This is a genomic window from Phytomonospora endophytica, from assembly GCF_014202425.1.
Taxonomy (GTDB): Bacteria; Actinomycetota; Actinomycetes; order Mycobacteriales; family Micromonosporaceae; genus Phytomonospora; species Phytomonospora endophytica.
On record NZ_JACHGT010000014.1, the window covers coordinates 115,344 to 229,102 of the forward strand.

At 71.1% G+C, this 113,759-nt stretch carries 105 protein-coding genes (2 of these 105 cut by a window edge); 52 read left to right on the forward strand and 53 right to left on the reverse strand.

The window, feature by feature from the left end:
- Positions 1-903: the 3' portion of an NAD(P)/FAD-dependent oxidoreductase gene (locus HNR73_RS28445; RefSeq protein WP_184790735.1), read on the forward strand. It extends 162 nt beyond the left edge of the window; only the last 903 of its 1,065 coding nucleotides appear in the window; its start codon lies beyond the left edge, outside the window; it ends in the stop codon at positions 901-903.
- Between the two features lie 73 nt (positions 904-976).
- Here HNR73_RS28445 and HNR73_RS28450 read toward each other — a convergent pair whose 3' ends face one another.
- Complete coding sequence (locus HNR73_RS28450) at positions 977-1,519, reverse strand: TetR/AcrR family transcriptional regulator (RefSeq protein WP_203686619.1); 543 nt, start codon at positions 1,517-1,519, stop codon at positions 977-979.
- 131 nt (positions 1,520-1,650) lie between these two features.
- Between HNR73_RS28450 and HNR73_RS28455 the strand changes: the two genes are divergently transcribed.
- Both HNR73_RS28455 and HNR73_RS28460 read left to right on the forward strand, forming a co-directional pair.
- Positions 1,651-2,316, forward strand: coding sequence for a CatB-related O-acetyltransferase (locus HNR73_RS28455; RefSeq protein WP_184790737.1), 666 nt, complete (start codon positions 1,651-1,653; stop codon positions 2,314-2,316).
- Positions 2,317-2,328: 12 nt separating this feature from the next.
- A complete protein-coding gene (locus HNR73_RS28460) occupies positions 2,329-3,588 on the forward strand; it encodes an erythromycin esterase family protein (protein ID WP_184790738.1) in 1,260 nt (419 codons plus the stop codon).
- 4 nt (positions 3,589-3,592) lie between these two features.
- Here HNR73_RS28460 and HNR73_RS28465 read toward each other — a convergent pair whose 3' ends face one another.
- Entirely contained in the window at positions 3,593-4,789 is a 1,197-nt protein-coding gene (locus HNR73_RS28465; RefSeq protein WP_184790739.1) for a DUF418 domain-containing protein, read from the reverse strand.
- Between the two features lie 190 nt (positions 4,790-4,979).
- Here HNR73_RS28465 and HNR73_RS40955 point away from each other — a divergent pair, with 190 nt between their 5' ends.
- The gene (locus tag HNR73_RS40955) at positions 4,980-6,650 is read left to right on the forward strand and encodes a glycosyltransferase family 4 protein (RefSeq protein WP_275414578.1); all 1,671 of its coding nucleotides are present in this window, start codon (positions 4,980-4,982) and stop codon (positions 6,648-6,650) included.
- Here the strand turns inward: HNR73_RS40955 and HNR73_RS28475 are convergent.
- Positions 6,647-9,313 (reverse strand): ATP-binding protein, encoded by a 2,667-nt coding sequence (locus HNR73_RS28475; RefSeq protein WP_184790740.1) that lies wholly within the window; start codon positions 9,311-9,313, stop codon positions 6,647-6,649. The two genes, HNR73_RS40955 and HNR73_RS28475, sit on opposite strands and share 4 nt — an antisense overlap.
- Positions 9,314-9,422: 109 nt before the next feature.
- On the opposite strand from HNR73_RS28475, the gene HNR73_RS28480 reads away from it, so the two are divergent.
- The 4 genes from HNR73_RS28480 to HNR73_RS28495 all read left to right on the forward strand — a co-directional run bounded on the left by HNR73_RS28480 (position 9,423) and on the right by HNR73_RS28495 (position 12,192).
- Positions 9,423-10,184, forward strand: a complete 762-nt coding sequence (locus HNR73_RS28480) for an SDR family NAD(P)-dependent oxidoreductase (RefSeq protein WP_184790741.1) — start codon at positions 9,423-9,425, stop codon at positions 10,182-10,184.
- A gap of 29 nt (positions 10,185-10,213) precedes the next feature.
- Positions 10,214-10,390 carry a hypothetical protein gene (locus HNR73_RS28485; RefSeq protein ID WP_184790742.1) on the forward strand — a complete coding sequence of 59 codons (177 nt, stop codon included), beginning with the start codon at positions 10,214-10,216 and terminating at the stop codon, positions 10,388-10,390.
- Between the two features lie 86 nt (positions 10,391-10,476).
- Positions 10,477-11,715, forward strand: a complete 1,239-nt coding sequence (locus tag HNR73_RS28490) for a serine hydrolase domain-containing protein (protein WP_184790743.1) — start codon at positions 10,477-10,479, stop codon at positions 11,713-11,715.
- A gap of 72 nt (positions 11,716-11,787) precedes the next feature.
- On the forward strand, positions 11,788-12,192 hold the full coding sequence (locus tag HNR73_RS28495) for a hypothetical protein (protein WP_184790744.1): 405 nt from the start codon (positions 11,788-11,790) through the stop codon (positions 12,190-12,192).
- Positions 12,193-12,331: 139 nt separating this feature from the next.
- Here the strand turns inward: HNR73_RS28495 and HNR73_RS28500 are convergent, their stop codons facing one another.
- Both HNR73_RS28500 and HNR73_RS28505 read right to left on the reverse strand, forming a co-directional pair.
- A complete protein-coding gene (locus HNR73_RS28500) occupies positions 12,332-12,805 on the reverse strand; it encodes an SRPBCC family protein (RefSeq protein ID WP_184790745.1) in 474 nt (157 codons plus the stop codon).
- 83 nt (positions 12,806-12,888) lie between these two features.
- On the reverse strand, positions 12,889-13,800 hold the full coding sequence (locus HNR73_RS28505) for an oxidoreductase (RefSeq protein ID WP_184790746.1): 912 nt from the start codon (positions 13,798-13,800) through the stop codon (positions 12,889-12,891).
- 84 nt (positions 13,801-13,884) lie between these two features.
- On the opposite strand from HNR73_RS28505, the gene HNR73_RS28510 reads away from it, so the two are divergent.
- Positions 13,885-14,469 carry a TetR/AcrR family transcriptional regulator gene (locus HNR73_RS28510; RefSeq protein WP_184790747.1) on the forward strand — a complete coding sequence of 195 codons (585 nt, stop codon included), beginning with the start codon at positions 13,885-13,887 and terminating at the stop codon, positions 14,467-14,469.
- Between the two features lie 55 nt (positions 14,470-14,524).
- Here the strand turns inward: HNR73_RS28510 and HNR73_RS28515 are convergent, their stop codons facing one another.
- Together HNR73_RS28515 and HNR73_RS28520 are read right to left on the reverse strand one after the other, a co-directional pair.
- A complete protein-coding gene (locus HNR73_RS28515; protein WP_184790748.1) occupies positions 14,525-16,462 on the reverse strand; it encodes a M14 family zinc carboxypeptidase in 1,938 nt (645 codons plus the stop codon).
- Positions 16,463-16,646: 184 nt separating this feature from the next.
- A complete protein-coding gene (locus HNR73_RS28520; RefSeq protein ID WP_184790749.1) occupies positions 16,647-17,228 on the reverse strand; it encodes an XRE family transcriptional regulator in 582 nt (193 codons plus the stop codon).
- 67 nt (positions 17,229-17,295) lie between these two features.
- Here HNR73_RS28520 and HNR73_RS28525 point away from each other — a divergent pair, with 67 nt between their 5' ends.
- Both HNR73_RS28525 and HNR73_RS28530 read left to right on the forward strand, forming a co-directional pair.
- Complete coding sequence (locus HNR73_RS28525; RefSeq protein WP_184790750.1) at positions 17,296-17,781, forward strand: DinB family protein; 486 nt, start codon at positions 17,296-17,298, stop codon at positions 17,779-17,781.
- 92 nt (positions 17,782-17,873) lie between these two features.
- Positions 17,874-18,446: a dihydrofolate reductase family protein gene (locus HNR73_RS28530; RefSeq protein ID WP_184790751.1), complete on the forward strand. Its 573-nt coding sequence runs from the start codon at positions 17,874-17,876 to the stop codon at positions 18,444-18,446.
- Here HNR73_RS28530 and HNR73_RS28535 read toward each other — a convergent pair.
- The gene (locus tag HNR73_RS28535) at positions 18,428-19,132 is read right to left on the reverse strand and encodes a helix-turn-helix domain-containing protein (RefSeq protein ID WP_184790752.1); all 705 of its coding nucleotides are present in this window, start codon (positions 19,130-19,132) and stop codon (positions 18,428-18,430) included. The two genes, HNR73_RS28530 and HNR73_RS28535, sit on opposite strands and share 19 nt — an antisense overlap.
- Before the next feature lie 345 nt (positions 19,133-19,477).
- Here HNR73_RS28535 and HNR73_RS28540 point away from each other — a divergent pair, with 345 nt between their 5' ends.
- From HNR73_RS28540 to HNR73_RS28580, 9 genes are all read left to right on the forward strand, one after another.
- A complete protein-coding gene (locus HNR73_RS28540; protein ID WP_184790753.1) occupies positions 19,478-20,494 on the forward strand; it encodes a LacI family DNA-binding transcriptional regulator in 1,017 nt (338 codons plus the stop codon).
- Positions 20,495-20,617: 123 nt separating this feature from the next.
- Complete coding sequence (locus HNR73_RS28545; RefSeq protein ID WP_184790754.1) at positions 20,618-21,499, forward strand: ROK family protein; 882 nt, start codon at positions 20,618-20,620, stop codon at positions 21,497-21,499.
- Positions 21,500-21,510: 11 nt separating this feature from the next.
- Entirely contained in the window at positions 21,511-23,340 is a 1,830-nt protein-coding gene (locus HNR73_RS28550; protein WP_184790755.1) for a class I mannose-6-phosphate isomerase, read from the forward strand.
- A 64-nt stretch (positions 23,341-23,404) separates the two neighbouring features.
- The gene (locus HNR73_RS28555; RefSeq protein WP_184790756.1) at positions 23,405-24,670 is read left to right on the forward strand and encodes an ABC transporter substrate-binding protein; all 1,266 of its coding nucleotides are present in this window, start codon (positions 23,405-23,407) and stop codon (positions 24,668-24,670) included.
- Positions 24,671-24,676: 6 nt separating this feature from the next.
- Entirely contained in the window at positions 24,677-25,573 is an 897-nt protein-coding gene (locus tag HNR73_RS28560; protein WP_184790757.1) for a carbohydrate ABC transporter permease, read from the forward strand.
- 3 nt (positions 25,574-25,576) lie between these two features.
- The gene (locus HNR73_RS28565) at positions 25,577-26,386 is read left to right on the forward strand and encodes a carbohydrate ABC transporter permease (RefSeq protein WP_184790758.1); all 810 of its coding nucleotides are present in this window, start codon (positions 25,577-25,579) and stop codon (positions 26,384-26,386) included.
- Between the two features lie 13 nt (positions 26,387-26,399).
- The gene (locus HNR73_RS28570) at positions 26,400-28,535 is read left to right on the forward strand and encodes a glucosidase family protein (RefSeq protein WP_184790759.1); all 2,136 of its coding nucleotides are present in this window, start codon (positions 26,400-26,402) and stop codon (positions 28,533-28,535) included.
- Positions 28,532-29,704: a GDSL-type esterase/lipase family protein gene (locus tag HNR73_RS28575; protein ID WP_184790760.1), complete on the forward strand. Its 1,173-nt coding sequence runs from the start codon at positions 28,532-28,534 to the stop codon at positions 29,702-29,704. The genes HNR73_RS28570 and HNR73_RS28575 overlap by 4 nt, the downstream gene beginning before the upstream one ends.
- Positions 29,701-30,801, forward strand: coding sequence for a DUF5005 domain-containing protein (locus HNR73_RS28580; protein WP_184790761.1), 1,101 nt, complete (start codon positions 29,701-29,703; stop codon positions 30,799-30,801). The genes HNR73_RS28575 and HNR73_RS28580 overlap by 4 nt, the downstream gene beginning before the upstream one ends.
- Before the next feature lie 69 nt (positions 30,802-30,870).
- Here HNR73_RS28580 and HNR73_RS28585 read toward each other — a convergent pair whose 3' ends face one another.
- Positions 30,871-31,470, reverse strand: coding sequence for a hypothetical protein (locus tag HNR73_RS28585; protein WP_184790762.1), 600 nt, complete (start codon positions 31,468-31,470; stop codon positions 30,871-30,873).
- Positions 31,471-31,684: 214 nt separating this feature from the next.
- Between HNR73_RS28585 and HNR73_RS28590 the strand changes: the two genes are divergently transcribed.
- Positions 31,685-32,665: an aldo/keto reductase gene (locus HNR73_RS28590; protein ID WP_184790763.1), complete on the forward strand. Its 981-nt coding sequence runs from the start codon at positions 31,685-31,687 to the stop codon at positions 32,663-32,665.
- 12 nt (positions 32,666-32,677) lie between these two features.
- Here the strand turns inward: HNR73_RS28590 and HNR73_RS28595 are convergent, their stop codons facing one another.
- Positions 32,678-33,184 carry an Lrp/AsnC family transcriptional regulator gene (locus HNR73_RS28595; protein ID WP_184790764.1) on the reverse strand — a complete coding sequence of 169 codons (507 nt, stop codon included), beginning with the start codon at positions 33,182-33,184 and terminating at the stop codon, positions 32,678-32,680.
- Positions 33,185-33,247: 63 nt separating this feature from the next.
- Between HNR73_RS28595 and HNR73_RS28600 the strand changes: the two genes are divergently transcribed.
- Positions 33,248-34,147: an EamA family transporter gene (locus HNR73_RS28600; RefSeq protein ID WP_184790765.1), complete on the forward strand. Its 900-nt coding sequence runs from the start codon at positions 33,248-33,250 to the stop codon at positions 34,145-34,147.
- Here HNR73_RS28600 and HNR73_RS28605 read toward each other — a convergent pair.
- From HNR73_RS28605 to HNR73_RS28615, 3 genes are read right to left on the reverse strand one after another with little or no spacing between them, the layout of a single operon-like run.
- On the reverse strand, positions 34,107-34,883 hold the full coding sequence (locus HNR73_RS28605) for an ABC transporter permease (protein WP_184790766.1): 777 nt from the start codon (positions 34,881-34,883) through the stop codon (positions 34,107-34,109). The two genes, HNR73_RS28600 and HNR73_RS28605, sit on opposite strands and share 41 nt — an antisense overlap.
- Complete coding sequence (locus tag HNR73_RS28610; protein WP_239122249.1) at positions 34,880-36,379, reverse strand: DUF1349 domain-containing protein; 1,500 nt, start codon at positions 36,377-36,379, stop codon at positions 34,880-34,882. The genes HNR73_RS28605 and HNR73_RS28610 overlap by 4 nt, the downstream gene beginning before the upstream one ends.
- A complete protein-coding gene (locus tag HNR73_RS28615) occupies positions 36,376-37,329 on the reverse strand; it encodes an ABC transporter ATP-binding protein (RefSeq protein ID WP_203686606.1) in 954 nt (317 codons plus the stop codon). The genes HNR73_RS28610 and HNR73_RS28615 overlap by 4 nt, the downstream gene beginning before the upstream one ends.
- Before the next feature lie 146 nt (positions 37,330-37,475).
- On the opposite strand from HNR73_RS28615, the gene HNR73_RS28620 reads away from it, so the two are divergent.
- A complete protein-coding gene (locus HNR73_RS28620) occupies positions 37,476-38,138 on the forward strand; it encodes a response regulator transcription factor (RefSeq protein WP_184790841.1) in 663 nt (220 codons plus the stop codon).
- Entirely contained in the window at positions 38,135-39,217 is a 1,083-nt protein-coding gene (locus HNR73_RS28625; RefSeq protein ID WP_184790767.1) for a sensor histidine kinase, read from the forward strand. Before HNR73_RS28620 ends, HNR73_RS28625 begins: the two co-directional genes overlap by 4 nt.
- Here HNR73_RS28625 and HNR73_RS28630 read toward each other — a convergent pair.
- The 5 genes from HNR73_RS28630 to HNR73_RS28650 form a co-directional block, all read right to left on the reverse strand.
- Positions 39,214-40,761, reverse strand: a complete 1,548-nt coding sequence (locus HNR73_RS28630; protein ID WP_184790768.1) for an ABC transporter substrate-binding protein — start codon at positions 40,759-40,761, stop codon at positions 39,214-39,216. The genes HNR73_RS28625 and HNR73_RS28630 overlap by 4 nt on opposite strands.
- On the reverse strand, positions 40,758-41,969 hold the full coding sequence (locus HNR73_RS28635) for a hypothetical protein (RefSeq protein ID WP_184790769.1): 1,212 nt from the start codon (positions 41,967-41,969) through the stop codon (positions 40,758-40,760). Before HNR73_RS28635 ends, HNR73_RS28630 begins: the two co-directional genes overlap by 4 nt.
- A gap of 80 nt (positions 41,970-42,049) precedes the next feature.
- Positions 42,050-42,259 (reverse strand): hypothetical protein, encoded by a 210-nt coding sequence (locus HNR73_RS28640; RefSeq protein ID WP_184790770.1) that lies wholly within the window; start codon positions 42,257-42,259, stop codon positions 42,050-42,052.
- Between the two features lie 96 nt (positions 42,260-42,355).
- A complete protein-coding gene (locus tag HNR73_RS28645; RefSeq protein ID WP_239122250.1) occupies positions 42,356-44,137 on the reverse strand; it encodes a S8 family serine peptidase in 1,782 nt (593 codons plus the stop codon).
- Positions 44,138-44,232: 95 nt separating this feature from the next.
- Positions 44,233-46,818: a LuxR family transcriptional regulator gene (locus tag HNR73_RS28650; RefSeq protein ID WP_184790771.1), complete on the reverse strand. Its 2,586-nt coding sequence runs from the start codon at positions 46,816-46,818 to the stop codon at positions 44,233-44,235.
- A gap of 62 nt (positions 46,819-46,880) precedes the next feature.
- Between HNR73_RS28650 and HNR73_RS28655 the strand changes: the two genes are divergently transcribed.
- Complete coding sequence (locus HNR73_RS28655) at positions 46,881-47,615, forward strand: Type 1 glutamine amidotransferase-like domain-containing protein (RefSeq protein ID WP_184790772.1); 735 nt, start codon at positions 46,881-46,883, stop codon at positions 47,613-47,615.
- 7 nt (positions 47,616-47,622) lie between these two features.
- Here the strand turns inward: HNR73_RS28655 and HNR73_RS28660 are convergent, their stop codons facing one another.
- Complete coding sequence (locus HNR73_RS28660) at positions 47,623-48,006, reverse strand: VOC family protein (protein ID WP_184790773.1); 384 nt, start codon at positions 48,004-48,006, stop codon at positions 47,623-47,625.
- A complete protein-coding gene (locus HNR73_RS28665) occupies positions 48,003-48,461 on the reverse strand; it encodes a hypothetical protein (protein ID WP_184790774.1) in 459 nt (152 codons plus the stop codon). The genes HNR73_RS28660 and HNR73_RS28665 overlap by 4 nt, the downstream gene beginning before the upstream one ends.
- Before the next feature lie 257 nt (positions 48,462-48,718).
- Between HNR73_RS28665 and HNR73_RS28670 the strand changes: the two genes are divergently transcribed.
- The 6 genes from HNR73_RS28670 (at position 48,719) to HNR73_RS28695 (ending at position 58,370) form a co-directional block, all read left to right on the forward strand.
- Positions 48,719-50,716, forward strand: a complete 1,998-nt coding sequence (locus HNR73_RS28670) for a family 10 glycosylhydrolase (protein WP_184790775.1) — start codon at positions 48,719-48,721, stop codon at positions 50,714-50,716.
- A 38-nt stretch (positions 50,717-50,754) separates the two neighbouring features.
- Positions 50,755-51,822 (forward strand): N-acetylmuramoyl-L-alanine amidase, encoded by a 1,068-nt coding sequence (locus tag HNR73_RS40225; RefSeq protein WP_239122251.1) that lies wholly within the window; start codon positions 50,755-50,757, stop codon positions 51,820-51,822.
- 274 nt (positions 51,823-52,096) lie between these two features.
- On the forward strand, positions 52,097-54,346 hold the full coding sequence (locus HNR73_RS28680) for a Fic family protein (protein WP_184790776.1): 2,250 nt from the start codon (positions 52,097-52,099) through the stop codon (positions 54,344-54,346).
- Between the two features lie 85 nt (positions 54,347-54,431).
- On the forward strand, positions 54,432-55,814 hold the full coding sequence (locus HNR73_RS28685) for a hypothetical protein (RefSeq protein ID WP_184790777.1): 1,383 nt from the start codon (positions 54,432-54,434) through the stop codon (positions 55,812-55,814).
- Positions 55,815-55,896: 82 nt separating this feature from the next.
- Positions 55,897-57,096: an AAA family ATPase gene (locus HNR73_RS28690; RefSeq protein WP_184790778.1), complete on the forward strand. Its 1,200-nt coding sequence runs from the start codon at positions 55,897-55,899 to the stop codon at positions 57,094-57,096.
- 68 nt (positions 57,097-57,164) lie between these two features.
- The gene (locus HNR73_RS28695; protein WP_184790844.1) at positions 57,165-58,370 is read left to right on the forward strand and encodes a vWA domain-containing protein; all 1,206 of its coding nucleotides are present in this window, start codon (positions 57,165-57,167) and stop codon (positions 58,368-58,370) included.
- On the opposite strand, the gene HNR73_RS28700 is transcribed toward HNR73_RS28695, so the two are convergent.
- Positions 58,357-59,133 (reverse strand): alpha/beta fold hydrolase, encoded by a 777-nt coding sequence (locus HNR73_RS28700; protein ID WP_184790779.1) that lies wholly within the window; start codon positions 59,131-59,133, stop codon positions 58,357-58,359. The two genes, HNR73_RS28695 and HNR73_RS28700, sit on opposite strands and share 14 nt — an antisense overlap.
- 49 nt (positions 59,134-59,182) lie before the next feature.
- Between HNR73_RS28700 and HNR73_RS28705 the strand changes: the two genes are divergently transcribed.
- The gene (locus HNR73_RS28705) at positions 59,183-59,653 is read left to right on the forward strand and encodes a MarR family winged helix-turn-helix transcriptional regulator (RefSeq protein WP_184790780.1); all 471 of its coding nucleotides are present in this window, start codon (positions 59,183-59,185) and stop codon (positions 59,651-59,653) included.
- A 25-nt stretch (positions 59,654-59,678) separates the two neighbouring features.
- Here HNR73_RS28705 and HNR73_RS28710 read toward each other — a convergent pair whose 3' ends face one another.
- Positions 59,679-60,995, reverse strand: a complete 1,317-nt coding sequence (locus HNR73_RS28710; RefSeq protein WP_184790781.1) for an alpha/beta fold hydrolase — start codon at positions 60,993-60,995, stop codon at positions 59,679-59,681.
- Positions 60,996-61,171: 176 nt separating this feature from the next.
- Here HNR73_RS28710 and HNR73_RS28715 point away from each other — a divergent pair, with 176 nt between their 5' ends.
- Positions 61,172-61,354, forward strand: a complete 183-nt coding sequence (locus HNR73_RS28715; RefSeq protein ID WP_184790782.1) for a hypothetical protein — start codon at positions 61,172-61,174, stop codon at positions 61,352-61,354.
- Positions 61,354-62,304, forward strand: a complete 951-nt coding sequence (locus HNR73_RS40230; RefSeq protein ID WP_184790783.1) for a peptidoglycan recognition protein family protein — start codon at positions 61,354-61,356, stop codon at positions 62,302-62,304. Before HNR73_RS28715 ends, HNR73_RS40230 begins: the two co-directional genes overlap by 1 nt.
- Before the next feature lie 49 nt (positions 62,305-62,353).
- Here the strand turns inward: HNR73_RS40230 and HNR73_RS28725 are convergent, their stop codons facing one another.
- Positions 62,354-63,184 carry an SDR family NAD(P)-dependent oxidoreductase gene (locus HNR73_RS28725; RefSeq protein ID WP_184790784.1) on the reverse strand — a complete coding sequence of 277 codons (831 nt, stop codon included), beginning with the start codon at positions 63,182-63,184 and terminating at the stop codon, positions 62,354-62,356.
- A 162-nt stretch (positions 63,185-63,346) separates the two neighbouring features.
- Here HNR73_RS28725 and HNR73_RS28730 point away from each other — a divergent pair, with 162 nt between their 5' ends.
- The 3 genes from HNR73_RS28730 (at position 63,347) to HNR73_RS28740 (ending at position 66,211) form a co-directional block, all read left to right on the forward strand.
- Entirely contained in the window at positions 63,347-64,261 is a 915-nt protein-coding gene (locus tag HNR73_RS28730) for an RNA polymerase sigma-70 factor (RefSeq protein ID WP_184790785.1), read from the forward strand.
- A 108-nt stretch (positions 64,262-64,369) separates the two neighbouring features.
- Entirely contained in the window at positions 64,370-65,176 is an 807-nt protein-coding gene (locus HNR73_RS28735; protein WP_239122252.1) for an oxidoreductase, read from the forward strand.
- Positions 65,177-65,221: 45 nt separating this feature from the next.
- The gene (locus HNR73_RS28740; RefSeq protein ID WP_184790787.1) at positions 65,222-66,211 is read left to right on the forward strand and encodes an aldo/keto reductase; all 990 of its coding nucleotides are present in this window, start codon (positions 65,222-65,224) and stop codon (positions 66,209-66,211) included.
- 7 nt (positions 66,212-66,218) lie between these two features.
- Here the strand turns inward: HNR73_RS28740 and HNR73_RS28745 are convergent, their stop codons facing one another.
- Together HNR73_RS28745 and HNR73_RS28750 are read right to left on the reverse strand one after the other, a co-directional pair.
- Positions 66,219-67,148: a DMT family transporter gene (locus HNR73_RS28745; RefSeq protein ID WP_203686611.1), complete on the reverse strand. Its 930-nt coding sequence runs from the start codon at positions 67,146-67,148 to the stop codon at positions 66,219-66,221.
- A gap of 84 nt (positions 67,149-67,232) precedes the next feature.
- Positions 67,233-68,060 (reverse strand): helix-turn-helix domain-containing protein, encoded by an 828-nt coding sequence (locus HNR73_RS28750; protein WP_184790788.1) that lies wholly within the window; start codon positions 68,058-68,060, stop codon positions 67,233-67,235.
- 137 nt (positions 68,061-68,197) lie between these two features.
- On the opposite strand from HNR73_RS28750, the gene HNR73_RS28755 reads away from it, so the two are divergent.
- Positions 68,198-68,947 carry an NADPH-dependent F420 reductase gene (locus tag HNR73_RS28755; RefSeq protein ID WP_184790789.1) on the forward strand — a complete coding sequence of 250 codons (750 nt, stop codon included), beginning with the start codon at positions 68,198-68,200 and terminating at the stop codon, positions 68,945-68,947.
- A gap of 13 nt (positions 68,948-68,960) precedes the next feature.
- Here the strand turns inward: HNR73_RS28755 and HNR73_RS28760 are convergent, their stop codons facing one another.
- From HNR73_RS28760 to HNR73_RS28780, 5 genes are all read right to left on the reverse strand, one after another.
- Positions 68,961-70,949, reverse strand: coding sequence for an MFS transporter (locus tag HNR73_RS28760; protein ID WP_184790790.1), 1,989 nt, complete (start codon positions 70,947-70,949; stop codon positions 68,961-68,963).
- Positions 70,946-71,380, reverse strand: coding sequence for a MarR family winged helix-turn-helix transcriptional regulator (locus HNR73_RS28765; RefSeq protein ID WP_184790791.1), 435 nt, complete (start codon positions 71,378-71,380; stop codon positions 70,946-70,948). Before HNR73_RS28765 ends, HNR73_RS28760 begins: the two co-directional genes overlap by 4 nt.
- Before the next feature lie 72 nt (positions 71,381-71,452).
- Positions 71,453-72,100 carry a GOLPH3/VPS74 family protein gene (locus tag HNR73_RS28770; RefSeq protein WP_184790792.1) on the reverse strand — a complete coding sequence of 216 codons (648 nt, stop codon included), beginning with the start codon at positions 72,098-72,100 and terminating at the stop codon, positions 71,453-71,455.
- A 32-nt stretch (positions 72,101-72,132) separates the two neighbouring features.
- The gene (locus tag HNR73_RS28775) at positions 72,133-73,056 is read right to left on the reverse strand and encodes a pseudouridine-5'-phosphate glycosidase (protein ID WP_275414579.1); all 924 of its coding nucleotides are present in this window, start codon (positions 73,054-73,056) and stop codon (positions 72,133-72,135) included.
- Positions 73,053-74,147 (reverse strand): carbohydrate kinase, encoded by a 1,095-nt coding sequence (locus tag HNR73_RS28780; protein WP_184790793.1) that lies wholly within the window; start codon positions 74,145-74,147, stop codon positions 73,053-73,055. The genes HNR73_RS28775 and HNR73_RS28780 overlap by 4 nt, the downstream gene beginning before the upstream one ends.
- Positions 74,148-74,297: 150 nt before the next feature.
- Between HNR73_RS28780 and HNR73_RS28785 the strand changes: the two genes are divergently transcribed.
- The 4 genes from HNR73_RS28785 to HNR73_RS28800 all read left to right on the forward strand — a co-directional run bounded on the left by HNR73_RS28785 (position 74,298) and on the right by HNR73_RS28800 (position 76,758).
- Positions 74,298-74,852: a hypothetical protein gene (locus tag HNR73_RS28785; RefSeq protein ID WP_184790794.1), complete on the forward strand. Its 555-nt coding sequence runs from the start codon at positions 74,298-74,300 to the stop codon at positions 74,850-74,852.
- Complete coding sequence (locus HNR73_RS28790) at positions 74,833-75,135, forward strand: hypothetical protein (protein ID WP_184790795.1); 303 nt, start codon at positions 74,833-74,835, stop codon at positions 75,133-75,135. The genes HNR73_RS28785 and HNR73_RS28790 overlap by 20 nt, the downstream gene beginning before the upstream one ends.
- Positions 75,136-75,146: 11 nt before the next feature.
- Positions 75,147-76,034 carry a hypothetical protein gene (locus HNR73_RS28795; RefSeq protein WP_184790796.1) on the forward strand — a complete coding sequence of 296 codons (888 nt, stop codon included), beginning with the start codon at positions 75,147-75,149 and terminating at the stop codon, positions 76,032-76,034.
- Between the two features lie 88 nt (positions 76,035-76,122).
- Positions 76,123-76,758: a DUF1345 domain-containing protein gene (locus tag HNR73_RS28800; RefSeq protein WP_184790797.1), complete on the forward strand. Its 636-nt coding sequence runs from the start codon at positions 76,123-76,125 to the stop codon at positions 76,756-76,758.
- On the opposite strand, the gene HNR73_RS28805 is transcribed toward HNR73_RS28800, so the two are convergent.
- The gene (locus HNR73_RS28805) at positions 76,748-77,617 is read right to left on the reverse strand and encodes an alpha/beta hydrolase (RefSeq protein WP_184790798.1); all 870 of its coding nucleotides are present in this window, start codon (positions 77,615-77,617) and stop codon (positions 76,748-76,750) included. The genes HNR73_RS28800 and HNR73_RS28805 overlap by 11 nt on opposite strands.
- 70 nt (positions 77,618-77,687) lie before the next feature.
- On the opposite strand from HNR73_RS28805, the gene HNR73_RS28810 reads away from it, so the two are divergent.
- Together HNR73_RS28810 and HNR73_RS28815 are read left to right on the forward strand one after the other, a co-directional pair.
- Positions 77,688-78,449: a TetR/AcrR family transcriptional regulator C-terminal domain-containing protein gene (locus tag HNR73_RS28810; protein WP_184790799.1), complete on the forward strand. Its 762-nt coding sequence runs from the start codon at positions 77,688-77,690 to the stop codon at positions 78,447-78,449.
- Positions 78,450-78,516: 67 nt separating this feature from the next.
- Entirely contained in the window at positions 78,517-79,716 is a 1,200-nt protein-coding gene (locus HNR73_RS28815; protein WP_184790800.1) for an MFS transporter, read from the forward strand.
- A gap of 4 nt (positions 79,717-79,720) precedes the next feature.
- Here the strand turns inward: HNR73_RS28815 and HNR73_RS28820 are convergent, their stop codons facing one another.
- Positions 79,721-81,490, reverse strand: coding sequence for a DUF2207 domain-containing protein (locus HNR73_RS28820; protein WP_184790801.1), 1,770 nt, complete (start codon positions 81,488-81,490; stop codon positions 79,721-79,723).
- 68 nt (positions 81,491-81,558) lie between these two features.
- The gene (locus HNR73_RS28825; RefSeq protein ID WP_184790802.1) at positions 81,559-82,152 is read right to left on the reverse strand and encodes a TetR/AcrR family transcriptional regulator; all 594 of its coding nucleotides are present in this window, start codon (positions 82,150-82,152) and stop codon (positions 81,559-81,561) included.
- A gap of 90 nt (positions 82,153-82,242) precedes the next feature.
- On the opposite strand from HNR73_RS28825, the gene HNR73_RS28830 reads away from it, so the two are divergent.
- A complete protein-coding gene (locus HNR73_RS28830; protein WP_184790803.1) occupies positions 82,243-82,719 on the forward strand; it encodes a hypothetical protein in 477 nt (158 codons plus the stop codon).
- Between the two features lie 44 nt (positions 82,720-82,763).
- On the opposite strand, the gene HNR73_RS28835 is transcribed toward HNR73_RS28830, so the two are convergent.
- From HNR73_RS28835 to HNR73_RS28885, 11 genes are all read right to left on the reverse strand, one after another.
- Complete coding sequence (locus tag HNR73_RS28835; protein ID WP_184790804.1) at positions 82,764-84,845, reverse strand: golvesin C-terminal-like domain-containing protein; 2,082 nt, start codon at positions 84,843-84,845, stop codon at positions 82,764-82,766.
- Positions 84,820-85,749 carry a dihydrodipicolinate synthase family protein gene (locus tag HNR73_RS28840; RefSeq protein ID WP_184790805.1) on the reverse strand — a complete coding sequence of 310 codons (930 nt, stop codon included), beginning with the start codon at positions 85,747-85,749 and terminating at the stop codon, positions 84,820-84,822. The genes HNR73_RS28835 and HNR73_RS28840 overlap by 26 nt, the downstream gene beginning before the upstream one ends.
- Positions 85,749-87,353 carry an FAD-dependent oxidoreductase gene (locus HNR73_RS28845; RefSeq protein WP_184790806.1) on the reverse strand — a complete coding sequence of 535 codons (1,605 nt, stop codon included), beginning with the start codon at positions 87,351-87,353 and terminating at the stop codon, positions 85,749-85,751. Before HNR73_RS28845 ends, HNR73_RS28840 begins: the two co-directional genes overlap by 1 nt.
- Entirely contained in the window at positions 87,350-89,512 is a 2,163-nt protein-coding gene (locus tag HNR73_RS28850; protein ID WP_184790807.1) for an MGH1-like glycoside hydrolase domain-containing protein, read from the reverse strand. The genes HNR73_RS28845 and HNR73_RS28850 overlap by 4 nt, the downstream gene beginning before the upstream one ends.
- Complete coding sequence (locus tag HNR73_RS28855) at positions 89,512-90,318, reverse strand: ATP-binding cassette domain-containing protein (RefSeq protein WP_184790808.1); 807 nt, start codon at positions 90,316-90,318, stop codon at positions 89,512-89,514. The genes HNR73_RS28850 and HNR73_RS28855 overlap by 1 nt, the downstream gene beginning before the upstream one ends.
- The gene (locus HNR73_RS28860; RefSeq protein WP_184790809.1) at positions 90,315-91,292 is read right to left on the reverse strand and encodes an ABC transporter ATP-binding protein; all 978 of its coding nucleotides are present in this window, start codon (positions 91,290-91,292) and stop codon (positions 90,315-90,317) included. The genes HNR73_RS28855 and HNR73_RS28860 overlap by 4 nt, the downstream gene beginning before the upstream one ends.
- Positions 91,289-92,791 (reverse strand): ABC transporter substrate-binding protein, encoded by a 1,503-nt coding sequence (locus tag HNR73_RS28865; RefSeq protein WP_184790810.1) that lies wholly within the window; start codon positions 92,789-92,791, stop codon positions 91,289-91,291. The genes HNR73_RS28860 and HNR73_RS28865 overlap by 4 nt, the downstream gene beginning before the upstream one ends.
- A 13-nt stretch (positions 92,792-92,804) precedes the next feature.
- Positions 92,805-93,701: an ABC transporter permease gene (locus tag HNR73_RS28870; protein ID WP_184790811.1), complete on the reverse strand. Its 897-nt coding sequence runs from the start codon at positions 93,699-93,701 to the stop codon at positions 92,805-92,807.
- Positions 93,698-94,627: an ABC transporter permease gene (locus HNR73_RS28875; protein ID WP_184790812.1), complete on the reverse strand. Its 930-nt coding sequence runs from the start codon at positions 94,625-94,627 to the stop codon at positions 93,698-93,700. Before HNR73_RS28875 ends, HNR73_RS28870 begins: the two co-directional genes overlap by 4 nt.
- Positions 94,624-95,787 carry a LacI family DNA-binding transcriptional regulator gene (locus tag HNR73_RS28880; protein ID WP_184790813.1) on the reverse strand — a complete coding sequence of 388 codons (1,164 nt, stop codon included), beginning with the start codon at positions 95,785-95,787 and terminating at the stop codon, positions 94,624-94,626. Before HNR73_RS28880 ends, HNR73_RS28875 begins: the two co-directional genes overlap by 4 nt.
- 182 nt (positions 95,788-95,969) lie before the next feature.
- A complete protein-coding gene (locus HNR73_RS28885; protein WP_184790814.1) occupies positions 95,970-97,043 on the reverse strand; it encodes an LLM class flavin-dependent oxidoreductase in 1,074 nt (357 codons plus the stop codon).
- 94 nt (positions 97,044-97,137) lie between these two features.
- On the opposite strand from HNR73_RS28885, the gene HNR73_RS28890 reads away from it, so the two are divergent.
- Positions 97,138-97,683 (forward strand): DUF1697 domain-containing protein, encoded by a 546-nt coding sequence (locus tag HNR73_RS28890; RefSeq protein ID WP_184790815.1) that lies wholly within the window; start codon positions 97,138-97,140, stop codon positions 97,681-97,683.
- Here HNR73_RS28890 and HNR73_RS28895 read toward each other — a convergent pair.
- Positions 97,680-98,918: a hypothetical protein gene (locus HNR73_RS28895; protein ID WP_184790816.1), complete on the reverse strand. Its 1,239-nt coding sequence runs from the start codon at positions 98,916-98,918 to the stop codon at positions 97,680-97,682. The two genes, HNR73_RS28890 and HNR73_RS28895, sit on opposite strands and share 4 nt — an antisense overlap.
- Positions 98,919-98,994: 76 nt before the next feature.
- Here HNR73_RS28895 and HNR73_RS28900 point away from each other — a divergent pair, with 76 nt between their 5' ends.
- Entirely contained in the window at positions 98,995-99,948 is a 954-nt protein-coding gene (locus tag HNR73_RS28900) for a CbrC family protein (RefSeq protein ID WP_203686613.1), read from the forward strand.
- 147 nt (positions 99,949-100,095) lie between these two features.
- On the opposite strand, the gene HNR73_RS40235 is transcribed toward HNR73_RS28900, so the two are convergent.
- Positions 100,096-100,218, reverse strand: coding sequence for a hypothetical protein (locus HNR73_RS40235; protein WP_260337477.1), 123 nt, complete (start codon positions 100,216-100,218; stop codon positions 100,096-100,098).
- 131 nt (positions 100,219-100,349) lie between these two features.
- On the reverse strand, positions 100,350-102,962 hold the full coding sequence (locus tag HNR73_RS28905; protein ID WP_260337496.1) for a tetratricopeptide repeat protein: 2,613 nt from the start codon (positions 102,960-102,962) through the stop codon (positions 100,350-100,352).
- Positions 102,963-103,898: 936 nt separating this feature from the next.
- On the opposite strand from HNR73_RS28905, the gene HNR73_RS28910 reads away from it, so the two are divergent.
- The 3 genes from HNR73_RS28910 (at position 103,899) to HNR73_RS28920 (ending at position 106,994) form a co-directional block, all read left to right on the forward strand.
- Complete coding sequence (locus HNR73_RS28910; RefSeq protein ID WP_184790818.1) at positions 103,899-104,171, forward strand: hypothetical protein; 273 nt, start codon at positions 103,899-103,901, stop codon at positions 104,169-104,171.
- Positions 104,172-104,187: 16 nt separating this feature from the next.
- Complete coding sequence (locus HNR73_RS28915) at positions 104,188-105,600, forward strand: hypothetical protein (protein WP_184790819.1); 1,413 nt, start codon at positions 104,188-104,190, stop codon at positions 105,598-105,600.
- A 125-nt stretch (positions 105,601-105,725) separates the two neighbouring features.
- Complete coding sequence (locus HNR73_RS28920; RefSeq protein WP_184790820.1) at positions 105,726-106,994, forward strand: prenyltransferase/squalene oxidase repeat-containing protein; 1,269 nt, start codon at positions 105,726-105,728, stop codon at positions 106,992-106,994.
- Positions 106,995-108,088: 1,094 nt separating this feature from the next.
- Here HNR73_RS28920 and HNR73_RS28925 read toward each other — a convergent pair.
- Both HNR73_RS28925 and HNR73_RS28930 read right to left on the reverse strand, forming a co-directional pair.
- On the reverse strand, positions 108,089-108,310 hold the full coding sequence (locus HNR73_RS28925; RefSeq protein ID WP_184790821.1) for a hypothetical protein: 222 nt from the start codon (positions 108,308-108,310) through the stop codon (positions 108,089-108,091).
- 10 nt (positions 108,311-108,320) lie between these two features.
- On the reverse strand, positions 108,321-108,482 hold the full coding sequence (locus HNR73_RS28930; RefSeq protein ID WP_184790822.1) for a hypothetical protein: 162 nt from the start codon (positions 108,480-108,482) through the stop codon (positions 108,321-108,323).
- Between the two features lie 340 nt (positions 108,483-108,822).
- On the opposite strand from HNR73_RS28930, the gene HNR73_RS28935 reads away from it, so the two are divergent.
- Positions 108,823-109,266, forward strand: coding sequence for a hypothetical protein (locus HNR73_RS28935; RefSeq protein ID WP_184790823.1), 444 nt, complete (start codon positions 108,823-108,825; stop codon positions 109,264-109,266).
- A gap of 161 nt (positions 109,267-109,427) precedes the next feature.
- On the opposite strand, the gene HNR73_RS41245 is transcribed toward HNR73_RS28935, so the two are convergent.
- The gene (locus HNR73_RS41245; protein WP_184790824.1) at positions 109,428-109,949 is read right to left on the reverse strand and encodes a pentapeptide repeat-containing protein; all 522 of its coding nucleotides are present in this window, start codon (positions 109,947-109,949) and stop codon (positions 109,428-109,430) included.
- A gap of 274 nt (positions 109,950-110,223) precedes the next feature.
- Between HNR73_RS41245 and HNR73_RS28945 the strand changes: the two genes are divergently transcribed.
- Positions 110,224-110,463, forward strand: a complete 240-nt coding sequence (locus HNR73_RS28945; RefSeq protein ID WP_184790825.1) for a hypothetical protein — start codon at positions 110,224-110,226, stop codon at positions 110,461-110,463.
- A 312-nt stretch (positions 110,464-110,775) separates the two neighbouring features.
- On the opposite strand, the gene HNR73_RS28950 is transcribed toward HNR73_RS28945, so the two are convergent.
- From HNR73_RS28950 to HNR73_RS28960, 3 genes are all read right to left on the reverse strand, one after another.
- Positions 110,776-111,357, reverse strand: a complete 582-nt coding sequence (locus tag HNR73_RS28950; protein ID WP_184790826.1) for a hypothetical protein — start codon at positions 111,355-111,357, stop codon at positions 110,776-110,778.
- Between the two features lie 153 nt (positions 111,358-111,510).
- Complete coding sequence (locus HNR73_RS39215; RefSeq protein ID WP_203686615.1) at positions 111,511-112,056, reverse strand: peptidoglycan-binding domain-containing protein; 546 nt, start codon at positions 112,054-112,056, stop codon at positions 111,511-111,513.
- Between the two features lie 683 nt (positions 112,057-112,739).
- Positions 112,740-113,759: the final stretch of a tetratricopeptide repeat protein gene (locus tag HNR73_RS28960; RefSeq protein ID WP_184790827.1), read on the reverse strand. It continues 1,128 nt past the right edge of the window; the window shows 1,020 of its 2,148 coding nt (coding positions 1,129-2,148); its start codon lies off the right edge, out of view; the stop codon is at positions 112,740-112,742.

The window sequence follows — 113,759 nt, forward strand, 5'->3', positions numbered from 1 at the left end:
ACGCCCTTGCGTGAGATCCTGCCCGGTCGCGTGCGCACGCTGGTGACCACGGTGGACACGATCGGCGACGGGGTCGTGCGGCTGGCCGGTGGGGAGTCGGCCGGCTTCGACTTCGCCTTCCTCGCCGTCGGGAGCACGGTTCGGCCGCTGCCGGGCACGCTCGCGGTGGGGGAGTGGGAGAGCGCCGAGCGGGCCCGGACGGTTCTGGCGGCGATGCCCGCCGATGGCGTCGTCACGGTGATCGGCGGCGGCCCGACCGGGATCGAGACGGCCTCCGAGATCGCCGCGGCCCGCCCCGACCTGGATGTCCGGCTCGTCGGAACCGCCGTCGCCGAGACCTTCACGGGACGCGCGCGGCAGCGGATCCTCGACGGACTGGAGCGCCTCGGCGTCGCGATCGTCAACGACGGCGTCGCCGCCGCCGAACCCGGGTCCGTGCGGTTGCGGTCGGGACAGGAGGAGCGATCCGACCTGACGCTGTGGGCGATCGTGAGCGGTGTGCCCGACCTCGCCGCACGCAGCGGCCTCGCCGTCGATGACAGTGGGCGCGTCATCGTCGACGACTTCCTGCGCAGCGTCACCGACCCGCGGATCTTCGCCGTCGGCGACTGCGCCGCCGTGCCGGGCTCCCGCTTCGCCTGCCAGTGCTCGGTCCCGCAGGGCGGTCACGCCGCCGACAACCTCGCCCGGATCGTCGCGGGCAAGTCGCCGGCACGGTTCTCCATGCGCTTCGTCGGCCGGGGCGTGAGCCTCGGCCGCAAGGACGCCGTCGTGCAGCTGACCCGCCGCGACGACACCCTCCGCGACGGATATCTCGCCGCCAAGGTCGCGGTCGCGGCCAAGGAGGCGGCGACGCGCGGCGCGAGCTTCGGGGCGCGAACGGGCTTCGGCGGGAGCTGGTGAGAAAGGGGAGCCCATCGCCCGGCCTCCCACGGGGGACTGGTCCTTTGTGGACTGGTCCCCGCCGTCACGCGCGTCAGGAGCCCTCGGTAAAGGCCCCCGCGACCGCGGCGAGCACCGCCGTCCTGGCCGCGTCGGCGGGCAGCGCGGGATCGAGCGGGGCCCGCAGCAGCACCAGATGGTGGTAGACCGGCGCGGTGGCCGTGACCAGGAGGCGGCGGGCACCGGTGCCCGGGGGGATCTCGGCGCGCCCGATCGCGCGCTCGACGATGACCTCACAGCGGACGTAGCGGTCCTCCCACAGGCGCCGCTGGGCGTCGGCGGCCGCCTCGGAGCGAAACGAGGCGGCGATGAGCGCCTCCATGATCGGCGGCCGCATGACCATGGCTGCCTGTATCTCCTCGTTGAGCGCCGCCAGGTCGCCGTGGAGGGATCCGGTGTCCGGCGGCTCCCAGTCGTCGTCTCCGGCGGCGTCGTAGACGTCGGCGAGCAGTCCGCCGACGTCGCCCCAGCGCCGGTAGACGGTGGTGCGGTGGACGCCGGCGCGCGCCGCCACCGTGTCGACGGTGAGGGAGTCGTAGCCGTGTTCGGCCAGCTCGGCACGCACGGCGTCGAGCACCTGGGCACGAATCCGTGCGGTGCGTCCACCCGGGCGTGCTGTGGGGTTCGTCATCGGCCATTCCGGTTGTTCGGCTGGTAGGGGCGTGGCACCATGCTAGTGCAACATCCGTCGCATTAATAGGAGTTCTGATGCCCGATCAGTCCCCTGCGGACCAGATCCCCGCGGATCCGACCGTGCTGCACCCGATGCCCGGGCAGCCGCGAGTGGTACTGCTCAAACCGCTGGTGACGTCGCCGCTGATCGAGGTCGGCGAGTACTCCTACTACGACGATCCCGACGACGCGACCGCGTTCGAGACCCGCAACGTCCTCTACCACTACGGCCCGGAGAAGCTGGTCATCGGCAAGTTCTGCGCCCTGGGCACCGGCGTGCGGTTCATCATGAACGGCGCCAACCATCGCATGGACGGCCCGTCGACCTTCCCCTTCCCGACGATGGGCGGCTCCTGGGCGGAGCACTTCGACCTGCTCACCGGCCTGCCGGGGCGCGGCGACACCGTCGTCGGCAACGACGTCTGGCTCGGCAACGGGGCCACGATCCTCGCGGGCGTGCGGATCGGCAACGGCGCGATCATCGGCACCGGCGCCGTGGTCACCAAGGACGTGCCCGACTACGGCATCGTCGCGGGAAACCCCGCCCGCCTGATCCGCACCCGCTACGACGCCGAGGACATCGCGCGGCTCCTGGCGGTCGCCTGGTGGGACTGGCCGGCCGAACACATCACCGCACACGTCCGCACGATCATGTCCGGCGGCGTCGCCGACCTCGAAGCCGCCGCACCCGGCCGGAACTGAGAAGGGAACCACGTGACCGAGTCCTTCACCGACTGGCTGCGCGCCAACGCCGTGGCGCTGACGCACCTCGACGTCGACGCACCACTGGACGACCTGGAGCCGCTCCGCGAGATCATCGGCGACGCGCGGGTCGTCGCCCTCGGCGAGAACTCACACTTCATCGACGAGTTCGCCGCCATGCGCGAACGCGTCCTGCGGTTCCTCGCCGAACGCTGCGGCTTCACCGTCCTGGCCTTCGAGTACGGCTTCAGCGAAGGTTTCCCGCTCGACGCGTGGGCGCGGGGCGAGGGCACCGACGACGGCCTGGCCGACCACGTCGGCGACGCGATCCCGATCGGACTCGACGGGCCCCTGCACTGGATCCGGCGCCACAACAGGACCGCCGCCCGCCCGGTGCGCTTCGCCGGCATCGACATCCCCGCGGCGGGCGGGTCACTGCTCCCGGCCCTGACACCGGTCGCCGGCTACCTGCGCGAGGTCGACCCCGCGGCCCTGCCGATGGCCGAGTCGGCGATCGCGATCGCCGCGACCTTCGCGGGCGGCTCGGGAGCCGTGGCGGCACCCGCCTGGGAGCGGCTGCCCGCCGCCGAACAGGACGCACTCAGCGCGAACCTGATGCGGCTGCTCGTGCGCTTCGGCGCCGTCGAAGCGCTCTACGTCGAGCGCAGCGACCAGCGCACCTACGACATCGCGCGGCGCCGCGTCGAGGCCGCCTGCGCCGCCGACTACACCTTCCGCGCGATGGCCGGGCTCTTCGCCGGCAAGGGCCTGACCGCCGACACCTCCGCGCGCGACGTGTACATGGCCGAGTCGGTGCTGTGGCACCTGGAGCGCTCCGAGCCGGGCACCCGCGTCGTGCTGCCCGCCCACAACGCCCACATCCAGACCGAGCCGATCTCCTTCGGCGGCGTGCTCACCGGTTTCCCGATGGGACAGCACCTGCGCCGCATCCTCGGCGAGGACTACTTCGCCCTCGGCCTGACCAGTACCGGCGGGAGCACCGGCGAGATGCGTCTCGACGCGAACGCGCGCTTCGGGTTCGTCGTCGAGGACACACCGCTGGCCCCACCGGAGCCGGGCAGCATCGAGGCCGCGTGGGGCGAGCCCGGGTTCGCCGTCGCCGACCTCCGCCGCGCCAGGCGAGAAACCTCCGCAGGGCACCCTGATCGTCTCCGGATGCACAGCGGATACCTGGAGACACCGGTGCTCACGTCCTTCGACGGCATGCTCAACACCGGAACGTCGACGGTCGCCGAGGGCGCCAACGGCTGAGCTGTCACGTTCGGTTCCGGCGGGGGGTGAGGATGCGGTGCTGGAGGGCCTCCAGCGGGCCCTGGGCGAAGCGCCGGAGCCAGAGGTTCGCGCCGACGATCAGGACGGCGGACACGACGGCCCACAGGCCCATCGTCCACCAGGGTTGCCAGCCGTCGAGACGTGCGGCGAGACCGAGGCCGATGCCGTAGCAGGCCAGCACGCACAGCAGGTTCTGCAGGACGTAACCGGACAGTGCCATGCGGCCGAGGGCGGCGAGGGGTCTCAGGTGGCGGCCGCGGCGGGCGAACCGCTCGACCGCCAGGCCGATGAGGGCGAGGTACCCCAGAGCCACGAAAGGTGCGGCGACGTAGCGGCCGAGGAGGAAGTAGTCGGGGCCGGCGAGGGTCGCCGCGACGGTGAGCGGCACGCCGACGCCCAGACCCCAGGCGAGGAGCCGCAGACGGATGCGGCGGCCGGTGTCGTCGAGGACGAAGGCGCCGGCGCGGAAGAGGCGCGTCCCGAGGAAGAACAGGAACAGCAGCAGGAAGAACGTGAACACCGGCTCCATGCGCAACACCAGGGCGTTGTTCAGACGGAAGGCGACCTGCTCCAGGTATCCGCCGTTCGCGTACAGCTCGATCGCCTCGGGCGACACCGCCCGGGAGGCGTTCCCGCCGAGGACGAGCGCGGCGGTCAGCAGGACCATCAGCGACACGTGGATCCCGCCCGCCCAGGCCATGATCCGGCGCTGGGCCCGGCCGGTGCGGGTGAGGAGTCTGGCGACCACGAGGGCGGTGACGGCATAGCCCATCAAGACGTCCCAGGCGAAGACCAGTACGAAGTGGACGGTGCCTTCGGCGAAGAGGAACAGCGCCCGCCGGGGGTAGCGGCCGGGCCACGGCAGGCCGCGCCGTTCGGCGGAGGCGTACTGGATGGCCAGGCCCGCGCCGAACAGGACGGTGAGCAGCGAGAGGAACTTGCCGTCGGCGAGGACCCGGAAGACCGTCTCGGCGACATGCGCGAGGGAGCCCGAGGACGTCGCGTCGGGCAGGCCCGCCTCGAAGACGCCCCACTCCGCACCCGGCCCGGTGAAGATCCAGACGTTGGTCATGAGCGTGCCGAGGATGGCGACGCCACGCAGCACGTCCAGCAGAGGCAGGCGACGGCGTACCTCGGCCGCGTGGGGAGACGTGCCGGTGGCGTGCTGAGCGGCGGTCATGACTCCATCGTCATGGCCGAAACGGACGCGGGCTTCATCGGCGGGGATGAACGAGGGCTACACACAAAGATGTAGGGATGTCCGCTTTGGAGCGGGGTTCATGGTGGCGAAGGCGGTCCCCGCGTCGCTTGTGGAGTGTCGGCGGGCCCGGTGCGCCCCCTGCACCAAAATGACCGTTATTGTCTCGTTCGTGACACTCAAGGCGCGTGATGAGGCACCGGCCGTCGTCTCCCCTTCAGGCAACGGGCGTCTGGTGATGCTCGTCGACAACGCCGTCACCGGCGACTCCAGAGTCCAGAAGGAGGCGCGTTCGGCGGCCGAGGCGGGCTGGGACGTCGTCCTTCTCGGCATCGCGCGAGGTAGCGAGGAGTCGCACTGGAGTCTCGGCGACGTCGACGTCCGCCTGCTGTGCCTGGGCACCGACCTGCGCCTGCGCCCCCGCGAATTCCAGCCGCCACGGCGCCACCGGCTCCTGGCCTACCGGCCCGGCCGCCTGGTCCGCTTCCGCACCCGCCAGCTCACCGCCTGGGAAGCCGACCTGGCCGCCCGCCGATCGGGCCGCACGGGCGCCGCACTGATCACGTTGTGGCCGCTGCGTCTCCGCCTCGCCTTCGCCGGTGCCTGGATCCGCGCCAGACTCGCCTGCACCCGGCGCCTGACGCCCGCCGCGTCGTCCACGACCGCTCGCACGAACGCGGCACCGGACTGGGCGCGCCGGGCCGTTCGGCGCTGGCCGTGGCTGCGCCACGGCAAGTGGCTCGCGGCCCCGCTCTACTGGCGGCGTTCACCCGCGGCGGCCATGGCACGCAGGCGCACCGGGAACACCTGGACCGACCGGCTCCGCGTGCGACTGTGGACCTCGCTGTTCCCCCGCCGCGGCTGGCGATGGCTCCACCCGCACCTGTGGTCCTACGAGCTGGCCATGGGCCCGGTCATCGACGAGCTGGCCCCCGACCTTATCCACGCCAACGACTTCAGGATGATCGGCGTCGGCGCCCGCGCGAAACTGCGGGCCGCGACAGCCGGCCGCGATGTCCGCCTGGTGTGGGACGCCCACGAATACATCCCCGGCACCAAGCCTCCCGCCGACCGCCGGTGGCTGCCCGCCGTCTGCGCCCACGAAGCCGAGTACGCCCGCCACGCCGACGCCGTCCTCACCGTCTCCGACGAGCTCGCCCGCCTGCTCCAGGCCCGGCACCGGCTGCCGCGCCGCCCGGCGGTGGTCCTCAACGCCCCCGACATCACCGGCCGCGAACCCGTCGTCGCCACCGACATCAGGGCGGCCTGCGGGCTGCGGGACGACGATCCGCTCCTGGTCTACAGCGGCGCCGCGGCCGAACAGCGCGGACTGCGCATCATGGTGCAGACACTGCCGCGGTTGCCCGGCGTGCACGTCGCCTTCGTCGTTCCACGCCCCGGGGACGCCTTCGTGCGCGCCCAAGTCGCCCTCGCCGAACGTCTCGGCGTCGCCGACCGCCTGCACGTCCTCGACTACGTGCCGCACGACCAGGTGGTGCCCTTCCTGGCCGGCGCCGACGCCGGGGTGATCCCGATCCACCACTGGCCGAACCACGAACTGGCGCTGATCACCAAGTTCTTCGAGTACTCCCACGCCCGGCTGCCGCTGATCGTCAGTGACGTGCGGACGATGGCCGCCACCGTCCGCCGCACCGGTCAAGGCGAGGTCTTCACCGCGCAGAACGCCGGCGACTACCTCCGCGCCGTCGAGACGGTCCTGGCCGACGCCGCCGTCTACCGCAAGGTCTACACCGACGGCGAACTGCTGGAGAACTGGACATGGCACCGCCAAGCGGGCGTCCTGCTGGACACCTACCGCCAGGCGATGGCCCCACCCGCCTAGAGGCGGTCCAGGTCCAGCCTGGCCAGCTCGGTCCGCGACGAGATCCCCAGCTTCGGGAAGGCCTTGTACAGGTGCTGCCCGATCGTGCGCGGGCTGAGCAGCAGGTGCGCGGCGATGTCGCGGTTCGTGGCGCCCGTCGCCGCCAGCCGCACGACCTGCAGCTCCTGGGCGGTGAGGACCGTACCGGGGGCGGCGCTGCGGCGGGCGAGGGTCGCCTCGCCCGATGCCCGCAGTTCGGCGGCCGCGCGCTCGGCCCACGGCCGGGTCCCGAGCCGCTCGAAGGCCTCATGGGCCTGCCGCAGATGCGGCCGGGCCTCGGCCTTGCGTCGCCGCCGGCGCAGCCACTCGCCGTAGGCGAGCAGGGTCCTGGCCTGCTCGTAGGGCTGCGGCGCCGACCGGTGCAGCTCCAGCGCGCGGGTGAAGTGCTCCTCGGAGTCCTGCAGCAGCGCGTGGCAGCGGGCGAGCAGCGCCGCGGCCCACGTCTCGCCTGACAGGGCCGTCCAGCGCTCGGCCAGTTCCACCGACTCCCGGGCGAGTTCCGGCGTGCCGAGCCGTACGGCGGCCTCGACCTCGTCGGGCACGATCCGCGTGCCGAAGTGCGAGGTGCCACCGGGGCGGGCCTGGAGCCGGTCGAGGGCGGCCTGGTCGCGGCCTTCGGTCAGGTCGAGCATCGCCAGCGACCATGCCGGGAGCAGGGCCACGGCGGGGGAGCGGTGGCTTTCGGCGAACGCCAGGCCCGCCTCGGCCAGTTCGCGGCAACGCCCGGCGTCCCCTTCGGCGGCGGCGAGCCACGCGAGCTGACCTTGCAGGCCGACCACGAGGTGCGGCTGGCCGGTGTCGAGCGCGATCTGGAGGCCCTCGGCGGCGTTGGCGTGGGAGTCGCGGTGGTGTCCGGCGATGACCTGGGTGTAGGCGAGGTGGTTGAGGGCGAAGGGAAGCAGCCGGATGCGGCCTTCGGTGCGGCAGTCCGAGGCCAGTGCGGTGCACAGCTCAAGGGCCTGGTCGAGGCGGCCGGCGACGAAGGCGGGGTAGGCCGTCATCAGCCGCCCCGGCACGGTCGCCGGGGGTGTTCGGCGCAGGAAGTCGCTCAACAGCGGGTACCCGGCCTCCAGATCATCGGCGTAGATGAGCCTCAGTCCCCGGCTGAGGGCGACGAGGGGATCTTCGGCGGGCAGGTCGATCCGGTCGAGGAGGAGTTCCGCCTCGGTGTCCATCGCGGGATCACCGGCGGCCCAGATGTTCGGTGAGGCGGCCATGAGCATGCGGGCGGTCGTGCGCGGATCGGTCTCGGCGACGCGCGCCGCGCCGTCGATGAGCAGCCGCGCCGCCCGCCGTGGCGAACCCTCGTCGTAGGCGACGGCCGCGCGGACCTCGGCGAGTCGGGCGAAGGTCGCGGGGTCGTCGGTCAGTCTCGTGGCGCGCTCGCTGAGCTCGGCGGCCCGCCCGGACTGACCGGCCTCCTTGGCCGCCATCGCGGCGGCCGCCAGCCGCCGCGCCATGCGGCTCTGCTCGGCGCTGAGCTGCGCGGAGCGTTCATAGGCGGTGGCCATGGCCGCGAAGCCGAGGCGCGCGCCGGACCGCTCCGCCGACTCCTCAAGGCTCTCGGCGATGTGTTCGTCGGGTCCGGTCGCCGCCAGCGCCAGGTGCCAGGCCCGGCGGTCGCCGCTGACGGCTCCGGCGAGCGCGGCGTGGATCGCGCGGCGCTGTGCCGAGGTCACGGCCTGGTAGGCGGCCGATCGCAGCAGCGGGTGCCGGAAGCGCACGTCGCCGCCGGTGACCGTGACCAGCCCGGCGACTTCGGCCTGTTCCAGTGCCTCGCCGGGGATGCCCAGTTCGGCGGCGGCGGCCAGGACCACGCCCAGCGCGCCGGTGTCCTCGGCGGCCGCGACGGCGAGTATGCGCCCGCCGGGTTCGGCGAGGCGGCGGATCTGACCGGCGAAGGCGTTCATGAGCCGATCGGTCAGCGGAAGCGGCCCGGCGAGGTCGAGTTCGCCGCCGGAGGCGGCCTTGGACAGCTCGATGAGCGCCAGGGGGTTGCCGTCGGCCTCGGTGAGGACCTGTTCGCGCAGGTGGGCGGCGAGCCCTTCGCCGAGCAGGCGTTCGGCGTCGTCGCGGTCGAGGCCGCCCAGGCGCAGCTCCGGCAGCCCGGTGGTGGGGAAGCCGCCCTGGTCGTCGCGGGTGGCGACCAGCAGCGCGACGCCCTCCGAGCGCAGCCGCCGCGACGCGAACGCCAGCGCGGCGGCCGAGGCCTGGTCCAGCCATTGGCCGTCGTCGACGACGGCCAGCAGCGGCCCGTCCTCGGCCAGTTCCGCCAGCAGACTGAGCGTGGCCAGGCCGACCAGGAAGCGGTCGGCGGTCTCCATCGGCGCCAGCCCGAAGGCTCCGCGCAGCGCCGCCGCCTGCGGGGCCGGGAGCGCGTCGAGCCGGTCGAGGGCCGGGCTCAGCAGCAGGTGCAGGGCGGCGAAGGGCAGCTCGACCTCGGTCTCCACGCCGGCGCCGCGCAGCACACCGGCATCACCGGCGGCCCGTGCCGCGTGGTCGAGGAGGGCCGACTTCCCGACCCCGGGATCACCCTTGATCACCAGGACGCCGCTGACGCCGGAACGCGCGTCGGAGAGAAGGGTCTCGACGGTCTTGATCTCCTCCAGTCGCCCCTGCAACATCGGCGTGCTCCTTCATACCTACGACAAAACCTGAGTCACCTTACTCATTACTTCCGGCGCGATCGGCCCTAGCGTTCACTCCAGTCGATCTGGACCGAGGAGTGACCGCATGACCGCTCTCAACGGCAAGACCGCCCTGGTGACCGGCGCCTCCCGAGGCATCGGCAGGGCGATCGCGCTGCGCCTGGCCGTCGAGGGCGCCCTGGTCGCGGTCCACTACGCCGGCAACGACGACGCCGCCGCGCAGACCCTCGCCGAGATCGAACAGGCCGGCGGCCGCGCCTTTCCCGTCCGCGCCGCATTCGGCACCGACGGCGACATCGACGCCCTCTTCACCGGACTGGAGACCGGCCTGGCCGGGCGGCCGCTGGACATCCTCGTCAACAACGCCGCCCTGCCCTCGGCCGGATCACTCGCCGAGACCACCCCCGAGACCTTCGACCGGCTGCTCGCCGTCAACGTCAAGGCACCGTTCTTCATCATCCAGCGCGCCCTGGCGATCATGGCCGACGACGGCCGCATCATCAACCTCTCCTCGGCGGCGACCCGCGTCGCGCGGCCCGCACTCGCCCACGCCATGGCCAAGGGCGCGATCAACGCGCTCTCGCTCGGCCTGGCCCAGCAGGTCGGGAAACGCGGCATCACCGTCAACGCCGTGGCCCCGGGGCCGACCCTGACGGAGTCCTCGGACTGGATGGTGGCCACCCCGGCCGTGGAGGAGCGGCTGGGCGCGGCCAACGCGCTCGACCGCGTCGGCCGGCCCGCCGACATCGCCGCGGCGATCGCCTTCCTCGCCTCCGACGACGCCCGCTGGGTCACCGGCGGCGTCCTGGACGTGACCGGCGGCTGGTTCCTCGGCCCCCGCGACTGACCCCGACACGCATCAAGGAGCACGCCACCATGACCTCCGCCCTCGACGATCGCGACACCGCCGTCCTGCGTACCGCCGCGTACAGCGCCGTCCTCCTGCTGGTCGCGACCGGTGCCGCCGCCGGCACGCGCAAAGACCTCCTGTCCCCGACGCCGCCGCCCTTACACGGCCCGCCGAGCGGTGACAGCGTCGCAACAGCGCCATGACAGTCCGGCCGCCCACAGTGGCATCAACAACTGAGACGCACACCCCGCCGGTCGCTCAGACCGGATCCCCACCAAGGAGTTTCGCAATGGAACAGCACAACGGCACCGGACGCGGCTTCACCAAGGACGGCCTGGACCGGCTGCGCGGCATCCTCGAACGGCACGTCGAATCCGGCAGGATCCCCGGCGTCGTCGCCCTGGTCGACCGCGGCGGCGAAACCCACGTCGAGGCACTGGGCACGATGCGCCAGGGCGGCGGCGAGCCGATGCGCCGCGACACGATCTTCCGCATGGCCTCGACCTCGAAGCCGCTCGCGATGTCGGCGGCCATGATCCTCCTCGACGAGTGCCGCATCCGCCTCGACGACCCGGTCGACGCGTGGCTCCCGGAACTCGCCGACCGGCAGGTGCTCAAGCGCATCGACGGCCCGCTCGACGAGACCGAGCCGGCGAAGCGGCCGATCACCGTGCGCGACCTGCTGAACTCCACCTTCGGGATCGGCATGGACATGACCGCGATCGGCACCCCGATCTTCGGTGCGCTCTTCGAGCAGAACCTCACGCCCAACGGCATGGAGCCGATGCCCGGACCCGACGAGTGGATCCGCCGCCTCGGCACCCTGCCGCTGATGCAGCAGCCCGGTGAGCGCTGGCAGTACCAGGTCAGTCACGACGTCCTCAGCGTCCTGGTGGCAAGGGTCTCGGGGAAGTCGCACGAGGAGTTCCTCCGCGAGCGCGTCTTCGGGCCGCTGGGCATGAAGGACACCGGATTCCACGTGCCGGCCGAGAAGCTCGACCGGCTGCCGGACCTCTACGCACCCGACCCGGAGACCGGTGAGTTCCACGTGTGGGACGCCGCCGACGGTGGACGCTGGAGCAGCCCCCCGCCGTTCCAGAGCGGTGGCGGTGGCCTGGTCTCGACCGCCGACGACTACCTCGCCTACTTCCGGATGCTCCTCAACGGCGGCGTCCACGAGGGCGGGCGGATCCTGTCCCGCCCCGCCGTCGAGCTGATGACCACCAACCGCCTCTCCGCCGAGCAGACCGCCGCCCGCACCGCTTTGGCCAGTGACAACATCCACATCTCGCACGGCCAGGGCCAGCACGGCGGCTGGGGCTTCGGGATGGCGGTGCGCACCTACCGGGGCGACTACGCGCCGGTCGGCCAGTTCGGCTGGGACGGCGGCAGCGGCACCGCGACCTACGCCGACCCGGCCAACGGCCTCACCGGGATCCTGCTGACCCAGGTCGGTGCGTCCAACGCGAACTCGATGCAACTGATCCACGACTTCTGGACCACGGTCTACCAGGCGATCGACGCCTGACAACCCCACCGCACGCCACGGGGGCCCGCCCGGGCCCCCGGCCAACACCGCCACCCAAAGGAGCACGTCACCATGTCCGTCAACCTCACCGACACCGACAAGGCCACCATCCGCACCGCCGCCAACGGCGCCATCATGCTGCTGTCCTTCGCCGCCGGATCCGGCTCCCCGCACAAGATCGCCACCGCGGGCACCCTGGCGCTGAGCTCGGCGACCGGCCCGGTCGGGCACGCCCTCGCCGAGAAGGCGAAGGAGAAGCTCGAATACAAGAACAGCGCGACGCTCGCCGACCAGGTCCTGCCCGCACTGACCGAGTCGGTCGCGCTGCTGGGTAAGCAGGACGCCGCCGAGGCCGACAACTTCCGCGACGTCGTCCGCACCGCCGTCGAGGCCGGCATCGCGGCCACGGGCGGCGAGCCGACGCCGCCCGTGGCCGCGATGGTCCGCAAGATCACCGATGCGCTGGACGCGGCCTGACGCGCCCCCGACCGCACCGGCGCCCGGCCGCGGAGTCCGATGAGGACTCCGCGGCCGGGCTCGGTCGTATGGGGCACAGCCGCGGCGTGAAGAAGCGCCGGGACCGACACGGGTCCCGGCGCCTCCTTCACTCACCCGGCTATAGGGCGGTCTGCCCCGGAGGGGAGATGTCGCCACGCCACGCGCCGGTCTCGTGGTCGCTGGACTCGATGAAGTCCTTGAACCGTTCCAGGTCACCCTGAATGCGGCCGCCCACGACGCCCGTCACGGCACCGACGGTCTCGGCGGCGCCCTCCGGCTCGAAGGCCATCTGGAGGTACACCCTCGTGCTGGTCTCGTCGATCCGGTGGAAGGTCACCACACCGGCCTGACGCGGGTTGTCGAGGCTGTGCCACGCGATCCGCTCGTCGGGATGCTGCTCATCGATCTCGGCCTCGAACTCGCGCTCGACGCCGGCGATGCTGGTCTTCCAGTGCGTTCGCGTGTCGCTGAGCTGCCGGACCTCCTGGACGCCTTCCATGAACCGCGGGAACGACTCGAACTGCGTCCACTGGTTGTAGGCCCGCGAGACGGGGACCGACACGTCGATCGACTTCTCGTAGGTCTTCTGCATGGTTCCTCCTTGGAATGGCATCGGGATGCTCTTGGCCTACCCGTTGTCGCCCGCCGGCACACACGCACAGGTCAGAGCGGGTGTCAGCGCGGCGACGGCGCCAGCCCGGCGTAGCGCACGCCGGTCATCTCCTCGGACAGCCGCCACAGTCCCCGGGCGGTCGCGATGTCGCGCTGGGCGCGCTCGCCGGTGCGGCGGATCGGCCGTCCGCGCAGCTGGAACGGGCCGCTCGGAACGAGATAGGAGCCGCCGGGCAGATCGGGGTCGGTGGCGGCGAGCAGCGACGTGCGCGCTCCACGGTCCGTGGGCTGAAAGGCGAGCCGGACGAGCAGGCCGACGGTGGCCGCGTAGACACGGCCGCGGGTCCCGTTGGCGCCGCCGGTGAGGACGTTGGTCCGGGTGAGGCCGGGAGCGACGGCGATGCTGCGCAGGGGTGCCTCGGCCGCGTCGGCGAGCCGCTGCAGGTGGACGGCGAAGTACAGGTTCGCGCGCTTGGACTGCACGTAGGCGAAGGCGGGGCGGTAGTGGCGTTCGGCGTTGAGGTTGCCCATGTCGAAGCGGGCGAAGCGCTGCCCTTCGCTGCTGACGGTGACCACGCGCGGGGCGGATGCGTCGAGCAGGTGCGGCAGGAGCCGGCCGGTCAGCGCGAAGGTGCCGAGATGGTTGACGCCGAACTGCGATTCGAAGCCGTCGGCCGTGCGGGCGTGGGGGACCATCGCGATCCCGGCGTTGTTGACCAGGAGGTCGAGCGGGCCCCGCCAGGCGTCGGCGAAGGCGCGGATCGAGCCCAGGTCGGCGAGGTCCAGGCTCCGCACCTCCGCATCGGCGCCGGGCACCTCGGCGCGCAGCCGTGCGAGCGCGGCGGCTCCGCGCCCGGCGTCGCGGCAGGCGAGGACGACGCGGGCGCCGCCCCTGGCGAGTTCGCGCGCGGTGACCTGGCCGATGCCGCTGTTGGCGCCGGTGACCACGGCGACCCGTCCGCTGCGGTGGGACATGGAACTCCTCTCCACTATCGCAACTGTATGTTGCGATAATCTGAGCATCGCACGTCCTTCCCGCTATCGCAACTTGGAGTAGCTTTGAGTACTCGGCCCACCATTGGACGCGGCCCCAAGGTCCAGGCGGCCGTCCACGCCGCGACCGTCGCCGAACTCGCGGCCACCGGCTACGCCGCCCTCACCGTCGAGGCCGTCGCCACCCGCGCGGGCGTGCACAAGACGACCGTCTACCGCCGCTGGGCCGACCGCGACTCCCTGGTCGCCGACGCGCTCGCCGCGCACGTCGCCGCCGACGTCCCCATCCCCGACACAGGAACGGCCGAGGGCGACCTGCGCGCCCTCGCGCGGGCGCTCGCCGCCTGGCTCAGCGGCCCGACCGGCACGGCCGTCGTCACCACGATGGTCGCCGAGGGCGTCCGCGTCCCGGCGATCGCCGAACTGAAGCGCGACTTCTTCGCCGGCCGCCTTGAGCGCGCCGCCGTCGTCGTGACCCGCGCCGTCGAGCGCGGCGAGCTCCCCGCCGGCACGCGCCCCGACGCGGTCGTCAAGGCGATGATGGCGCCGCTCTACCTGCGCGCGCTGATCACCGCCGAGCCCGTCGGGGACGAGGCGGCAGACCAGGCGGCGCGAACCGCGCTGGGCGCGGCGAGGGCGGGCGTGCTCTGAACAGACGGCGGAAAGCGGGTGCGCGGCCTGCCGCGCACCCGCCCGAACCTCGCCGCTAGGGCGCGTCGAAGCCCATGGAGTAGTTGCCGCTGCCGGAGTATGCGTGGACGCGGTAGCGGTAGCGTCCCGCGGTCCCGTTGTACGTCAGCGTCTCGTCAGGCCGCGACGACGTCGCCTGCGCGACGTTCGTCCAGCTGCTTCCGTTCCACTTCTGCAGGTAGAGGTCGTAGTCGGTCCCGGTCGGCCCGTCAAGGCAGGCCCGGTGCGCACCGGAGACGGTGGTCTCGAAGTACGTCCCGTCCGGCTGGTACGCGCTCGCACCCGACGTCAGCGACCCGCTGCGGTTGGTCTCGTACCCGACGCAGGAGCCGGGCACCGATCCGTTCACGGTCAGCTGATACGTCGTCGTCCGCGTGACCCCGGAGCCCGTACCCCTGATCGTCACCGGATAGCTCCCCGGCGGTGTGCTCGCCGCGGTCTGGATCGTCATCGTCGACGACGTTCCCGACGTGGGCACCGGGGGCGAGAACGCCGCCGTCGCGCCGCTCGGCAGACCGGTCGCCGACAGTGTCACCGGCTGCGCCTGACCCGACGTCGTCTGCGTCGAGACCGTCGCGGTCACCGACGCGCCGGGGTTGGCCGAACCCGAGGCCGGAGCCACCGACACCGCGAAGTCGTTGGCGGGGGTGCCACCGCAGTACTCGGCCTCCTTGCCGATGGCCCGGTAGGGGCAGTCGGCGTACTCGGCGAGCCTCAGGATCGACTCCTTGTTGCGCGCGGTCTGCGCCGGGATCACCTCGTCGGGCGGGTAGAAGCCGGGACTCGCCGAGGCCGGGTACATCTCGAAGGTGAAGGACCAGATCCGCTGGTCGCCCCACATCCAGTCGGTGGAGTCGCCGTCGGTGATGTACAGCTCGCTGGACTGCTCGGGTGTGTATCCGTTGGCGTCGGCCATCTCGTTGCCGATGGTCGCGAAGGTGTTGTACTGGTCTTGCGTCATGCCCTCGGCGGTGTCGGAATAGGTGTAGCCGTACGGCCAGAGGACCAGCTCCGAATAGGAGTGGATGTCGATGTGCGCCTTGATCTGCTGCGTGCCGCCGACGCGGCGGGACAGCACGAAGTCGCGGAAGACCTGGATCTCCGGGGAGGAGAACGCCGACGTGCCGCGGTAGGTGTCGCTGCTCGGGCTGCCACTGGAACCGCCGCAGCAGCCCCACTTGTAGCCGAAGTTGCGGTTGAGGTCGGTGCCGACGGCGGTCGAGCCGCTGTTGGGCTGCCGGTTCTTGCGCCACGAGCGGTACGAGCCGGTGGCGATGTCGTACATGCTGCCGTCGGGGTTGAGCATCGGGATGATCCACAGTTCGCGGCCGTCGACGATGTTCTTGATCCGCGAGTCGGAGCCGTAGGAGGCGGTGAACAGGTTCGCCAGGTACAGCGCCTGCTCGGTGGTCAGGTGCTCGCGGGCGTGGATGTTGGCGTTGAAGAGGATCTCGGGCTCGTTCTCGTCGGTGCCGACGTTGTCGGAGATCTTCAGCGCCACGATGTCGCGGCCCTCGTAGGAGCGGCCGATGACGCGGCTGCTGGCCACCGACGGGTATGCCGCGGTGATCCGGTTGATCTCGGCGAGCGTCTCGTTGTAGTCGTGGTAACCGGAGTCGGCGGGCGGGAAGCCGAAGATCTGCGGGTCCTCCGGCGAGATCGGCGACGGGGCGGCTAATCCCTCGACGTCGAAGCCGAGCCGCTTGATCGCGGCCACCTCGGAGGGCGTGGCGGTGATGAACACGGTGCCGTGCTCGATGAAGTCGATGGCCGCGCCGGTACCGGCGATCGCCGTGGCGTCGGCCCGGGTCTCGGGCCCGATGACGCGGTACTGGCCGGTCGTCTCCGCCGCCGCGGCGGCGGGATCGGCCGCCGCCGGGTCGGGCGGCATGGACAGCGCGGCGGCCACGACGGCCGCCACCGCCAGAACGGATAAGGCGAGTCGTCCTCGCATGGTGGTCTCCTTGTGACGTGTGCCGGTGGGGCTCTCGCCGGACCCGGGGGCGCGGCCGGTTCGTGCCCCGGCTCGCCGGGTGCCGGCCCGGGCGAGCGGTGACCCCGGGGGAGGTCACCGAACATCAGCTTAGGGCTGGCGGAGTGGCCGGGATGCGAGGAAAGTCCCGGGACGATTCAGCGACTCACGGTGTCCCGACGGTGCGCGCCTTGAGATGCGCCCGCTCGCCCTGGCGCCCGAAGAGGACGAGCAGCTCGACGGGACGGTCGCCGTCGGCGCCCAGCCAGTGCGGGAGGTGGGTGTCGAACTCGGCGGCCTCACCGGCCTTGAGGACGAGGTCGCGGTCGCCGAGGACCAGGTGGAGCCTGCCGGAGATCACATAGACCCACTCGAATCCCTCATGGGTCTTCAGCTCCGGCTCGGCACCGGGCCTCGGCGGAATCACGAGCTTGTGGGCCGCGACGCCGCCGGGGCTGCTGAGCGGCACGTAGGTCATCCCGTCGCGGACGACCGGCCGCGGGTGAATGCGCGGATCCCCGGTGCGGGGAGCGCCGACGAGATCGTCGAGGGGGACGGCGTAGACCTCGGCCAGGGGGAGCAGCAGTTCGAGGGTCGGCTTGCGGGCACCGCCCTCCAGGCGTGACAGGGTGCTCTGGTTGACGCCGGTCCGTTCGGCCAGCTCGGCGAGGGTCAGGCCGCGACGCCGCCGCAGCTCGCGCAGGCGCGGACCCACCGCGTCCAGGACGTCTCGTCTCGTCTGCCGCATGACACCAGCTTGCCGGAACGGCATGAGGCCTTGCAAGTCCGGCATGGGGGAGCGCACGGTCGACACCATGAGGACCACGAAGCGACGCACCGACAGCCCGCCACCGCGCACGGCCAACACCGAGGTGGAAGTCCTGCGCGGATTCCTCGACTACCTGCGCGACGCCATCGCGCGGAAGGTCGAGGGAGCCCCCGAACCGCGCGTCCGCGAGCCCGCGGTCCCCTCCGGTACCAGCCTGCTCGGCCTGCTCAACCACCTCGTCGCCGTCGAGGACGCGACCTTCCTCGGCGCGAAGGTCACCGACTGGCAGGCGACCTTCCGGCCAGACCCGCGCGACAGCGTCGCCGACATCGTCACCCGCTACCGCGAGACCGTCGACCGCGCCAACCAGACGCTCGACGGCCAGACCGACCCGGGCGCACCGATGCCGGGCCGTACCGGCCGCTCACCGAGCCTGCGATGGGCGCTCACCCACATGATCGAGGAGACCGGCCGCCACGCCGGGCACGCCGACATCATCCGCGAGCTCATCGACGGCGCCACCGGGCGCTGAGCCGTGTCGGTTTCGTCCAAGACGCCGGCGCCCCCGTCCTCTAACGTGACGCGGGAGGGCGGCGCAGGGCCGCTCACCTGGAGGAACACACGATGCGCGAACTGGTCTACACCGGTTTCATGACCCTCGACGGGATCGTCGACTCACCCGGCGGCGTCGTCGAAGGACACCGGGGCGGAGGCTGGGTCTTCGACACCGAGTTCGTACCCGAGGCCTACGCGCTCAAAGGCGAGGAACTCGCCGACACCACGGCCCTGATGTTCGGGCGGCGCAGCTACGCGGCCTTCGCGCCGATCTGGCCCGGCTCGGAGGACCACGCCGCCTACCGCGACCTGCCCAAATACGTCGTGTCGAGCACACTGGACGACGACGCCCTCGTCGACGGCTGGGGCCCGATCACGATCCTGCGCTCGACCGAGGACGTCGCCGCGCTCAAGGAAGGCGACGGCGGTGCCGTGTTCATCCACGGCAGCGCCGAACTCGCCCGGCGCCTCGGCGAGGCCGGTCTGATCGACCGCTACAACCTGCTGGTGTTCCCGGTGCTCCTGGGTGCGGGCAAGCGCCTGTTCACCGACGCCGACGTGGACCGGCGGAACCTGCGCCTGCGGGAGTCGGCGACGTACTCCAACGGCGTGGCGAAGCTGATCTACGAGGTCGTGCGCTGAGCGTCGAGGTCGAGGGCGATCGCGCCACCACGGCCCTCGCGGAGCTGCGTCGCGGTCCATCCGATGTAGCGCCGCAGGGCCCGGGCGAGGTGCGGCTCGTCGTAGAAGCCGAGCGCCGCCACGACATCGCCGGTCACCGCGCCCGAGGCCAGCCGCTCCGCGGCCGTGCGAGCCCGCACGATCTGCCGCACCGCTCCCCGGGTCAGGCCCGTGGCGGCGCGGAACCGGCGTTCGAGGGTGCGCTCGCCGACCGGTGGGGGCTTCGCGGGTGCCAGGAGCGGATCGCGGATCACGATCTCGTCGCCGACGAGCCGCCGGACGAGCGCCTCGGCGTCGTCGGGCCCGGGCGTCTCCCAGCGGCGGCCGCCGAGGCGGAACGACCGCCGGGTCGTGTCCGGCAGCGCGATGCCCCCGTTGACCAGGGACCTGGTGGCGACCGCGCGCAACGATGTGCCGACGGCGAACTCGATGCCGGTGAACGCGGCCCCTTCGGGGACCGGTGCGGTCGCGGTGCCGGTCTCGGGGCCGGTGACGGCCGCGTGGGCGCGGCCCGCCTGCTCCCAGAACACCAGGCCCCACGTCGGTGACGCGACCGATGTCATCTCGGTAAGTTCGCCGCTGGCGCAGGTCCACACCGACCTGATCCACGACGACTCCGAAGGCCGTGTGCCGAACAGCAGCCGCATGCGGGCACTCCCTTTCCCGGACGCCGTCCGCGCGCGTCGCGCCGGTGGACGGCGGCCCGCTTGTCGGCGAAGTGTCGCAGCCGGGTCGGACATCGACGCGCACGGGTGAGGGCGCCTTCCGCGAAGGCACTGTCGAGTGGCCGGGTCGTGCCCGGCCCCGGTCGCGCCATGGTGGCGGAAGTCACGGTGTGCGCACCGACCGCCGCGGGCGATCATGAGAGCCGCGTTCGGGTGCATTTCGGCCGATCGGCGCGTGGGAAGGGCCGTCGCGGTGTCACTCCGGCGGCCGCGTCCGGTAGCGCGGAGTTCGCATAGGATCGGCGCACGAGGCGAAGGAGGGTGGGCATGTCGAAGCCTCAAGGGGCGCGCCAGCCGACCATCAAGGAGGTCGCGAACCTCGCGGGGGTGAGCCCGATGACCGCCTCCCGCACGCTCGCCGGAGGCCGCAACGTGCGCCCGGATCTTCAGGAACGCGTGATGGCGGCCGTCCGCGAGCTCGGCTACTTCCGCAACGAGAACGCGCGCAGCCTGCGTCCGGGACAGCCCAGCGGCCTCATCGGGATCGCGATCACGAACCTCGCCAACCCCTACTACGGCAGTTTCGCGCTCGGTGTCGAAGAGGTCGCCGCCGAGCACGGCCGGCGGATCATCCTGGGCAATACCGGTGAGGACGTCGCGCGCGAGCGGCAGCTGGTGAGCGACTTCATCGGGCGCCAGGTCGACGGGCTCATCCTCGTGCCGACCAGTGGCGACGCCGCGCACCTGCGGCCGGAACGGCTGGGGCACGTCCCGCTGGTCCTCGCCTCGCGCCGGGTGCCCGGTCTCGACGTCGACACGGTGCTCCTCGACGACGTCGGCGGCTCCTACCGGGGCACGATCTCCCTGCTCGACGCGGGTCACACGCGCATCGGTTTCCTCGGGAACCGGACCTCGGTGTTCACCGGGGAGCGCCGCTATCGCGGCTTCGAGCGGGCCATGACCGAGCGCGGTGTCCCGATCGACACCGCGATCGTCGCGCGGGACCAGCAGGACGTCGACGCGGCGAGTCGCGCGGCCAGGGTGATGCTCGACCTCGACGAGCCGCCCACGGCGATCTTCAGCGCGAACAACCGGAACAGCATCGGTGCCCTGCGCGAGATCGGCCGGCGGATCCGAGACGGCCTGCCCGGGCCGCACCCGTCCATGGTGAGCTTCGACGACTTCGAGTTGTCCGAGCTCATGCCGGTGCCGGTGACGGTGATCGACCATGACGCGCGCCTGCTCGGGCGCGAGGCGGCGACCCTGCTCTTCGCCAGGCTCGACGACGACACCGCCGAGGCGGCCAGGACCGTCGAACTGCCCGTGACCATCGAATATCCCTGAGATTTCCATCCCGTGACCGGGGGGTTGCCAGTCTCACAGCCTGTTGGTAACGTTACCAACCTCCACGATCATCAAGATCGAAGATGGCGGTGATCAAGCCGCGGGCGAGGAGGTAGACCGGCGATGGAGCTCTGCATCGACTTCGGTGGATCCGAGATCAAACTCGGCGTCCTCCGGCAGGGCGCACCCGTCCGCACCGAGACGGTCCCCGTCGGTGACGGCGACGTCGAGCGCGTCGCCGACACGGCCCGGGCACTGGTCGCCGAGCTCGCGCCCACCGCGGCCGGCATCGCCGTCCCCGGCGTCGTCGACCGCGCGGCCGGCCGCCTCGTCAAAGCCCACGGCAAACACCCCCGCCTCGGCGACCTCGACCTCATCGCCTGGGCCCGGACCTCCTTCGGGCTCCCGGCCGTCATCGAGAACGACGCCCGGGCCGCGCTCGTCGGCGAGATCTCCACAGGCTCGGCCGCGGGAGCACACGACGCCGTCCTGATGACCCTCGGCACCGGCATCGGCACCGCCGCCGTCATGAACGGCACCGTCCTGCGCGGCGCCCACGACCACGCCGGCATCCTCGGCGGCCACCTGACCGTCGACCTCGACGGCGGACTGTGCAACTGCGGCAACGTCGGCTGCGCCGAGTCCATCGCGGGCGCCTGGGCCATCCGCCGCGACCTCGCCACCCGCGGCGACGCCGTCACCGACGTCCGGGAGATGATCGCCGCCGCCGAGACCGGCGACGCCGCCGCCGCCGACCTGCTCGACCGCGCCGTCCGCGCCTGGGGCGCCACCGCGGTCTCGCTCTGCCACGCCTACGACCCCGACGTCGTCATCCTCTCCGGCGGCATCCTCCGCGCCGGGGGAGCCGTCGCCGTCCCGATCGAGGCCTACGTCACCGAACACCTCTGGACGAGCTCCCACCGGCCGGACTTCGTCATACCCCAACGACCCGAACTCTCGGTGCTGCGCGGACTGTCCGTCCTCGCCGCCGGCGAGCATTCCTAGAAGGAGCATTCGTGCCAACCGCCAGTCCGTCCTCCACCGACCCGATCGGCCGCTACGAGAAGCAGCCGACCGTGCCGCTGCCGGCCGACGCCCGCGTGCTCACCGGCGCGACGGCGTGGACCCGGGTCGCCGAAGCCGCCTCCGGCAAGGCGGCCGGGAGCACACCGCTGGTCGTCGTCGACGCCTACCCGGGCGCGGACCTCCCGCTGATCGCCAAAGAGATCGCCGACGCGCTCCCGCAATGGCGGATCGTCGACGTCGAGGAAACCGCCGCACGGCCCCTCGCCGAGATCGACGCCTTCATCGCCGAGAACCTCACCGACGACCGCGTCTTCGGCGTCATGTCGCACGCCACCGTCGACGCCTTCTACGACGACGACCGCCTCGCCGCGACCGCCGCCGACGTGCTCGCCGACGACCGGCCGACCGTCCTGCTCGGCTGGGGCGCCGACCTCGTCGCCCGCCGCGCCGCGACCCCCTACGTGCTCGTCCTCGCCGACATGGCGCGCTGGGAGATCCAGCTCCGCCAGCGCCTCGGCGCCACCAACTGGCGCGCCGAGAACCCCGAGGAGGACCGCCTGCGCAAGTACAAGCGCGGCTTCTTCGTGGAATGGCGCATGGCCGACCGCCACAAGCGGACCATGTTCGACCGCGTCGACTTCGTGTTCGACGCCAACGCCCTCGGCGCCGCCGAACCCGGCGCGCGCGTACCCGGCATGATCACCGGCGAGGCCTTCCGCGCCGCCATCGAAGGCGCCGCGCACCGCCCCTTCCGCGTCGTCCCCTTCTTCGACCCCGGCTCCTGGGGCGGGCAGTGGATGAAGCACAAGCTCGACCTCGACCCCACCAAGCCCAACTACGCCTGGTGCTTCGACTGCGTGCCGGAGGAGAACTCGCTCCTGCTCGCCGACGCTGACGGCGCGGTCGTCGAGGTCCCCTCCCTCGACCTCGTCCTCACCCAGCCCAAGGCCCTCCTCGGCGAGCGCACCTACGCGCGCTTCGGCGCGGAGTTCCCGATCCGCTTCGACTTCCTCGACACCATGGAGGGCGGCAACCTCTCCCTCCAGGTGCACCCGCTGACCGACTACATCCAGCGGACCTTCGGGATGCACTACACGCAGGACGAGTCGTACTACCTCCTCGACGCCGGCGACGACGCCCGGGTCTACCTGGGCTTCAAGGACGGCATCGACCGCGAGGCGATGATGGCGGACCTGCGCATCGCCCAGACCGGCGAGCGGCCCTTCGACACCGAGAAGTACGTCAACACCTTCCCGGCCAAGAAGCACGACCACTTCCTCATCCCGGCCGGCACCGTGCACAGCTCGGGCGCGAACTCGATGGTCCTGGAGATCTCGGCGACCCCGTTCATCTTCACCTTCAAGCTCTGGGACTGGGGCCGCCTCGGCCTCGACGGCATCCCCCGCCCGGTGCACCTCGACCACGGCGAGCAGAACCTTGAGTGGTACCGCGACACCGCCTGGACCGAGGCCAACCTCGTCGGCCAGGTCGAGGAGCTCTCCAACGACGGCGACGTCGTCGAGGAGCGCACCGGCCTGCACGAGCTGGAGTTCATCGAGGTCCGCCGCCACTGGTTCACCGACCAGGTCGCCCACGACACCGAAGGCACCGTCAACGTGCTCAACCTCGTCGAAGGCGACGAGGCCGAGGTCGTCAGCCCGACCGGCGCCTTCGAGCCCTACCGCGTCAACTACGCCGAGACCTTCATCATCCCGGCGGCCGTCGGTCCCTACCTCATCAGACGCACCGAGCGCTCCCGCAGCGAGCGCTTCGGGACCCTCAAGGCCTCCGTCCGGGGCACCCGCACCGGCCAGGCCTGACCAAGGACCAGTACCCCACCACCACCCCACCCCTGAGACGAAGAAGAACAAAGGAGTTCGCAACATGAGATCACGGAGGATCACCCTCGGCGTCGCCGCCGCGGTCGCCGCGAGCCTGGTGCTCGCCGCGTGCGGCAGCGGCGGAGGCGATGACGACGGCGCGAAGACGGGGACGCTCGACTTCTACACCAACAAGGCCGCCTGGGAGCCCGACTTCGACGAGCTCAACGCGACCAGCAAGACCGGTGTGAACATCGACCTGAACACCACCGGCTACTCCGACGCCGCCCAGTACGACGCGTTCATCCGCCAGTCGTTCCGGACCGACAAGAGCCCGGGGCTGTTCACCTGGCAGACCGGTCCCTCCCTCGGCGAGCTCGTCGACGAGGGCCTGATCGCCGAGACGACCGACATCTGGACCAAGGCCGTCAACGAGGGCTGGATCTCGGAGGACCTGCGCAACACGTACACCTTCGGCGGGAAGCAGTACTGCGTTCCGATGAACATCGCCTACTGGGTGATGTATTACAACAAGAACATCTTCGCCGAGCAGAAGATCGAGGTCCCGGCCACGTGGGACGACCTCAACGCGGCGGCGGACAAGCTGAAGGGGGCCGGCATCACGCCGTACTACCAGACCAGCACGCTGTTCACGTTCCCGTGGTTCCAGCAGATGGTCGCGGGCACCGACCCGGCTCTCTACAAGGGACTGGCCACCGGTGAGGTGAAGTACACCGACCCGCGGATCGTGTCGGTCATGGAGACGTGGCGCGACCAGCAGGAGAAGGGCTGGTTCAGCGACGCCGGAAGCACCGTCGACCCGGCCGTCGGCCTCAAGCAGGGCGACTACGCGATGATCAACTTCGGGTCCTTCTTCAACGGTTCCCTCGACGGAGCCGGGATGGTCTCCGGTGAGGACTACGGCATGTTCGTGATCCCCGCGACGAACCCGGGTCTGGCCAAGACGCCCGTGGCCGTCGAGTCCGGTCCGCTCTGCGTGGCCGAGAACTCCTCGCAGAAGACGCTCGGTATGGCCTACTCCGAGTGGTGGATGTCCCCCGACGCGCAGACCGCGTGGAGCAAGGCCCGCGGTGACGTCGCCTTCAACCCGAAGGCCACCGTCAACGACCCGATGCTCAAGGAGCTCGGCACCACCATCGCCGGCGGCGCTTACGAGACCTACGACCGCTACTACGAGACGACTCCGACGCCGATCCTGACCGTCGCGCTGGAGCAGTTCGGTGCCTTCATCGCCAACCCCGGTGACCCGTTGCCGTTCCTTGAGGCGATCCAGGCCGAGGCGGACAAGTACTGGGCAGACCAGGAGTAACACCAGATGACCGACAAGACCCCGACGGCGAAGACCCCCGGGCAGCGTTATCGCTGGTCGGCCCGGGGGTTCATCGCACCAGGCGTGTTCCTGGTGGCGGTGCTGCTCTACCTGCCGCTGCTGTGGACGACGTTCCTCAGTTTCACCGACTACAACGGCCTGGGCGATCCGGAATGGATCGGCATCGAGAACTACGTCGAGATGTTCGACGACCCGCAGTTCATCGGCTCCGTGCTGAACACGCTGCTGTGGGTCGGCGGCACCCTCCTCGTCCCGGTGGGCATCGGCCTCGGGGTCGCCCTGCTCACCTGGAACCTCAAGGGAGGCGTCTGGCTGAGGCTCCCGTTCCTCATCCCGTACGCCCTCTCCGGGATCGGGGTGGCGGTGATCTGGTCGTTCATCCTGGGCAGCAACGGCGCCCTCGACCAGGCACTGGCCGCCTTCGGGATCGCCGACACGCCACGCTGGCTCGTCGACTCCCCGCTCAACACGGTCGTGATGATCCTGGCGACCTCGTGGCAGGCCGTCGGCGTGAACGCACTGTTGTTCACCATCGGCCTCCAGTCGATCCCGAAGGAGCCCCTGGAGGCCGCCAAGCTCGACGGCGCCACCGGGTTCCGGCTGTTCCGCAGCATCCTGTGGCCGATGCTGCGCCCGCTCACCGTGGTCGTCATCGGTCTGTCGATCGTCGCCAGCCTCAAGACCTTCGACATCGTCCAGGGCATGACCAAGGGCGGACCGGGCCGGTCCTCCGAGACACTCGCGCTGACGATGTACCGGGAGACCTTCGTCAACAGCGAATACGGGCTCGGTTCGGCGATCGCGGTGTTCCTCACGATCGTGACGCTGGCCGCCGCGATCCTCTACCTGCGCCAGCAGCTGTCCAGCAAGAACGAGGGCTGACCCATGTCACGAGCGATTCGCACGACCGTCCTCGCGGTACTCGGCCTGATCTGGCTGCTGCCGGTGTACCTGCTGCTCATCAACGCGTCGAAGGCACCGGAGACGTTCACCTCCACCGAGTCGTGGAAGCCGACCGACTTCTCGCTGTTCGGCAACATCGGCGAGGCCATGCGCCTGTCCGGGCTCGCCGAGAGCGTCGCGAGCACGCTGCTCTACGCGGTCGTCTCACCGGCGATCGCCGTCCTCGTCGGCGCGGCCGCGGGTTTCGCGATCGTCGCGCTCAAGCTGCGGCACGGCTTCGCGTGGTTCGTGCTGATCTTCGGCGGGACGGTGTTCCCGATCCAGATGATCCTGCTGCCGATGTTCGACGCCTACTCGCGGATGAGTCTCTTCGACACCCGCTTCGGCATGATCATCGTGTACACGGCCATCTCGATCCCCTTCTCGGCCTTCGTGATGCGCAACTTCTTCACCGGCATCGCGCACAGCGTCTTCGAGGCCGCCGTGCTCGACGGGGCCTCGACCTGGCGCATCTTCCTCCGGGTCTACCTGCCGATGGCGTCGAGCGCGCTCGTCGCGATCTTCATCCTGCAGGCCACGTTCATCTGGAACGACTTCCTGCTCGGCCTGGTCTTGAGCCAGTCCGACGACGTCCGGCCGATCGTGACCAGCCTCGCCGGGATGCAGAGCACCTACGGCGGCGCGCAGATGTCGACCGTCCTGGCCGGAGGTCTGCTCGTCTCACTGCCGACGGTGATCCTCTTCCTCTTCACGCAGAAGTTCTTCGCCCGCGGCCTCGCCCTCGGGCAGTAACCAGGAGACCCTCATGCCTCCAACCCCCATCCGGGCGATCCCCACCGTCGGCGACCTCGCCGCTGACCCGGTGACCCACCACTACGACGACATGATCGCCCCGAGCGGTCTGACGAACTTCCTCGGCACCGTCCGGGTCGACCACGACCTCACCGCGATCAGCGCCGTGACGTTCCCGCCGGTGTCGCAGGGCCTGACCCGCACCGCCGCGTGCTTCGTCGACGGCCGCCTCGTCGAGTCCTACGGCGCCATGATCAGGCACGAGTGGCGGCCCGACCGGGTCCGCCGCAGCGTCACGCTGCCGGGCCTCGACCTGCGCACCGACACCGTCTGCGCCCCCGGTGAGACCGCCGTGACCGTCGACGTCCAGGTCACCAACACCGGCGTGAAGCACCGGACGGTGACGGTCACGCTCTCGCTCGCCGCGGGCGTGACGAAGTCCGCCGAGGCCTGGCTCGACGCGATGGCCCCCGAGGAGCGCAACCGCGCCTCCCTCGGCCCTTCGCGCCTGGCCTTCGGTAACGGGGCCGGCACCGCCTGGAGCGTGCAGGGCGCCGACACCGACGCCGACGTGCGCCTGTCCGGCATCGCGCCCGCCTCCGGCGAGCACGAGGTCGGCATCGGCGGCATCGAACGCGGCGGCGAGATGACCGTCCGCCTCGACGTCGCCCCCGGCGCCACCGCGCGCTTCGGGTACGTCCACGCCGTCGCCGCCACCGAGGCCGAGGCCGCCGAGGTCTTCGACCGCGTCGCCGCCGACGTCCCGGCGACCGTCCGTGCCGCCGAGACCCTGTGGAACGAGCAGCTCGCCGCGGCCTTCCGGCCCGGCAACGACGACTTCTCCGGTCACCTGCCGATCCTGGAGACCTCCTCGGACGCGCTGCGCCGCCTCTACTGGTGGGGAGCACTCGGCACCATCTGGTTCCGGCGCGACTTCGCCGGCAACGTCCTCGGCCGCAGCTACGACACCCTGATGCCCAACTACTGGGCCACCACGACCTTCATCTGGGACTACAGCCTCAGCTCCATCACCCACGCGCTCCTCGACCCCGAGGTCATGCGCCGTCAGGTGCGGCACTGGATCGACTCCGACATCCACACCCACTTCGGCACCTCCTCGCTCACCGGGGGACCGGTCGGGCGCTGGTACTCGGTCAACGACTACGCCATGACGAGGCTCGTCAACGACTACATCCGATTCACCGGCGACACCGCCCTGCTCGACGAGACCCTCGCGGGCCGCACCGTCGCCGAGCACCTGCGCGACTGGGCCCTCGCCTGGCGCGGCCTGCGTGGCGCCTCACCGCTGGCCGACTACGGCGAGATCGACAACCTGCTCGAATGCGTCAGCTCCTACACCCACGAGGTCGCCGGGCTCAACGCCGCCAACGTGTGGAACATGCGCACCGTCGCCCAGATCCTGACCGCCCACGGCGACACCGCCGGAGCGGCCGAACTGACCGTCGCCGCCGACGAACTCGTCAAGTCCGTCGTCGACCTCTACCAGCCCGGTGACGGCTACTTCGTCGCCCGCCAGCCCGACGGCACGCGCGTCCCGGTCCGCCACATCTACGACTTCAGCGTCGTCGGCACCACCATCGCCGACGACCTCGACGAGTCCGTCCGCGCCGAGATGGTCGCGTTCTTCGAACGCGAGCTGCGCACCGAGACCTGGGTGCGCTCCCTGTCGCCGTGGGACCCCGACGCCAGCTACAGCGTCCGCCCCGACCACCAGTGGAACGGCGCCTACCCGGCCTGGCCGGCCGACGCCGTCCGCTCGCTCGTCGCGCTCGGCGCACCGTCGGTGGCCGCCGAGTGGCTGCCCGGTCTGGCCCGCTCGGCCAACCAGGGCCCGCCCGGGCAGGGGCACTTCACCGAGGAGGCCATGCCCACCATCGCCGGCGGCGCCCGCAAGGCGCCACCACAGCTGCCGTACATCATCGACTGGGCCTGCTCCTCGGCCGGCGCCTACGTCGCGCTGGTCATCGAGTCCTTCTTCGGCGTCGACCCCAAGGTCGGCTCCACCGAACTCGACGCGATGCGCAGGCACGTCGCCGACCTCGACCCCGACGCGGTCCTGCGCGGGCTGCGGATCGGGGACCGGCTCGTCGACGTGCACGCCGACGGCACCGTGGCCGACGCCTCATGACGGCACGGCCCGTCGCGATCGAGGAGTCGATGATCCGCGGCGCCGTGGAGATCGAGAAGACCGAGCGGGGCCTCGTGCCGCACCGGCTGCCACGGTGGGCGCGGCGGCAGATCCCCGACCGCTTCATGATCCAGACCAGTGCGGAGAGCGCCGGTGTCCGGCTCGCGATCCGCACCTCGGCCGACGTCGTCGAACTGGACGTGCGGGCCAGGCGGATCGCCGCCGACGCCGACACGCCCTTCCCGCCGAGCGTCTACGAGATCACCGAGGGCGGGACGCTGGTGGCGAGCGCGGGCGCGCCCGCCGGTTCCCGCTACGTGTTCACCTTCGAGCGGCCCAGCGGTGAGATCGTCCCCGGTCCCGGCGCGACGGTCCGTTTCGAAGGGCTCGGCACCGGTGCCGAACGCGAGCTCGAACTGTGGATGCCGTACCACGACCACGTCGAACTCCTCGAACTGCGCGCCGACGCCCCCGTCGCGCCCATGCCCGAGGACGCGGCCCTGCGCTGGGTGCACCACGGCAGTTCCATCAGCCACGGTTACCGGGCGGTGACCACGACCGGCACCTGGCCGGTCGTGGCGGCGCTGCGGGCCGGGGTACGGCTGACGAACCTCGCGTTCAGCGGCAACGCCATGCTCGATCCCTTCACCGCCCGCACGATCCGCGACACCCCCGCCGACCTCATCACCCTCAAGACCGGCGTCAACATCATCTCCGGCGACGCGATGCGGGTCCGCGCCTTCCGGCCCGCCCTCGACGGCTTCGTCGACACGATCCGCGAAGGGCACCCCGACACCCCGATCGTGCTCGTCTCGCCGATCTGGTGCGAACCGGTCGAGACCTCGGCGGGACCGACGATCCAGGACCCGAGCCGCACCGAGGAGTGGTCCATCGCCGCCGGCAGCGAGGCCGACGTCGAGGACGGGAAGCTCTCGCTGCGCGTCGTCCGCGCCGAGACCGCCGCCATCGTCGAACGCCGCCGCGCCGACGGTGACGAACGCCTGCACTACCTCGACGGCCTGACCCTGTACGGCGGGCCCGACGCCGCCGTGATGCCCCTGCCGGACAACCTGCACCCAGGTCCGGACGTCCAGCGACTCATCGGCGAGCGCTTCGCCGACCGGGTCCTGGCCGGGTTCACCACCCCACTGCAAAGGAGCAGATCATGACCCGACGATCGATACCGCTCGCCCTTGCCCTGCTGACCGGACTGTCCGTGGCCGCCGTGCCGGCCGCCGCGCAGGCCAAGCCCGTGTGCGACCCGGCCGTGACGGCGTCGGTCAACGAGAAGCTGACCGAACGTTTCGGCACCTACGGTGACACCGCCGGGCGCTGGACGGGCGCCGACTCCGCCTACAGTGTCCGCCTGCCCGACGGGTCGGACGCGTGGCTGTACTCCGACACCTTCATGGGTGAGGTCGACGCCGACCACGGCCGCCCGCTGGAGTCGCCGTTCCTGCACAACTCGATCATCGTCGACGACCACGGTGACCTGACGACCCACACGGGAGGCTCGGCCGCCGCGCCGGAGTCGCTGGTGAAGGTCGCCGGCGCCGACGAGGGCCAGCGCTGGTACTGGTTCGGTGACGGCACGGTCGAAGGCGACGAGCTGCACGTGATGCTGCTGGAGTTCATCAAGACCGGTACCGGGAACTTCGACTTCAAGTTCACCGGTAACGCCGTGGCGACCTTCGACACCGACGACATGAGCCTGACCTCGGTGACGGAGCTGCCGGAGTCGGCGGTGAACTGGGGCTCGGCGATCTATGAGGACCGCAAGGACGGCTACACCTATGTGTTCGGAGTCGAGGACAACCAGGCCCAGAAGTTCGCCCACCTGGCCCGCGTGCCCAGTGGCGAGCTGACGACGTCGCCGTGGGAGTACTTCGCGGCGGGGGAGTGGACCGACGACCCGAGCGGCTCCTCGCGGATCCTCGAAGGCGTCTCCAACGAGTTCAGCGTGACGCGTTTCCAGGGCAGGTTCACGATCGTGACCGGGGACGCCACCGAGGCGCTCAGCGCGAAGATCGTGATGTACCGGAGTGACGACATCGAAGGCCCGTACACCGGTAAGACGACGCTGTACACGACCCCTGAGACCAGTGGGAACGTCTTCACCTACAACGCCAAGGCGCACCCGCAGCTCAGTGGCAAGGACCGGCTGCTGATCACGTACAACGTGAACAGCTTCCGCAGCGCCGACCTGTACGACAACGTCGACAACTACCGTCCGCGCTATGTGGACGTGCGGGTGCGGGGTCTCTGACCGACCGCGTCCGCGTGACACGCCCCCGGCGAATGCCGGGGGCGTGGTTCGTTTCGGGTCGCGCCGGTCCTAGCGCGCTCGGCGCCGGCAGCGGACGGCGGCGCGGATCAGGAGCGCTCCCGCCCAGAGGCACGCGGCCGCGAGGACGCCGTCCCACAGCGCCCAGCCGAGGCCTTCGTCACTGAACACGTAGGCGCTCGTGCTGGTGTACTCCGGGCCGTGGGCGCGGAGGTAGTACCGGTACGCCTCGGCCGGGACGACCGCTCCGGCGGCGAGGACGAGCCCGGCCGCGCCGAGGGCGAGGGCGGCGGGAAGGCCGCGGAACACCGGTGCCGGCATCGGCGCGTCGTTGCGGGCAAAGCGGATCCGGTCGACCGCCCCCATCACGGCCCAGGAGGCCAGGCCGAGGCAGGCGGTGATGAGCACGCCCTGGCGGACGTGCCATTCGGGGAAGTAGAAGCCGATGGCGAACATGTCCGGCTCGCCGCTGCCGGTGATGGCGCCGGTTCCTCGCATGTGCACCAGGAACGCCGCGGTCGGCAAGGTCGCTCCGACGGCGGCGAAGACCAGCGCGGTGAGAAGCCGCCAGGCCGCCGAGGCGTACCGGCCGGCTCGTGGTGGCGCCGACGGCGACGCGGGCGGCGGTGGCGCCGTGATGATGGTGTCCATACCGGCTCAACGAGCCAGGTGGCGCGCCCGGCGCTCGGAAACCCGCGAAGCTCCCCCGAACCGGTGGGCGCCGAGCCCTCCGGCGCCGCGCACGAACGGTTCTTCGACCCTTCAAGGCAAGAACCCTTCCCGGCCTTCAATCTCCAGCCAATCTCCCCGTCCAGCCTTCGATCACCCCTTCAAATCCCCGACCCGGGCGCAGAAGATAACCCCCATGGAATACACCCGACTGGGCCGCAGCGGCCTTAGCGTCTCCCGGATCTGCCTCGGCATGATGAGCTTCGGCACCCCCGTCTCCCGCGACTGGATCCTCGGTGAGGACGCCGCCCGGCCCATGGTCCGCCGTGCCGTCGAAGGCGGCGTCACCTTCTTCGACACCGCCGACATGTACTCCGACGGCATGAGCGAACGCGTCACCGGCAGGCTCCTCGGCGAGTTCTTCCCCCGGCGCGACGACTACGTCCTCGCCACGAAGGTCTTCTATCCGACCGGCGACGGCCCCAACGACAAGGGCCTGTCCCGCAAGCACGTCCTCGCGGCGATCGACGCCTCGCTCGACCGGCTCGGCGTCGACCACGTCGACCTCTACCAGATCCACCGCTGGGATCCCGGCACGCCGATCGAGGAGACGATGACGGTCCTCGACGAGGTCGTGCGCTCCGGCCGGGCCCGCTACATCGGCGCGTCGAGCATGTACGCCTGGCAGTTCGCCAAGGCGCAGCACGCCGCCGAGCGGCTCGGGCTCACCGCCTTCACCTCGATGCAGAACCACTACAACCTCGCCTACCGCGAAGAGGAACGGGAGATGATCCCGCTGTGCCTCGACCAGGGCGTCGGCCTCGTCCCGTGGAGCCCGCTCGCGCGCGGCCTGCTCGCCGGCACCCGCGATCGCGGCGGCGTGCGGCTCACCACCCGCGCGAGCGGTGACCCCTTCGCCGACGCGATGTACGACGACGGCGACTTCGATGTCGTCGACGCCGTACGGGCCGTCGCCAAGGACCGCGAGCTGCCGATGGCCCAGATCGCCCTGGCATGGCTGCTGTCGAAGCCCGGCGTGACCGCACCCATCGTCGGTGCGACACGGCTTGGGCACATCGAGGACGCGCTCGCCGCCGTCGACGTCAGGCTCACCGAGCAGGAGACGGCGATGCTGGAGGCGCCGTACCGGCCGCACGCGATCGCGGGCCACTCCTGAACCGGGTGCCGGTCACGCCGGATCGGGCGGCCCGACCGGCAGCGCCCGCGCCGGAACCGGTTCGGACACCACGATCGACGTGGTGGTCTGCCCGTACAGCAGGAAACGGTCGAGCACCTCCTCCAGCAGCTCGATCGAACCGGCGTGCACCTTGGCCAGAACGCAGTCCTCGCCGGTGATCCGGTAGCACTCCGACACGCGCGGGTTCTCCCGCGCCTCCTGCGTGAGCTTCGGCAACTGACCGGGCCCGGGCTTGATGCGCACGAAGGCCGTCACCGGCATACCGAGCGCGGCGGGGTCGACGAGCATGCGGAAGCCCTCGATGACCCCGGCGCGCTCCAGGCGCTGGACGCGTTCGGTGACGGCCGGCGCCGACATCGACACGCGCCGGGCCAGTTCGGACATCGTGACGCGCGGATCCCGGTGCAGCTCGGTCAGCAGCCGCTGGTTCACGTCGTCGAGAAGCTCGTGGCGGCCGTTGAAGGCGGATCGCTTGTTCCGCCGTGAATTGCCAGGCATATGAGGCCGTCCTCCTTCAACTGGCCATTCACATCATGGCCTTGGCCTTGGAAGATACCGGACATGACGCGAACCCCGCCGGTCCTGGTGAACCGGGTCCCCGTGGCCGCCTTCGTCGTGACCAGCGCGGTCTTCCACTACCTCGGTCCCGCCCTGGCCGTGCTGCTGTTCACCGCCCTCCCCGAAACCGGCGTCGCCTGGCTCCGGATCGCCGGCGCCGCACTGGTCTTCGGGATCTGGCGCCGCCCCTGGCGCATCCGCCCGACGGCCAGGGGACTGTGGATCCTCCTGGGCCTCGGCGCCGTGCTGGCCGCGATGAACGTGACCTTCTACCTCGCCATCGCCCGCCTGCCGCTGTCCACGGTCGGCGCCGTCGAGTTCCTCGGCGTCCTCGGACTCGCCGCCGCCGGGCTCCGCACGCGACGCAACGCCGCCGCCTTCGCCTGCGCGGCCGCCGGAGTCGCCGTCCTCGCCGACATTCGCGTGGCCGGCGAACCGCTCGGCTTCGTCCTCGCCCTGGCCAACTGCGTGCTCTTCGTGCTTTACGTGACCCTCGGCCACCGCGCGGCCAACCAGCCCGGCGCCGACGGCATCGACACCCTCGCCGCGTCGATGCTCGTCGCCGCGCTGGTCGCCACCCCCTTCGGGATCGCCGCCGCCACCCCGGCCTTCACCCGCCCGGACCTGCTGCTCACCGGCTTCGCCGTCGCCGTCTGCTCCTCGGTGATCCCGTACGTCACCGACCAGCTGGTCATGGCCCGCGTCCGCCGCGCGACCTTCGCGCTGCTGCTGTGCCTGCTCCCCGCCAGCGCCACCGTCATCGGCGCCGTGGTGCTCGCCCAGGCGCCCACCCCACAAGACCTCGCCGGCGTGGCACTCGTCATCGCCGGTATCGCCCTGCACCGCCAACACGAGGACGAACCTAGACGTCACGCGCCTTCAGAAGCACACCCCCGACCGTGAGCGCGACCGCGGCCCACCCGGCCGTGACGGCCAGACCGGCCCAGGGCGCCAGCGGCAGACCGGCGAGATCGGTGGTCGCCCGCACACCGAGCCCCGCGCTCGTCGGCGCGAAGGTCGCGAGCACCCGGCGCAGGCCCGGATCCCCGACCACCCCGCCGATGACGGGAAGCAGATAGAGCAGCCCGAGCACGAGCCCGATGCCCGTCGCGGAGTCCCGCACGACGGCGGCGACGCCCAGGCCGATCAGCGCGATGAGAACCAGGTACAGCACCGATCCGGCGGCCGCCCGCAACGTCGGCCCGTCCGCCAGAGACGGCGGCGCGTGACCATGGGCGGCCGTGAAACCCCTGCCGGGAAGAACGAACCGCCCCGCCAGCAGCGACCCGAGAACCGCCACGGTCCCGGCGGCCACGACCACGCCCGACACGACGACCGACTTCGCCGCGAACACCACACCCCGGCGCGGCACCGCCGCGACCGTCGCCCGGATCATGCCCGAGCCGTACTCACCCCCGATGACCAGCACCGCCAAGACCGCGGCGAGCGCCTGCCCGAACTCCACGCCGAAGAGACTGAGCAGGGTCACGTCCCCACCACAGCCCGGGGAGGAACACGTCGACACCGACGTCGCCGCCGCGCTCGCCGCCACCGTCACCGCGGCCATGCCGACCAGCAGCCACAGGCAGCCGCGGACGGTCCGCAGTTTCGTCCATTCCGCGTGCAGGGCGGCCTTCACGCGTCCCTCCGGCGAAGCAGGACGGCCGCCGCGGTGAGACCGGCCGCCGCGTACACCGCCAGGACGGCGAGTCCCGCCCACGGTTCCAGCGGGTAGTAGCCGGTGTAGGGCGTGTAGACGCTGTCGACCTGGTCGTAGGGCGTGAGTGTCTGCTGGACGGCGAAGGCCGCGCCCGGCGTCATCCGGGCCACCGCGTTCGACACCGCCGACGGCGTGAACGGGACGGCGATCAGGAGGTAGGGCAGCACGACGACGGCGAAGACGGCCGTGACCGCCGCGGCACCGCGCCGGAGGATCGCGCCCGCGGCGAGCGCCAGGACCGACGCCGCGGCGAGCAGCGCCGCCGTGCCCAGGGCCACCCGCAGCGCCGCGGACAGAGGTACCGGGAAGACGTAGACGCCGCCGGCCTCGGCGAGCCACGTGCCGAGAAGCCCACCGGCGAGGGCCCCCGTCAGTCCGGTGGCGAAGGCGGCCACGGCGAGGACGATCGCCTTCGCCGCCAGGGTGCGGCCCCGTCCCGGGTCGGCGGTGAGGGTGACGTGGATGAGGTTCTGCCGGTATTCGGTGGTGATGAACAGGGTGCCGACGACCATCACCGCGACCAGCGCCGGGAAGGTGCCGGTGAGGATGTCGCGGAGGGTGCCGCCGGTCGCCAGGATCTCCCGGGTGGCGGGCGCGATGTCGCCGGAGCCGGTCAGGGTGAGGCGGCCGCCGTCGTCGGTGAACGCGCCGGAGGCGGGCGGCGGGTAACCGGCGAAGGTGGGGGAGTCGGGCCCGATCTGGGTTCCGGTCCAGTCAGCGGCGGACCAGCCCCCGTGGACGCCGAGCCCGGTGAAGTCGGCGGTCGACACGCTGGGGAGCGTGCCGGGGCCGTCCACCGAAGCCGGGGACGCGACGAACAGTCCACCGTGGACTGTCCCGCCGAGATCACGGGGCCGCACCGTGGCGACCTCGGTCCACCGTGTCCCATCGGCGGAGGCGTAGCCGGTGACCGCGTCGCCCGAACGCTCCAGCCGCAACCATCTCGGAGCCGCGGTGGGCGACGCGGGACCTGCGATGTCGCCGGTGTAGTCGTACTGCATTCGCACGCCGTGCCCCGGGGTCACCATGATCGCCACGTAGGACGAGCCCTGATCGGTGCTCCGCTTGAAGATGATCCCCGCCTTCGCCCAGGGCACCACGCCGGGCTCCATACCGCCGGGACCCGAGGGGAGGACGGTCTCCAGCGAGGCGACGGCGACGGTGATGCCACCGTCCCCGCTCAACGTCCGGTGCGCCAGGTAGAAGCTGTCGGTGACCGCCTCCCCGCCCGGCCCGATCGGCACCGGCGAGCCGTTTCGCGGCCCGCCGCTCATCCCGGCGAGCAGCGCCACCAGCACCATCATCAACGCCGCCGCCGACATGGCGGCCACCCAGCCCCGGACCGTGCGGAACTTCGTCCATTCGGCACGAAGGACCGGTAGAAAGCCGTCCCGGCCGCTTCGCGACGCGATCACCGCGGCACCTCCGAGGTCGCGGCACGGTACTCGACCGCTTCCCGCGTCAGCTCCAGATAGACCTCTTCCAGGCTGGCCCGGTGCGCCGACACCTCCGAGAACGGCACCGCGTTGGTGTTCAGCAGCGCCACGACGCGTTCGGCGGACAGGCCCGCGACGGTGACCGACTCACCTCCGTCGCTCGCCACGGTCGCCCCGGCGCGCGCGAGCAGACCCATCGCCCGCGCCGCCGCCGTCGTCCGCAAAACGACCCGGCCACCGGAGGCCGACGCGACCAGTTCGGCCACGCTCGCGTCGGCGACCGCCCGGCCGCGCCCGGCGACGACGAGATGCCCGGCCGTGTCCTGCACCTCGCTCATCAGGTGACTGGACACCAGGACCGCGCGGCCCTGCCCGGCCAGCCCACGCAGCAGGCCGCGCATCCAGATGATGCCTTCGGGATCCATCCCGTTGAAAGGCTCGTCGAGCATGACGATCGGCGGGTCACCCAGCAACGCGGCGGCGATCCCGAGCCGCTGGCGCATCCCCAGCGAAAAGCCCCCGGCCTTGCGCCCGGCGACCGACGCCAGACCGACCTGCCCGATCACCGCGTCCACCCGCCGGGCGCCCAGCCCCTGCGAATGCGCCAGCCACAGCAGATGATCACGGGCACTCCGGCCCGGATGCAGGGCGCCCGCGTCGAGGAGGGAACCGACATGGGTCAACGGACGCCGCAGCCGCCGGTAGGGCGTCCCCCCGATCAGCGCCGTGCCCGCCTCGACCGCGCTGAGCCCCAGGATCGCCCGCATGGTCGTGGACTTCCCGGCCCCGTTCGGCCCGACGAACCCGGTCACCACACCCGGCCGGACCGAAAAGGACATGCCATCGAGGGCCTGAGCCGACCCGTATCGCTTGCGCAGACCGGCGACCACGATCCCCGGGCCGCTCAGCGGACCGCGCTCACGTCTCATGAGTGGATTCATGCCGACCGTTCTACGCGGCGGGCGGTCCCACGACGGTCGCGACGACCGCGACCGTCCCGCGACCGGGGATCTGGGATCGTCGACGGCATGCCGACCCCACCAGGCGAACCCACCCGCGCGACGGCCCTCCAATGGTGAGGGTCCTCGTCGCCGAGGACTTCGACGTCCTCGCCCACTCCATCGGAACCGGACTGCGCCGCGAAGGCATGGCCGTCGACGTCGTCCTCGACGGCACCGACGCCACCGAACGCCTCGCCGTCACCCGCTACGACGTCCTGATCCTCGACCGCGACCTCCCCGGCGTGCACGGCGACGAGATCTGCCGACGGCTTGCCGAAACCCGCACCGACACCCGCGTCCTCATGCTCACCGCCGCGGCCAGCATCGAAGACCGCGTCGACGGCCTCGCCCTCGGCGCCGACGACTACCTGCCCAAACCCTTCGCCTTCGCCGAACTCGTCGCCCGCGTCCGCGCCCTCGCCCGCCGCGCCACCCCGCCCGTCCCACCGATCCTCACCGCCGAAGGCATCACCCTCGACCCCGCCCGCCGGACCGTCTTCCGCTCCGGACGGCGCCTCGACCTCAGCCCGAAGGAATTCGCTCTCCTCGCCTGCCTCATGGCCACCCCCGGCCTCGTTCTGTCCGCCGAAGAACTCCTCGAACGCGCCTGGGACGAGGCGGCCGACCCCTTCACCTCCGCCGTGAAACACACCATGCACCGGCTGCGCGCCAAACTCGGCGACCCACCGGTCATCCACACCGTCCGTGAAGGCGGCTACCGGATCGCCGCACCATGACCGGCCGCACCCTGCGCACCAGACTCGCCCTCTCCTACGCCGCGGCCATCTTCGCCGCCGGGATCGCCGTCCTCGCCGTCGTCACCCTCCCCCTGGCCGGACTCCAATCGACCGTCTCCGCCGACGACCCCGGCACCCCCGCCATCACCGGCACCCGGACCGGCCTCGGCCCCGCCGAACTCCTCACCGGCTCGGCCGCCGCGCTCACCGTCCTCGTCCCCCTCTCCCTCGCCGGCGGCTGGTTCGTCGCCGGCCGTTTCCTGCGGCCCCTGCGCGTCATCACCGCCACCGCCACCGCCATCTCCGCAGGCGACCTGCACCGGCGCCTCGATCTTGGCGAACCCACCGACGAACTCACCGAACTCGGCGCCGTCCTCGACGGCCTCTTCACCCGCCTCGAAGCCTCCTTCGACGCCCAACGCCACTTCGTCGCCAACGCCTCCCACGAACTCCGCACCCCCCTCGCCGGCCAGCGAACCCTCCTCGAAGTCGCCCTCGCCGACCCCCACGCCGACACCGCCCTCCTGCGCACGGCCTGCCGGCAGGCGCTCGCCCTCGGCGAACACCAGGAGACCTTGATCAGGGCGATGCTCGACCTGGCCACCGGCGAACGCGGCATCGCCCGCAGCCGACCCGTCGACCTCGCCGACGTGGCCGGACGCGTGCTCGCCGCCCGACGCGACGCGGCGGGGGAGAAGGGCATCGAGTTCACCGAGGAACTCGCGCCCGCGGTGACGGCCGGGGACCCGGGGCTGATCGAGAGTCTCATCGCCAACCTCGTCGACAACGCCGTCGGCCACAACGATCCCGGTGGACGCGTCGAGGTCGTCACCGCCGGCTCCGGTGGACGGGCGATCCTCACCGTCACCAACGGCGGCCCGGTCATCCCGGCGGGTGAGATCCCGCGCCTCTTCCAGCCCTTCCAGCGGCTCGCACCCGAACGCCGCGGCCACCGCGACGGCCACGGGCTCGGCCTCGCCATCGTCAGCGCTGTCGCCCGCGCCCACCACGCCGACCTGAGCGCGACCCCGATGCCCGGGGGAGGGCTCGCGGTCACCGTCCGGTGGCCCGCTCCCTAGTCGCAGTGCCGTGCCGGGGAGCCGTCCTCGGTCGGCCACGCGGCCTTGACGAAAGTGCTCGTCCCGTCGGGCTGGAGCGCCACCAGCGGCATGTACTTGTCCAGGGCGTCACCGGACTTGTCGAGCGCGATCGTCCCGGTGACCCCGTCGACGACCGTGCACTCCCCGAAACGGCCCCAGGCCTGCTCGACGTGTTCGAGGGTCGGGGCCGTCTCACCGGTCAGGCGCACGGCCTTGATCGCGATCAGCGCCGCGTCGTAGGCGATCATGGCGTGCCCGTCGTTGTCGGCGCCGCCGCCGAAGTGCGTCTCGAACGCCGCCGCGAAGCGTGCGAACTCCTGCACGCTGGGTTGCGCGCCCGCCTCAAGGTTCCACTGGGACGGGTGGGCGAGGGCGGTGTACTGGACGGTCACCTTCGCCTTGGCGAGGGCGAAGCGCCCGGTGTCGGTCAGTACGGTCTCGGTGGCGTCGTCGCCGGTGACCACGCGGATCGGGTTCTCACGGCAGTCGGCGTTGCGGTCGGCCAGGCTGGTCAGGAACTCCGTGAGACCGACGCGTCCCCGCCCGGCGAACAGGACCACGTCCGGCGGCCGGCTGCAGATGTTGTTGCGGATGTCGTTCATGGTCTGGAACAGACCGTCGAGACTGCTGTCGTACTCCTCGTCGGTGTCGGCCAGCGCGGGGAAACGCTTGATGAACTCGTCGGCGAGAGTCTTGGTGTAGGTGTCGTCGGCGCGGACGTCCACGATCAGCACCGGGCGTCTCGCCTCGCCGCCCATCGCGTTCGCCAGGGCCGCGACCTCCTGGGCGTTGGTGGGGCCGACGCGCGCGAAGTACCGCGGAGGGCCGACCTGGGGGTCCACGGCGGGGTTGGCGGTCATGGCCGCGACGGCCGTGGGGACACCGGCGGCGTCGAGGGCCGACAGGGCCGCGAAGGTCCCGTCGAAGCTCGGGCCCATGCCGATCACCGCGCGCAGCCGGTCGGTGCCGTCGACGCGGGACACCAACTCGTCGACGACGAAGCTCCACCGGTTCGTCTCGGCGCCGGGATTGGCCAGCAGCAGGCGGACCTGCGGTTCCACGAGCCGTTCGGCTCCCGTGGTGCGGTTCCAGTTGTACTGGGCGAGATAGGCGCCCTGCAGCTCGCTCTCGACGGCCTCGTAGCCCTGGGTGTCGCCCTCGCCGAGGGTCATCGGAATGAAGTACGCGAAACTCACCGAGGACGCGCCCGACTCCTCGACCCGCCGGTTTTCCTCCCGGATCTTCGCCGACACCGCGTCGAGCTCGGGCGCGAACACATAGGACCCGTCGCTGACGCCGACGCACTCACCGGGATCGTCGAACTCGCGCAGGGCACCGTCGTTGAAGGCGCCGTCGCAGCCGTTCACGTTCTCGAAGACCGCCCAGCCGCCCACGCCGAGGGCGGTGAGCACCAGTGCCCCGGCGACGATCCAGACCGCACGCTTGCGGACCCGGTCACTGCGCCTCTTCGCGTCCGACGGAGGCGTCTCGGGCGGTTCGGACAGAAAGGTCGGCAGGTTCACGATGGGGCCCCTTCGTCGGCCGGTTCGTCGAGCACGTCCGCACCGTCGGCGCGCATGCGGTCGACGAGCCCGGTGACACGCGTGAGGTTGCCGCCGCCGCGCCGCAGGACGCGGTCGGCGGTGTCGGCGTCCCCGGCGAGGCCCGCCGCGGCGAGCATGCGGATGACGTCGAGGTCGTCGAGCCCGCCGACGGCGACCTCGTAGTGCCACGCGTCGTCGCGGTGGAGACGGCCCGCGGCGCGGGCCGACCAGTCGGCGTAGGACGCCGAACCCAGCCTCGCCGGCCCGCGCGCCTGACGCCGCTTGTCCACGGCGATGATCAGCAACGGGTCGAAGGCGTCCTCCTCGCGCCATTGGGCGCGTATCTCGGTGACGTAGCGGCAGAAGCGTTCAGGGGCGCTGCCCACCTCGAAGTCCTCGATGAGCACCCGGCAGGGACGCAGGAGCCGCAGCCCCTGGGGCCCGATCGTGAAGGCGTCGCGTAGGTCGGCCATCAGAGCCCGGCACAGCGCGCGGTCGACGGCCGCCACGGCCACCTCGTCGTCACCCCTCTTCACACCGCCGGTGGCGTGGAACTCCTTGACCAGCCAGGCGATGACCCGCAAAACCTGCTGGTGGGTGTCGGCCGTCCGTCCGGTGTGGTCGGTCAGGCCGACGGCGTTCTTCATGGCCCGCGTCCAGCGTGCGTAGGCGAGGCTGCGGCTCGCCAGCGCGGCGGTGACGTCGACGGCGGCGTCGGTGACGCCGGGAATGCCGCCGACGCTGCTCAGAAGACTCAGTCCCAGCAGGGTGAGGGAGTCGGCGAGATCGTCGGGGGACGCCAGTGCCCGGCGGATGACGGCTTCGAGTTCCTGGTGGGACCGTTCCTCGGTGTGCTCCTCGCGTAGCCCGACGATGCCGAGGACGAGCAGCCCGAAACGCGGCAGGGGGAGTACGCCGTAGGACTTCTGGTACCAGGTGAGGTTGTCGTAGACGTCGAAGATGATCTGCCGGACCGTCTTCGCCCGGTTCGCGCTGCCGGGGAGCAGGATGTGCGGGCAGTCCTTGGAGGCCGCGGAGAGGTAGTCGTAGACCTGCTCGCCGCCACCGCCCTCGTCGGCGTGGAGCGACAGGACGGGCAGGGGACGGGAGCGTCCTTTGCGCGGCCGATCGCTCAGGTCGTTGACGAGCGCGAAGGAACGCGATAAGAGCGAGAGTTCCGCGGACACCGGCGGCCCCCATTCATCGGCGGCTGTCCTTGGTTTCCATGCTAGTCAAGCGATGCCAGTCGGCTGTTCACCGCACCGGATCACGGGGTGGGATATCCGCTGCCACGCAGAGGGTGAAGCCGCTGGCCAAGGCGGCTGATTCGGATCACGCCGAGAATCGGGGACGCGTCATTCGGTCTTCGATCGCGCGAAATGAGCAGAAGCGCGAGCAGTTCGCCGAAGAGTATTTCAGCCGACGCGGTGAATGGCATTGCGCCGGCCGCATTCGCGGTGCGCTTTTCGATGACCACTGGGCGGCCGCTCCCACTGGAGCCGACGAGGCGGTGCCGCGTTCGGGACTCGGTGGGAGGCGCCCCGGAACCCATGGGCGCCTCCCACCGTGCCGGTCAGACGCCCATGAAGCAGATCGGCGTGCTCACGACCTTCGAGCACCGGACGGTGCGCGTCGTCGTCCCCGACTGGCCTTTGCCGTCGGTGACGGTCAGCCGGACGGTGTAGGTCCTGGTGACATTGGGGTAGGCGTGGCCGATGGTGCGGCCCGTGCCGGCCGCGCCGTCGCCGAAGTTCCAGCCGTAGGACGCGATCGAGCCTTCGGCGTCGGTCGAGCCGCCGCCGTCGAAGGTGCACGTGGCGCCGCTGCACCGGCCGCTGAACGAGGCCGTCGGCGGCAGGTCGCCGGCCTTGACGAGCCTGCGGGCGACATTGGTCTTGCCGCTGTTGTCGGTCACCGTCAGCTTGACGCTGTAGTAGCCCGCCGCGCCGAAGGTGTGCCCCGGCGTGGCGCCGCTTCCGGTGGTGCCGTCACCGAAATCCCAGGCGTAGCCGGTGATCGAGCCGTCGGGGTCGGTGGAGGCGCGGGCGTCGAAGGAGCAGGTGTTGTTCTGGGTCGAGCAGGACGCGGTGAAGGTCGCCGTCGGGCGGCCCGGGTCGGGATCGGCCGGGTAGTCGGCGGTCGAGGACACGTTGAGCGCGGGTTCGCGCGCGCCGTCTCCGGAGTCGTCGGTCCAGTTGGTGTCGCCGGTGTCGACGATCCGCTGCCGGACCGCCAGGACACCGTCGCGTCCGGTGGCTCGGTGGCCGTTGGCGGTGAGCAGCGCGGCGGCGCCCGCGACGTGCGGTGAGGCCATGGACGTGCCGCTCAAGGTCGCGTACCCGCCGCCCTTGGACGTGGAGTAGATGCAGACCCCGGGCGCGGCGACCTCGACGGACGGGCCGAAGTTGCTGAAGTCGGCGAGGGTGTCGTCCTGGTCGGCGCGGCACGTCGAGGCCGCTCCGCCGCCCGGAGCGCCGTTGAAGTCGGCGAGCGCGGAGACGGTGATGACGTCGGGATGGTTCGCCGGGGAGAAGGTCCGGGCGTCCTTGTGGTTGTTGCCGGCGGCGACGGCGAACACGACGCCTTTGCCGACGGCATTGGCGATCGCCTGGTTCATGGCCTGGCTTTCGCAGTTCTCGCAGCCGAGGCTCATGTTGGCGACCTCGATCTCGGCGGCGTGGGCGGCGACCCAGTCGATGCCGGCGATGACGCCCGACAGCTGGCCGCTGCCGGAGGCGTCGAGGACCTTCACCGACCAGATCCGCGCGCCGGGGGCGACGCCGACCACGCCGATGCCGTTGTCGCGGGCGGCGGCGCTGCCCGCGACGTGGCTGCCGTGGCCGTGGTCGTCGGTGCCGGTGTTGTCGGTGCAGGTGGTCGTGTTGAGGCAGTTGGTGCGGGCGGCGACGACGAGGTCGGGGTGACCGGCGTCGACGCCCGTGTCGATGACGGCGATGTCGGCGTCGACGGAGTAGTCGTCGGTGCCGTTGATCCGCAGGTTCGGGTTGGCGGCGGCCCCGGCGCGTTTGACGCCGGTGGGGAGGGTCTGGTCGGTCAGCCGGACGGTGTGGTCGGGTTCGACCGCGGCGACGGCCGGGTCACCGCGCAGCGCGGCGATCCCGGCCGGGGTGAGTTCGGCGGCGAAGCCCCGGAGTGCGTCGCGGTAGACGTGGCCGGGCTGGCCGCCGTAGCGGTCGACGTGCCGGGTGAGGGCGGTGCCGGGTTCGGCGCCGTCCCGCAGGACCACGATGTAGGGCTTCGCGGCGCCGGTGTCGGCGGCTTGGACCGGGACGGCTACGGCCGCCGAGGCGGCGCCCATCGCGAGGACGGCCAATAAGGCGCGGAGAGTGCGCACGGTTCCTCCTTGTGGGAAGAGACGGGTTCGGTGATCACCCTCGCGGCCGCACGGTGCGGCGGGCAATTGTGGAAGCGCTGGGTAGTGCTACCCAATTAATGGCCGTCGGCGGGAACGACGACCTCGTCGCGGCCGCTCGCGCCGAGCTTGCGCATGACGCTGGCGACGTGGTGCTCGACGGTGCGCACCGACAGGAACAGCACTTCGGCGATCTCGCGGTTGGTCCGCCCGGCGGCCAGCAGGTGCGCGACCTCCCGTTCGCGCGGCGAGAGGTGCCCGCCGTATCCGGGGCGGCCCCGGCGGTGCCCCGGGGCTTCGCCGTTGTCGCGCAGGAGTCTGGCGCAGCGGGCGGCGTCATAGGTCGCGCCGAGGGCGTCGAGCAGCGCGAAAGCCTGCGCCAGCAGGGGAAGCGCGGCCGGGGCGTTCCCGTGGCCGAGGTGGCCGCGGGCGGCGTTCTCCAGCGCGAGGGCCTGGGCGTAGGGGCGTGGCATGGCGGCGTAACGGGCGGCCGCTTCGAGGTGAAGGGCGGGGTCGTCGTCCAGGAGGGCCGCGCAGGCGGCGGCGACGGCGTGCCCGTGGGGATAGTCGCGGTCGGCCAAGGCCTCGGAGAACTCCGTGGTGAGGAGCCGCGCTCCGGTGGTGTCACCGGCGTGAACGAAGGCGGCGACGCCCGCGTCGACCAGGTCGGCCGACCATGTCCACAGCCCCTTGGCGCGCACACGGTCGAGTCCGTCGAGCAGTTCGCGGGCCGAGGCCGGGGCACCGGTGCGCAGCGAGAGACGGATCCTGGCGGCGATGGCGACCGCCGCCTCGGCCTCCATCCGATGTGGACCGGGGCGCAGGACCGGGTCGGCGAGCCGCCGGGCGGCCTCGTCGTGGTCGCCGCGCGCGAGGGCGAGGGAACCGAGTACGAGATTGCCGGTGCAGGAGACGTAGGGGTTGCCCGCGTAGGCGGCCAGGTGCTCCTCGGCGCGCCGGGCCAGCCCGTCCCAGTGTCCGCCGGCGAGATCCAGGCGCAGTCTGGTGCACGCGAGGATCGGCGCGGTGTAGACGGCGCTGATCTGCTCGGCCAGGGTCGCGGCCCGGCCGAGGTGTGTTTCGGCGGCGGCGTCGTGACCGAGGATCAGGGTCGCGGCGGCGAAGTTGCTGTGGCCGCGCAGCAGCTCGCGCCGGGCGCCCGGATCGTCGGCGTGGACGGGCGTCGCCTCGGCCTCCCGCCTGCCTCGCGGGTCGCCGAACTGGAGCAGCGCGGTGACCCGGTTGACGGTCACCGCCGCGCGCAGTCCCGCCTCGGCACGATCCGGAAGGGCGTTCTCGGCGCGGGCGAGCCACCGGGCGTGCTCTTCCGCCGGAGCCGAGCCCCAGTACGGCAGCGCGAGGGCCGTCATCGCGCGGGCGGCGAGCGCGGGACGCCGGTGCAGTTCGCCGACGGCCCGGGTGAGTTCGGCGCGGCCGCCGTCGCTGTCGCCGTCCTGGTTCATCATGAGCAGCCCGAGGCCGAGGCGCAGTTCCCCGCGGATGCCGGCCGGTACGTGCCGGTCGCCGAGGACCTCGCGCAGCAGGAGCATGGTCTGGCGGCATTCGAGCCTGGTGACGACGAGGTGGTTGAGGCGCCCGCCGACACCGGCGCGGACCCGGAAGGGCAGGTCGGTGTCGCGGAGGAGGTCGCGCAGGAGGCGCGCGAGGTGCGCGGTGTCGGCGGGGTCGGGTTCGCCGTCGCGGGGGATGCGCAGGACGGCGTCCATGGCGTGCCGGGCGACGGTGACGAGGTCGCCGGCGCCGCGGCCGTGCCGGACGAGGTCGTCGAGCGGTGCCTCGTCGTCACGGCGGACCAGCGCGGCCAGGATCGCGGCGTGGGTCGCCCGGCGCGTGGCCAGGGGGAGGGCGTGGACGACGGCGTCGGCGACGACGGGCGGTTCGCAGGCCGCGGTCTCCCCACGGATCGTGCAGAGTCCGGCCCTCGACGCCTCGTCGACAGCGGTGGCCACGGCACCGGCGGGCCGGGCGCAGATCTCGGTGAGGAGCGCGAGTCCCGCCGGGCGCCCCAGCAGCGCGAGGGCCTCCACGGCGGTGCGGGCCAGTGGCGCCACCGCGCGCAGGCGCTCGGCGGCGGTCTCGGCGATGACGGCCGGGAGGGCCCCGCCGGTGCGGGCGAGCTCGTGCGCGTGGCGGGGTATGCCGCCCGACGCGGTGTAAATCCCGGCGGCCCGTTCCGGTCCGGTGACGGCCGTGACTTCGGCGAGGGACAGCGGTATCAGGTCGATCCGCCTGACGTGGACGTCGTTGGCCGAGGAGAGGCCTGTGCCGAGCGGGGGTGGTCGTCCGGTGGTGTGGGTCGCGGCGAGGACGGCTCCGGTGGGGAGCCGGGTGGCGGCGTGGCGCAGGACCGCCAGCGAGTGGTCGTCGGCGTGGTCGAGGTCGTCGAGGACGACGGTGACGTGCGCGAGGGCGTCGAGCAGTCGGAGGCCCAGGAGATAGGGCTCATCGCCCCTGGCGGCCGGGGGCAGATCGAGGGCGGACAGTAGCTCGCCGAGGGCGGCGTACGGGGAGTCCGGAAGGCCACGGCAGGCGACCACGACGACGCGGCCCGTCGCCTCGCGGGCGATGCGGGCGGCGTGATGGGACTTGCCCATGCCGGGAGCACCGGCGATGATCACGACTGCTGGCGCCGGGTCGTCCATTCGCGCAGCCAAGCGAACGGCGACCGTGCTGTCAAGGGACCCGCTTGGTAGGTTCCGTGATCATGACCGCCTCCGAGCCCACCATCCTCGCCACGTCCGGCGGCCTTCGGGCCGGGGACCGCACCCGGGTCGCCTTCGGGCCGCTCGTCCATCACGCGGTCGATCTGGCCGGGGTGACCGGCCGCCGCCCGCGGATCCTCTACGTCGGGACCGCGATCGGCGACGCCGAGGTCTTCGCCAGTCGCGCGGGCGAGGCCGCGCGGATCGCCGGTTACGACCTGACGCCGCTGATGCTGTTCCCGATGCCGAACCTCGACGACGTCGAAGGCGCCGTCCTCGATCACGACGTCGTGTGGGTGATGGGCGGTTCGGTCGCGAACCTCCTCGCGGTGTGGCGCGTCCACGGCCTGGGCCCGGTCTTCCGGCGAGCCTGGGAGGCGGGCGTCGTCCTCACCGGCGTCAGCGCGGGCTCGATCTGCTGGTTCGAGGGCGGCACGACCGACTCCTTCGGACCGGAGCTGCGTCCCGTCACCGACGGCCTCGGCCTGCTCCCGTACGGCAACGGCGTCCACTACGACAGCGACGCGGGCCGCCGCCCTCTCGTGCACCGGCTCGTCGCCGACGGGACGCTGCCGACGACCCACTGCACCGACGACGGCGTGGGCCTGCTCTACCGGGGCACCGAACTGACCGGCGCGGTGACCGAGACGCCCGGCAAGGGCGCCTACATCGTCACGCGCGACGGGGACGCGGCCACCGAGGAGCGCGTTGAGCCCATTCTGCTGCCGGGCGCCTGACCGGCCTTCAGTCCCACCGCGCGGAGTCGCCCTCGCCGAACTTCTCGCCGGGCGCGGCCACGACGCAGAACACCAGGCCCGCCGGGTCGCGCAGGATCCACAGCCCGTCGATCGACCGGACGCGCGTGGCGCCGAGGCGCTCCAGACGCGCGACCTCGGCGTCGAGATCGTCGGTGATGAAGTCCAGGTGGACGCGGGGTTCGCCGGCGCCGAGCTCCTGAACGAGGATCTCGAAATCGCCCGAACCGAGTTTCGCGATCCGGAACTCCGGGTGCCCTTCGGACGGTTCGAACGCGCGACCGAGGGCCTCGCCCCAGAAGGCGAGTTCCTGGTCGTGCAGGTTCGGCGGGACGTCCACGACCACCGCGGCGAGCCTGCTGTGATGTGTCATCGCGGAGGGCCCTCACCGTCGGCCTCGATCGGGTGATCGGCGCGCAACGACGCCCCGATCGGGACCTCTTCGCCGTCGACGCCGCCGACGCGGTCCTGCTCCTCGGTCACCGTGTGGACGGCGTCCTGCTCGGGCCCGGCCGTGGGGTCCGTGCCGGCCTCGACGGCCTGTACGCGCCCGTCGTCGACCAGCACCCCCGAGCGCGGGCCGGGCCCGTCGGCGCGGCCGTCGTCGGCCGGTCCCGGCTCGTCGGGCCGTTCGGCGAGGAGGCGCATGTCGAGGCTCTCGCCGTCGCGGGCCTCCTCGGCGGTGGTGCCGCGACGGTCGGCCTCCTCGTAGTCGTCTCGCGCGAGGATCCGCTCCTCCAGCCGCTGGTCGGGTTCCTCGACGTTGTCACCGTCGTCGACGAAACCGAAGGTCTCGCCGTCGGCGGCGTCGAAAGGTCCACCGCTCATGACACCTCACCTGCCCTGTTGACGTCGTCTCACGCCGGGACACACCCCCGGCTCCGCCTTCGATACCCAGGCTCGGGACCGGTCATGCCCGCCCGGACCTGCGGATTCACCGGGCGAGGTGCCTGAAGGGTCGCCCAGGCCCCGCGTATCGCCTCCCGTGTTCGCCTGGGGAACACCAGGCGCCCTATCGCCCGCCGTCAAAGCTTTTCGTAGAAAATCGTTGTGCGAAGCGCCTCCTTCGTAGAAAATCTTCACGCATGAGAGCCTTACGATCGCTCGCGATCCTCACCGCGCTTCTGCTGGCCGTCGGCGGGTCCGTCGTGCCCCTGCCCGGCCGCGACAGCGCCGCGGCGGCGGAGTGCGCGGTCGACCCCGCGACGCCCAAGCGGCAATTCCGGGCCATGTGGATCTCGACCGTGGCCAACATCGACTGGCCCAGCGGGCAGGGCCTGACCGTCGCCGAACAGCAGGCGGAGTACCGTGCGCGGCTCGACACGGCGGTACAGCGGGGAATGAACGCGGTCGTCGTCCAGATCCGGCCGACCGCCGACGCGATGTGGCCGTCGCCCCATGAGCCCTGGTCGCACTGGCTCACCGGCGTCCAGGGCAAGAACCCCGGCTACGACCCGCTGGCCTTCCTCGTCGCCGAGGCCCACGCCCGGAACCTGGAGTTCCACGCCTGGTTCAACCCGTACCGGATCGCCCAGCACGACGACCCCTCGAAGCTCGTCGCGGCCCATCCGGCGCGGCAGCATCCCGACTGGGCCTTCGCCTACGGCGGCAAGCTCTACTACAACCCCGGCATCCCCGAGGTGCGCGCCTTCGTCCAGACCGCGATGATGGACGCGGTCTCCCGCTACGACATCGACGGCGTTCACTGGGACGACTACTTCTACCCCTACCCGGTCAGCGGCCAGACGATCCCCGACCAGCAGACCTACCAGCGCTACGGCGGCGGTTTCGCCAACATCCACGACTGGCGGCGCAACAATGTGGACCTCCTCGTCCAGGAGATGGGCCAGCGGATCCACGCGGCCAAGCCGCACGTGAAGTTCGGGGTCAGCCCCTTCGGGATCTGGCGCAACCAGGCCACCGACCCGCTCGGCTCGAAGACCTCCGGGCTCCAGTCCTACGACGCCATCTACGCCGACTCGCGACGATGGGTCAAACAGAACTGGATCGACTACATCACCCCGCAGATCTACTGGCACATCGGCAACAGCGCCGCCGACTACGGCGTCCTCGTGGCGTGGTGGGCCTCGGTCGTCCAGGGCACCCGGGTCCAGCTGTTCATCGGCCAAGGCGTCTACAAAGTCGGCGCGAGCGGACAGCCGGCCGCATGGCAGGACCCGAACGAACTCAGCGACCATCTGGGCCTCAACCGCACCTACCCGCAGGTCCTCGGCGACGTCCACTTCAGCGCCAAGGACGTCAAGGCCGACCGGCTCGGCGGCTTCGGCGCCATGGTGGCCGCCCACTACAGCAGGCCCGCGCTGCCACCGGTCGCCGCGCACCTCGGCGGCGCCGCGCCGCCCGCGCCGTCGATCACCTCGGCCGTCCGGGGCACCGGCGGGGTCACGCTAACCTGGCAGGCGGCGAGCGGTTCGGCACCGACCTCCTACGCCGTCTACCGCATCACCGGCACCGGTGCGGCCGACCCGTGCGACTTCGCCGACGCCGGCAACCTGCTCACCACCGTCCGCTCCACGGGAACCACACGCACCTATGTGGACAAGACCGCGGCGGCGACCACGGCCTACACCTACTACGTCACCGCCCTCGACCGGCTCCACAACGAGAGCCCGGTCGGCACCGGCGCGACCGTCCCGGGCAACGGAACCCCGGCGGCCGTCATCGTCGACAACGCCACGGCGGGCGCCTTCACCGCCGGAGCCGGCTGGGGCACCTCGGCGTGGAGCACGGCGAAGTACGGCACCGACTACCGATACGCCACACCCTCCACCACCGGCAGCGACGTCGCCTGGTTCCGGGCCAACCCGCCGGCGGCGGGAAATTACCGCGTCGAGGTCTGGTACCCCGCCGACCCCGGCTACAACAGCGCGTCCCCGTTCATCGTCGCCGCCTCGGGCGGCAACCGGACCGTCACCGTCGACCAGCGCGTCAACGGCGGCCGGTGGTTCACCCTCGGCACCTTCGCCCTCGGTACCGGCGACCACAACATCGTCGGAGTGAGCCGGTGGACGTCCACCACCGGCTACGTCGTCGCCGACGCCGTCCGCATCACCCGCGTCTGAACCAGCCCAGCACTCCCCACCCCCTCAAGGAGACCACGTTGTCGTACCAGCCCCTTTCGCGCCGCAACCTTTTACGCGGTGCCGTCCTGCTCGGCGCCGGAGCCGCCGGAGTCCTACCGGCCGCGTCGGCCTTCGCCGCCGTCCCGAAGATCTACATCGACCCCGGGCACGGCGGCACCGACTCCGGCGCGGTCGGCAACAGCCTGCAGGAGAAGGCCCTCACCCTCGCCATCTCGCTCAAGACGCGCGACATCCTGAAGGCGAACTGGAGCGTCGACGTGCGCATGTCGCGCGCCACCGACGCCACCGTCAGCCTCACCGCCCGCACCAACGACGCCAACGCCTGGGGCGCCGACATCTTCGTCAGCATCCACATCAACTCCGGCGGCGGCACCGGCTTCGAGAGCTACCGGTACACCTCGGCCAGCGCCGGAAGCGTGCGCCTCCAGGACAACCTGCACGCCAAGATCCTGGCGGCCACCCGCGCGGTCGCGACCGTCACCGACCGCGGCAAGAAGGCGGCGAACTTCCACGTCCTGCGCGAGTCGACGATGCCGGCGGTGCTGACCGAGAACCTGTTCATCGACACCGCCTACGACGCCGGTCTGCTCAAGCGCGCCGACTTCATCAACGCCACCGCCAACGGCCACGCCCAGGGCATCGCGGCCTACTTCGGGCTCGGCGGGGGAGGCGGCGGTGGCTTCTCCACCATCGTCGACAACGCCAGTTCCCGCTTCACCGGCAGCGGCAACTGGGCCGCCTCGGCGTGGAGCGCCCAGCGCTACGACGCCGACTACCGCTACGCCACGCCGGACACCACCACCAGTGACGCCGCCTGGTACAAGGTCGCGATCCCCACCGCGGGCGCGTACTACGTCGACGTCTGGCACCCGGCCGACACCGGCTACAACAACGCCACCCCGTACATCGTCGCCGCCTCGGGCGGCAACCAGACCGTGGTCGTCGACCAGCGCAGCGGCGGCGGGGCCTGGCGCAACCTCGGTTCCTTCAACCTCGCGGCCGGCGACTACAACGCCGTCGGGATCAGCCGCTGGACGACCGGCACCGGCTACGTCGTCGCCGACGCCGTTCGCGTCCGAAAGTAAGGCCCAAGACCGCTGTGGACCCGGCCGTCCGGCCGGGTCCACAGTGGCCTGTGCGAAGGACTCGACCCCTCGTGCACACGGGTGGGCGATCTTTGCCCTCGCTCCTGCCCACCGGGGCAGGAGAATGCCCCGGCCCGGCCCGTACGGTGCCGGGATGGAGCGTGAGCGGGTTCCGGCGCGTGGGCCGCAGGCGGGGCGTCAGCCCGATCGTGGCCGCGGTCGTGTCCCGGGCCAGCGGCGCGGCGGCCTCGCGGCGCCGCGAACGGTCCAGGGAGTGCTGCGGCTGCAGAGCTCGGCCGGAAACCGCGCCGTCAGCCGCATGCTGTCGGTGCAACGGCAGGACCCCGACGAGGTCTCGGCACCGATGTCCTCGCCCGCCCCGGCCATGTCGTCGGCGGAACCCGTGTCCGCCGAACCCGCCCAGCCGACCCTGTCCTCCTCCGACCCGCAGGTCGACGGCCGAACCGTCACCGAAGTCGGCGGTGACCTCCAGGCCCGCGCGGGCCGCTACGTCCGCGCGATCGACTCCTTCAAACAGACCGGCGTCGACTCACGGCAGCAGGAGGTGGACTGGTACGGCGAACTCGACCTCGTCGGCGAGTTCATCGACCTGTTCAACAGCGCTCCCCGCACCGACCCGGCCCGCTGGGACGCCGTCCCCGGCCAGTGGGACGAGGTGCGCGCCGAACTCGACGCGGCCATCGCGGTCCCCACCACGCCCGAGCGGATCGGCGAGGCCGGCCGGCTCACCCACGAGGGCTTCGCCCACTTCGACCGCGTCTTCCGGCTCGACCAGCAACTCCGGGACGAGTTCTCGCAGTACCTGCGCGGTTTCAGCCAGTCCGCCGAGGGCGTCCACACCGTCGCCGTCGTCGTCCGCGACGTGTCCTTCGCCGCCGCGGTCTCGGTCGCGGTGGTCATCGCCGCGCCGGTCGTGGCGACCGGGGCCGCGGCCGCCGCGAGCTACGTCGGACTGACCGGCACGGCCGCGACCGTGGCCACCTACGGCGGCACCGCGCTGACCATGGGCGCCATGGGCGCCGGGATCGAAGGCGGCGGCCAGGCCCTGCCCGTCGCCGTCATGGAGGGCGTCGGACTCCTCAACGACATGGTGGTCGAAGGACGCACCTGGAACGACGCCGCCGCGCGCTTCGACTGGGGCCTGATCGGCGACAACGGCTGGGAGGGCATGAAACGCGGCTTCGTCGACGGTGTCCTCGCCTACGCCGGGCTCGGCTTCGACCGCGTGCTCGCGCGCGGCACCTCGGTGGCCCTGACCCGCATCCTCGGCCAGGAAGGCGCCAGCACCCTCGCGCAGGTCCTGCGCATGGCCTTGAACAGAGCCATCAGCGGCGGAGCGTCCGGCGCGGTCATCGGTGCCCTCGACGCCGGTGTCAAGGCAGCCATCGACGGCAAGAGCATGGCCGAGGTCGAGGCCGCGATGGAGCAGGGCTTCGTGATCGGCGGGCTCGCCGGAACCGTCCTCGGCGGCGCCGGCGGTGCCTTCGAGGGACGCGCGAAGGCACGCCTCGCCGCCGAGATCTCCGAACTCCAGTCGATCCTGGTGTCGAATCCCGAGGAGTTCGCGCGGCGCTACCGCACCCTCGTCGAGGAACTGACGCCCGAACAGCGCCTCGCCTGGGACACCGAGATGCAGGGCCGGCGCTTCGTCGACCGCGAACACTACGGGCCCGCCGCCGAGGCCTTCGAATCCGGCGCCTCGCCCGTCCCACCCGCGCACCGCTACGGCGAACCGCAGTTCCAGGACTGGCGGGAGGCCGCGGCGATGCTCGACGACCACGCCCGCTCCGGCCGTCCGCTCACCCAGGCCGAGGTCGAGGCCGCCCACGCCGCGGCCGCCAACCGCCTCCGCCGGGCCGACCCCGGCCGCGTCCGCGGCCCGGGCGCCGACGTGATCGGCGGAGGCGACCGGGGACTCGACCAGATGTTCACCGCGCTGACCCCCGAACAGCTCGCCGTGCTGGAACGCAACCCGCACATCCGGCTCGCCATGCGCGGGGCCGACGTCTCGTTCTCGGCCGAGGAGGCCGCCCGGGGCATGGAGGCGGCGATCATCGTCTACCCGGAGGGCGTCAACGTCCAGGGCAAACTCGACGACTTCTTCCGCTGGTACACCGAGGCCTCGGCCACCATGGCGCCGACCGACTTCGCCGCCGCCGCGCAGCGGGAACTCATCTCGATCCACCCCTTCGTCGACGGCAACGGGCGCGTCTCGCGGCTGGTCATGGACCACGCCCTGCAAAGCCACGGCCTGCCGCCGTCCCTTTTGGACAACCCGAACCTCGACTACATGATCTCCGAGGCCGCCTGGACCGCCCAGGTCCGGCGGGGCGTCGTGGAGTCCTACCAGACGACCCTGCGCCACGTGGACCTGTTCAACTACGCGCTGCGCTCCGGTGAGCTGGTGCGCGCGGGCGTGATGTGGGGCTCGATCCTCGGCCTGACCGGCCATCCCGACGAGCTGATCCGCTGGCTGTACGACGACGATCCGGTGTGCCGCTGAGGTACTTGCGGCGACTGGCTACGATGACGGGGATGACTTCCTCCTCGTACGGAACGGGGGCATCGTTCGCGCAAGGTGAGTGCTGATGGCACCTCACTTCGCCGACGATCCTCCACCCCGCCTGCTGATGTGGCTCCGCGTACGCGAGTACGCCGTCCCACCGTCCATGATCGAGACCGCCACCGCGCGCCGCGCGGCCGGTGACTGGGCAGGCGCGTGCGCCGCCGCCCGTGTCGACGTCGATCTCGACCTTCGCGCCGTGCGCCGACGCCACGGCACCGAACTCCTCGCCAGGCTGAGGGCCGACCTGCGCCGCCTGGCACCGGATCTCCTTCGCTGGCACGCGCCCCGCATCGCCCCCGACGGGCGGCTGCGGCCCGGCCTGACCATCCCGCTCGCCCGCTACGACACCGCCGACGGCACCCCGCTGCGGCTGGTCGTGCGCACGCCACCGACCTGGGCCGACGCCGGACAGCGCATGTCCCTCGGCCTGTGGGAGGGCCCGGCGAGCGTCTCGCGGCGTCATCCACATCCCCATCCCGACCGGCGGCACCGGCTCGACCTGCACCGGCACCTGTGGGACGCCGGGCGCAGCGGCGAACTGGCGCGACGCTGCGGCACGCCGGTGGACGGTCCCTCGGCCGATCCACAGTGGGCGGTGTCGCGGTGGGCCGCCGAAGCGGAGTCGCTGCTGCGTGCCGAAGGGCTGCCGCGCGGGGCCTTCACCGTCCGGCTCGGCGGGCGAAGACACGCCGTCTACGAACTCGTCGCGCCCGACGACAGCCACGCCCCGACGCTGCGGCCGGTGCCCGATTCCCTGCGACCACGCGAGATCGCGGCTCTGCCGGTGCTGCCGGAGGCCGCGGCCCGGGTCCTGCCGGACCTGGAACTGCTGCGGGCGGGACTGATCGGCCACGACCGACTGCACCCGCTGGTCGCCTCGGCGCTGTCGGGGGAGCCCGGCGGGGCGCGGCCGGTCGCCGCATCCGGTGACCCGCACCGGGTCGAATGCCGCGGTGAGGTCCACCGGATCGCGATGCGAGACGGCGTCTTGACGGCCGTCGACCACGACCCCGCTCAGCTGCACAGGGAACACCTGCTGGTCGCCCTCGGCGGCCCCGGGCTGCCCTGCCTGCGGGCGATCGACGCGGTCCACCGTGACCCCGAAGCGCTGCCCGCGGTCCGCGAGCGGATCCGGCACGGCGACTTCACCGGGGCACTGGACGTCGTGGAGGGCCTGATCGGTCCCGCCGCGATCCTGCGCGCCGGCCCGCTCCTAGAGGAGCTGGAGTCGGCCGCCGCCCGCCGCGTCGAACACGGACTCTTCCGTTCCGGGCTGGCCGGGATCCTCCTCTCGGAGCCCGCCCGGACCGGCCCCCGCCGTGAGCGGCTCAACCGGCGTACGCCTCCCTCGGTACGCGCCCGGCTCTCCCGAAGGTCACGGCCCCGCACGGGCCAATTCGCCTGACCGTTCTCCCCTTTCATCGTTTTTCACCCCTCGCCGTCCGGGCGGATCGCTCCGTCCCCGAAAACCCCAAGGTGATGCCCATATGAGTTCCCGTACCCAGTTGACCCTCGCCGACGACCTGCTGACCCTCCTGCGCACGACCACCACCGAACCGCGCCACGACGAGCAGCTCGAAGCGCTCACCGTCGCCGTCGCGGCCGACCTGCCGGTGCTCCTGTGGGGCGAGCCGGGCATCGGCAAGACCGCCGCGCTGACCCAGCTCGCGGCCTCCCTCGACCTGCCCTTGACGACCGTGATCGCCAGCGTCCACGAGCCTTCCGACTTCGCGGGGCTGCCCATCGTCGGTGAGGATCCCGAGACGCGGGGAGTGCCGATGGCGCCGCCGCAGTGGGCCGTCGAGCTCGTCCGGGCCGGACGCGGGCTGCTGTTCCTCGACGAACTGTCGACGGCCACCCCGGCGGTCCAGGCCGCGCTGCTGCGCGTGGTGCTGGAGCGGCGGGTCGGCGCCCTGCGACTACCGAAAGGCGTGCGGATCGTCGCGGCGGCCAACCCGCGCGCGTCGGCCGCCGACGGGTGGGAGCTGAGCCCGCCCCTGGCCAACCGCTTCGTGCACCTGCACTGGGTCCACGACCGCGACGTCGTGGTCCGCGGCCTCGGCGGCGTCTGGCCCGAAGCGGAACTTCCCCGGCTGGAGCCGGAACAGCTCCCGGACGCCGTCGCCCTCGCCCGCCGCGCGGTCTGCGGCTTCCTGACCGCACGGCCGAAACTCATCCACCGGCTCCCGACCACCGAGACCCGGCGCGGTGGAGCCTGGCCGTCACCGCGCAGCTGGGAGGCCGCCCTGACCCTCCTCGCCTTCGGCACAGCGGCCTCCGTCTCGCGCGACGTGCTGTCGCTGCTCGTGCGCGGCGCGGTCGGCGACGGGCCGGGACTCGAACTCCTCGCCCACCTGGAACGCATGGACCTGCCCGACCCGGAGACACTCCTGGCCGACCCACCCGCCGCCGAGCTGCCCGAACGCGGCGACCAGCGCCAGGCCACCCTGGAGGCCGTCGTGGCGGCCGTCGAGGCCTGGCCCGAACGGGAACGCTGGGAGGCGGGCTGGGCCGTCCTGGTGCGTGCACTGGAGACCGGTGCCCCCGACCTGCTCGTCGCCCCGGCGTCGGCCCTGGCGGCGCTGCGGCGCGACGACTGGGAGGTCCCCGAGGCGATGGAGCGGCTCGCCGGGGTCGTCGGCATCGCCTTGCGGGCAGAGGAGTCGGTCGCGGGTGCGCGCCGATGAGCACCGGCCAAACGGTCTCGGTGCCGCGATCCGACACGAACCGGCGACCCGCCGGCCCGCCCCTCGACATGGAGAAACTGCTCGCGGCCCGCTTGCACGCCGTGCGGGTCCGCCCCTACCTCGCCGACGCGCTGTTCGCGCTCGCCATCGTCGAGGACCCGTCGGTGCCGACGATGGGCGTCGACGCGTACTGGCGCTGCTACGTCTCGCCCGCCTTCGTGGCGCGCACACCGATCGACGAGCTGGCGGGCGTGTGGGTGCACGAGGTGTCCCACCTCCTCCGCGACCATCACGGGCGCGGTGAGCGCTACGCGCGGGAACACGACGAGTACGGGCCCGGTGAGCGTTTGCGGCGCAACATCGCCGCCGACTTCGAGATCAACGACGACATCTACGGTGACGGCCTGCCCGTGCCGTCCGGGGCGGCGGTTCCGCAGCTGCTGGGGTTGCCCGTGGACCTGCTGATGGAGCAGTACCTGCGCACGTCGACGATGACGGGCCTCGCCGCCGAGCTGGCCTGGCTCGACTGCGGCAGTGGTGCCGACGGGGAGATCCGGCCGTGGGAGCTGGGCCCGAACGGCGCCCACGGCCTCAGCAGGCAGCAGCGCGACGCGGTCCGCTTCCGGGTCGCCGAAGGGATCAAGGGCCGTCCGGGGGACGCCCCGGACGGCTGGCGGCGCTGGGCCGACGAGGCCTTCCATCCGCCGCAGCCGTGGCGGCGGCTGCTGGGGGCGGCGATCCGCTCGGCCGTCGGCAGCCCGGGCGTCGGCGAGAACCACACCTACCGGCGTCCGTCGCGACGGTCGGCGAGCGTGCCGGGGGTGGTGCTGCCGAGCCTGCGCCGGACGCCCCCGCGCGTCCGTGTCGTGATCGACACCTCCGGGTCGGTCAGCGACGCCGAACTCGGCGCGGCCCTGCTGGAGGTCGCGGCGATCGCGCGGGCCGTCGGCGGCAGGCGGGACCTGGTGTCGGTGATCTCCTGCGACGCCGCCGCCGGGGTCGCCGTCCCCCTCTGCCGGGCGGAGAGCATGGAGCTGATCGGCGGTGGGGGAACCGATCTGCGCGAGGGTTTCGCGCGGGCGCTGCGTTCGGCGCCCCGTCCGGACGTGATCGTCGCGTTGACCGACGGCCAGACGCCGTGGCCGTCGGCACCGCCACCGTGCCGGACGATCGTCGGGCTCTTCCCACGTCCCTCCCGGCCCGCCGACGAGACCGATCCCGACTACGAACCCGAACGGCCGCCGGACTGGGCCCGCGTCGTCACGATCGGCTGAGGAAGTCGCGGAGCGCCTCGTCGTACTCTTTCGGTTTCTCCATGTTGGGGTAGTGCGCCGCGCCTTCGATGGTGACCGCGCGTCCATCGGGGACGGAAGCGGCGAGGCGCTCGGCCATGCCGATGTGGTCGGGGGAGTCGAGGGCACCGTGGACGGCCAGCACCGGGACCTCGATGCCGGGGAGGCGCTCCCAGGTCTCGGTGACCGGCACCAGGAGGTCGGGCTCGCCCGGGGCGTGCTTCGACATGGTGCTCCGGGCCATGTCGCGCAGGCGGTCGACCACGTCGGGGGAGAGGTCGGCGAGGGTCCTGGCCGGACCGGCGGCGAAGAGCGTGAGCAGTTCGACCGACTCCTCCAGCGAGCCCGCCGCCATCGCCGCGTGCCAGCGGCCGAGGACGTCGACCGTCCAGGGATCGGCGAAGACCGGTTCACCGGTCCCGGCTCCGGTGACGACGAGCCCGGCGACGAGTTCGGGGTGCTCCAACGCGGTGTCGACGGCGGTCGCCGCGCCCATCGAGACACCGACGAGGACGGCCGGACCGGTGCGGAGTTCGCGCAGGAGGGCGGCGAGGTGATCGGTGTGGCGGGCGGGTTCGGTGAGATTCGGCGAGCGGCCGTGGCCGCGCGCGTCGGGTGCGATGACGCGGTGGTCGGCGGCGAATGCGGATATCTGCGCCTCCCATACGCGGTGGTCGAGGAAGCCGCCGTGCAGGAGGACGAGAGGGCGGCCGGAGCCGGTGTCGATGTGAAAAAGCTCGCTCATGACACCTAAGGTGTCATCTTTTCGGCGAGATGACAACCAAGGTGTCATGATGGTGGATGTGCAGAACCCCGAACCCGCCGACCTCGGCGACCGCCTCGTCGAGGTATTCGACCTCGTCGGCCCGCTGTACCGGCGCGCCCAGCGCAAGGTCGAACACGACGCACCGGCGGCGGGTTTGTCCGTCGGCGTGCGCGCGGTACTGAACATGCTGCGGACGCACGGGCCGATGACCGTCCCGCAGATGAGCCGCGCGCAGGCGCTCAGCCGCCAGTTCGTCCAGCGGACGGTCAACGACGCCGCCGCCGAAGGCCTCGCCGAGGTCACCGCCAACCCCGCGCACCGGCGCTCCTCGCTCATCCGCCTCACCGCGAAAGGGTCGCTCGCGATCGAGTCCCTCATGGACAGTGAGCGGGCGATCCTGCGCACCGCCGCCGGCGAACTCACCGAAGCCGAGATCGACACCTGCGTACGCGTGCTCGGGACGCTCGTGCGCTTCCTCGACGACGTGGACGTCGACTGAGGAGACCACGAGCGCCCCGAACCGATCACCCGCGCGGGAAACCTCCCGGCGTGTGCTCGAAGAACGCCGCCTCGGCGGCCCGGGGCTGGAACGTCACGCCCCAGTCGGGCGCCGACCGGAACCCGGGGCCGAGCTCGCGGGCGGCGGCGTTGAGACTCCCGGGATCGAGCTGTCCCCAGTCGCCGGTCGTGACACGGTCCTCCAGCGCACGCAGCGCGACGGCGTACTCCGACACCGTGTGGCAGCAGTGGCCGCCCCGGTCGGTGTGCACGCGGCGGAGCAGGTCGCCGCGGCCGCCGGCCTCGACACGACCGGCGAAGACCGACTCGTGCTCCACGGGGACGAGACCGTCGCCGACGGTGTGCATGGTCAGCACGGGCGCGTTCAGCCGCCCGGTGGGGGTGAGGCCCGCCAGCCGCGCGGCGGCCGAAGCGTCGGCGGAGACACGCGGGGCGGCGTTGAGCCGGTCGAGGTCGGCGTCGAGGTCGAGCCCGGCCGCGGCATAGGCGGCCCGGGCGGCGCCATGCTGCGTGGACCGTTCGAACTGGCGCCGGTAGTCGACCTCGGTGTTGCCCGACGGGTTCCCACCGAGGCGCGCCTCAATCTGCGCGCGCGTGGCCGTCCAGTACCCCGCCAGACCCATCGACCCGTACTGCGCCTGCTGATCGATCACGCCGGCGGTGTCGGCCGGGCGCGGCTGGAGCGCACGGGCCCAGCCGACCACGTCGGCCAGCGCCGAGGCCAGCGCGAGACGCGCGCGCTTCACCGGATCGCCGAGGGCACCGGCGATGACGGCCCGCACCCGTTCGCCGACCGCGTCCGGGTCGGTGATGCCGACGAGCGGGACATCGCGCGCGTCGAGCAACCGCGTGACGGCGTGGGCGTAGTCGAGGGTCAGGTCCAACAGTCCTGCCAAGCCCGCAAGGGGCGCGCCCGCCGACAGCGCCCCGTCGACGCGATCGGCGTGGCGCTCGGCCATCAGCACCGACATCAGCCCGCCGGCCGAGCTGCCCCACGCGATGACCCGCCGGGGCTCGCCGACCAGACCGTCGACCCGGTCGAGCAGCGCCAGCTGCGCCTCGATCGACATGTCCAGCTCCGCCGCCGTCGACTGGGCCCGGTAATTCGACGCGGCCAAGGTATATCCGCTGTCCAGCAACCAGTCCCGGGTCCGCGGATCGGGCGCGACCGGCACGGGTTGCCCGGGCCACGCGGTGTACAGCGGCGACTGGCTCCACAGCACCAGCGTGCCGTGCCCCCGCGCCGGTACCTCGACGCGGAAACGCGCGCCGTCGATCTCGCCCTCGTGCACTTCGGCCGCGGTATCGGTCGTGGTCGTCATGTCTCCTCCAGGTGTTCCGCTCATGAGGAAACGGTCGCAGCGGAAGGCGCCCGGCACATCGCACGCGCGGCGGCCGTCGCCGTGCCCTCCCGGACGCATCGCGCGGCCCGTTCCTACGCTCCCGGGCGTAGGAACGGGCCTGGAATCGGAGCCCGGTTTGCTCTACTGTCCCGGGCATGTCGTTACCTCATGACAGCACCGACGAACCCGCCCCCTCGATCCCCCTCACCCGCCGGCACGCGATCGCGCTGGCCGCCGCCGGCACCGTCGCGGCGGTGATCGCCCCCGCGATCCCCGCGGCCGCCGCCGAGACCGAACCCGGCCCCGAATGCCTCGCCGACCTCATGGGAGCCCCGTGATGGCGACGATCACCTGGCTCGCCGACGTCCTCCGCCAGGCCGGTGTTCCGGTCGTGGAGGAAGGCGACTGGCGCAACCGCATGCGTCCCGGCGCCTTCGACCCCATCGGCGTGCTGTGGCACCACACCGCCTCGACGTCCAGCGCGGGAAACCCGGCACCCGCGCTGAACATCTGCATCAACGGACGCCCCGACCTGCCCGGCCCGCTGTGCCAGGCCCTCGTCGACTACAACGGCGTCTTCCACATCATCTCCGCCGGCCGTGCCAACCACGCCGGAGCCAGCCGCGGCAGCGGCCCGATCCCCGCCGGTGACGGCAACGCCCTGCTCGTCGGCTGGGAGATCGACTACAACGGCGTCAGCCAGGAGATGACCGACGCGCAGTACCGCAACTCCGTCAAGGCCACCGTCGCCGTCCTCCGCCGCCTCGGCAAGGGATCGGCCTACGTCCGCGGCCACCGCGAGACCAGCACGAGCGGGAAGATCGACCCGTCCTTCATCGACCTCGACCTGCTGCGCGCCGAGATCGCCGCGCTACTCGGCGAGGCCCCGAGCTGGCCGATCCTGCGCAAGGGCGCGACCGGCGAGAACGTCCGCACGCTCCAGTTCCTGCTCCGGCAGCACGGTGCGACGCTGACCGTCGACGGCGACTTCGGCGCGGTCACCGAGACCGCCGTCCGCGCCTTCCAGACCGCCGGCGGCCTCACCGTCGACGGCGTGGTCGGCGCCCAGTCGTGGCCGAAACTCGTCGTCACCCTCCGGCAGGGCGCGACAGGCGAGGCCGTGAAGGCCCTCCAGCGCAGACTCGCCGTCGTGCACGGCTTCAACCTCAACGTGGACGGGAACTTCGCGACCGCGACGAACACCGCCGTCCGCTCCTTCCAGACCGGCCACGGCCTGACCGTCGACGGCGTCGTCGGACCGGTCACCTGGCTGGCGCTCATCGGCTGACGCACGGGTGCGCCGCCGCCCACTCCGGCGGCGGCGCACCCACGGCGTTTCAGCCCTGCGCCTCCGCGGAGAGCTCCTGCCAGTCCTCCCAGGTCCGCAGGCGCTCGGCGTAGACCTGCTGGATCATCGGGTGGAAACCCTTCCCGAACAGGATCCGCACCGGCGGCTCGTCATGGTCGACGAGCTTGAGCAGAACGCGGGCCGCGGCGGCCGGATCGCCCGCGGGCTGCCGGCCGGCCATCGCGCCGAGCCGCGCGCGCAGCGCGTCGTAGGCCGGGTCCTTCTCGGCCATGAAACCGTTGTCGAGCGGATCGGGGTTCCTGCCCTGCCGCGTGGCGTAACCACCGGGTTCGACGATGGTCACCTTGATCCCGAAGGCCGCGACCTCACCGGCGAGCGCCTCGAACAGGCCTTCAAGAGCCCACTTCGAAGCGTGGTAGGCACCGCCGAGCGGCATCGCGACGACCCCGGCCGCCGACGAGAGCTGGACGATGCGTCCCGAACCCCGCGCGCGCATGCCGGGGAGCGCGGCCTGGACGACCCACACCGCGCCGAACAGGTTGGTTTCGAGCTGGTCGCGCAGTTCCTTCTCACTGAGTTCCTCGACGGCGCCGATCTGGGCGTAACCGGCGTTGTTGACGATGACGTCGAGCCGGCCGAAGTGCTCCTCGGCCCGCCGCACCGCCGCGAAGACGGCGTCCTTGTCGGTCACGTCCATCTCCAGCGGCAGGACCGCCTCACCGTGCTCGGCGACGAGACCGGCGAGGCCGCCGGCGTTCCGGGCGGTCGCGACGACCTTGTCCCCGCGCGACAGGGCCGCCTCGACGAACTGGCGGCCCAGGCCGCGCGACGAACCGGTGACGAACCAGACCTTGCTCATGATGGCTTCCGTTCTCTCGTTGCGGACTGTCGCGGATGGGATGCCGACCGCCCGGATCCCGTGACGCGTAGTGGCCCAGGCCACAACAGGTGGCCGCCAACGACCCGCGGGGGATCCCTAAAGTGGGCGCGACGGCCGACGGCGAGCGGATGGGAGCGGCCCTTGAGCGACACCTCCGACAACGGCGCACGCACCCGCCCCGACCCCGCCACCGAGGCCTTCGTCGCGCACCGACGGCTGCTGTTCACCGTCGCCTACCAGCTCCTCGGGTCGGCCGCCGACGCCGAGGACGTCCTCCAGGAGACCTGGCTCAAGTGGTCCGAGGTCGACCTTGCCACCGTCGAGAACCGCCGCGCCTATCTCGTGCGGATCGCCACCCGGCAGGCCCTCATGCAGCTGCGGACCCTCGGCCGGCGCAAGGAGTCCTACGTCGGGCCCTGGCTGCCCGAACCCCTGCTCACCGCACCCGACGTCGCCGAGGACGTCGCGCTCGCCGACAGCGTCTCCATGTCGATGATGCTGGTACTGGAGACCCTCGGTTCGCTGGAACGGGCCGTGTTCGTGTTGCGCGAGGTCTTCGCCCTCGACTACGACGAGATCGCCGAAGCGGTCGGCAGATCCGCCGACGCCGTCCGCCAGATCGCCCGCCGCGCCCGCACCCACGTCGCCGCCCGCAGGCCGCGCGGAATCGTCTCGGCGGCCGAGAACCGGGCCGCGCTCGGCGCCTTCCAGCGGGCCGTCCAGACCGGCGACCTCCAGGGCCTCTTCGACATCCTCGCGCCCGACGTCGTCGCCCTCAACGACGGCGGCGGCATCAGACACGCCGCCGTGCGGCCCGTCGTCGGTGCCGGCAAGGTCGTGCGCCTCTACGCCTCCGGCATCGCCAAGGTCGGCGCGGACCTCGTCTTCGAGCCCGTCGACATCAACGGCGGCCCGGCCCTGCTGCTCCGCCTCGACGGCGAGATCGACGGCATCGTCACCATGCGCGTCGAGGACGGCCTCGTCACCGGCCTCTACTACGTCCGCAACCCCGAGAAGCTCACCAGGGTCGACAAGGCGATCACGATGGCCCGCTGAGCGGCACTAACGAACGGTGCGAAGGGGCAGCCGGTCAGCGCGAAAGGGCCTGGCCACACCGAGACCCGCGCGTGCACAGTGAGGTCACCCACAGTGCAGGAGGCCCCCGTGAACTGGCTCATCACCGGCTGCTCGACCGGACTCGGGCGCGCGCTCGCCGAGCGTGTCCTCGACCGCGGCGACCGCGTCGTCGTCACCGCCCGCGACCTGTCGGCGATCGCCGACCTCGCCGCGAGGGACAACGCCCTCGCCTTACGTCTCGACGTCACCGACCCCGCACAGATCGCGGCGGCCGTCGCCGCGGCCGGCCCGATCGACGTCCTGGTCAACAACGCCGCCTACGGCTACCTCGCCGGCATCGAGGAGGGTGAGGACGCCGAGATCCGCGCGGTCTTCGAGACCAACGTCTTCGGCCTGACCGCCCTGACCAGGGCCGTGCTGCCCGGCATGCGCGAGCGCGGCTCGGGTCACGTGGTGAACATGTCCTCGATCGGCGGGCTCGTCGTCTTCCCCGCGATCGGCTACTACTGCGCCACCAAGTGGGCGATCGAGGCGATCTCTGAGGCGCTCGCGATCGAGGCCGCGCCCCTGGGCATCAAGGTCACCATCGTGGAACCCGCGGGCTTCCGGACGAACTGGGCGGCGGGTTCGCTGCACGTGTCACCGGTATCCATCCCGGACTACGAGGTCGTCGCCGGGCAGCGCGACTTCATCCCGACCATCACCGGCCACCAGCCCGGCGACCCGCACCGCGCGGCCGACGCCGTCATCGACGCCGTGTACGCCCCCGAACCGCCCCTGCGGCTCCTGCTCGGCGCGCAGGCCGTCGACATCCTGGAGCAGCGGGTGAAGGACTACACCGACCTCGTCGAGTCGGGCCGGGCGAGCGCGGGGGCCGCCGACTTCCCCGAATGACGCCGAACTTGACCTAGAGCCCGCTCTAGGATGAACACTCGCGGCATGAGATATCGCGAGATCGGGGTTTCCCCCGCCACCCGGCGCACCGTCAGCGTCTTGAGCCTCGGCGCCATGACCTTCGGCACGACCGTCGACGAGGCGACCTCCTTCGCCATCCTCGACCGCTTCACCGAGGCGGGCGGGACCTTCATCGACACCGCCAACAACTACGCCTACTGGGTCAACGGCACCCAGGGCGGTGAGAGCGAGGCCCTGCTCGGGCGCTGGCGGCGCAGCCGGGGCGTCGGCGAGGAGATCGTCGTCGCCACGAAACTCGGCGGCCGCCCGCCCGTGCCGACCACGGGCATCTCCAAGGACATCGATGGCCTGTCGGCGACGGTGATCCGCGAGTCCGCCGAACGCAGCCGCGAACGCCTCGGCGTCGAGCGCATCGACCTGCTCTACGCCCACGGGATGGATCCCGCCGGTGTGCCGCAGGAGGAGAGCGTCGAGGCCTTCGCCGGGCTCGTCGCCGACGGGACCGCCGGACTCCTCGGCGCCAGCAACCACTGGGCATGGCGCCTCGACCGGGCGCGCGGGATCGCCGCCGCGACGGGCGTCGCGGGCTTCGAGGTGCTCCAGTACCACCGCACCTACCTCCAGCCGCGCAGCGACATCCCGACGCTGCGTTCCCCCGACGGCAGCCCGGGCCTGGTCGGCCCGGACCTGCTGTCCTACCTGCGCGAGGAACCCGGCCTCGCCCTCGTCGCCTACTCGCCGCTGATCGGCGGCGCCTACACCCGTGACGACAAGCCGATCCCGCCGATCTACGACCACCCCGGCGGCCACGCCCGCCTCGCGGCACTGCGGAAGGTCGCCGCCGAGACCGGGGCGACGGCCGGTCAGGTCGCCCTCGCCTGGCTCATCGGCGGCGAGATCCCGTCGATCCCGATCGTCGGCGCGTCCACGGTCGCGCAACTCGACGAGAGCCTCGCCGCCGTCGACCTGGAACTCACCGCCGAACAGCGGGCGCTGCTCGACACGGCCGGGTAGGCGGCGCTCAGGCCTCCGATCGCGCGGCCGCACGTCCTCGCAGCGCGGCCGCGGCGAGTCCCGCACCGATGAGGGCCGCGCCGGCCAGGTGAAAGCCGCGGATGCGCTCGCCGAGGAAGAAGAAGGCCAGTACGGCGCCGAAGACTGGCATCAGATGCAGGAACTGCCCGGCGCGGGCGGCGCCGAGCAGTTCGGCGCCCCGGTTGTAGCAGAAGTAGCACAGTAGGGAGGGGATCAGCGCGACGTAGGCGACCGCCGCGATGGACCCGGCCGTCAGCGGCAGCGAGCGGCCCGACGCCGTTTCGGCGAAGGCGAAAGGCGCGAGCATGAGGGCGCCGAGACCGAAGGTGACGGTCAGCAGGCTGAGCGGATGCACCCGCGGGCGCCGCCGCAGCAGGGCCGTGTAGAGCGCGTAACCGACGACGGCCAGCAGGATCCAGGCGTGGCCGACATTCAGGTCGAACGCCCCGGCGTTCAGCGGGCGGCCCTCGGTCACGACCACCCACACCCCGGCCAGCGACAGCGCGAGGCCGAGCAACTGCGCCGCCCGGGGCCGCTCCCGGTACAGCGCGAACACGAACACGAGGATGAGCAGCGGCATGACCGACTGCATCAGCAGCGCACTGATCGCCGTGCTCGTCCGCAGCCCCTGGTAGACGAAGGTGTTGTAGGCGGCGACACCGGTGAGCGCCAGCAGCAGCACCGTCCACTTGCGCTCGGCCAGCGCGGGTAGGTCACGACGCAGCCGGGGGAGCCCGAAAGGCAGCAGGACGAGCGTCGCGGTGAGCCAGCGGAAGAAGGCGAGGTTCACCGGCGGAACCGAACCCTGGATCAGACGCCCGACGACGAAGTTGCCCGACCAGCCGGCCGCCGCCAGGCACAGCAGCAGCGACGGGAAACGGTACAGCCGAAGGAAACCCGCACGCATCCGCCGCATCGCCGCTCCTTCCACAGCCCGAAGGTCAACCTAGCGGCGGGCCGTGGGCGGTGGCCGGAACCCGGGGGCGGCACGGGGAATCGGTCACAGCGCGGCCAGTTCCCGCAGGCGCCGCTCCGAGACCGAACCCGGCTCGGCGGCGAACAGTTCCAGCCCGTGGCAGGCCGGCGCGTCGGGCAACGCGACGGTCTCGGCGTGCAGGGTCAGCGACCCGGCGGACGGATGGCGCAGCGTCCACACCCGTGACCGCGCCCGCGCGACGAGCCGTTCCGCCCACAGCCGCGCGAAGTCGGGACTCAGCCCGCTCATGCCCTCGATGTGCCCGGCGAGGGCGGCATCGCCGCGGAAGCGCCCGCAGAGGACACGCAGGTGGGCGACGTGCGCACGGGCGGCACCCGGCCAGTCCGCGTGCAGTTCCCGGGCACGAGGATCGGCGAAGAGCAGATGGGACAGCGTGCGCTCGCCCTCCGGCAGTTCCCCGAAGTCGCCGAGGACGGCCGCGGCGAGCCGGTTCCAGCCCACGATCTGCGTGTGGCGGCCGACGAGCAGCGCCGGTGTCAACACCAGCGAGTCCAGCAGGTGCCGGGTCCCCGGCGGCACCCCGGGAACGGCATCGGCGTCGGGGCAAGGTGGTGGACGCCGGGCGATCCGGCGCAGGTACTCCGCCTCGTCGGCGTCGAGCCGCAGGACCGCGCCCACCGCGGCCAGGACCTCGTCGGAGACGCCTTCGCCCTTCCCCTGCTCCAGCCGCGTGTAATGCGCGATGCTCACGCCCGCGACCGCCGCCAGCTCCTCACGGCGCAGCCCGGCGACCCGCCGCACCCCGCCGTGCTCACGCAGGCCGACGTCGCCCGGGCGCAGCCTCGCCCGCCGCGAGGTGAGGAACCCGCTCAGCTCGGTCCGGTCGTCCACCGCGCAACCCTACGTCCGCCCGGCCGAAGGTGATCACGCGATGAGCACCCACGACAGGGATCTGGCTGCGCGGCGGCGACGGACCCAGACTCCTCCTCGGGCCGCTCTCCGCGGCCCCGGCACGAACGGAGAAGCACATGCCCCACACCCTCGGACTCCTCGGCGGCGGGATGATCGCGGCCTCGATCGCGCGGCTGGCCGTCGACGCGGGCCTCGACGTCGTCGTGAGCAACACACGCGGACCGGCGACCCTCGCCGATCTCGTCGCCGGCCTCGGCGGCCGCACCAGGGCCGCGACGCCCGAGGAGGCGGCCCTTGCCGGGGACCTCGTCGTCGCCGCCGTCCCGCCCAGCGCACACGGGCGCCTCCCGGCGGTGGCGCTCGCGGGGAAGACGGTCCTCGACACGGCGAACTACTACCCGGAGCGCGATGGCCGCGTCCCCGAGCTGGAGGAGGGGACGACGTCCAGCGCGCGGCTTCAGAGCATCCTGCCCGGGGCACGGGTCGTCAAGGCGTTCAACAACATCACGCCCCATCAGATCCGCACCCTCGCCCGCGCGGCCGGTGCGGCCGACCGCAGCGCGCTGCCCGTCGCCGCCGACGACGAGACGGCTCGTGCGGAGGCCGTCGCGCTGCTCGACCTCCTCGGGTTCGACGCGGTCGACGCCGGGACGCTTCGCGACAGCTGGCGCTGTGAGCCGGGCACGCCCGTCTACATCCGGCCCTACCTCGGAGGGGTCCCGGCGATGAACATCGAGGACTTCCTGCGCTGGACGGAGGAGACGCCCGGCGTCGTGGTGCCCGCGGAACGGGTCACCGCGCTCCTGGCGGAGGCGGTGCGGTTGCGGGCGGGAGAGGCCGAACTGCCGAAGGAGAACGCGGTCTGAGGCCGCTGTGACGTCAGCCCTTCAAGGCCGAGATCACCTCGTCGGTGGTCGTCGTCTCGCCGAGTTTGGGGAAGATCTTCGCGACGCTGTTCTCGTGGGCGCCGGCGTCGACGTCGGTCATCGCGTCGGTCGCGAGCGCCACGTGATAGCCGTGCTCGTGCGCGGCCCGCGCGGTCGACTCGACCCCGATCGAGGTCGCGACCCCGCCGAGAACCACCTGCGTCACGCCCCGGCGGCGCAGCTGGACGTCGAGGTCGGTGCCGTGGAAGGCGCCCCAGTTGCGTTTCGTCACCACGATGTCGGACTCGTGCCCGGCGAGTCCGTCGAGGAGCTGGGCGAACTCCGCCGGGGTCGAACCGGAGCGCGGGCCGACGTCGGTGCGGCCGGGCGGGAAGAGGTCGGTCTCGACCCGGACGAGCACGACCGGGTGCCCGGCGGCGCGGAACGCCTCGGCGAGGCGGACCCCGTTGGCGACGGCGTCGGCCATCGGGATCGGCGCCCCCGGAGCGGCGGCGGTGCCCTTCTGGAAGTCGACGAGCACCAGGGCGGCCTGGTCGTCCACGGCGGACAGTGGCATGACGGTTGCTTCCTTTCCCTTGTCGGATACGGGTTCCCGGCAGACGCGGCGAAGCGAGCGGTCGAGCAGCGTCACCGCGAGCAACAGCACGGCGACGACGCCCATGAACACCGCCAGGCCGTGCAGGCCCGAGGTGTGGGCGCCGTCGGTGAAGAACGCGGCGTTGGCGGAGGAGGCGATCAGGGCCCCGAGGTACATGAAGGTGCGCAGCAACCCGGCCGAGGAGCCCATCCGGGCGGGTTCGGCCTGGTGGTACAGCGCGTTCTGGTTGGCGAGGCCGTTGAGGCCCTGCGGAATGCCCAGCACGACGCACAGCGCCAGCAGCGTCCAGATCGGGGATCCGTCGCCGATGAACAGGATTCCGGCGCTTCCGGCGATCTGGGCTACGCCGCCGACGATGAGCTTGCCGCGCACCTCCTTGCGGCGTCCGGTCCAGACGGTGACCAGGATCGCGCTGCCAGACAGGGGAAGCAGCACCAGTCCCGCCGCCGAGGCGTGCAGGCCGCGGCCCTCCTCCAGCCACTGGGTGAAGCCGTACATGAAGGCGTAGGTGACCGTGAAGGCCAGCGTCTGGCGCAGGAAGGTCGCCAGCAGAGCGGGATTGCCGCCGAGGACGCGCAGGTCGAGGAAGGGCCGTTCGTGCCGCAGCTCGCGGCGGGCGAAGGCCGCACCGGCCGCCAGGGCCAGCGCGGGCAGCCACCAGCGGTCGGCGCGCAGGTCCATGAGGAACAGCAGGAGCGCGGTGAGCATGCCCGCGAACAGGACCATGCCGGGCACGTCGAGTCCGGCCCACCCGGCCTTGGTGTCGCGCCGGGTCTTCGGCAGCCGCAGCGCGCCGAGGACCAGGCAGGCCAGGGACAGCGGGATGTTGACGGTGAAGATCGTGCGCCATCCGCCGAGGCCGATGAGCAGCCCGCCGAGGGTCGGGCCGATGACCGCGACGGTCTGGTTGGCCGCCGACAGCGCCGCCAGGACGGCGCTCGGGCTGTCGGTGCCGGTCCGCTCCGACTCGCCGCGGATGAGGTACATCGAGGCGGGATAGGCCGCGCAGGTCGCGAACCCGAGGACGACGCGGGCCAGGATGAGGAAGCCGAGGTTGGGGGCGAGTGCGCCGAGGATGCCCGCGACTCCCGCCAGGGCGGTGCCGGACAGGTAGAGGGTGCGCGGCCCGAACATGTCGACGAGGCGCCCGACGACCGGCTGGCCGACCGCGGACGCCAGGTACAGGCCCGAGACGAGCCACACCGTCTCCGAGGGCGGGGCGCCGAGGGCGGCGCCGATCGGGATCAGCGCGACGGCGAGCATCGAGGAGTTGATCGGGTTGAGGATCGAGCCGACGATCATCGGCGCGATGAGGCGGCGGTCGAAGCCCTCACCGGTGTGGCGGCCGCGCAGCCTCACCAGGAGGGCGGGCAGCGGGTTCATCGGTCGTTGAGCCGGTCGAGCAGTCCCATGGCGCGCACGATCGTCTCGCGCTCCTCCTCGGTGAAGCCCTGGTCGAGTTCGCGGGCGAGCCATTCCTGCCGGGCGAGCCGGTCGCCCTGGACGCGCGCGACGCCCTCGGCGGTGAGGCTGACGACCTGGCGGCGGCCGTCGGAGGGATCGGGGCGGCGGCTGATCAGGGCGTGCTGTTCGAGGACGGCCAGCGTCGCGGCCATCGACTGGGGGCGGACGCGTTCGGCGGCGGCCAGGCCGCTGGCGCCGGCGGGGCCGGACTTGTCGAGGCGGGTGAGCACGGAGATCTGCGAGGGCGTCAGGTCCTCCGCCCGGGCCAGTTCCCGCAGACGGCGGCGGAGGCGCCCGAACACGACCCGGATCTCGCGTGCGGCCCGCACGGCGCTCGGTTCGGTGTCCATGGGGCCAAGGCTAGAACCGTCAGGCTGGACTGTCCAGTTCAGGCTGACGGTTTCCAGGGTGACGTGGGTCGCTCACGACCCCACCACCACGAGTCCCGACCCCGAGCGGAACAGCGTCATCGCCAGCCGGGTCCCGTCGACGAAGGGTCTGACCTCGGGGAAGCCGTCGGCGAGTGCGCCGAAGGCCTTCGTCACGGCACTGGTCTTCGCGTGCGGCAGCGCGGCCGGTTCCATGAAGGTGGTGGCGACGATTCCGGCGAGGGCCGCGGTCCGGGCGCCGGCTCCGGTGCCGTCGGCGAAGGTCCGGTCGAGACGGGCGCGGATCTCGTCTTCGACGCCGGCGTCGACGGGTTTGTGGCGTTCGACGGGGATGAGGCCGAGGGCGCGGTCGCGCTCGTGGGCGAGGACGCCGTGTGCGACGAGCCCGTCGAGGACCCGCTGCCGCAGGTCGACTCCGGCGAGGATCTGCACCCACGAGCTCGGGATGTGGCGCGTCCTGGACCCCGACAGGCGGGTCAGGGCCTCATCGACGGCGGCGTCGCCGAAGGGCGTGCCTCCGGCGACGTCGACCCGGCCGGAGTCGTCGACGGTGACGCGGCCGCCCAGCGAGAGTTCGAGGAGGGCCGCACCGGCCAGGCTCCACTGGAGGTACGGGGCGGCGTTGCGGCCCTTGTCGTCGCGGTAGGCCAGGAAGACCACTTCTTCGAGGAGGTTCGCCATGCCCGCCACGCTAGTGCGACGCCCGTGCGTCGTCAGCTCTTCGCGGCGTACTCCCGCGCGATGGCCGCGCCGAGGCGGGCGTTGGCGCGCACCAGGGCGATGTTCGCCGTCAGGCTGGCGCCCTCGGTCAGCTCCACGATCCGGCCGAGCAGGTAGGGCGTGATGTCCTTGCCGAGGACCCCGAGTGCGTCGGCGTCGGCGAGGGCGCGCTCGATGATGCCGCCGATGTGGTCGGCGTGGATCTCGTCCTCGGCCGGGATGGGGTTGGCGACGACCACGCCGCCGGCGAGGCCGAGTCCCCACTTCGCGCGCATCACGTCGGCGACCTCGGCGGCGGAGTCGACGCGCATGGGTGCACCGTGGCCGCTGCCGCGGGAGTAGAAGGACGGGAACTCGTCGCTGCCGTTGACCAGCACCGGTACGCCGAGGGTCTCCAGCTTCTCCAGCGTCAGCCCGATGTCGAGGATGCTCTTGACCCCGGCGCTGACGACGGCCACGTCGGTGGCGGCCAGTTCGGTCAGGTCGGCGCTCACGTCGAAGGTGCGTTCGGCGCCGCGGTGGACGCCGCCGAGCCCGCCGGTCACGAAGACCCGGATCCCGGCCAGCGCGGCCAGCCGCATCGTCGCGGCGACCGTCGTCGCGCCGTGCGCGCCCCGGGCGACGATGAAGGGCAGGTCACGGACGCTGACCTTGGCGACGTTGCCGTCGCTGGCCAGCAGTTCGAGGCCTTCGCGGTCGAGGCCGACGCGCGGGACGCCGCCGAGCAGCGCGATCGTCGCCGGGACGGCGCCGTGCTCGCGGATGATCCCCTCGACCTCGACGGCCATCGCCACGTTCTGCGGGTAGGGCATGCCGTGGCTGATGATCGTGCTCTCCAGCGCGACGACGGGCGTGCCGTCGCGCAGGGCCTCGGCGACCTCGTCGGTCAGGCGCAGCATCGGGTGGGGTGTCGTCACAGGGTGCTCCTCACGAGCGTGTCGGTCAGGTCGGGCCGGACCGTGTGCGGCCCGGCGATGGTCAGCGCCGCCGCGGCGTGGCCGTAGGCGGCCGCGGCCACCACGTCCTCTCCGGCGAGCAGCGCGTGGGCGAAGGCGGCGAGCGCGGCGTCGCCGGCGCCGGTGACGTCGACGACCCGCGCGGGCACGGCGCCGACCGTGACGGCGCCTTCGGGACCGCTGAGCAGTGAGCCGGCCTCGCCGAGGTGCGTCCAGACATGGCGGACACCGCGTTCGTGGAGGGCGTCGGCGGCCGCGCGGACCTCGCGGTCGGTGCCGGCGGGCAGGCCGGTGATCGTGGCGAGCTCGTCGCGGTTCGGGGTGATCGCGAACAGCGGCCGCTCGGCGGCGACGAGGTGGGCGCGGGCCCTGGCCTTCGGGACGCTGACGGGTTCGAGGATCGCGCGTACCCCGGCGGCGACCGCCAGGTCCAGCGCATAGGCCAGTGTCGCCTCGGGGAGGTTCCCGTCGAGGACGAGGAGTTCGGCGCCGGCGATGAGGTCGCGGGCGGCGGCGACCTGCGCGGTGTCGATGTCCTCGGTGGCGGTCATGTCGGAGACCGCGACGACCAGTTCGCCGTCGGCGTCGAGCACGGCGGTGTAGGTGCCGGTCGGCCGGGTGCTGCGCCGGACGTGCTCGACGTGCACGCCCGCCGCCGAGGTCGCCGCGAGGACCTGGTCGCCGAGGGTGTCGCCGCCGACGACCGAGACGAGGTGCGTGCGGGTGCCCAGCCGGGCGAGGTTCTCGGCGACGTTGCGGCCGACGCCGCCGGGCGTGATGGTCGCCGTGCCGGGGTTGCTCGACGCGGAGACGACCGGCCGTTCGCTGCGGGCCTTGACGTCCATGTTCGCGCCGCCGACGACCACGACGGCGGGCCTGGTCGCCAGGACGTAGCCCCGGCCGAGGATGACGCCTTTGCGGCCGAGGTTGGACAGGTGCACGTTCACCGCGGCCCGGGTCGTGCCGAGAGTCTCGGCGATCGCCGCCGAGCCGATCATCGGGTCGCGGCGGAGGAGGGCGACGATCTCGCGCTCGCGTTCGGTGAGGGACACCTGATGATCATAAAGGGGCCTTGCTGGAATAAAGGGCGGGGGTGGTGTGGGGTCTTGAGTCCTCGCCCAAGGTCGGCTCAAGGTCGGCCCGTGGGCGTCGCACTACCTTGACGCGCACCGAACCCCCGGCCCACGCCGAAGGAGTCCCCGATGCCGATGACCTCTCGATACGCCGGAATGCGCGTCGAGGCCCACAGTCCCGACGGCTCCGTCCACGCGCGACTCGCCGTACCCGGGGGCCTCGACCTCGACTACCTCCCCGGCGGCCTCGACCACACCGACGACGAACTCGAACGGCAGCTCCGGTACGTCCTGCGATCGCTGCTGGCCACCGCCACGAACGCGATGAGCGAGGCCCGCGGCGGCACCACGTCGCACGACGCCCCCGACGGTCTCGACGCGCGCGTCGCCGCAGCGCGCGGTGAGCGGGCGCGGGAACTGCTGGAGACCTTCGACGCCGTCGACGATTCGGCCGACGGAAGCGTCCACGTCCGGCTCACCGCCGACGGCTCCATCGGCGTCGACATCGCCTACGGCGCCGTCGACGCCCACGGCGGGGAACACCTCGTCGATGAGGCGCTCCACGCGACCCGGCGGCTCTTCGCCGCCCAGGCCGCCAGATTCGACGAAGTGCTCGACGAAGTCGTCAACAGAATGTCCCGCAGCGAACTGGAGGAGCGGATCCATGGTGGAAATCGATACTGACGCCGTCCGGCGGGTGGGCAACAGCCTCTACCCCGCCCTGGCCGACAAGTACGCCGCGGCGGCGGCGCTGCTGACCGAGGACGTGCCCTACCACGACATCGCGGAGGCCTGGAACGCCTACCGCGAGCAGATCCGGCTCTACCTCACCACCAGCGAGACGCACCTGGGCGACTGCGGCGATGTCCTGGTGAAACTGGCCGACGACTACGACGCCACCGAGACCGAGAACGCCTACAACATCGCCTATCCCTACGAGTCGACCTTCCAGAACGAGAGCGACTGAGACCCATGGCCATGGACTACGACACTTTCAGCGAGAAACTCCAGTCCAACTGGGACGAACTGATGGACGTGGCGCTCGCCAAGATCACCGCTGAGAAGGAGGCGCTGTGGCGGATGACCGGCGACGTCCCCATCGCCGGAGCGATCTATCACATCGTCAACAACGACGAACTCGGCCAGACCGACGCCTCCCGCACCTCCGAGACGCTCATCGATCTGGAGGACTTCGCCGCCCGCTGCGGCGACTACGCCGACATCGCCGCGATGGTCGACGACTTCGAGGCCGCGCGCGAGATCCTCAACGGTGACGACGGCGTCGACGGCGACATCCGCGCCATCACCGAGGGCCTGGCCGACTGGGAGAGCAGCACCTCGGAGACCTTCAAGGTCTCATACGTGGAGACCATCGGCCAGCGCAAGACCAACCAGTACGAAGCCCTCGGCAGCGCCAAGACGGCCCTCGAATACGTGATCGCCTTCATCGACGAGTACCGCGCCGCGCTCCTCGACCTGCCGGTGCAGGCCAAGAAGGCACTCGAGGAGTACCACGTCGATCACTACTCCGCCCTCGGCACGGCCGCGATCGCGGTGAGCATCATCGGCATGCTCGTCAACCCCGTCGCCGGGCTGGCCGCCGCCGAGGTCGAGAAGAAGATCAAGGAACTCCAGAAGCGGGAGGGCATCGGCGTCTCCGGTGTCTTCGAGGAGCTGCGCAAGGGCGTCGAAGAACTCCACGCCAGTCTCGACGAATCGATGGAGGACCTCTCAACCAAGATCGCCGAACGTCGCGACGGCGAATGGTGGTCCGACTTCGTCTCCTCCCGCCCCGCTCCCGACGGCGCCTTGGCCGACCAGTCGAGCACGTCCTCCGGTAGCAACCACACCGGCGGCGGCGCCTGAGCGGCCACGCCCGGCGATTCGCCGCGTCCGAAGTGGCCGGTCTGGGAGGATGGGCCGGTCCCACGTGACGGCGGACGGATGAGCACCGATGAAGCGAGCGCCGGGTTCGGCACAGCCGCGGCTGCTGCTCGCGCTCGTCGTCGGTGTCGTCGCCGGGCTGGTGGCGGGCGTGCTGTCCGAACCGGCGATCGGGGTCCTGATCGCGATCACCTGCGCGGCGGCGGCCTTTGTCCTCGCCGGCTGCCTGGTGCTGTGGCCGATGGACGCCGAGGAGACCCGCCGCAACGTCACCCGTGAGGAACTGCGCCCGATCCTCGACGAGGTCGTCGTGGTCGGCCTGGCCCTGTCCGGGCTCGGGACGATCGTGAGCCTGCTGGTCCTCGGGCGGTCCAGGGCGGCGAGCCTCGCCGCGGCGATCGCCCTGTTCGGGGTGTTCCTCAGCTGGGCGGCGCTGCACCTGATGTACTCCACCCGCTACGCCGCCCTCTACTACCGCGGTGACGACGCCGGCGGCATCGACTTCAACTCCGGCGAGCCGCCGGCCTACCGGGACTTCATCTACTTCAGCTTCAACCTCGGCATGACCTACCAGGTCTCCGACACCGGCGTCTCCGACGCGCGGATCCGCGCGGTGGTGCTGCGCCACTGCCTGTTGTCGTACGTCTTCGGCGTCGTCATCCTGGCCACCACGATCAACCTGGTCGCGGGCCTGTTTAGCGCGTGACGTTCTCCTCCAGCCACGGCCGCAGCACCGGCAGTACGTGCCGCGGCTGCATGGCCTGGGTGTGGTCGAGGCCGTCGAGGGCGCGCACGTCCCAGCCGGCGGCCTCGGTCTCGGCGCGGTGGCGGGCGAGGATGCCGGAGATGTCGACGGTCACCCCGCCCCACTTCTCGTCGTAGACGATCGTGTCGGCGGTGCCGGCGAAGCACATCCGGGGGCAGGTCACGCGGTCCTGCACGGCACGGTCGTCGAAGCCGGTGAGGGCCTCGTACATGACCGCGAACTGGCGGGTCTGGTCCTTCGTGGCCGTCATCTCCACGTCGGACCAGTCGAACTCGCTCTCGCCGTCCCACTCGGCGGTGGCGCCGCCGTCGGTGTTCCACGCCGAGGGGTCGCCGGTGCCCGACAGGGCGTGCGCCGCCCGGGTGACCGCCAGCATCTCGGCGTAGGGGCCACCGACGGGCGGATAGCCGCCCATGACCAGTGCGGTCAGGCGGTCGGTGCGCAGCGCCAGCTGGAGGCCGGTGAGCGCGAGCCAGGAGTAGCCGTAGTAGGCGAAACGATCGAGCCCGGCGGCGTCGGCGACGGCGAGGAGGTCCGCGGTGATCAGGTCCGGCGTGAAGGCCTCGGGCCGCGTGTTGGCCATGACGTGGTTCTCGTAGGGGAAGGCCACGACGGTGAAGGACCCGGCGAGCCCGTCGATCAGGTGACGGCCGAGTTCGGGGTCGACGCCCCACTTGCGCAGGTCGTCGGCGCGGGCGCCCTCGACGGGCTTCGGGTCGACCGGCAGCAGCAGCCCCGGTCCACTGCCGCTGATCTCCACTTCGACGGTTCTGGCGTCCCGCAGTCGGGCGGTGGTCATGACGTCTCCTCACTAATCCCTTAGGCTGTATAGTATTCGACGATACCTTACGCCCTAAGGAGTTGCCATCGTGAGCGTTGTCGCAGGCCAAGGCGATCCGGAAGCGTCGATGGCGCTGCTATGGGGCACCCCCGCCGGGCGACCGGCCGCCAAGACCGGACCGAAACCGGCGCTGAGCGTCGACCTGATCGTCGAGGCCGCCGTCGCGATCGCCGACGCCGAGACCCTCGCGGGGGTGTCCATGCGCACCGTCGGCGAACGCCTGGGCCGCACCTCCATGGCGCTGTACACCTACGTCCCCGGCAAAGACGTCCTCCTCGACCTCATGTACGACCGCGTCCACGCCGAGATCCCCGTCGAACCCGAACTCGGCGAGGGCTGGCGCCCCGCCGCCGAGACCTGGGCACGCGACCTCCTCGCCTTCTACCTGCGCCACCCGTGGACCCTCCAGATCTCCTACGCCAGACCGGTCTTCGGCCCCCACGAGCAGTCCGTCCTCGACGCCCTCGCCCGGATCCTCTTCGCGACAGGCCTGCCCGCCCCACGACTACGCGGCATCGCCGCCGCCCTCTACCACCACGTCGCCGGAAGCGCCAAGACCGCCGCCGAGAGCGGCCTGGCCGCCACGGTCACCGGCGTACCCGACGAGCAGTGGTGGACCAGACGTGCCGAAGCGCTCGCCCGCGTCGCCCCCGACTTCACCGAACGGTTCCCGCACGCGGTCCGCCTCAACGCCGAAGACGTCGCGGGCGACTGGCGCGACCGCCTCGAAGACGGCTTCGCCATCGGTCTCGCGGTGATCCTCGACGGCGCCGCACCACCGCACGCCTGACCGCCCGCACTGGGAAGTCGATCACAGCCCCAACGCCACGGACGGCACCGCCGGTACGGTCGAGCGCATGTCCGTCGACGTGCGCCACCGGCCGACCCCGGCCGACCGCAAGGCCCGGATCGCGGTGGCCGCGCTCTTCTTGACCAACGGCGCCCTCTTCGCCAACCTCGTCCCGCGCCTCCCGCAGATCAAAGCCGACCTGGCTCTCGACAACGCCGCCTACGGCATGGTCGTCGCCGCCTTCCCGGCCGGCGCGATCGTCGTCGGACTGACCGCCGCCACCCTCATCCGCCGCTTCGGCTCGGCGCCCCTGGCCGTCACCAGCACCCTGCTCACCGGCACCGCCCTGTGGGCGGCGGTGACGGTGCCCTCCGCGCTCGCCCTTGCCGTGTTGCTCTTCCTCGCCGGAGCCGTCGACTCGGTCACCGACGTCGCCCAGAACGCCCACGGCCTGCGCGTACAGCGCCGCTACGGCCGCTCGATCATCAACTCCTTCCACGCCCTGTGGTCGGTCGGCGCGGTGACCGGCGGCAGCATGGCCGCCGCCGCGATCGCCCTCGACCTGCCCCTCGGCGTCCACATGGGCATCGTCGCCGCCCTGTGTGGGCTCGTCGCACTGATCGCCCTTCGCTTCTGCCTCCCCGGCCGCGACGACGCGCCCGACGACTCCGGCCGGACCCTGGCTCCCGAGCCCAAGCGCGGACCGGTCGGCGTCCGCACCGCCCTCCTGCTGACCGCGCTGGTCCTCATCGCGATCGGCGGCACGGTCGTCGAAGACGCCGGCAGCTCCTGGGCGACCCTCTACCTCTCCACCGAGCTCGGCGCGCCCGCCGCCCTCGCCGCCACCGGCTTCATCGCCCTCGTCGGCGCCCAGTTCGTCGGCCGCCTGCTCGGCGACCGTCTCGTCGACCGCTTCGGCCAGCGGACCGTAGCCCGAGCCGGGGGCCTCCTGGTCGCCGCCGGGATGGGCCTCGCGCTGGCCTTCCCGACGGTGCCGGGCACCATCCTCGGTTTCGCCGCCTCGGGCCTGGGCGTCGCCACGCTCGTCCCGGCCGCCATGCACGAGGCCGACGAGATCCCCGGACTGCGCACCGGGACCGGCCTGACGCTCGTGTCCTGGCTGATGCGGCTGGGTTTCCTGCTCTCACCGCCCCTGGTGGGCCTCGTCGCCGACGCGGCGGGCCTGCGCGTCGGCCTGCTCGTCGTCCCGCTCGCGGGCGTGCTGGTGATCGGGCTGTCCGGGGTCCTTCAGGCCCGTCGGCGCTGACGGCTCACCACGAGCCGCCACCGCCGCCGTCCCCGCCTCCTCCACCACCGCCACCGCCACCGCCGTCCCCACCACCGGAGTAGCCCCCGGAATAGCCTCCCGAGGAGCTGGAGTACCACGAGCCGCTCGCCGAGGGGGCCACGGCGGTCTGGATGGCCACGATCTGCAGGCCGAAGGCGAGCTCGGGCGTGTAGATCGCCTGATGGGCCGGCTCGTGCGCGGAGGCGGCCGAGGCGGTGACGACCGGCTTGGTCTGGCCGAGCGCGACCGCCCACGCCGTCATCGCCTCGCGGTTCCCGGTCGCCCACTGCTCCCGCGTGAGCCCGGCGAGGTGCCGCCGGTAGGCCTCGGTCTCGCACCACAGCCTCGTGCCGCGCGGGGTGCGCACGCGCAGTTCCCAGGCGGAGAAGAACGCGGCGATACCGGCTCCGGCGAGCCCCGCGCCGATGGCCAGTGCGGTGCGCCAGTCCGCGCCCGGAGTCGGCACGTCGGTCGCCGTCACCGCGACCGTGACGCCGCCGGCGACGGCCATGGCCAGCCCGAGCCAGGTGGCGATCCGCCGCCGGACGGTCCCTCCGGGCTCCCACATGCCCTCTTCGGCGTCCCTGCGCCACTCTTCGAGGCCTCGGCCGATGAGCTTCCAGGCCGCGCCGAAGGACTTGGTGTACTGGCCGAGGTACACCTTCCCACCGTTGGAGAACAGGGTGTGCAGGACATGCTCGGTCAGGCCACGAGCGCGCGGGCCGCCACTGCCGCGGCGCAGGACCGGCCGCTTCTTGTTGCCGGTGATGGTCAGGTGACCGTCGAGGGCGGCGCCGAGCAGGAAGGCCGACTGGTGTTCGCGCAGGACCCGGTCGGTGTGCAGGACCGCGGCGTGCGCCGGACCGAGCTCTCTTGGTGGTTCCGGTGAAGGCGTGGTTTCGCGTGCGAGCCGTCCCAGACCGCGCCTGCGGTCCATGCCGTCGGAGGACTCGATCCGCTGGCGGCCCGCGAACCTGATCGCGGCGGTCACCACGACGGCCGCGAGCAGCGCGATGGCCGCCGCCCACAGAGCGCCGCTGAGGACGCCATCGCCCGTCGCGACCGCCTCGGCCTTCCCGGTCGGCGCTTGCGGCAGCGGGGCCGTGTCGACGGGATCGGAGTCGTCGGCTCGGAGCGTCAGGCCCGCGTCGGCGTCCAGCCGCTCATGGGTCACGTCGAACCGGCCGGGGGAGGGCTGCGCGATGGTGCAGTCGGCGTCGATGCCGTCGCCTCCCGAAGCGCAGCTCAGGTTGTCCAAGGCCACCGGTGCGGTCAGGTGCACCTCGGCGCGGTCGATCGGAACCTCCCACCGGTCGCCCACGGCGTCCCAGGACAGGTACCCGTCGTCGCTCAGCGTCGCGAGCGTGTACTCGATGCGGTAGCGGTGCGTCCCGGTCACCGTCGCGTCGGGGTCGCCGACCTTGATCCGCAGCATTCCCGTGGTGTCCTCGGCGTCGAAGAGGACGGTCGCACCGTCCATGGTGACCGTAACGCTCTCGGACTCGGCGGAATCCGAGCCGGGGACCACGCGGTAGATCCCGTGGCGCGGGCCGTCGGCGAAGACGTAGTCGATGACCTCGGTGACGTGCGCCGATCCGTCGGCTTGGAGCTCGGCGCCGACCCACATGTTCGTGATGCGCTCGCCGGGATCGCTCACGGCCGCGCTCGCGAGCGCGGCCGTGCCGACCAGTGCCACGCCGATGGCAACGGCCAGGGTGTTCAGCGCTCTGCGGCGCCCGAGCGACTTCGCCATCTCCGGTTCCCTCCCCGTGAGTGTGCGGGCGAGGGTACCGGTGAAACGCTCGCGTGTGGACCCCCGTGTCAGCCCTTGACGGACCAGATCCCGCGCAACGGTTCCAGTCCTTCCTCGACGTAGTCGGCGATCGGGCGGACGCCGTCGTCGAGGTACCACTGCTCCAGGGCGGCGAAGTACCCGAAGACGAGGGCGTTGGCGGCCACGCGCGCCCGGGTCTCGCTCATGCCGTCGGTGGTGACCAGCGGGAGGATGCGCTGGGCGGCGCGGTCGAGGGTGGCGCTGAAGGCCATGCGCACCGACGGCTCCTGGAAGAAGTACCGGACCCGGCGCCATGGGCTGCGCCCCCTGCGGGGCGTCTCGGTCTCGCCCGCGGCGGCCTCGTAGTCGCGGACCATCCGCAGGAGGCTGCCGACGGGGTCGCGGGCGTCGACGAGCTGTTCGAGTTCCTCCTGGCCGAGGCTGTCGAACTGGTCGGCGACCAGCAGCCCCTCCTTGGTCCCGAAGTAGCGGTAGACCGTGGCGGGGGAGACCTCGGAGGCCGCGGCGATCTCCTCGATCGTCACGGCGTCGAAGCCGCGTTCGTCGAAGAGGTCGAGGGCGCGCTCCTGGATGGTGCGGATCGCGTTCTCTCGCCAGCGTGCGCGCAGACCGGTAGCCATGGGCGAAGCGTATGTGACAGTCACCATCTTCAGCAAGTGACTCTCTCCTTCGCTTGACGTTCGCCTCCGTCCGTTCGTAGAGTCACTCTCATGAGAGAGTCACTATCTGAAACTCGCGGCACGGGGGCGTTCGTCCCCGGCCCGACGTCCCGAAGCAACGTCCCGGCGGTCTTCGCACTGGGAACGGCGATCGTCCTGTCGGCCGTCCTCGCCGGAGCGGCGATCGTCGACCAGGCCTCGATCCACGGCCTGCGCGACCACAGCGAGGCCATGTACGAGCCGTACGGAGTCCCGGCGAACCCGGGCGCGCTCTACGGCATCCTCTACACCGTCGCCGTCGTGGGCGCGCTCCTGTGGATCCCGGCGATCCTGGGCGCTCGCAAGGGAAAACGGTGGGCGGCCGTCATGAGCGTCATCGCGGTCGTCATCACCGCCGGACTCGCCCTCACCGTCTTCGCGACGGCCGAGTACGGCGAGGCGGTCTACCCGCCCGTCTGGGGCGTCCTCGCGCTGCTCCCGGCGCTCGCGGGAGTCCTCGGCGCGGTCCCGCTCCTTCGCCGCAGGTGAGAAAGGGGCCCGGGCCGAGGGGGGATCACGGCCCGGGCCGGTCTCTAGGCGACCCGCGTGAAGCGGACCGCGTCGGCGATCACCACACCGTTGGCCAGGTCCGACAGCTCCACCACCGAGCCGATCCCGGCGGGGAATTCGAACACCCCCAGCGAGATCCACTGCCCGGTCCGCACGTCCGGTTCACCGGCGACGGTCTGGTCGACCAGGATCAGGTTCGAGCCGTGGGCGTGGTGGATCGTGTAGGGCGCGTTCGTGGCGCGGTTGGCGTGCGCGGTGTACGACACCCGCACCTCGTAGCGCCCGTCGGCGGGCAGGGCGGGCCGGAAGCGGACCACCGACGCGCCCGTTCCGGCCGGGGCAGAACGGTAGTTGCCGCTGTAGTACCCGGGCGTTCCCGTTCCGGTCGCCCAGGTACCGGAGAGGACCTGGAAACCCTGCTCGGAGTTGTCGACGGTGACCTCCTCGCGCAGGTCCGGCGCGTACGGCGCCGTGACCAGGCTCAGGGTGTCGGCCGAGATCAGCGTCCCGCCGCCGCGTCCGGGACCGGCCAGCGCCAGCCGCAGAACGTGCCGGCCCGGGTGGAGATCGACGTTCCCGAGACGCAGCAGGTCGTATCCGGCCGAACTCTCCGCGGTGGTGTCGGCGGTCGTGCCGTGCAGGGCCTTCCCATCGATCGTCGCGGTGAGCACACCACCGTCGACGGGCCGGTGGTAGCGCAGCACGGCCTCGGCGCGGGTCCGCGACCGCACCGTGAATGGAACGTCCACGAAGGACTCCGGGCCGGTGGGACGCAGCACGAGCCGGGCCCGGCCGCGCGCGGTGGCCTCCTCGACGGTCTCCAGCGTTCCGCCGGTGACGGTCGCGGCCTTCGACAGCTCGGCCAGCGGATACACCTTCTCCGACACACCGGGGCCGCCGCGCAGGGAGTCGCGGCCGCCGGTCAGCCACTCCAGGTTGAAGCGGCAGACGTTGACCTTGCGCGGGAAGGACGCGATGTCACCCTCGCAGCCGTAGACCAGGACGATCGTCCCGTCGGCGAGCCGCGCCAGATCCGAGTAGTACGAGCGCTTCTCGTTGACCACCCGGCTGTAGCGGTAGGAATGGCCACCGTCGTAGCTCACCGAAACGGTCATGTTCCAGCGCATCGGCGCGTCCGGACGGCTGAACAGCACCCGGTCGGGTTCGCCGTCGCCGATCCCGGTGTAGCGCAGCAATCCGGCGTCGACGGCGTTGAACACGCCGGTCGCGCCGTCCAGCACCGGCGGCGACCAGGTCAGCCCGTCGTCGGCGCTGACCGCGACGATCCGCTGGCGGTTGCCGCCCGACGCCGCGCGGGCGTTGACCACGATCGTGCCGTCGGTGCGCCGGAACATCCGCGCCTCGTTCGCCGGGTACGCCACCGACACCGGCACCTCGGCGGTCGTCCGCCACGTCGCGCCGTGGTCGTCGGAGTAGATCGCCGCGACCCCGTAGTAGCGCTCGTCGACGGGCGTGCCGACGATGATCCGGCGATGGGAGACGTTCAGCAGCAGGCGCCCGGAGTCGAGCTGAAGGCCGTGCCCGGGACCGGGGTTGTGCAGCGCCCACCCGTAACCGAAGTGGTCGAACAGGCCGGCCAGGGAGCGCGGCTCGCTCCACGTGGCGCCGGCGTCGGTGCTGGAGACGACGTAGAGGTCGCCGGAGTCGCCCGAGCAGGTCGTGTTCTCCGGGAGCTGCTCGGAGAGCATGTAGAACAAGAAGACCTCGCCGGTGACCCTGTCGGCGATGAAGGCGGGATTGCCCCACGACTGGCCGTCGACGGACTCGACGATCGTCTGCGTCGGCAGCCAGGTCTCGCCGCCGTCGGGGCTGCGGCGCAGGACGAGGTCGCGGGGACCGGCGTCGCAGACCTCGTGGCGGCCCTCGGTGGCCAGCAGGATCGTGTCGTCGGGCAGCACGTACAGGCCGTGCACGTGGTAGTTGACCAGTGGGTCCACTTCGGAGTCCCACAGGGTCTTCTCGTCGAAGAAGGGGCGCGGCCGTCCCGCCGCGGCCGAGGCGGCGGTCGGCGTGAGCGCCACGGTGGCGGTGGCGGCCACCGCGGCGCCGAGCAGGGTTCTACGTGGCAGCTTCGGGTCGATCATGGGCGTCCTCCTTGGGAAGGATCGCGTCGCCGAGGGGTTCGATGACGCCGTCGAGTTCGCGGATCTGAGCGTCGGTGCAGGGTGCGAGAGGCGGTGCGGAGTGAACGGGGCACAGGCCCCGGGCGGCGAGGATCGCCTTGACCGACGGGACCCCGGGCCGCACCGCGTGAATGCGGGTCAGGCGCTCGGTGAGGCCCTGGAGCCGGTCGAGCAGGGCGTCGTCGCCGCAGCGGTGGGCGGCGAGCATGTCGAGCGCCAGACGCGGAGCGAGGTTGGCGGTGCCGGGGACGATCCCGTGCGCGCCCGCGCGCAGACCGGCCGCCAGCGCGCCCTCCGCGCCCTGACTCACCTCGAAACCAGGCCGGGTCCGCGACAGCGACACCAGGTGCGCCAGGAGCGCCGGGTCGCCCGAGGAGTCCTTCACACCGGCGACCCCGGGGACGTCGGCGACGGCCTCGGCCGAGGCCGCGGTCAGGGGAGTGGCGTACTTGGGCGCGTTGTAGGCGATCACCGGGACCCCCAGGGCGGCCAGCGCCCGGTAGTGCGCCACGACCTCGTCCTCACGGTGGGCGAAGTAGGTCGGCGGACTCAGAACGTAGGCGTCGACCTCACCGGCCAGCTCGGCGCGCCACAACGCCTCACCGGTGCCCGGCGCGGTCACATTGGCGAGGATCTGCCCACCGGGGACGAGCCCGCGCCACAGGCGCGTCACGTCACGCACGAAGGGCCCGGTCCGATCGGCGCGGATGAGCGGTCCCTCCCCGTTGCTGCCCAGCAGCATCAGGCGCGTGACACCCGCGGCGGCGAAGGCCCGCAGAAGCGGCTTGCCCGCCCGGGCCGAAGGCTCCCCGGGCGCCGACATCGGCGTCACCATCGGCACGGTCAGACCGTCGAGGAGACCCATCAGTAGCCCCTCACGACCGGCCAGGCCAGCTCGACGCCGTCGGCGGCGAGCTCGCGCCGGAACTCCGCCAGCAGCGCCGGGTCCTCATGAACCTGGGCCGGGGTGAGTCCCCTGTCGACACAGTGCGCGGCCAGCGCGCCGGCCGCCTCGCCGATGTTCCACTCGACCGGGTGCAGCCGGTAGCAGCCGTTGGTGATGTGCGTGGTGCCGATGTTCTTCCCGGCCGCAAGGACGTTCTCCACACGCTGCGGGAGCAGCGCCCCCAGCGGGATCTGGAACGGGCAGGAGGCCACGTCGATGTAGTTGTCGCCGCCCGTCGACGGGTGCAGGTCGATGCGGTACATGCCCACGCCGACACTGTCGGGGTACTCCACCGCGCCGTGCTCGCCGCGCACGTCGAGCGACAGGTCCTGCTCGACGACCGTCCGGCGGGCCCGGATCCGCCGCGACTCGCGGATGTAGGGGGCCTTGGCGAGGCCGTCGTCGGTGCCGAAGATGTCACCGCGCAGCCGCAGCCCGGCCCAGCCGGTGCCACCGTCGGGGCGGGGCGCCTCGGTCTGGAGCCAGTACATCATGCTCATCGCCAGCTCACGGGCGCCGTCGAGGTGCCGCTTCTGCTCCTCCTCGGAGACGCCGATGACCGGGCCCTCCAGGTAGTCGATCATCGGCCAGTTCACGATCGTGACGTCGCTGTCGAGGAAGCCGGGCGTGAAGTTCTCACGGGCCAGGACGCGACGGAAGGCCCACAGGTCACGGTCACCGGGGTCGAGGCTCTGGTCGGCGACGACCGGACCGGTCGTGGCGTGCGGGACGAAGGTCCGCGTCAGCGGCTCCAGGTTGCGCGGATCGGGCGCGGTCAGCCCGAGCAGCGGCCCCGGCCAGTAGCCGGGGCGGTAGTCGCGCCAGAAGGAGTAGCGCTCGGGCTTGTCGATCGTGTGGTCCTCACCGGCGCGGTGCTCGACGGCGAAGACCCAGCTGACGGCCTGCATGTTCGTCGGCTGCGCCTCCCTCGGCGCACTCGGCTCGCCGGTCTCCTCGCTCGACTCGAAACCCGTGACGTGCTCGATCCCGGCCAGGGGGAGCAGGTCACCGAGTTCGGTGGCGTCGAGGACGAAGGGCGCCGAGGCGTCGCGGAGGGTCCCGTCGGGGCCTTCGAAGACGACCGAGCGGACGCGGTCGCCGTCGACCTCGGCGGCGACGGGACGGTGCCGGTACCAGACCGTCAGGCGCCCGGCGGCCAGGTAGGGCGCGATGAGCCCGGAGATGACGTCGGCGGCGACGCGCGGCTCGTGGCAGAGCCGGCTCACGCGGCCCAGCCCGGGGTTGAGGTCCGGCGCCCGGCGGGCGGCGTCGGTGAGCGGGTACCAGCGGCGGTAGTGCTCGCGGATCCCGTCGCGCAGCCGCCGGTAGGAGCGGGTCGCGCCGAAACGTTCGATCCAGGCGTGCTCGTCGGGCGGGACGCCCTGCGTGGTGAGCTGCCCGCCGAGCCAGTCGGTCTCCTCGGCGACGAGCACGCGCCTTCCGCGCCGCAGCGCCGCCAGCGCGGCCGCGACCCCGCCGAGACCGCCACCCGCGATCACGACGTCGAACTCTCCGGCCTTCATGCCTGCCACTCCGTTACCTCGTCTCGTTTCTCGCCCCGCTTCGGCGCGCACACGCCGAACTCCACGGGACCACCCGCGACGGTCAGCTCGACCAGCCCGCGCGCGTCGGGGCGGACGCGCGTCCGCGCGCCGCCGATCCGCAGCTCCACCTCGTCGTGGCCCGCCGCGTCGGGGACGGCGACCAGGGCCGTCCCGCCGGATCCGGTGAGCACGCCGCGGACCTCGCCGCGGCCGCGCGCGTATCCGGTGACGGTCGCGTCCGGAGGGATCTCCAGCAGCACGCGATCGCCGAGCCGCACCCGCAGGAGCGACTCCTCGGCCTCGACCGTGAAAGGTCCCCCCGCCACACCGGCCGACGTCACCGAGGCGACGCGGCCGGGATGGGCAAAGCGCCAGCCGTCGACGCGCGGGTCGGCCAGTTCCTGCACGGCCAGGTACCCCAGCAGACCGCCCCAGCCCATGAGCCCGTCGGAACGGGCTTCGAGGGGCCGGACGTCCTCGCCTTCGACAACCGGGTAGTTCTCGCGGACGTGACCGTGCTCAGCCCACTCCCGCAGGAACAGCGTGAGCAGCGAGTCCACGATGGACCGCGAGTGCGCGGTGAGGTCGTAGCGGCGCAGCCCTTCCACGGCGAGGAACACCATCGGCGCCCACACCCGCCCGCGCCAGTAGCGGGCGCTGAAGCCCGGGTCGTCGCGCGACGTGGACGGCAGCGGCGGTTCACCGCCGAGTCGCCCGGGCGCGAGGAGATCGTCGGCCAGGGCCGCCGCGGCCGAGGCGTCGGGGGCACCGGCGAGCAGCGGGTACAGCATCGTCGGCGAGAGATGCGGGGAGAAACGGCCGTCGGCGAGACGGTTGAGGTAGCGGCCCGAGGCCTCGTCCCACAGCAGGGCGTTGAGCACGGCGACGGCGGCGTCGGCCGCCTTCCGGTAGGCCCCGGACTCCTCGTCGCGGCCGAGGATCGCGGCGATGTCGGCCAGCGCGCGGGCGTCGGCGATGTGCAGGGCGTTGAGGCCCACGTCGGCCAGATCCATGGTGTGCGACGTGGGGTCGAGGACCGCGTCGTCGTACATCGGCGAGTCGTCGAGACCCGATTCGCGCCGGGCGCGGTCGACGGTCGCCGAGCCGGCGTCGCCGGGCACCGGATCGGAACCCCACGACAGCAGGCCGAACGGGCCGACGCGGGCGCCGAGCCACCAGGCGTGCCAGTCGCACAGGACCGGGTACATGCGCTCCAGGGGCTCCCGGTCGCGCGTCTCCGCCGACAGTCCACTGCCGAGGTACGCCTTGAGGACGGTGTGGGCCCCGACCGGCGGCTGGGAACGGTCGCGGGTGGTCCCGCCGTCGTCGCTGACCCGGTTGGGCAGCATGCCCCCGGCACAGACGTGGTCGGCGATCTGGGCGAAGACACCCGCGCCGTAGGCCGGATCGAGCCAGGACGCGACCAGGCCGGTGAAGAACGTGTCCCAGGTGTGCAGAGCCCAGGAACCGTAGAAGCCGTCGCGTTCGCGGGAGACGAAGTCACGCGAGGTCGGCGTGAGGACCTTGGCGGTGTCGGGGGCGTGGATCGTGTTCCAGGTCAGCGCGCGGGTCATCGCCTCGGCGGCGTCACCGAGCCATCCCGAGCTGCGCGGCCGGACGGCCTCGGCCGCGTCCCGGGCCGCGGCGACGCTCGCCGCGACGTCGGCGGAGCCGAGACCGAAGACGGCCTCGGGGCCGAAGTCGAGCCGCAGGACATCGTTGTCCACACCGGACGCCACGACGCCCGGCGCGTGGATCGTCCAGGACTCGCCACCGGCTTCGACGCTCTCGTCACCGAACACCGGTGCGCTTTCGCCGTACCCGGCCTTGCGGTCGATGAGGATCGTGACCGAAGCCCCACCCTCGCAGCGCGCGAGCAGGCTGAGCCGATCGCCTCCGGCGACCTCGATGTCCACGGTGGACCCGAAGGCCTGGGCCCGCAGCGCGGCATAGGCGCCGTCGACGGTGTGGTGCCCGAGCCGCCCGAAACCATGCCGCCAGGTGAACTCGTCGAAGAGCTCCCCGTCGGCCGAACGGACCGCGACCCGGGCGCGCAGGCCCGACGGCAGGTGCAGCCAGCCGGTGTGGAAGCGGACGTCCCAGGTGTTCCAGCCGGTGGGCGGCGGGATTGGCGGCATCAGTTCACGGCCTCGCTCTCGATGTCGAGGGCCGCGTCCAGCAGCTCCCGGGTGTAGGGGTGGACGGGCGCCTCGTACAGCCCGGCCGTCGCGCCGGTCTCGACGATCTCGCCCCGGCGCATGACCGCGACCCGGTCGGCGATCTGCCGCACCACGCCCAGGTCGTGGGTGATGAACAGGATCGTGAGGTCGTAGGCGCCGCGCAGGTCGATCAGCAACCGCAGGATCTGCGCCTGGACCGACACGTCCAGCGCCGAGACGGCCTCGTCGCAGACCAGCAGCCGCGGCCGCAACGCCAGCGCCCGGGCGATGCTCACCCGCTGACACTGACCGCCCGACAGCTCACCGGGACGCCGCCCGATGAGCGACTCGTCGAGCCCGACCTGATCGAGCAGCGCGACCAGCGCCGTCTTCGGGTCGTCCGGCGCGGCCGAGGGATGCGCCTCCCAGCCCTCGGTGACGATCTTTCCGACCGTCATCCGCGGGTTCAGCGAGGAACGCGGATCCTGGAAGACCATCTGGATCGACCGGCGCAGCTCCGGACGCCGCCGCGCCCGCGCGGCGACGAGATCCCCGTCGAAACGGAACTCCCCGGCGTAGTCGCCGATCAGCCCGGCAACGCAGCGCGCGAGCGTCGTCTTGCCCGAACCGGACTCGCCGACCAGCGCGAGGGTCTCCCCGCGCTCCACGCGCAGGTCCACCCCGGCGACGGCGTCGGTCACCGTCGACGTGGGACGCCACGGCCGCCGGGGGCGTCCGAAGCGGACGGTCAGACCGTCGAGCGCGACGAGAGGCGTGTCGCTCACGGCGTCACCTCCTCGGCGAAATGGCAGGCGCTGAAACGCCCGGGCTCGATCTCCCGCGCGAGCGGGACCTCGACCTTGCAGCGCTCACGGGCCAGGGGACAGCGGGGATGGAAGGCGCAGCCCGAAGGACGCGCCATCGGGTTGGCCGGTGCCCCCGGCAGCGGGTCGGCCGGGACCGACGCCTCACGCACGGCGGGCACGCTCGCCAGCAGCGCCTTCGTGTACGGGTGACGCGGCCGGCCGAGGACACGCTTGGTCGGACCGCGTTCGCAGACCCGCCCGGCGTAGAGGACGACCAGGTCGTGCGAGACGTGCGACATGACCCGAAGGTCGTGGCTGACCAGCAGCATCGACATTCCGCGCGCGGCCTGGATCGAGGCCAGCAGCCGCAGGATCCGGGCCTGGACGGTGACGTCGAGGGCCGTGGTCGGTTCGTCGGCCAGGACCAGCGAGGGACTCCCGGCCAGGGCGAGGGCGATCATCGCCCGCTGCCGCATCCCGCCGGAGAACTGGTGGGGGTAGGCGCGCATCCGCCGTTCCGGGTCGGGGATCCCGGCCTGGTCGAGCAGACCGACGACGGCGCGGTCGACCTCGCCGCGCGGCAGACCGTCGCGGCGGAGGATCTCCCCGACCTGACGGCCGATCCGCTGGGCCGGGTTGAGCGCCGACAGCGGGTCCTGGAAGATCATCGCGATCTCGTGGCCGCGCAGGTTCCGGCGCCGCTTCTCGCCCGCCGTCAGCAGTTCCTCATCGCGCAACCGGAGCTCCCCGGAGACCGTGGCGGCCTCCGGGAGGAGCCCGATGACGGCGGAGGCGATCATGGTCTTGCCGCTGCCGGACTCGCCGATGAGGCCGGTGGTGCGGCCTTCCCCGACGGTGAAGTCCACCTTGTCGATGACCGGCGTCATCGTTTCGGCACCGGGCAGGTGGACGCTGAGGTCCCGTGCCTCGATCAGCGGTCCGGCGGCGGTCATGACAGGGTCACCGTGGAGAAGTCGGGGAGGTAGGTCGGGCTGGCGGCCAGACCCTCCACGTTGGAGCGCCAGGTGTAGGCGATCTTGACCTGCATCGGGTACATGCCGACGGCCTTGTCCCAGATGATCGTCGAGGCCTGGGCGTAGAGCTCCTGGCGCGCGGTGGTGTCGGCGGTGGATCCGGCCTCGGCGAGGATCTTGTCGAGGTCGGCGTCGCAGAAGCCGGTCCGCTTCGCCGAGCAGGGGTAGAGCCGTCCGAGGTTGGTGGCGGCGTCGAAGGACGGCGTGGACAGCGCCTGGAAGTTGATGTCCCACTTCATGCCCAGCAGGTCTTCGAGGAAGACCGCGGCCTCCTTCTCGGCGGGCTCGGCCTTCACCCCGACCTTGGCCAGGTCGGCGGCGACGGCCTCGACGAACTGCCGGTACTCGGCGCCGCTGAACTGGATCTGGAGGGTCTTGGAGAAGTCGAAGCCGGCCTCTTCGAGGGCCTTCTTCGCCGCTTCGGGGTCATAGGCGACCGGTGTCTGTGCCGCGTGGCCGAAGACCGGCGGTGCGAGCACGGAGTCGGACGGCTGCCCGGTCTGCGGGTAGAGCGAGGAGATGATGGTGTTGAAGTCGACGGCCTGCCACAGCGCCTTGCGGACCGTGGCGTCGGACAGCGAATCGCGGCCGGAGTTGAACCACATCGTGTAGACCGAGGTCGACGCGACGGTCTCGACCTTCACGTCGGGGTTGCCCTGCAGCCCGGCGAGCTGGTCGTCGGGGACGCCCCAGGTCGCCTGGATCTCGTTGTTGGCCAGCGCGGTCATCCGGGAGGAGATCTCCGGGATCTGCCGGAAGACGAGCTTCTGCAGCTTCGGCGCACCGTCGAAGTAGGCCGCGTTCGGTGCCATCTCCAAGGTCTCACCGGGCGTGAAGTTCGCGACCGTGAACGGGCCGGTGCCGACCGGTTTCGCCGGGAACTCGGCGGGGGTCTCCGAGGCCGTGACGAAGAAGAGCGTGAGCTTGCCGGGCAGCGCCGGGTCGGGGGCGGGGGAGTCGAAGGCGACGGTGCCGTCGGCACCGGCGGTGGCGGTGACGCCGGTGAAGCTGCCCGCGTTGGGGTTCTTCCCCTCGGTGAAGCGCTTGAAGGAGCTGACCACGTCCTCGGCGTCGAAGGCCGACCCGTCGGAGAACTTCACGCCCTGCCGGAGGGTGAACGTCCAGGTGGTGGCGTCGGCGTCGGGCGTCCAGGACTCGGCGAGGTCCGGGCCGAGCTGCCCGGTGGCGTCGGCCTTGACGAGGCGGTTGAAGACGGCCTGGTTGGCCAGCTGGGTGCCGATGGCGGCACCGGCGGAGCCGTACGGGTCGAGGCTCTGCACGGCGTACGGGCTGGCCACGGTGAACGCCGAGGTGTCCCCGTCGCCTCCCGAGGTCGTCGAGCAGCCGACGGCGAGGCCGGCGACGGGCAAGAGGGCGGTGAGCGCGGTGAGGCGTCTGATGGTTCTGCGGTGCGGCATGGTCGTCTCCTTGTCAGCCGCGGCGGGTGTTTGCTGCGCCCGGGCGGCCGCGGCCGCGGAACAGGGCGTTGAACTGGTCGCCGAGGAGTCCGACGCTCACCACGAGGAGCGCCAGCGCGACCCCGGGGAAGGTGGAGATCCACCAGGCGGTGGCGAGGTAGTCGCGGCCGCCGGCGATGGTCTTCCCCCAGGACACGGTGGACGGGGGCAGCCCGATCCCGAGGAAGCTCAGACCGGCCTCGGCGAGGACGACCAGCCCGAACTCGATGGTGGCGAGGGCGACGACCGGTCCGGCCACGAAGGGCAGGATGTGCCGGGTCATGGTCCGCCGCCAGGACACGCCCATGACGCGGGCGGCGGCGACCCAGTCGCGTTCGCGCAGGGACAGCGCCGAGCCGCGGGTCAGGCGGGCGAAGGCGATCCAGCCGGTCAGCGCCAGGGCGAGGACCACGACGGCGAGGCTGCGGTCGAACAGCCCGGCGACGACGATCGCCAAGACGATGCCGGGGAAGGCGAGCAGGACGTCGACGGAACGGCTGAGCAGCGCGTCGACGATGCCGCCGGTGTAGCCGGCGATGACGCCGACGGTCAAGCCGACCAGCGCGGCGACCGAGACGGTCAGCACGGCGATCGTCATCGACGTGCGGGCGCCGTAGACGACCTGCGCGAAGACGTCGCGGCCGACGGCGTCGGTGCCCAGCAGTGCGGTTCCGGCGGCGGTGGACGCCCCCGGCGGCTTGAGGCGGTCGGCGAGCGGCGTGGCGATCGGGTCGTAGTCGACGAGCAGCGGCCCGAAGACCGCCACGAGGACGTAGACGGCGATGACGGCGACGGGGATCCACCGCAGCGGCCTCATGCGGCGGGGGCGCGGCGGGGCCGTCGCGGCGAGTTCTTCGGCCACGTCGGTCATCGGTTGCCTCCGGTGCGGATGCGCGGATCGAGCAGCGAGTAGGAGAGGTCGGCGAGGAGGTTCAGCACGACCACCACGGCGGCGATGAGCAGGACCGCGGCCTGCACGACCGAGTAGTCGCGGTTGGCGACCGATTCGACGATCAGGGAACCCAGGCCCGGCCAGGCGAAGACGTTCTCGACGATGACGGCACCGCCGAGCAGTGCGCCCATCTGCAGGCCGATGATCGTCACGACCGGCGTCAGCGAGTTGCGCAGGACGTGCCCGGTGAGGACCTGGAAGCGGCTGAGGCCCTTGGAGTAGGCGGTCTGGACGTATGGCTCCTGCATGGAGTCCACGACGCTGGTGCGCGCGATGCGGGCGACGATCGCGGTGAACGGCAGCGAGAGCGTCACCGCGGGCATGATCATGTGCTGCGGGGTGCCGACGCTGGAGCTGGGCAGCAGGTGGAGGGTGGCCGAGAAGAGCAGGACCAGCATGATCCCCACCCAGAAGGTCGGCATGCCCTGGAGCAGGATCGTCAGTCCGGACACGGTCCGGTCGAGGCGCCCGTTGGGCCGGTACCCGGCCAGCATGCCGAGGGTGAGGCCGGCGACGGCGGCGATGACGGTCGCGGTGACGGTCAGCTCGACGGTGGCCTGCAGCCGGTCGAGGACGACGTCCATCGCGGGGAGGTTGAAGCGGTAGGAGTCGCCGAAGTCGAGCCGCGCGATCTGGCCGAGGTAGGTCAGGTACTGGGCGAAGACGCCCCTGTCGAGGCCCAGTTCGGTGCGCAGGGCGTCGACCTCGGCGCTGGTGGCGTCCGGGCCGAGCATGAGCGTGGCCGGGTCGCCGGGCGCCATCCTCAGCAGCGCGAACATCAACGTGACCGCGCCCCACAGCACGAACATCCCGACGGCCAGGCGCCGGATCACCAGACCGGTCATGATCGCCCGCTCCGCCGTGGACGCGACAGGGTCTCACCGGCGAGGTACTCGCAGGCGACGAGGTCCTGGCGGGCGGTGTCGTGGCCGTTCTCCAGCAGTTCGATGAGCAGCCGCACCGCCCGGCGGCCCATCTCCGGGCGCGGCACCGCGAAGCGGGTCCAGTCGTTGGCGCTCTGCGACCAGGTCGGGTCGCCGAGCAGGCCCACCGAGAGGTCCTCGGGGATCGACACGCCCAGCTCGGTCGCGGCGGCCTCGACGTCGGCGGCGATCCGGTCGTCCTCGGTCGGTTCGGCGAGCAGGGCGGTGACGCCCGCGTCGAGGAGGGCGCGCAGATCCGCGGTGGTGAAGGCGCCCTCGTGGGTGATCGGCTCGCCGACACCGGCCATGCCCTCGTGGTAGCCGCGCTCGCGGTCGGCGGTCGGTTCGCTGTCGCCGGGCTGGCGCAGGAAGGCGATGTCGCGGTGGCCGAGCTCGGCGAAGCGGCCGACGAGTTCGCGGGTCGCCGCGGCGTAGTCGGCGCCCACATAGGACAGGGGAGTGGAGCCGAGTTCGCGGCGGCCGATGAAGACGAAGGGGAAGTCCTCGGCGACGAGCTCGGCGAGGTCCTCGCGGCTCATGTGCCGGCCGAGGAGGACCGCGCCGTCGGCGAGCCGCAGGCGGTTGACGCCTTCGACGAATATCGGCCGCCGCGCTCCGGCGACCGCGGAGGAGAACAGGATGAGGTCGTAGCCCTGCCGGGCGACCTCCTCTTCGACGCCGAGGAGGAAGGGGAAGTAGAAGTCGCGCTGGTCGACGGGGAAGACCGGCTCGAAGGCGTAGAGGCCGAGGAGGCGGTTCTGTTTGCCTTTGAGGCTGCGGGCGGCGGGGTTGGCGCGGTACCCGAGGTCGGCGATGGCGTCGAGGACGCGCTGGCGGGTCTCCGGGGTCAGCCGGGCAGGGCGGTCCGGGGTCTCGTTGACGACCTGGGAGACGGTCGCCTGTGAGACGCCGGCGTGGCGGGCGAGGTCGACCTGCGTGGGCTGGCGGCGGGGGCGGCGCGGGGGCGCGGCCGGTGCCTCGGGGGTGAGGCCTCGTCCCTCCGCGCGCGGCCGGTCCGGCCCGCTCGGCCCGCGCGCCGCACCGGCGGCGGGGGGCGGGGTCGTGGCCGGGTCGTCGGGCACGGGGACCTCGTTTCGTTTCGGCGTTGATACGTAGAGGTTAGTTATACGTATCAGTTGGTGATACGTATCAGCGATCGTAGGTCCGAAGATCACCGACGTCAAGAGCCGAGCGGGAAACTTTTCGCCCCCACGAGGCGCGAGCGGTGAGTGTGGCCGGAGTGCTGGTCAGCGCCTCACGGCGGTCACGCTCCGGTCGGAGGCGCCGCGTCCCCGTCTCGCAGCAGCGGCAGCAGTCGCGTCCCCTGCCGCTCGATCTCGGCCAGGTACGGCGTGTCCGACAGCACGAAGTGCGTCACCCCCAGCTCCCGATACCGGCGCAGCGACCGCGCCACGTCCTCCGCCGAACCGACCAGCCACGTCGTCCCCGCACCGCCCCCACCGAACTTCCCGGGCGTCGTGTACAGGTTCTCGTCGAGCACCTCGCCCCGCGCCGCCAGGTCGAGCAGCCGCTGCTGCCCCACGGCGGTGAACCGGTTGGGATCCTGCGCGCCGACCTTCGCCATCCGCGCCACCTTCGCCTCCGCGTCGGCCCACGCCTGCTCCGTGGTGTCCCGCACGAGCGTCGTCACCCGCAGCCCGAATTCGAGCGGGGCGTGCTCCCGCCCCAGCTTCTCGCCGAGCGCCCGCAGCCGCTCGATCCGCTCACGCACACCGGCGAGGGGCTCACCCCAGAACAGCTGGACGTCGGCCTCGGTCGCCGCGACCTCCTCGGCGGCCGCCGAGGCGCCCCCGAAGTACAGCCGGGGATGCCTGCGCCCGCCGTTCACGACCGGCCGCGGCTCGACCGTCGCGTTCTCGACGGAGAAGTGCTCGCCGCGGTAGGTCACGTCCTCCTCGGTCCACAGCCGCCGCACGATCCGCATGAACTCCCTGGTCCGCGCGTAGCGGTCGGCCTGCTCGCCCTCGTGGTCGCCGTAGGCGGCGAGATGGTCCTTGCCCGACACGATGTTGACCAGGACGCGCCCGCCGCTGAGGTGGTCGAGGGTCGCGGCGGCCGAGGCGAAGTTCGCCGGCCGCCAGTAGCCGGGCCGCACGGCGATCAGCGGCCGGAAGCTTGTCGTCCGCGCGGCGAGCGCGGCGGCGACGGTGAAGGTGTCGGGCCGTCCCCAGCCGGTGCCGATGAGCGCGCCGTCCCAGCCGTGCTCCTCCAGGGCCCGGGCGTGCCCGGTCAGTGCGTCAAGGCTGTTGTGGCCTTCGGTGGCGTCGTCGCCGCGGTGTCCGGGTCGGGCCTGGTTGGGGATGTACCAGAGGAACATGGGGGTCTCCAGACGAATAGTCGAGATTTCCTATCGGAATAGTAGAGATTATGCACGGTCGGTGCGAGCCACCCGGCGGACGGATACTGAGCCCATGACGACTTACGTGGCGCTGTTGCGGGGAATCAACGTCGGCGGCAAGAAGAAGGTGCCGATGACCCGGCTCCGCGAACTGCTCGCCGAGCTCGGATACACCGAGGTCCGCACCTACCTCAACAGCGGCAACGCCGTCTTCACCGGCGCCGAGGCCGACCCCGCCGAGGTCGCCGGGAAGCTGGAGAAGGCCATCGCCGGAGAGTTCGGCTTCGACGTCGCCTGCTTCGTCATCGACGGCGCCTACCTGCGCCGGATCGTCGAGTCCTGCCCGTTCCCGGCCGCGGACCTGGAAGGCAGGCAACTGCACGTCACCTTCCTGTCCGCCGAACCCTCGGCGGAGAAGTTCGGCGAGATCGACACCGCCTCCTTCACCCCCGAGGAGTTCCGCCTCGGCGAGAAGGCTTACTACCTGTACGCGCCGGCGGGTCTGGGCGTCTCCAAGCTCGCCGTCGAACTCGCCCGGCCGAAGTACGTCAAAGGCCTGACCGTGACCAGCCGCAACTGGAACACGGTGAAGGCGTTGCTGGAGCTCTCGGCCGGCTAGTCGCGCCACAGGCGGCGGATCCGCGCCACCGTCCACGGTCGCTGCCGGGGGAGCGGCACGGTCTGGGTCGTCACCGCCTCCTCGGCCCGGGGCGGCGGAGCGACGGCGGCCTCCGGGGCCGCCTCGGGAGGGCGGGTCATCGTCACCTCGGCGGGTACGGCCTGGGAGGGAGGCGGCGGCGGGGTGACCGTCACCTTCGGAGTCGTCACGACCGGACCGCGCCCCTGCGCACGTCGCCGCATGAGATCCAGCCACCGGACCCGGTCGGCCAGCCCGCAGTCGGGGCACAGCCCGCCCTTGGCCTTGCCGGCATCCTCGATGCGCAGCCCGGCGCGGGCCGTCCCGCACCACGTGACCGGCTCGAAACCGCCGCGGCCGTCCTGAAGCACGATGTGCCGGACCGCCCGGGTCAGGCCGGGCTCGCGCACGTACAGCTTCCACGGACCTTCCGGCCAGGTCAGCCCGCGCGAGGCCAGCCACCGCTCCTCGCGCACCCGCGCCGACCAGATCCGGTGCGCCCGCCGCTGCCGGCCGGGCAGCCGGTAGAGGTTGACGAGCATGCTGCGCGCGACGACCAACAGCCACGGCGTCAGCCACAGACTCAGACCGTGGCAGGCGGCGACGATGCCCCAGATCCAGTAACGGTCGCGCGGAAAGCCGTTCTGCGTCTCCAGCACGGCCACGGCCCCACCGCAACCGCCGAGCACGAACAGAATCCAGACCGCGTGCCACTTCCCCCACCAGCGCCGGAAGTAGGCCTTCGCGAGACGTCGCGGTGGCCGCGCCGACAGGCCCTCCTCGCCGACGTCGCGGCCGTAGCGCCAGGTGAGCAGGAGGGAGTGCCCGAGAGCGGCGGCGAGATAGGCGTAGGAGACCCAGTTCCAGTCGAAGCGCCCCGCCAGGGGGCCCGGACTCCCGCTGAGCAGTGAGCCCCACTTCGAGGCGATGAGCAGCCCGGTCGCCGTCGCCACACCCGCGACGAGCAGCGCCAAGCCGGTGACGGCCGCGACCAGGAAGGTCAGCATGGCGACGCGCACGGTGTCGCCGCCGCGACGGCGCGCGCGGGAGGCCTCGGGATGGTGAGCGTGGGTCAGGATCCGCCGGACCCACGCCGACAGCGCGGTGAACAGCACGACGCCGCCCAGCCACGCCAGCGCGAGACGCGCCGCCCCGGTCTGCGGGGACGAGCCGAGGAGTTGACGGAGCGGTTCGGGCACGAGCGTCCACGGGTCCATGGGATCACCTCACCTCCATGGTCCACTGCGGACGCAAGCGGCGGGTGTCGGTGATCCGTCGGTATACGGTCGACCCGTGCCGAACAGTCCCGCCCCCGAGCCCGCCCTCGACCGACTGGAAGAACGTCTCGGCCGCCGTGTGCCCGAGGCGCTGCGGGCCCGCCTCGCGCTGGAGAACGGCGGCGCACTGCCCCACATCCCCGCCGCCCCCGACGAGGACTGGCGGCTCCTGCCCGTGCTCGACCGGACCGACCGCAAGACCATGAAGCGCACGGCGGAGGACATCTGGCGGTGGTGCTCGCTCGTCGAAGAGCGGCCCGGCGCCGAACACGGTATGGTCCCGATCGCCCGGGGCTGGAGCGAACGCGAACTGCTGGTCCTGCTCCCGGACCCCACCGACCCGACCCGCCTCGGCGAAAAGCTCTACCGGCAGTCCCACGGCGAGCCACCGGTCGCTCTCGGCATCACGATCGCCCAGGCCGTCGAGACTCCGAAGACCCCGACACCGGCCGAAACCCGTCCCCTGCCCCGGTTTCGATACCACCCCGACCCCCTGGCGACCGGAGCGATCAGCCCCTCGGTCACGCAATGCCCCGTCTGCGAACAGGTCACCGGCTTCGCCTACACGACAACGCCCTACGGAGCCGGGACGCTCCGCAACATCTGTCCCTGGTGCATCGCCGACGGCACCGCCGCCACCCGATTCAAGGTCTCCTTCTGCGACGACTTCCCACTACTGGAGGCGGGCTTGCCGCACGCCGTCGTCACCGAGGTCTGCGCACGGACACCGGGTTTCGCCACTTTCCAGCAGGAGGAATGGCAGAGCTGCTGCGGCGACGCCTGCGCCTTCGAAGGACTGCTCTCGCCCGCCGCCTTCGCCGCACTCGACGACGCGACACTGCTCACGCTGCACGTACCGCCCGACCGCCTCGACGACTGGCGGGACCGCTACGCCGGCGACGACTACGGCGTCTTCGCCTTCCGGTGCCTGCACTGCTGCGGAGGCAGGTATTGGGTGGACGTGTCCTGAAGGGGCGGGGCGCGCTACCCGTAGTGAGGTGGCGATGGTGTGGCCCATGTCGGTGGTGCGCAGACCCTGGTCGCCGACGAGGTTGCCTTCGATGACGCGGGTGAAGAGCGTGCACGGGCCGAACTGGATCAGCACCGCTGGAGGCGGCTATCCGAGGCTGCGTCCACTGGCGCCTTCCTCGTCGGTTTGGTCTTCGTCGCCGTCGCCGAGGTCCCAGATGAGCATGCCGGGCAGGTCGTAGTCGGTTCCGGGCGGCCAGGCGAGCGACACCGGTGGGTTCTTGCCGTCGGTGTGGCCGGGTGGGTACAGGCCGAGTCAGCTGCCCGCTCACCGTCCAATGGGACAGCCGGGAAGAAGCAGTCAACACGCCGGACGAACTGGCGGAGCTCCTCGAGCGAGTACTACCGCTCGGTCGGCTCGTGGCCGATTCCATGGTTTTTTGCCGCAGTTCGATCCGTCTCTGGTACTTCGAGTTCTTGATATAGCCGCTGAGCGTCGTCCCAGTATGTGCGCGCATTACTGGATTCATCAAGTGCAGCACTAACGTCGCCGATGCCTTCAAGCGCGCGAGCCTGCTCATAACGATCTTCGAGTTCAATGGCGAAAGCCAGCGCTTGCCTGTAATTATCGAGTGCTTGTGCGTGCCTCCCGAGCTGGAGGAGGGTTGTACCCAAGTCGTTGAGGACCTGTATGTGCATCGGCTTGTCAGTCTCTGGACCTATCTTCTCGAGTACAAGATGATGCTCGTCCAGGGCCCGTTCTTGGTCACCTTGCTCGCGATAGAAGTTGGCTAGGTTTTCACTGCAAATGGCCTCGAGGAGGACATTGCCGTCTTCGTTCGAGATCCGTTTCGCTTCGGTGAATTGCTCGAAGGCCTCGGAGAATTCGCCGATGCCAAGAAGGGCCACCCCGAAGTTGGTACGGACGGCCGCCTCCACAGGGCGGCTGCCCTGCGTCTGGGAGATCTCCAGAGCACGCTCATATGGCTGCACGGCTTCGCGGGACCTCCCGAGCCGATCGAGAACCGCTCCGGTGTTGGCAAGCACCATCGCCTCAATCGGACTATTCGATCCATCGCCAAGCTTGAGCAACGCGCGCTCGCCATAGCCGAGGGACCTCCGGTATTCGCCTAGGCGAAAGTAGAGGCCGCCGAGCGCCCCGAGAAGATGTCCTTCGGTGGCCACCGTCCCAGCAGCCGAAGCAAGCTCCAATGCGGCCTCGTAGTGTGCAGCTGCAGCACGAAATCGCCCGAGTATTTCCGAGATGTTCCCTAGATTTCCCCGAGCCCCAGCTTCGACCGCCTGATTTCCCGACTCGCGTGCCGCGCGGCATGCTTCCTCGTAGTGCTCAAGGGCTTTGTCGTACCGTTGCTGTCGCCAGTAGACACCTCCAAGAGCGTCAAGGGCAAGACATCGCGATCGATCGTCGGCGACTTTGAGAGCAGTAGAATGCAGCAGCTCGGCGTCTCCCCACCGACTCGCGTAGTCGAGGTAGCGGACGAGGGTCGCGGACATGTCATTGACGAATCGCCCCTCTCCACTTGCGGCCGCCTCGAGGGTGATTGCCAGCAGGGTGGTCCGTTCTGAGTCGAGCCAGCCTCGGGCGTGGTCGACACTGGCGACGGTGGGGTGCGGTTCTGTGGGTTCGTTGACGCTCGGCCTGCGGTGCTTCGTGTAGGGGGCATAGATGTCCATGGCGGCGGCGGCCATGCTGCGGTAGTAGTCGCGTAGCGCCGCAAGCCCAGCCTTTTGGATGCTCTCGCGGTCTTGGTCAGCTAGAAGTTTTCTGGCGTAGGCCTTGTGAAGATCGTGGTATTGGTACCGCCCTGGGGTGCGGATGTCGAGCAGGTTCACGGTCCACAGGGCCTCAAGCGCGCCCTCGGCTTCGGTCTTGCTGCAGTCGGAGAGGGCCATGGCGTCGTACTGCGTGAAGTCGGCGCCCGGATGCAGCGACATCAGTCGGAACAGCCGGCGGTGTTCCTCGGACAGGCTGTAGTACGACCCGGCGGATGCGATCCCGGTCTCCTCGCTTGGCAGCTTCCTCAAGCGGGAGACGTGATCGGCCAAATTCCATGTCTGCTTCTGCCGAAGCTGCCTGCCCAGCGAGTTCAGTTCGAGTGGCAGCCGCGCGCACATTTCGGCGGCAAGGACTTCGGCGGATTCGAGGTCGGAGTCGATGCGGTTGCCGGAGTCATAGTGGCGCAGCAGGTGAAGCGAGTCCGCCAGATCGAGCGGATGCAGCGTCGATGCCTTGATGCTTCTGTGGCTCAGGTTCAGTCGGTGGCGGCTCGTGACTAGCAGTACACATCCGGGATGCTCGGGAAGTAGCGGGGCGACCTGGTCGGGGCTGGCTGCGTTGTCCAGGACGATAAGGACCGTCTTGTCTTTCAGGCTTTCGCTGAGAAGTGCGGACTTCTCCGTGAGGGCGCGCCGACTGTGGATCTTGTCGTCGTCGACGCCGAGTAGCTTGAGAACCTCATTGATCACCGCTTCGGGGTCAGCCGGTGGAAGGTTCGGATCGAAGCCTCGTAGGTGGCCGAAGAACTGCTTCTCCATCGGCTCGCCGAGGTTGCCGACCTGGTGTGCGATCCTCGCTGCGAGCGCGGTCTTCCCGACTCCGGGAGGCCCGTCGATGGTGACCACCGTAGGCCTCCCCGATGTCAGTTGGGAGGCGATCCAGCCGCACAGTTCGTGGATCTCCCGAGACCGTCCGCTGAACGTCGGAGGCGGGGGCGGGATGGCGGGCTGGACGGACACCACTCCCGACTGTGCGGTCCGGTACTCGAGAGCCAGTACTGCCTGCTCAAGGATTCCGACGTGGACCTCGCTCGCTTCAAGCGCACGGGCTATGTCAAGAACGAGCTCGCCGTCGAGTCGCTTGCGGCCCCTATGGCAGTGCTCCCAGATCGTGGTCTGCCCGACGCGAGCGTGCAGACCCCGGAGAGTGTTTACGCGTCGAGTGAGTTCCGGATAGGAGACCTTGGGCGGCGACAGGCGCACTCGTTCAAGGTGCATGGCGACGTGGTCCGGAGTGCGGAGAGCGCTGGGATCAGGTAATTCAAACGGCAATTTCGGAGTGTTGGCAGCGGCCACAAGCGGCTCCACGGGGTGAACCTGCTCTGTCGCGGGAGAAGAACACCCTAAGCCGTGGCGATCCTCAAACCTGTCGCTCGCACGACAGAGTCACATCCCTTGCGTGGTGATCACCCGTCTTGGATCTCAACTTTCGGATCCTTTCGGATCCACGCACGAGTTGCCCCCCTCGTTCCAACGTAGACCTCGCCGCGGCACACACGATCGTGGCGATCGGGCCCGACCAGTCGGGCGGGCGAGAGGATACCCAAGTTGATCCACGTACAGCGGACCAGACGTTCATTGGCCATCGCAACCACCATCGTCACGATCCTCATCATCGGCTTCGCGAGTTCGGCGCATGCCAGCGGCGCCTTCCCCCGCAGCTCCGGAGGCGGAACCAACGCCTCGTGTTACTCCAGCGGCGGGGCCCTGTACTGCGGGAACGACACTCCGAGCACGTTGTGGAGCACCCCGAAGTTCTTCTCTTCCCCCATCGACACGCTTCGGAGCAACCCGAGTTACTTCAGGTGCTGGGTCACCGGCAGTCAGCATGGCGGCGGGAACAACGTCTGGTACTACACCTTCGGCGATGACTCGGGCAGGTGGGGATACATCGCGGCAAGCCACGTGTGGACCTCACAGGATCCCTTCCCAGGCGTCAGCCACTGCTGACGACGATCCCCACACGCAGGCCGTTGGCGGTAGGCGATGCGCGCTACGACGGGCCCCGTTTGGCGAAGCGTTTCAGCCTTCGAGAGCTGTGCGTATGTCCGCCAAGCCGGCGATGCCCACCCCATCTGAGGCGGCATCGACCGCTCGGCCAACCGGTGGCTCTCCAACCCGAGAGCCACCACATCATCCAAGAGAGGACGTGACATGTCCGGATTTGCTGTCGATCCCTCTGCGCTGGAAGCAATCGCTTCGCGGCTCGGCTCCGCAGCCGACGTCCTGCTCGATCTCGGTTCCACGTTCCCACCGAACGCCGATGCAGCGGACGCGACCGAGGCGGTGAACGCTCTCTATCAGCACATCATCGACGTCGCTGCGACCTACTGCACGACCGTGGTCGAGGCCGCGGAAAAGGCAACGCACACCACTGATCAATACGCCCGCGGCGAAGCCGCAGCCGCCGACCTGTTCGACCACTGAAAGGAGAGGAGTTCAGGTGCCCCTAAACACCAACCTGCCCGGCTCGGCAGCAACGATCACCGCCATCGTCACCTGGTGCCGCAGCGACCTTGCCACAGCCGTCGACGACTCAGTAAGTCAGACTCGGCTCGCATACGCCGAATCCGAGACCGGCTGGCAGGGCACTGCTGCCGAGCGCTTCCGGACCACCATCAGCGCCATTATCCGTGTTTCAAGCGAACTCAGCGACATGGCCACCGCCGCTGCCACAGCGCTTGAAGGCCTCGCGACCGGTCTCACCAACGCGCAAGCCGTTCTCGAGAGCGCCCAGCGCACCGCCGTGAAAGGCGGACTGACAGTCGCTGCGGGCATCATCTACGACCCAAAGCCAGCGCCCACCTCACCCCTCACAATCTTTGGTATCGCACAGGACAACCCTGTCCTCGCTGCACAAGAGGACTCAGCACTGAGGGCTCACTCGATCGCCGTCGAGGCGTACAACTCGGCAGCACGAACCGTTGCCCAAGCTCAGATGATCTGGACACAAGCCAAAACTGACTTCGCCACATACCTCGACACCCTCGGCACGATCGAACCTCACGCAACACCGGCTCAAGCGCCTGCGGGCGCCTCGGTCATCGCGGCGATGTTCGGTCCATCCCCCACACCCGGCCCCTTCGTAGCCACCGGCAAACTCACCGGCGCCGAGGTGCAGCGTGCCCGCGGACACTTCTGGGGCCACACGCCTGGTCCGTTCACGTCCTCGAACTCCAAACTCGGTGTCTCGGCGGCAGTCTGGAAGGCCGGCGACAGGTACGGGCTGTTCACCACCGCCGAAGGCGAAACCAAGCTCGGCGACACCACCCTCAAAGGCAGGGCCGACGCTGGCATCGGCACCACCGCGACGGCCCAGGCGGGACTCGATGAGAACGGCATCACCGCCGAGGCGGTACTCCGATCAGGGGCCAGCGCCAGCGCCGAAGGCTCCATCACCTACGGCCTTGTCGAGGCCCACGGCAACGCCGACGCCTTCGTCGGCGGCGAAACTAAAGCGAGCGCGTACTTCGGGAAAGACGGACTCAACGCATCGGCTGAAGCCTTCGTCGGCGGCAAGATCTCCGGATCCTATGGATCTGACATTGGTGGGATCGGCACGAACACGACCGTCGAAGGATGGGCGGGAGCAGGCGTCGACGTCGGCGCCAACGCCGGTATCGAAGACGGGAAGTTCAAGGTCGACTTCGATGCCGGCGCCGGACTCGGGGTCGGCGGCAAAGTGTCCGCCGACATCACGGTCGACTTCGACCAGGTCGCCGACAACCTCAGCAGCGCTCCAGAAGCCTTCACCAGCGTCAGCGAAGGGCTCATCAGCACAGCAAGCGATGCGAAGGAAGGCATCACAGACACCGCCAGTGACGTCTGGGACAAAGCCAGCGGCCTGTTCGACTGATAACCCTCGCCGCCGGTACACCGAACCACACGCCCGACGCCGCCAACCAGAGCGCGCAGGTCAGTGTGCAATCGCTTGCGGACGCGCATCTGCACAAGATCCCTCACTGCACCCAGAGGAACGACATGAAGAAGAGATCCAGACGGGCCTGGCAAGGCCTCACCGACGCCATGGACGCAGCTGGCGAATGGATGGAGCGTCACCACATTCCCGACCCGCCGAGCTGGGCGAACAGTTCCAGTGCCACGTATCCATCGGTCTGGGGTGGGGCCGTCGACGGCATCCGAGCCTACGTCGCCCTCAACAAGGTCGGAAAGCCGCCGGCGCACATGACGAGCGTCGACCCAGCGAACGTCATCGACTGGATCCTGTCCAGGCAGGAAGACAGCGGAGGCTTCCCCAGCACCGAGTTCCAGTTCACGGGCGCCGAGACGACCGCCTGGCCACTGATCATGATGCGTGAGTGCCGCATCCAGAAAGACCGCCAAGAAGTCGTCCGTGCCTTGCAACTCCTCGAACAGTGCGTCCAGGACGCCGACGGCGGATGGGTCGCCACTACACCCGCCGACCTCATCAACCCCCGCACCATGCCCACCGCGATGACCCTGTGGACCTTCGCCATGTGGGGCCACCGCGAAGACCTGCGCAAGAAAATGATCGAGTACCTCTACAGCACCCAAGACCCAAGCAGCCACGGCTGGGGAGTCTCGGCCAACGCAATACCCAACCCGTCATCGACCGGCCAAGTCATCTGCGCGCTGCGTGCCGCCAACGCCGATGGACCCCAGCTCGACGAAGCGGTGAGTTACCTCCTCAACAAGCAGGCCCGCGACGGCAGCTGGCCCACCGCCGTAGACGAATGGCACACCCGCAGCTGGGAGGGGACCATCCGCTGCTACAACTCCGGAGTCTCCTGGTGCCTCTCCGCCCTGGCTGGGCTCCCGCAGCGGCGAACCAAAGTCGCATGCATGCGCGCCGCCGACTACATCGTCAAGTCCCAAACCCCTCGAGGCCACGGCAACCCGACCAACCAGGGATCCTGGACCCTCAACACCGAATCAAGCGTCCGACACGTCTGGCTGGCATCCCAGTACATCGTGGCGCTCGACCAATGGATGGCAAGCCTCGGCCAAGGCGCGGCAACCGCCGAAATCGACAGGCTCTACAACGGCCTCTACCGGGCCGGGCAATGGTCAGCGAACAAGGCCACAACCATCGTCTCCAGCGGAGTCGCACTCGTGGTCCTGGCCCCATACGTCCAAGACCTCGCACGGCTCCTCGGAGTCGACTGGAAGTCCGTACGCGACAACCTCGTCGCCGGCGGACTCATCGCCGTAGTAACCGGATCAGCCTCATGGATCCTGCGACAGCTCACTCGGCGAGAGTCACAGTGAGGTCTATGTGGGCCCATCCTGCCGAGAGCAAACCTTCAACGTGAACCTGTCGCGCACCTAGGCGAACCGCGACGCCGCCACGACTGTGACCGCTTGTGACTAGCTGTGACCAGTGAATCTAGTTGATTCTGCTGTAGACCTGGTGTTAGTCCGGCTCCGGTGATGCGACCCCTGGCTCCTCGCGTCTTGCATGATTCGAACACCACAGCCTCAACGACGGGGCTGCATTGGCGGGAACCTCGACGTCCCCTTGTCGGTCCTGCCGACCGCAGACGACAACGCCTGTCTCGACGGGCTCGTCTCGATGTACACCGAGCCCGGTGGCCTCGTCCTCGATGCCACCGGTGCGCTTCCGACAGCCGCCGCAGACACCGACCGTGCCCTTGTGGCACTGGTGCCCGAGGCTATTGTGGCCGACCTCGAACCGGCTGAGGGTGGCCAGGTTCGCCTGGTCGATCTTGAGTCGGTCCCGGACGCGGTCGCAGCCTTCATTGGCGAAGCCAACCTGGTCGTTGCCCCAACGCCGTCACCGACATCCCCGGGTGGTGGGCAGCCTGCCGTAGCGCGCTCGTGCCCGGCGGACATGTTGCCGTGGTCTCAGCAACGGCTGATCCGTGGCTTCATACCGACCTCACGACCGCCGCGACCGAAGCAGGGCTCGGCTATGTCCAGCACCTCGTCGTCGTCTCCACGAGCGTCCTCGACGACGCGCTCGCTGAGGCCACTGCAGGTGATGCCAGAGCTCGTGCCCGGGTCCATCGCCGGGCGCACCGCGACGTCTTCGTGTTCACCAGCCCCGGGCCGATCACTCCGGTGGGGGTGGGCCGGTGAGCTCATGTCAACACAACCGCGAGTCTGAAGCTATCCGGAGCAGAGCGACCCGATCCGCAGGTACCTGCGCCGTCCCCGCACCGCTTTAGGCACGCCTCCACCAGACCGTCGAGGAGCTCCTGGAGGTGCTGCGACGCGCCCCTCCGCCGACTGGCTGGACCGTCCCCGGCCGCTTCCCACTCCGCGACGCCCATCGAGACAAGGCAGGAGCGCGACTAACGTGCCCGACGCGGACGTCGCATGCCTCGGCCCGGCGTAGGACATCACCGACGAGGGGCGAACTTGGCACCTGCGGGCGCCAAGACGGCAGCCCCTGCAACCACGAACATGCCCGCTGCTCTGGACAGGTTGCTCATGATCTCCAGGGCGATTGAGTCCGTACTCGCCGCTATGGTCCGCGCATGCGAAGCGACGATGACCTCCTGAACCTCATCCGACAGGACCAAGGTCGGACCGAACTCCAAGGAAACCTCCTGCAGGTCCATCAGACTGTGATCAAGGGGCCCGGTGGGCACCGAGGATCGTTCGGTACAAGCGCGCCCGGTCCTGCTCGGAAGCGGCCATGTCGGCGAACAGCACGCCCCCGGTGAACCAGCCAGCATCCAGCGCCCGTCGTGCGACCTGAAGGACGAGCTGGGTCTTGCCGACCCCGGCCATCCTGCCACCGTCGAGACCAGCGCCCGTCCACCCGAACCGGCAGGGTCCAGCCCAGCCAGCAGCGCCTCGACGTTGGGTTCGCGGCCTGTGAACACCTCCGCCGGCTGCGGCAGGCCCCCTCGCCGGGATGACCTCCGCCGGAAGCGTCACGTGAACCGACTGCCCCTGGATGAGCGCACCGATCACGATGCTGTCGTTGACGGAGTTCTCCACCCGCCATGCCCACCCGGTCACGACCGGTCCCCGCCCCGCCCACCGCCACCGGCCGCCGGCGGCAACGGCCCGCGCACCTCATCACCCTGCACCAGCAGACTATCGACACGAGTCTCGACGGTGTTGGATGCTTTACCCGGCGACGCCGTTCATGTCGCAGTGGCCCGACAAGTTCGTGTTGAAGGCGTCCACCCGGGACACCGCCCACGTCCTCATCGCCACCGTCGCCTCCCGGACCGGCCCCAAGCCCGACGGTCCGGCCCTCTTCTCAGAGGCGTCGGTGTCGGGTTCTCACTTGAGCGGCACGATCTTGTCGAACACCGTGTCGTGGAAGACGTTTCTCGATGGTGAAGGAACCACGATGCTCTGCCTAATGTGCCGCAAGGAAATCCCGCTTGGCGCTGAGAGGGTCTGCGGAGACTGCTGGCCGGCTTATTACGCCGAGATCGAAAGGAAGTATTACCGCGAGCAGAAGGCCAAGGCGGCCAGGGCAGGCGGCTGTGCGGTCGTTGTGATGGCCGCCGCAGGCCTGCCGGGGCTACTGGCCGCAGCATGGTTTCTGTTCAGTTGACCTGGGGCCCGCCACGTGCTGACGGTAGCCGCCGTCGAGAATCGTTGCGGCCGCCGGATCGGCGTCCGCTCCATGAACCTGTCGGGCCGCTGCGACATGAACCTGTCGGCTCCATGCAGGCCGCCGCAGGCGTCTGGGGTGGTGACGTGGCACGCGCTCGCTCATGCCTCGCGGGGCTGCTGCAAGGCAGGGAAAGTATGGAACAGTTCGCGCTCGGCCGCCGGGCCTTGAAAGTCCACTGTGGTCGGGCAGCTGGCAGTTCCGATTCCGGGACGCGTTCGAGGGGCAAGCCTTCCCCGCCGTCGGCGGCACCGACCCGCCACCCCACCGGCCACGTATGGCTGTGATCGGAGGCCAGCACCCGAGCACCTCCTAAGTCGATCTCCGCGTCTCGGGGAGACCCCGGCCCGCCGAAACTGGTGTGCCCGGTGAACGTCGCCCCGCCGAACGAGGTGTCCCCGGTGGACGTCGCCGATGAACAAGGCACTCCTGGTGAACGTCGCCCCGTCGAACTTGGCGTCCTCGGTGAACGTCGCCGCGCTGAAATTGGCGTTCCCGGTGAAGGTCGCCCTGTCGAACTCGGTGTTCCCGGTGAACGTGACGTTATAGAAATTGACAGTGCCGAGGCGGCAATCGGTGAGGCTGAGGTGGTGGAGGTGGGCACCGGTGGGATCGATGTCCATGGCGCCCCAGAAGGCTCCGGTGGGACCGGGATTCTTTCTTCTCGCGCTGCTTGGCGGGTGGCCGCAGGTGGTGGGCGATCAGACACTGGGCGGTGGCGCGGACGTTTAGCTCGTCCGCTGGCCACGCTTTCGCCTTCGCTCGGGGTTTGAGGGGTGCCCTGCCTCTGCGCCGGGTCTGGCCTATTGCGGGCTGCTCGGCGTCGGGTTTGATACCAGGTGGGGGCATCCTCAAATAGGCGCACCAGATGTCCATGACCACCCGCCGTCGGCCTTCGTGTTCCTGGCCGAGGGCATCGAGGGCGTGGAGGGCACCGACCCGCACGGCGGCCCTGTCACTGCCGGGTTGGTCGACGGCCTTGACGAACAGCTCCTGGGCACGCTTCTCGATCGCGTCCTTCTGAGTGGCCGCTGCGGTGTCGCGGGCATGCGTGAGGTTGTCGGCCGCGACGCGTTCGGCCTGGGCGAGCCGGTCTCGGGCGTCTTTGAGGTTGTCTGCGGCAACCTGGGCGGCTAGTTCGTGGGACTGCTGAGCCAGGCGCTGCCGATGCAGCAGCGTCCCCCGGGTGATGAGGCCACCGACGCCGATCCCGACCGTGGCTGCCGTTCGCAGGACTTCGAAACTCGTCGTCTGGCTGGTCAGCAGCCAATATGCGCCGACGGTCACCCCGATCGGCACCACCAGCAGGACACCGACCATCAGCCACCACGACCGGCCCTGCTTCGGAGCCGGCCTGTTTCCCCCTCGGTCCATCCTGGCAGCATCCATGATGGACGGCCATGATCACTAGCCCTGGTCACGGGAGATTACCCGGACCACCCGACAAGATCAGCCCCCATCGGAATCCGGTGCGTCGGCGGCGGGCGAAGCTCTGCCGGGCGCGGTGTCCTGCGCCGCCTGCACCTGGGCGGCCCCGATCGCGCCCTGGGCACTGACCTCGGCGGCTTGGACGGTGGCGTCGGCCTGGATGCGGGCAGCGTTCTCGGCGCCCTTCTTGGCGACCAGGGCGGTAACGATCGCGCCGGTCGCGGTGATGCCGGCTACGGCAACCGCGGCCATCTCGGGGCTGAAGATGTCTTGGCCAGTGCGGACAACACCTGCGCCACCGGCACCAGTGGAGCCGCCGCTGGGGGACGTAACGCGGGGCAGTGAGTCGTAGCGCCGGCCGGGCACACGGTCCTCTTCTGCCGGAGCGGCGGCAACATCACGGAGGTGATGGCGGGAGCCGGCGTCTTGGCGGGCGGGGTGGGTCACCGTACTCCACGCTGCATCTGCCAACTGGGGCGCCCGCTCCACCGTGCACCGGATACCAGGTTCGGCCTCGCAGTCGGGGCAGCGGTTGGCCATCGCGTAGTCGTACAGCGATGGCCAGGGCGTGCGGGCAACCTCGGCCCGGGCGGGCTCGTCCATAAGGGACACGGTAGGGGCACGAAGGCCGCGACGGCATCCTTCATGACGGCGGTATCAGGAGATCACCCGGACCATGAGACGGCAGGGTCCGGCCGCGATCGCGGCCGGACCCTGCCGTCTCATGGTCCCTGGGCCGTGCGGGAAGCGCGCGGGTTACGCCTCGGGGGACCCCACCGACGCCTGGCCTTCTTCGAAGCGGATGTGCGGTTCACCTTCGGAGAGGTCGATTCCCGGGCAGCCAATCCCATTGGCGGGCCATTCGACCATGAGGTGTCTCATCGCCTTGCGCGTCCGCGGTCCGGACCAGCCGTCGACGAGCAGGCCGTGGCTTCCACCCTGCGGTGTGTTGAGGTATCGCTGGACGTTCCTCACGGCTTCGCGGGTGATGGGCCCGTATTCACCGTCGACCCTCAGGGACTGGCCGTAGCAGAGCTTGAGGTCCCATTGGATCTGGCGGATGGCCTCCCGCTCTCCATCGGTTCCGTTCTGGTTGTAGTAGGCCATGTTGCAGGCGGTGGTGTAGTTCCCGCCGTTGACGTAGGTCTGGTACCGCGCTCCGCCGCTGGAGGTGTCGTTGACTCCGCTGACGTTGTTGCAGTACGGAAGTGCGGCGTTCGCGGGCGTGCCGGCCGCGACGACGCCGACCGTCGCCGCCGCCAGCGCCAGCCCGATGACCAGCAGGCGTTTGAGATCTTTCAACTTTCTCTCCCCCTTGTGTGAGTGGCTCCACCGTCACGGTGATGAGCCCGTGCAGTGGTTCCAGCGTCGGCCGGGCGGCCGGTGCCGCCAACGTTTTTCGGCCGTCGCCGAAACACCCGCTTTGCCACCGCCAGCCCCGCTGCCATCCCCGCCAGCGGCTCCACGTCCACTCGGGCCGCCAATGCCTCGCAGTCGCAAAACTGGGACAAGGTGTGGCAGTGAGCGAAGGCGGCGAAGCCGTTTCCTGACAGAAGAGGAGGACCCTCCCGTACGGGAACGGGACGGTCCTCGGCCCGGGGCACACGTCCGGGAGACGGTGCGGCCGCACGCGCGCACCACCTGCCCTCCCCACCGCAGGTTCCAGGCGGTGAGGGGCTTTCGACGCTACGCCGCGTCCACAGTGGGCGCCATGGCCGCTCACTCGATCCGGGGAGGATGTCCGGGGTACCCGGGGACGCGGCGAGCGTCCGTCGCCCCGGCCTCAACCGGGTGCCGCACGCCCGACACGTCAGCGCTGCTCTTTCCTGCCAGCGCTACGCGGGGTGTTTGGCTGTCGTCGGCCGGAACGGCTTTCGGGTCTGCCTCAAGGCCTTCATCGAACACCACCGGGGTTGCCATCTATGGGCGTGACCAACTCAACTCTGATCGGTCTTCCCCCGCATACGCCACGACCAGGTCTGGGATCATGCTCCCTTCCTGCGGTTTCGCCAGCGGACTAGCTGGTCTCGTAGGGCGAGGATGTCGGGATGGTCGGCGCCGAGGATTTGCAACTGGTCGATAAGAAGCTCTTCGTATGCGGCTTTCGCACCTGTCAGGTCGCCGAGCTCGCGGCGCCAGTTCGCGAGGTTCGTTCGGGCCATGATGGTGTCCGGGTGGTTGGGTGGCAGGACGCGTAGGCAGTCGCTCAAGAGTTCTTCGAAGACGTGGACTGCCGCGGCAGGGTTGCCCAGAGCGCCGTGGCTGTTTCCGAGGTTGCAGCGAACGTTCAGGGTGGCGGGGTGGTCGGGCCCGAAGACACGCAGGTAGTCGGGAACGAGCTCTTCGAACGCTCGGAGTGCGCCAGGGTCACCTGCTTGAGCGCGCCAGCGGGCAAGGTTGCTGCGGGTGGTGAGGGTGTAGGGATGGTCGGGTCCAAGGACACGCAGGTAGTCGGTCAGCAGCACCACGAGAGCTTGCACAGCTCCATGGGGGTCGCCTGCTTCCCCTTGCCAGAAAGCGATGTTGCTGCGGGTGGTGAGGACGTGGGGGTGATCGGGTCCAAGGACTCGGGCCTCGTCGATGAGGAGTTCCTCGAATGCTCGGACTGCTCCGCTGGGGTCACCCGCTTTGCCGCGCCAGCTGGCATGGTTGCTTCGAGGGGTGAAGGCGTCGGGGTGATCGGGTCCAAGGACACGCAGGTAGTCGGTCAAGAGTTCCTGGGAGGCCCGCGCCGCTTCGGCCTTGTATCCCGCCTCGCCTCGCCAGCGGATGAGGCCGCTCCGTGCCTGGAGAGTGCTTTCGTGATCCCGGGCGAACATGGATTGACACTCGCTGACGAGTTCAGTGAAGTAGTCGACTGCGGCGGTCACCTGGCCGGCGTGCCCGAGACTATGCCCGAGGCAGAACAGGACCGCGTGCACCTCTGAAGTCTTCAGCACATTCCCGGTGTTGGTGTGCAGGGCGTTGGTGTTGGCGCGGAGCACCTGGCTGAGCGCTAGATCGTG

Coding starts and splice junctions, on each gene's coding strand:
- HNR73_RS28840 (WP_184790805.1), bottom strand. CDS start 85,749: ATGGGTCTCCTCGACGGTCTGACCGTGCCGATGGTGACGCCGATGTCG.
- HNR73_RS28650 (WP_184790771.1), bottom strand. CDS start 46,818: ATGGACGACCCGGCGCCAGCAGTCGTGATCATCGCCGGTGCTCCCGGC.
- HNR73_RS41245 (WP_184790824.1), bottom strand. CDS start 109,949: ATGGACATCGATCCCACCGGTGCCCACCTCCACCACCTCAGCCTCACC.
- HNR73_RS28565 (WP_184790758.1), top strand. CDS start 25,577: ATGTCACGAGCGATTCGCACGACCGTCCTCGCGGTACTCGGCCTGATC.
- HNR73_RS28835 (WP_184790804.1), bottom strand. CDS start 84,845: ATGATCGACCCGAAGCTGCCACGTAGAACCCTGCTCGGCGCCGCGGTG.
- HNR73_RS28590 (WP_184790763.1), top strand. CDS start 31,685: ATGGAATACACCCGACTGGGCCGCAGCGGCCTTAGCGTCTCCCGGATC.
- HNR73_RS28575 (WP_184790760.1), top strand. CDS start 28,532: ATGACGGCACGGCCCGTCGCGATCGAGGAGTCGATGATCCGCGGCGCC.
- HNR73_RS28825 (WP_184790802.1), bottom strand. CDS start 82,152: ATGGCTACCGGTCTGCGCGCACGCTGGCGAGAGAACGCGATCCGCACC.
- HNR73_RS28715 (WP_184790782.1), top strand. CDS start 61,172: ATGTCGTTACCTCATGACAGCACCGACGAACCCGCCCCCTCGATCCCC.
- HNR73_RS28755 (WP_184790789.1), top strand. CDS start 68,198: ATGCCCCACACCCTCGGACTCCTCGGCGGCGGGATGATCGCGGCCTCG.
- HNR73_RS28480 (WP_184790741.1), top strand. CDS start 9,423: ATGACCGCTCTCAACGGCAAGACCGCCCTGGTGACCGGCGCCTCCCGA.
- HNR73_RS28905 (WP_260337496.1), bottom strand. CDS start 102,962: ATGCACCTTGAACGAGTGCGCCTGTCGCCGCCCAAGGTCTCCTATCCG.
- HNR73_RS28555 (WP_184790756.1), top strand. CDS start 23,405: ATGAGATCACGGAGGATCACCCTCGGCGTCGCCGCCGCGGTCGCCGCG.
- HNR73_RS28585 (WP_184790762.1), bottom strand. CDS start 31,470: ATGGACACCATCATCACGGCGCCACCGCCGCCCGCGTCGCCGTCGGCG.
- HNR73_RS28520 (WP_184790749.1), bottom strand. CDS start 17,228: ATGCGGCAGACGAGACGAGACGTCCTGGACGCGGTGGGTCCGCGCCTG.
- HNR73_RS28670 (WP_184790775.1), top strand. CDS start 48,719: ATGAGAGCCTTACGATCGCTCGCGATCCTCACCGCGCTTCTGCTGGCC.
- HNR73_RS28885 (WP_184790814.1), bottom strand. CDS start 97,043: ATGTTCCTCTGGTACATCCCCAACCAGGCCCGACCCGGACACCGCGGC.
- HNR73_RS28860 (WP_184790809.1), bottom strand. CDS start 91,292: ATGACCGCCGCCGGACCGCTGATCGAGGCACGGGACCTCAGCGTCCAC.
- HNR73_RS28540 (WP_184790753.1), top strand. CDS start 19,478: ATGTCGAAGCCTCAAGGGGCGCGCCAGCCGACCATCAAGGAGGTCGCG.
- HNR73_RS28935 (WP_184790823.1), top strand. CDS start 108,823: ATGCTTTACCCGGCGACGCCGTTCATGTCGCAGTGGCCCGACAAGTTC.
- HNR73_RS28505 (WP_184790746.1), bottom strand. CDS start 13,800: ATGTCCCACCGCAGCGGACGGGTCGCCGTGGTCACCGGCGCCAACAGC.
- HNR73_RS28655 (WP_184790772.1), top strand. CDS start 46,881: ATGACCGCCTCCGAGCCCACCATCCTCGCCACGTCCGGCGGCCTTCGG.
- HNR73_RS28790 (WP_184790795.1), top strand. CDS start 74,833: ATGGTGGAAATCGATACTGACGCCGTCCGGCGGGTGGGCAACAGCCTC.
- HNR73_RS28870 (WP_184790811.1), bottom strand. CDS start 93,701: ATGACCGACGTGGCCGAAGAACTCGCCGCGACGGCCCCGCCGCGCCCC.
- HNR73_RS28705 (WP_184790780.1), top strand. CDS start 59,183: ATGGTGGATGTGCAGAACCCCGAACCCGCCGACCTCGGCGACCGCCTC.
- HNR73_RS28930 (WP_184790822.1), bottom strand. CDS start 108,482: ATGGCCGGGGTCGGCAAGACCCAGCTCGTCCTTCAGGTCGCACGACGG.
- HNR73_RS28560 (WP_184790757.1), top strand. CDS start 24,677: ATGACCGACAAGACCCCGACGGCGAAGACCCCCGGGCAGCGTTATCGC.
- HNR73_RS28920 (WP_184790820.1), top strand. CDS start 105,726: ATGAAGAAGAGATCCAGACGGGCCTGGCAAGGCCTCACCGACGCCATG.
- HNR73_RS28455 (WP_184790737.1), top strand. CDS start 1,651: ATGCCCGATCAGTCCCCTGCGGACCAGATCCCCGCGGATCCGACCGTG.
- HNR73_RS28765 (WP_184790791.1), bottom strand. CDS start 71,380: ATGGACACCGAACCGAGCGCCGTGCGGGCCGCACGCGAGATCCGGGTC.
- HNR73_RS28760 (WP_184790790.1), bottom strand. CDS start 70,949: ATGAACCCGCTGCCCGCCCTCCTGGTGAGGCTGCGCGGCCGCCACACC.
- HNR73_RS28710 (WP_184790781.1), bottom strand. CDS start 60,995: ATGACGACCACGACCGATACCGCGGCCGAAGTGCACGAGGGCGAGATC.
- HNR73_RS28535 (WP_184790752.1), bottom strand. CDS start 19,132: ATGCGGCTGCTGTTCGGCACACGGCCTTCGGAGTCGTCGTGGATCAGG.
- HNR73_RS28895 (WP_184790816.1), bottom strand. CDS start 98,918: ATGGACCCGTGGACGCTCGTGCCCGAACCGCTCCGTCAACTCCTCGGC.
- HNR73_RS28875 (WP_184790812.1), bottom strand. CDS start 94,627: ATGACCGGTCTGGTGATCCGGCGCCTGGCCGTCGGGATGTTCGTGCTG.
- HNR73_RS28580 (WP_184790761.1), top strand. CDS start 29,701: ATGACCCGACGATCGATACCGCTCGCCCTTGCCCTGCTGACCGGACTG.
- HNR73_RS28465 (WP_184790739.1), bottom strand. CDS start 4,789: ATGACCGCCGCTCAGCACGCCACCGGCACGTCTCCCCACGCGGCCGAG.
- HNR73_RS28815 (WP_184790800.1), top strand. CDS start 78,517: ATGTCCGTCGACGTGCGCCACCGGCCGACCCCGGCCGACCGCAAGGCC.
- HNR73_RS28595 (WP_184790764.1), bottom strand. CDS start 33,184: ATGCCTGGCAATTCACGGCGGAACAAGCGATCCGCCTTCAACGGCCGC.
- HNR73_RS28795 (WP_184790796.1), top strand. CDS start 75,147: ATGGACTACGACACTTTCAGCGAGAAACTCCAGTCCAACTGGGACGAA.
- HNR73_RS28820 (WP_184790801.1), bottom strand. CDS start 81,490: ATGGCGAAGTCGCTCGGGCGCCGCAGAGCGCTGAACACCCTGGCCGTT.
- HNR73_RS28475 (WP_184790740.1), bottom strand. CDS start 9,313: ATGTTGCAGGGGCGACTGGAGGAGATCAAGACCGTCGAGACCCTTCTC.
- HNR73_RS28600 (WP_184790765.1), top strand. CDS start 33,248: ATGACGCGAACCCCGCCGGTCCTGGTGAACCGGGTCCCCGTGGCCGCC.
- HNR73_RS28485 (WP_184790742.1), top strand. CDS start 10,214: ATGACCTCCGCCCTCGACGATCGCGACACCGCCGTCCTGCGTACCGCC.
- HNR73_RS28910 (WP_184790818.1), top strand. CDS start 103,899: ATGTCCGGATTTGCTGTCGATCCCTCTGCGCTGGAAGCAATCGCTTCG.
- HNR73_RS28865 (WP_184790810.1), bottom strand. CDS start 92,791: ATGCCGCACCGCAGAACCATCAGACGCCTCACCGCGCTCACCGCCCTC.
- HNR73_RS28925 (WP_184790821.1), bottom strand. CDS start 108,310: ATGGACCTGCAGGAGGTTTCCTTGGAGTTCGGTCCGACCTTGGTCCTG.
- HNR73_RS28805 (WP_184790798.1), bottom strand. CDS start 77,617: ATGACCACCGCCCGACTGCGGGACGCCAGAACCGTCGAAGTGGAGATC.
- HNR73_RS28685 (WP_184790777.1), top strand. CDS start 54,432: ATGGCACCTCACTTCGCCGACGATCCTCCACCCCGCCTGCTGATGTGG.
- HNR73_RS28740 (WP_184790787.1), top strand. CDS start 65,222: ATGAGATATCGCGAGATCGGGGTTTCCCCCGCCACCCGGCGCACCGTC.
- HNR73_RS28690 (WP_184790778.1), top strand. CDS start 55,897: ATGAGTTCCCGTACCCAGTTGACCCTCGCCGACGACCTGCTGACCCTC.
- HNR73_RS28665 (WP_184790774.1), bottom strand. CDS start 48,461: ATGAGCGGTGGACCTTTCGACGCCGCCGACGGCGAGACCTTCGGTTTC.
- HNR73_RS28500 (WP_184790745.1), bottom strand. CDS start 12,805: ATGCAGAAGACCTACGAGAAGTCGATCGACGTGTCGGTCCCCGTCTCG.
- HNR73_RS28695 (WP_184790844.1), top strand. CDS start 57,165: ATGGAGAAACTGCTCGCGGCCCGCTTGCACGCCGTGCGGGTCCGCCCC.
- HNR73_RS28700 (WP_184790779.1), bottom strand. CDS start 59,133: ATGAGCGAGCTTTTTCACATCGACACCGGCTCCGGCCGCCCTCTCGTC.
- HNR73_RS28615 (WP_203686606.1), bottom strand. CDS start 37,329: ATGAGACGTGAGCGCGGTCCGCTGAGCGGCCCGGGGATCGTGGTCGCC.
- HNR73_RS28525 (WP_184790750.1), top strand. CDS start 17,296: ATGAGGACCACGAAGCGACGCACCGACAGCCCGCCACCGCGCACGGCC.
- HNR73_RS28950 (WP_184790826.1), bottom strand. CDS start 111,357: ATGGACGAGCCCGCCCGGGCCGAGGTTGCCCGCACGCCCTGGCCATCG.
- HNR73_RS28495 (WP_184790744.1), top strand. CDS start 11,788: ATGTCCGTCAACCTCACCGACACCGACAAGGCCACCATCCGCACCGCC.
- HNR73_RS28660 (WP_184790773.1), bottom strand. CDS start 48,006: ATGACACATCACAGCAGGCTCGCCGCGGTGGTCGTGGACGTCCCGCCG.
- HNR73_RS28725 (WP_184790784.1), bottom strand. CDS start 63,184: ATGAGCAAGGTCTGGTTCGTCACCGGTTCGTCGCGCGGCCTGGGCCGC.
- HNR73_RS28530 (WP_184790751.1), top strand. CDS start 17,874: ATGCGCGAACTGGTCTACACCGGTTTCATGACCCTCGACGGGATCGTC.
- HNR73_RS28785 (WP_184790794.1), top strand. CDS start 74,298: ATGCCGATGACCTCTCGATACGCCGGAATGCGCGTCGAGGCCCACAGT.
- HNR73_RS28800 (WP_184790797.1), top strand. CDS start 76,123: ATGAAGCGAGCGCCGGGTTCGGCACAGCCGCGGCTGCTGCTCGCGCTC.
- HNR73_RS28490 (WP_184790743.1), top strand. CDS start 10,477: ATGGAACAGCACAACGGCACCGGACGCGGCTTCACCAAGGACGGCCTG.
- HNR73_RS28845 (WP_184790806.1), bottom strand. CDS start 87,353: ATGAAGGCCGGAGAGTTCGACGTCGTGATCGCGGGTGGCGGTCTCGGC.
- HNR73_RS28830 (WP_184790803.1), top strand. CDS start 82,243: ATGAGAGAGTCACTATCTGAAACTCGCGGCACGGGGGCGTTCGTCCCC.
- HNR73_RS28515 (WP_184790748.1), bottom strand. CDS start 16,462: ATGCGAGGACGACTCGCCTTATCCGTTCTGGCGGTGGCGGCCGTCGTG.
- HNR73_RS28570 (WP_184790759.1), top strand. CDS start 26,400: ATGCCTCCAACCCCCATCCGGGCGATCCCCACCGTCGGCGACCTCGCC.
- HNR73_RS28745 (WP_203686611.1), bottom strand. CDS start 67,148: ATGCGGCGGATGCGTGCGGGTTTCCTTCGGCTGTACCGTTTCCCGTCG.
- HNR73_RS28850 (WP_184790807.1), bottom strand. CDS start 89,512: ATGCCGCCAATCCCGCCGCCCACCGGCTGGAACACCTGGGACGTCCGC.
- HNR73_RS28770 (WP_184790792.1), bottom strand. CDS start 72,100: ATGGCGAACCTCCTCGAAGAAGTGGTCTTCCTGGCCTACCGCGACGAC.
- HNR73_RS28545 (WP_184790754.1), top strand. CDS start 20,618: ATGGAGCTCTGCATCGACTTCGGTGGATCCGAGATCAAACTCGGCGTC.
- HNR73_RS28890 (WP_184790815.1), top strand. CDS start 97,138: ATGACGACTTACGTGGCGCTGTTGCGGGGAATCAACGTCGGCGGCAAG.
- HNR73_RS28625 (WP_184790767.1), top strand. CDS start 38,135: ATGACCGGCCGCACCCTGCGCACCAGACTCGCCCTCTCCTACGCCGCG.
- HNR73_RS40230 (WP_184790783.1), top strand. CDS start 61,354: ATGGCGACGATCACCTGGCTCGCCGACGTCCTCCGCCAGGCCGGTGTT.